Raw genomic sequence first — 115,343 nt, 5'->3', positions numbered from 1 at the left:
CTGCCCGTCGGCCGCATAGGCGTGCTCCGGCGGGGTCGGCTCGTCCGAGGGATCGGCGAGCGCGGCGGGCGCCGCACCGAGCAGCACGAGCGCCATGGCCAGTGCCACGATCAGCGCCGCCGGGGCCGGGGCGGACGCTCGCGGGGAGTGCTCTAGCATGACCACCATCATGTCCGATGTCATCGCAGGCCGCATCGAGCTGCTCGATCCTCTTGCCCGCGGCGCCTCCGGGTCGCTGTGGCGCGCCATCGACCGCCGCTACGGGGCGATCTGCGCGGCGAAGGTCATGCGCCAGCGGGACGGCGCCGAGGTGCTGCGCTTCGTGCGCGAGCAGACCGTCGGCACTGCCCAGGGCCTCGGCAAGCATCCCCACCTGCTCCCGCCCTACACGTGGGTCGCCGAGGACGACACCGTCGTGCTGGTGATGCCCCTGGTCCACGGCGGCACCCTCGCCGGGGCGCTGGCCGACCACGGCGCTCTGGCCCCTTCGCTGGTCGCGCACCTGCTGCGGCAGCTGCTCGACGCCCTCGCGGCGATGCACGACTCCTCATGGGTCCATCGGGACGTGAAACCCGCGAACCTGCTGCTGGACCGCACGGGGGATGCGGCACCGCACCTTCTCCTGGCCGACTTCGGTATCGCGCTGCACGAGTCGGACGTGCGGCTGACGGAGACGGGACTCGTGCACGGCACCCCGGGATTCATGGCACCCGAAGTGCTCACGGGCGAGGCCAGCTCAGCGGCGCAGGACGTCTGGGCGGCAGCGGCCTGCGCCCTGGAGGCCCTCGACCCGTTGCCGCCCCGGCAGCGGGTCGGCGTGGCAACCCTTCCGGACCGAGCCGCCCGCGCCCTCGCCGGCAGCGCCGACCCTGCGGCCGGTCCGCTGGGGGAGCTGCTGTGCGCCATGCTCGAGGCGGACCCCACCGGGCGCCCGGCGGCCGCGCAGGCCCGGGACGCCATCGCCCCGCCGTCCGCTCCACCCGCGCAGTGGTCTCGCACGGCCGCCGGCGAGCGCTTCGTGGTCGCCGATCAGGTCGAGGCCGGCCACCTCCCCGAGGTGCCGCTGGATGGCCCGGAGAGCCTCGCCGGGCTGGCCCCCGGGCTGCACGAACGGATCACGGCTCGGTCCGCCCCGAACCCGACTCTCTCCTCCGACCCGAGTCCGAGCCCGCGAGCGCGGCATGCCTCCACCGAGGAGTTCATGCACGATCCGACGCGGCGCAATCCCCAGTCATACCTGCCACCGCATCCGGGGCAGGCTGCGCCGTCCGGGCCCGCGACCGCGCAGCCGCCTTCCCCGGCGGCTCGGCGCTCCGGCGCCTGGATCGGCGTGCTCCTGCTGGTGGTCGCCGCGCTGTGCCTCGCGGGCGCGGCTGCCCTGGTCGCGGCCGCCCTGATGTGACAGGTGCCGGGGTTCGGCGCGGTTCCCGGCCTCTCCCGGACGGTCGCTCCCGGGCGGTCACTCGCCCGCGCGGACCAGCCCGGCCTCGTACGCGGCGACCACCAGCTGGGTGCGGTCGCGCAGGCTCAGCTTGCCCAGCATCCGGGAGACATGGGTCTTCACGGTCTGCTCGGCCATGTACAGCTCGCCGGCGATCTCGCGGTTCGATCGTCCCCGGGCCACCAGCCGCAGCACGTCCAGCTCCCGCTCGGTCAGGGCCGCCAGGCTCACGTCCGGGCGCGCGGACTGCTCCGGTCGGGAGACGAAGTCCGCGATCAGCGTGCGCGTCACGCGCGGAGCCAGCAGTGCCTCCCCGGCGGCGACCACCCGCACCGCGTGGACGAGCTCATCGGGTGTGGAATCCTTGTGCAGGAATCCGCTCGCTCCCGCCCGCAGGGCGGCGAACACATACTCGTCGGCATCGAAGGTGGTCAGCATGATGATCTTCGGTGGCGTGCCCGGCATCTCGAGCACCGCCCGGGTCGCGTCCAGCCCGCCCACGTTGGGCATGCGGATGTCCATGAGCACCACGTGGGGCCGGACCTCCTCGACCATGCCAGTGATGCCGGCGCCGTCCGCCGCGGTGCCGACCACCTCGATCCCGTCCTGGGCGTTCAGCAGGGCCTCGAAGCCACCGCGGATCATCGACTGGTCGTCGACAATCAGCACACGGATCGCGGAGGCCGGCTCGGCGGGGTCGGTCATGCGGTCACCGTATCCCAGCTTCCCGGGAGGAGCGCCCCATGCTGCTGGTCCCTGACCGCCGTGCATTGGGCCGCCTCGGCCACGACCTGGCCCTGGTCCTGCCGGGCCTGCCGCTGACCCTGGTCGCCGTGGCCATGCTGACCCCGCTGATGGCCATCTCCTCGGTACTGGCGATCGTCTGGGTGGGCGTGCTGCTGTTCCCGCTGACGCTCGCCCTCGCGTCCGTCTGCGCGAGTCTGGACCGCTGGCGGCTTGCCCTCTGGGGAGTCGACGTCACTCCCCCGCGCTACCGCCCCCGCGGACGGGGCGTCGCCCGGGTGCTCCGTCTGATCACCGACTCCCGTCGCTGGCTCGACCTCGCCTTCGAGGCACTGATCGCGCTGCCGGTGCGCGTGCTGACGGTCGGGACCACGGTGCTCTGGGCGGTCGGCGCGGTGGCCGGCCTCACCTCGTGGGCGTGGGGACGACTCCTGCCGCCCGGCAGCGGCGACATCCCCGGCCAGGACCTGCCCGGCGGGTGGGCGCTAACCCTGGTCGTCGGCCTCCTGCTCACCCTGACGTTCCCCGCCGTCGTGCACGCCCTGGCGCTGCTGGACGTCGCGGTCACAGCCGCCCTGCTGGGTGGTGCCGTGCCGGGGTCCCGCCGCAGCGGAGAGGCCCCGGCGACGGTCGGATCGGATGCCGACGAACGGCTGCGGGAGAACGCCTGGACCCGCATGACCATCGCCTTCATCGGCTTCGTCCTGGTCGTCGTGGGCTGGCCCGTGACCGCGACGCTCTACCACGTCCATCCGGGCCTGGCGATGGTCGTGACCGTGGCGCACAGCGTCGCAGCCCTGCTGGCGGTGCGCTGGAACTGGGCGGGGCTGTCCCTGGGGGCCCTCGCCGCGCTGGCCACGATCCTGGTCACCGCGCCCGAACAGACGCTGGCCCCCTGGCCGTGGCCTGTGACCGCGCTGCTGGCCCACTGCCTCGTCCTCGCGGTGCTGGCGGTCTTCCACCGCTGGTTCTGGGCGGTCTCGGCCTGGTCCGCCGGAGCCGCGCTGACCCTCGGGGCACTGCTGGCGACCGACCCGGCCGCGATGCCGGGCGGGACGCTGCGCGGGGTGATGACCAACGGCGTGGTGCTGGTGGCCATCAGCGGCGGCGTGGTGTTGCTCGGGCTGACCGTGCGCCAGTGGGTGCTGATCAGCGGCCGGGTCGAGCAGGCCCAGACCGTCAGCGCCGAGGAGGTCCGGCGACGATTCGAACTGGAGGAGCGCAGCCGCATCGCCCGCGAGCTCCACGACGTCGTCGCCCATTCGATGTCGGTGATCACCGTGCAGGCCGGCACTGCGAAGTTCCGTCTGCAGGGCCTGGACGCGCAGGCCGAGCAGGAGTTCGAGGACATCGCCGCCTCGTCCCGACAGGCCCTGGGCGAGATGCGCTCGCTGCTGGCGACCCTGCGCACCGACGACTCCCTCGAGGAGGTCCCCATGCCCGGCCTGACGGACATCGAGCAGCTGGCCGAGGCCAGCCGCGCCTCCGGGGCCACGATCGAGGTCGATCTGGATGACACCGACCGGACAAAGGTCCCGCCCACGGTGGGTCTAACGGCCTACCGCGTCGTGCAGGAGGCCCTGAGCAACGCGCTGCGCCATGCGCGCGGCGCCCCGATCCAGGTCCGGGTGAGGACCACCGGCACCTCCCTGGACGTGGAGGTCTCCAACCGCGCCGCCGACGCCGGTCACGAGCCCATTCCCGGCTCCGGGCTGGGCCTGGCCGGCACCCGGGAGCGCGTCACCGCCCTCGGCGGCACCGTCGAGGCGGGCCCCACCGTCGACGGCGGGTTCACCGTGGTCGCGAGGATCCCCATCGCCGACCCCCTACCCCGGTAGGGGGTCGAGGTTCGCTCCCCGGAGGGACGCGGGATCCTCCTCGCACCCTCTAGCGTCGAGGGCATGACGACCACCGCCGCACCGCGCCCCACCGGCGCACGGTCCACACCACCGAACCGCGACTACTTCGAGCTCTCCGAGCGCGCCAAGGCCGCCGGGCTCATGGGCCGACGGGTGGGCACCTACATGGTGCGCACCGCCGGTCTCGCCCTCGCGTTCCTCGGTGCCACTGCCGGGATGTTCGCCCTCGGCTCCTCGCCATGGCAGCTCGCCATCGGCGGCGTGTTCGGGATCCTGTTCACCCAGGCCGCGTTCCTCGCTCACGACAGCGCCCACCAGCAGGTGTTCGCCTCGGGCCGCCGCAACGAGTGGTTCTCGCGGATCGCGGGCAACCTGGTGGTGGGGCTGAGCCTCGCCTGGTGGACCCGCAAGCACAACAAGCACCACGCCCACCCCAACACCATCGGCAAGGACGGCGACATCGCCGGCGGCGTGCTGGTGTTCGTGCCCGGTGACGAGAAGGGGCGCACCGGCTTCATGGGCTGGCTCGCCAAGCGCCAGGGCTGGGCCTTCATCCCGATGCTGAGCCTGTTCGCCTTCGTGCTGCACTTCGAGGCCATCTCGTCGGTCGTGAAGAACAAGAAGATGAAGCACCGCATCGCCGAGGGCCTGCTGGTCGCCATCCGTCTGATCGGATTCCCCGCCCTCGCCGTCGCCGCGATGGGCCCGCTGTGGGCTCTCGCCTTCCTCGGCGTCCAGCTCGCCGTGTTCGGCATCTACATGGGCGGTTCCTTCGCCCCCAACCACAAGGGTATGGCACTGCTGCCGGAGGACCTCGAGGTCGACTACCTCCGGCGCCAGGTGCTCACCTCGCGCAACGTCACCGGTGGCCGGCCCATGGACTGGGCGATGGGCGGCCTGAACCTCCAGGTCGAGCACCACCTGTTCCCGCGGATGCCCAGCTCGAACCTGCGCAAGGTGCGCCCTCTGGTCAAGGAGTTCTGCGCCGAGAAGAACATCCCCTACACCGAGACGAACCTCGTGACGTCCTACGGGATCATCATCCGGTACCTCAACCGGGTGGGCCTGGGCTACGCCGACCCGATGGACTGCCCGATCGTCTCCCAGCTGCGCACCGGCGCCCCCCTGCGGGCCGCCTGAGCCCTGACGCCCCGGCGCGCCGCCCACCGGGCCGGGGGCGAGGCGGTATGGTCGCCCCATACGCCTACCCCTTCACGGGCAGCGCAGCCCCGGCTCGGTGGCCGGACGGTACGGGGCGTCCGTGGAGGCCGATCCGGCCGGGATCACCACCATGTCTTGCACCCCGCGCTGGTCGCCCGGCGACCAGGTGACCTGGACCTACTACACCCCACAGCACCCGACCCGCACCGTCCGCCCCGGCACCGTCGTGCTGGACGACGACCGCGGCATCGTGGTCTGGATCGCGCCCGGCACCGAAGTGCTGCTGCCGGTCCTCGAATCCGGGGCGGCGCTGCGCCGCGCCGGGGACGAGGGCATGTTCACCGCCCCGCGCCTGCAGTCCAAGCAGCTGTGGACCGGCAACGGCATCCTCATGATCGGGCTGCCCGAGAAGCCGTACTCGGTGTGGCTGTTCTACAAGGACGACGGCTCGCTGGGCTGCTACTACGTCAACCTCGAGACCCCGTACGAGCGCACCGACGAAGGTGTACGCACCCGGGACCTGGTGCTGGACCTGGTGGTGCTGCCGCGCCGCGACTGGCACTACAAGGACGAGGACGAGCTCGAGGGCGCCGAGCGCACCGGGTACTTCACCTCCGAGGAGGTCGAGGAGATCCGGGCGGCCGGCCGTGAGGCCGAGCAGCACATCGCCGAGTGGTCCTACCCGTTCTCCGCCGGGTACGAGTACTTCTTCCCCGATCCGTCGTGGCCGCTGCCGACGCTGCCGGAGCACTACACCTGGGATCTGGACCTGACCCAGCGGTGAGGGGGCGGGCGCTCAGCGCGGACACTCAGCCCAGCTGCTGCGCGAAGATCTCGGAGAAGCGGGTCCCCGGGGCAGCCAGCTGCTCGAAGCTGCCGCTGGAGAGCACGCGCCCGCGGTCCAGCAGGTAGATGCGATCCATCCCGCGCAGGGTCCAGGCCCGATGGGAGACGACGATCGTGATCCGGCCGGCGGCGCTCTCCCGCAACTGGGCGAAGACCTCCTGCTCGGCCTCGGCGTCGATCGCCGACGTCGGCTCGTCGAGGATCCTGACCCCGGCATCGCGCACGTGGATGCGCGCCAGGGCGATCCGCTGCCACTGCCCGCCCGAGAGACCGACCCCGTCGAACTGGGGCCCGAGCATCGTGTCCAGCCCGCGGGGCAGACGCTCGACCAGTGAGCGCGCGCGGGCCGCCTCGAGCGCCTGCCAGATCTCCTCGTCCTCCACATCCCGGCGCGGAGTGCCGAGTGCCACGGCCTCGCGCACGGTCATCTCGTAACGACCGAACTCCTGGGTCACCAGAGCGAAGCGCGAGAACCTCTCCGGCAGGCTCAGCTGCGAGGCATCGGCTCCGTCGAGCTGCACGAGGCCGCCGTCGAGCTCGACGATGCCCAGCAGAGCGCCTACGAGCGTGGTCTTCCCGGCGCCGTTGACGCCGACCAGCGCGATCATCTCGCCCGCCTCCGCGTGGAGGCTCGCGTCTCGCAGCGCGGGAGTCGACGCGCCGGGATACGTGACGGTCACCTCGCGGACATCGAGTCGCCGGATGCCGGGGGCACGACCACCCTGCTCCCGCTCACCGGCAAGGCTCTCCTGCTCCCGGAAGCGGGCGACCTTCGGGGCGACGGAGATGACGTCGCCGAAGGCGAAGCCTGCTCCGCGGGTCGCCTGGAGGCCGGCGATCACGCCCAGCACCCCGGCGCTCAGGCCCGCGGTTCCGCCGCCCTCGGCGAGCACGGCGATCAGGGCCCCACCGAGCAGGCCCGCGGTGAGGGCTCCGCCGATCAGGTCACCGCGCATCAGCCGGGCATAGATCTGGTCATTGTGCGCGGTGAACCGGGCATGGGCCGCGGCCGCGGCGTCGGCGACCTTCGGCCCCGACCCCAGCGTCGCGAGCTCCGTGGCGGTCCGAGCGCCGACCAGCTGCTCGAGCAGATAGCGGAATCGTGCTCCATGCTTCGCGCCGACCTCGAACTGTGCGTCCTGCACTCCCGCGGACCATGCGAAGTTCACGAGGCTCGGAATCAGTGCCAGCACCACCAGCACCGCCGCGAGCGGGGAGAACGGCCAGATCGCCGCCCCGAGGGCCGCCGCCGCGAGCAAGGAGGCGACGGCGCTGATCACGGAGCCGGGAGCCCGAGAGAGCTCGAACGTGCTGGTGCGACACCCGTCGAGCAGAGCGTGGATCCGGGGATCGGCGATCTGACGCGGATCGAGCCGGGCCGCGGTGCGGGCCAGCCGCGTGTTGAGCTCCCGCATCAGACGGAGACTCGCGCGCTGGCCCATGAGGTTCTCCGCGCTGGAGACGATCTGTGCGAGTCCCACCAGCATCGTCAGCAGGAGGACGGGGACGAGCGCAGAGCGCCACGACCCTGCGTCCGCTGTCTCCACCAGCCAGGCGACGGCACGGACCTGCGCAGCGGGGACCAGGGCGAGCAGGAGAGAGGTCGCGGCGGTCAGGGCGAGCCAGCGGGGGCTGCGGCGGGCGGCTTCGGCAAGACTCCACCCCGCGCCGGCGAGGATCGTCCGGAGTCCGACGGCACGCGGTTCGGCGTCCGTCCTCTCCCTCGACATGTCGCGGACCTTACCCGCGATTCGGCACGACGGGCCCGTGATTTAGTGTGCCGGTGCCGAACGTGGGCGGGTACGCGCCAGGCATCGTGCCGCGGTTGCTCAGCCGAGATGCTCTCGAGACCTCGTTCCCCCAAGCGGTGCGCGCGCCGGTGGCAGGATGGAGAGCATGTCAACCGAGAACCTCACGCGCGACGAGGCCCGCGGCCGCGCCTCGTTCCTCAGCACCGATTCCTACGAGATCCGCCTGGATCTGACCACCGGCCCGGAGACCTTCCGCACCGAGACCACCATCCGCTTCTCCTCCGCCGAGGCCCGCGAGACCTTCGTCGACCTGATCGCGAAGGAGGTCCACGAGATCGAGCTCAACGGCGAGCTGCTCGAGGATCCCGGCTCCCGCTTCGACGGTGCCCGCGTCCGCCTGCCCGCCCTGGCCGAGGGCGAGAACGTCGTGCGCATCCTCGCCGACGGGAACTACATGAACACCGGCGAGGGCCTGCACCGCTTCGTGGACCCGGTCGACGACGAGGTCTACCTGTACACCCAGTTCGAGGTCTCTGACGCTCGCCGCATGTTCGCCTGCTTCGAGCAGCCGGATCTCAAGGCCACCTTCCGTCTGACCGTGACCGCTCCGGATCACTGGCGGGTCATCTCCAACGCACCCACCCCGCAGCCGGCCCCGCTCGAGGGCCGCGACGGGGCCGCCACGTGGAGCTTCGAGCCCACCGAGCGGATCTCCACCTACCTGGTCGCGCTCATCGCCGGCAACTACCAGGGCGGCACCGGCGAGATCACCTCGCGCGACGGCCGCATCGTGCCGATGGGCGTGTTCGCCCGCGCCTCGCTGGCCGAGCACCTGGACGCCCAGAACGTCATCGACGTGACCAAGGCGGGCATCGACTTCTACGAGGAGGCCTTCGATCAGGACTTCCCGTTCCCCAAGTACGACCAGGTCTTCGTGCCGGAGTACAACATGGGCGCGATGGAGAACCCCGGGGCCATCACCTACGTCGAGACCTACGTGTTCCGCTCCGAGGTCTCCGACGCGATCCGCGAGCGGCGCGACCTCACCATCCTCCACGAGCTCGCCCACATGTGGTTCGGCGACCTGGTGACGATGCGCTGGTGGGACGACCTGTGGCTGAACGAGTCCTTCGCCGAGTACGCCTCCACGCTGGCCAGCGCCGAGGTCACCCGCTGGGCCGACGCCTGGACCACCTTCGCCGTCTCCGAGAAGGCCTGGGCCTACCAGCAGGACCAGCTGCCCTCGACCCACCCGATCGTCGCCGACATGGTCGACTTCGACGCCGTGGAGACCAACTTCGACGGCATCACCTATGCCAAGGGCGCCTCGGTGCTGCGCCAGCTGGTCGCCTACGTCGGCCGTGACGCCTTCTTCGCCGGAGTGCGCGCCTACTTCGCCAAGCACGCCTGGGCCAATACGGAACTGACGGACCTCCTGGTCGAGCTCGAGGCCACCAGCGGCCGTGACCTGAGCTCCTGGGCGCAGCTGTGGCTGCAGACCGCCGGCGTGAACACGCTGCGGCCACTTATCGAGCGGGACGCGGGCAGCTCAGAGCGGGACGCGGGCAGCTCAGAGCGGGACGCGGGCAGCTCAGAGCGGGACGACAGCGGCGTGGTGACACGCTTCGCCATCGCCCAGAGCGCTCCGGAGGAGCACCGCACCGTGCGCCCCCACCGTCTGCGCGTGGCGGGCTTCTCGCTCCAGGACGGCGCGCTCGTGCGCACCGACGAGGTGGAGCTGGATGTGGACGGTGAGCTGACCGAGGTGCCGGAGCTGACGGGCAGACGCGCCGATCTGTGGCTGCTCAACGACGGCGACCTCGCCTATGCCAAGGTCCGCCTCGACGACGCCTCGCTCGCGGTCGCGATGGACAACCTCCGCACGCTCGACGACTCGCTGGCCCGCACGCTGCTGTGGTCGGCCGCGTGGGACATGGTGCGTGACGGCGAGCTGCCCAGCGGCCGCTATCAGCAGCTGGTGCTGGCCAACATCACCGGTGAGGCATCCTCGTCGGTGGTGCGGACCCTGCTGCAGCAGCTCGAGGCCGTGGCCGGGCCCTACGCCGCCCCGGCCCGACGCGCGGAGCGGACCGCCGCCGCGGCCAGCGCCCTGTGGGAGCTGGCCCGGGCCGCCGAGGCCGGCAGCGATGCCCAGCTGCAGTTCGTGGAGTCGTTCGCGCGACTGGCCCGGACCGAGGAGCACCGCACGATCCTCGAGTCCCTGCTGGAGGGCAGCGTGGAGCTGCCCGGGCGCACGATCGACACCGACCTGCGCTGGAAGCTGGTGATCGCCCTGGCCGTCCTCGGCGGCATCGACGAGGCCGGGATCGACCGCGAGCTCGCCTCGGACGACACGCAGTCCGGCCGCAAGAGCGCCCTGACCGCGAAGGCCGCGCTGCCGACTGCGGAGGCCAAGGCGGAGGCATGGCGTCTCACCGTCGAGCAGGACACCCTGGCCAATGAGTCGATCACCGCGGTGATCCAGGGCTTCTCCCGCGTGAGCGACGAATCGCTGATCGCGCCGTACCGGGACCGCTACTTCTCGATGATCGAGAAGGTGTGGGAACGTCGCTCGACGGAGATCGCCAACCGCATCGTGCGGGGCTACTTCCCGTCCTCCTACGGCGGCCAGAGCGTGCTGGATGACGCCGACGCGTGGCTCGCCGACGCCGAGGAGGCCGCCTTCGGACTGCGTCGCATCATCATCGAGGGACGGGACACCGTGGCCCGGCAGGAGCGGGTGCGCGCCGCCGACATCGAGTGAGGGCGGCCGAGGAGGCGCTCGGCTCAGGCGCCGAGCGCCTCCTCGATCTGGGGAACCATCTCCTCGAGGGCGTACTGCATCGACAGCACCGAGCCCAGCGAGTAGGCCGAGGCCAGGTCGCCGTCGATGACCAGGGCGCGTCCGTCGGCGACCGCCGGGATCTGCTGCCACTGCGGGTCCTCGGAGATCTCCGTGGTCTCGATGTAGATCGGGAAGGCGACGACCAGGTCCGCATCGAGTAGGTCGAGCTGCTCGGAGGAGATGTCGGCCGAGAAGCCGGAGGCGCCCGCCTCCAGCTCGGCCACGGACGTGGCCAGCACGAAGCCGAGATTCTCGAGGAACTCCACCCGCTCGGTGCCGTCGATGTAGGCGCCCCAGCCCTCGGAGGTGCGGGTCGCCGCCGAGACGCTGCGACCCTCCCACTCGGGGTGGTCGGCGGCGGCCTGCTCGAACTGGGCGTCGAGCTCGCTCTGGAGCCGCTCGCCCTCGTCGGGCAGGCCGAGCGCCTGGGCGATCATCTGCAGCTGCTGCTCGGTGATGGTGAGGTAGTTGTCGCCGCCGTCGGGCACGCCGACGGTGGTGGCGATCTGGCTCAGCCGGTCGTAGCGCTCCTGGTCCCCGGAGCTCTTCACGTCCAGGATGAGATCGGGTTCCAGCGCCGCGATCGCCTCGAAGGACGGCTCCAGGGTCTCGATGAGCGTCGGCGCCTGGTCGTACATCCCCTCGGCCCAGGGGCCGACGCCCTCCCCGCCGAAGGCCAGCCAGTCGGAGGCGCCGACGGGCTGGATGCCCAGGGCGAGCGCGGTCTCGGCATCACCCCAGCCCAGGGCGACGACGCGCTGGGGCGGGGCCTCGACGGTGACGGGGCCGAACTTGGTGGCGATCTCGGTGGGGAAAGCGCCTCCGCCGCCGTCCGACGCACCGGAGCCGGACCCCTCGCCCCCGCCCGAGTCGCTGCAGGCGGCCAGTGCGAGCCCCGTGCCTCCCGCGAGAACGGCCAGCAGGCCCCGGCGAGAGAGCCGCGGGCGCTGTGAGATCTGGCGGGACAGAGGGGTCTGAGAGAGCTGAGGGATCATGGTGGCTGCTCCGTGGGTGTGAAGGTGGTCCGGCACGAACCGTCGCTAAGGCTACCCTTACCTCAGCATGAGCCGACAAGCCCCCGACGTCTCCGGAAGCAGACTGTGAGCGGACCCTCCTCCCCCGCCCTCCCGCGGCGCCCTCGCCCCGGGACCGTTCCATCGCGCCCGCGGTCAGCCGTCGCGCTCGTCCTGGCCCTGGTCGCCCTGGCACTGCTGTGCGCCGCGAGCCTGTATATCGGGTCGCGCCTGGTCCCGCCCGCGACCGTCGGGCGGATCCTGGTCGATGCGGCCACCCACGTCGGCTCCGAGGAATCGGTCCAGCAGCGTGCCGACGCGCTCGGGATCGTCGTGCAGGACTACTCGGCCGTGGCCTCGCTCCGGGTGCCGCGCACGGTGATCGCCCTGGCCGCCGGCGCCGCGCTGGGCCTGGCCGGGGCGCTCATGCAGGTACTGACCCGCAACCCGCTCGCCGAGCCGGGGATCCTCGGCGTCAACGCCGGGGCGGCCTTCGCCGTCGTGCTCGCCATCGTGCTGGTGGGCGCCTCCTCCCCCGCGGCGTTCGTGGCGGCGTGCCTGGTGGGGGCCTTCGTCGCGACCTTGGCCGTGTTCACCATCGGCACCCTGGGCGCCGGCGTCATCACCCCGGAGCGGCTGACCCTGGCCGGGGTCGCGCTCGGTGCGGTGCTGGCCGGGCTGACCTCGGCCTTCCGCCTCTCCGCGCCGCGCGAGTACTCCATCCTGCTGATCTGGGAGAGCGGCGATCTCTCCCAGCGCGGCTGGGACACGGCCGCTCCCTCCCTGCCGGTCGCCGCGGCCGGCATCGTGCTCGCCCTCGCGCTCGCGGGTGCGATGAACGTGCTCTCCCTGGGAGAGGACATGGCGGCCTCTCTCGGCGCGCACGTCCAGCGCACCCGGATGCTCATGGTCCTCGCCATCACCCTGCTGGCGGGCTCGGCCACCGCTCTGGCCGGCCCGATCGTCTTCCTGGGTCTGATGGCTCCCCACGTGGCGCGCTGGACCGTCGGCCCCGACCAGACCCGGCTGCTGCCGCTGGCGGCGCTGCTGAGCGCCGCGATCATGCTGCTGGCCGACGTGCTCGCACGCGTGGTGCTGTGGCCCGGCGAGGTGCCCGTCGGCATCGTCACCGCGCTGATCGGCGCGCCGGTGCTGATCGTGCTGGCCCGGCGCCGACGAGCGAGCAGCATATGAGCGCCCCCGACGCCTCCGCACGCACCGGGGCCCCGCGCCGCAGACGCCACGTCCTCGTGTGCGCCGTGCTGACCGCGCTCGCCCTGGCCATCACCCTGGTCTCCCTCTCCCGCGGCGACTATCCGCTGGATGCCGGCCAGCTGTTCGAGGCGCTGACCGGCCGCGGGGACTTCGCCTCCACGATCGTGCTGCAGTGGCGGCTGCCGCGGTCGCTGGCGGCGATCGTCTTCGGGGCGGCGCTGGCGCTGTCCGGCGCGATCTTCCAGACCCTGACCCGCAATCCGCTCGGCTCGCCCGACGTGCTCGGATTCTCCACCGGTGCCTACACGGGCGTGCTGGTGCTGACGCTCGCGGCCGGCGGCGCCGCCTCGGGTGCGCTGGGCGGCGCTGCGACCATCGTCGGAGCCCTGGCCGGCGGCCTGGGCACCGCGGTGGTGGTCTACCTGCTGGCGCGGCGCGACGGCCTCCAGGGGTTCCGCCTGATCGTCGTCGGCATCGGGATCTCGGCCATGCTGCACGCGGTGAACGTGTGGATGCTGCTGCAGGCGCAGGACGAGGTGGCGATGGCCGCGAGCATGTGGGGCGCGGGATCGCTGTCGCTGATCGACTGGCCCGCACTGCTTCCCGTGCTGGGGCTGCTCGTGCTGGCGGTGCCGGCGCTGATCGTCTGCGTGCCGCTCATGGCCCAGCTCGAGCTCGGGGACGACGTGGCCACGGTCCACGGCGTCGGCGTGGAGCGGAGCCGCCGCCGGATCCTGCTGCTCGCCGTGATCCTGGTCGCGGCGGTGACCGCTCTGTCGGGCCCGATCGCCTTCGTCGCCCTGTCCGCGCCCCAGCTCGCCAAGCGCCTGGTGCGCGGGACCGGGATCCCGCTGGCTGCGAGCGCCGCGATGGGCGCCGTGCTGCTCGGAGGCGCGGACCTGGTGGCGCAGCACGTGCTGCCGACCGCGCTTCCCGTCGGCGTGGTCACCATCGTCCTGGGTGGGATCTACCTCGTGGGGCTTCTGCTGGCTCCCGCCCTGCAGACACGATCCAGCCCCGGGCGTTATCGTCAGGGGCATGCCTGACGAACCCCTCGATCCCGGTCGGCTGCTGGCTGCTCCCGGCGCCGACGAGGCCGTGTCCATCGCCGATTCCCTGATCCAGTGGGTGCTGACCAGCGGTGTCCGGATCGTGCTGATCCTCGTGGCGGCCGCGCTGGTCAGCCTCGTGGTGACGTGGCTGCTGCGGCGCTTCTTCCGCACCATGGTCGAGTCATCCTCGAAGCTGACGAACGTGGCCGGCGCGGTCGTCAAGCGCGACCCGCGCTCGCTGAAGGCCGCCCAGGCCCGCCGCGAGCAGCGCGCCGAGACCCTCTCGAACGTGGCCCGCAACGTGGCCCACATGGTCATCTGGGCCGTGGCGCTGGTGATGATCCTCTCCGAGATCGGCGTGGACATCGCCCCGGTGATCGCCTCCCTCGGCGTGATCGGCCTCGCCGCCGGCATCGGCGCCCAGACCATCATCCGCGACATCGTCGCCGGCATCGTGATGCTCTTCGAGGACATCGTCGCCGTGGGTGACTTCGTGGACATCGAGTACGCCAGCGGCACCGTCGAGTCCATCAACCTGCGGGTCACGCAGGTGCGCGCGATCGACGGCGTGCTGTGGACCGTCCGCAACGGCGAGATCATCCGCATCGGCAACATGTCCCGCGGCTACTCCAACGCGGTGGTGACCCTGGACATCGACGCCGGCGCGGACGACGACCGCGTCACCGAAGTGCTCGAGAAGGTCACCGGCGAGCTGGCGACGGACCCCGACTGGGTGGAGATCATCCAGAGCCCGGCGGACATCAGCGGCATGCTCGACGTCGACGGCAACCGCTACCAGCGCCGCATCATCATCCAGGCCGCCCCCGGCGAGCAGTGGACGCTCGAGCGCGAGCTGCGCGGGCGGATCCGCGTCGCCTTCGCCGAGGCCGGCATCGACTTCGCCATGCCCCGCTTCGGCGAGACCCTCAAGCCCTGATCGCGAGCACCCCGACATGACCAGCGAGCCCAGCGAGAGCACGCCGCCCAGCGAGAGCACACCGCCCGAGCCGGTCAGCTTCTACGAGGCCGTCGGCGGTCACGACACGTTCGTCGCCCTGGTGGACCAGTTCTACGCGGGAGTGGCCGAGGATCCGCTGCTGCGGCCGATGTACCCCGAGGAGGACCTCACCGGGGCGAAGGAGCGGCTGCGGACCTTCCTCGAGCAGTACTGGGGCGGGCCCAAGACGTACGGCGAGCAGCGCGGCCATCCCCGTCTGCGCATCCGTCACGGACCGTTCCCCGTCTCCCCGGCCGCCCGGGACGCCTGGCTGAGGCACATGCGCGAGGCGGTGGTGTCTCTCGAGCTGGCCCCGCAGCACGAGGAGACGCTGTGGGAGTACCTCGAGCGGGCGGCGCACTTCATGGTCAACACCGACGACGGCGGCGAGGCACCCATGTCGGGGCAGTCCGTGCCCACGCGCCTGACCTGAGGCGCACACCGCCGGGCTGCACGGATCGAGTCCGGCGGAGCGGCCGGCGCGTCAGTCGCGGAAGACCAGGGGCTGAGCGGCGAACTCCTGCAGGCGCCGACGGGAGTCGTCGTCCAGTCGCACCGGGGCGCCGCTGTCGGCGTCGACCATGACCACCACGGTGCGGGCGCGCGCATAGGGCGCCTGACCCTCGGGATCCTCGCGCGTGAGCACCAGGTAGTCCACGGACAGGCTCGCCCCGCCGATGCGGGAGAGCCACAGCCGCACCACCGCGCCGTCGCGCCGGTGCCCCATCGAGCGCACGTACTCGATGCGCTGGGAGGCGATCACGGTGCCGACCGCGGAATCGGTTCCCCCGCCCGGAAGCGCGGCCACCGGCGCCGGTGCCCCGAGGGCGATCTGGTCGTCGGGCGCCTTCCAGAAGGCGGCGATGCGCGCTTCCTCGAGCAGCCGCACCATCGCGGCGTTGTTCACGTGCCCGTAGGCGTCCAGGTCCGTCCAGCGGACGGCAACGGGGATGTCGATCGGCGACGACGCAGAGGAGGGAGCCGACGACGAGGACCGAGACGGAGAAGAAGCCATGGTCACCATCGTATGACCAGCGCCTCCGGTGACGCTCCCGCACACCGCAGCCCAGTACGATCGAGGACATGACCACGCCGTCCGCACCCGAGAATCCCCGGCACGATCCAGCGGCCGTCGCGTCGGGCCTGATCGACCTGCTCGATCTGCGCGCGATCGATCTGGATCCCGCCTTCGCCTCCCCCGCCACCGTCGCCGCCTACGAGGGCGACTCGTCGCCGCAGCCCGGCGGTCACGTCTTCGGCGGCCAGGTGATGGGGCAGGCGGTCACCGCCGTGGGCCGTACCGCCCCCGCGGGCCGCCGCATCCACTCGATGTACTCCTATTTCCTCGCCCCCGGGGATCCGGACCATCCGATCCGCTTCCAGGTCGACGCCCTGCGCGACGGCGGCTCGTTCTCGGTGCGTCGCGTCCTGGCCACACAGCCGGGCCGCACCGCCGAGGAGGGCGAGCGCACGATCCTGGCGATGACCGCCTCGTTCCAGGAGCAGCAGGAGGGACTCGAGCACCAGGAGCGGGCCCCGCAGGCTCCCGATCCGGAGGGCCTCCCCACCACGGCGGAGGTGCTGTCCGGGATCGATCATCCCGTCGCCCAGTACTGGTCCACCCAGCGCCCGATCGACATCCGGCACGTGACGGACCCGATCTACTTCCGGCCGGACACCAATGCGGCCGGCTCCGACGCGCAGATGGTGTGGATGCGCACGATCGCCCCGATCGAGGCCGAGCCGCTGCTGCACGATGCGATCCTCGCCTTCGCCAGCGACTACACGCCGTTCGAGCCGATCCTGCGCCGGCAGGGACTGAGCTGGATCACCCCGGGCCTGCGGATGGCGACGATCAACCACGCCATCTGGTGGCACCGCCACGTCGACGCCAACGAGTGGCTGCTCTACGTCCAGCGCTCGCCCTCGGCCTCCGGCGGGCGCGGCCTCACCCATGGTCAGGTGTTCGACCGGGCCGGCGACCTCGTCGCGACGGTGACCCAGGAAGGCATGATCCGCGTCAAGACCGGCGGCTGACTCCGCTCCCGCTGCCGGGACGGTGGACGCTGCCTCAGGCGGTGGCGACCAGTCCCAGCTCCGCGCGTGAGGACAGCACCGGATGCTGCGGGGTGACCCGCACGGTGTACCCCACGTCACCGGGGACGGTGAGCGCGAACCGGGCGGCCCAGCGACGATCGTCGGCGCGCTGCAGCGGGATCAGCTGGGGCTCGGCGATCTCGCCGTCCGGACCGATCGGCCCCAGCACCGCCTCGACCACCACGTCCTCGTCCCGCAGGCCGCCGAGTTCGATGTCGGCCAGCAGCGTGACCTCGCCGCCGGTGGCGACCACACCGCCCTCGTCCTCGCGCGCGCCCTCGAGCGCCACGTCGGTCACGGAGACCTTCGGCCAGGCCTCCTGGACGTCGGCCTTCCACGAGGTGAACGAGCCGGCCAGGGTCGGATCCGCGACGAAGGCCGAGGCCGCGCGAGCAGCCGGGAGATAGAGGTCGGTGACGTAGTCGCGGACCATCCGGGCAGCGGTGATCTGCGGGGCGATCTTGACCAGCGAGGAGCGGATCTTCGTCAGCCAGCCGTGCTGCATGCCCCGGGCGTCGCGCTCGTAGAACAGCGGCACGATCCGGCTCTCGAGGATCTCGTACAGCGCCTCGGCCTCGAGCCGATCACGCTCCGACTGCTCGGGGACGTGCGCGGTGGGGATGGTCCAACCGGCCTCGTCGTCCTTCATCTCGTCCCACCAGCCGTCGGAGATCGAGAAGGTGAGCCCGCCGTTGAGCACGGCCTTCATCCCCGAGGTCCCGGAGGCCTCCTCGGGTCGGATGGGATTGTTCAGCCATACGTCCGAGCCGGCGATCAGCACGGAGGCCATCCGGATGTCGTAGTCGGGCAGGAAGACGATGCGGTGACGGACCCCGTGGTCGTCGGCGAACCGGACCAGCTGCTGGAGGAACTCCTTGCCCGGGCGGTCGGCCGGGTGGGACTTGCCGGCGATGATGATCTGGACCGGGCGCTCGGGGTTCAGCAGGATGCGCCGCAGCCGCTCGGGGTCCGAGAGCATCAGCGTCAGGCGCTTGTAGGTCGAGACCCGTCGGGCGAAGCCGATGGTCAGCGCGTTGGGGTCGAGGATGTGATCGGTCCAGGCCAGTTCGGCCTCGTCGGCCCCTCGGCTCAACCAGGAGTCCTTGACGTGGGTGCGGGCCATGTCGACCAGGTCCGCGCGCAGGGTGTCGCGGGCCTCGGTGAGTTCGTGATCGGTCAGTGTCGCCAGGGCGCTCCAGTCGCTGAGGGAGGAGACGTCCACGTCGCCGAGGGCCTTCTTGAACAGGTCGTCCATGGGGGCCGAGGTCCAGGTGCGCCGGTGGACGCCGTTGGTGACCGAGCCGATGGGGATCTCGGGGACGTCGAAGCCCGGGTAGAGGTCCTGGAACATCGCGCGGGAGACGGCCCCGTGGAGCTCGGCCACCCCGTTGGCACGCTGAGCGGTGCGGAAGCCCAGCTGGGCCATGTTGAAGATGTCTCCGCCCTCCTCGATGCCGAGCGCCAGAGCGGCCTCGACCGGGAGCGAGGGGATGAGATGGGAGATGCCGTTCTGGTCGGCGCCGAGGTAATGGCGCAGTTGGCCCGCCTCGAACCGGTCGATGCCGGCCGGCACCGGGGTGTGCGTGGTGAACACCGTGCCGGCACGCACCTCGCTGACCGCCTCGGCGAAACCGGCGCCGGACTGCATGAGCCGGCCGACGCGCTCGAGTCCGGAGAAGCCGGCGTGGCCTTCGTTGAGGTGGAACACGCTCGGGGCGGGGAACCCGGTGGCCGCGACGTAGGCGTCCACGGCGCGCACCCCTCCGATGCCGAGCACGATCTCCTGGACGATCCGGTGCTCGTGATCGCCGCCGTAGAGCCGGTCGGTGATCTGGCGGGCCTCGTCGTCGTTGACCTCGACGTTGGTGTCCAGCAGCAGCAGCGGGGCGCGGCCCACCGATGCCTGCCACAGGGCGATGGCGACCTCGCGGTCCCCGGGCAGGGTCACCGCGACGCGCAGCTGCTGCCCGTCGGCGCCGCGGACGGGCTGGACGGGGAGCTGATCGGGATCGTTGAGGCGGTAGTTCTCCTGCTGCCAGCCGCTGCGGTCCAGCGACTGCGAGAAGTAGCCCCACTGGTAGAGCAGGCCGACGGCGACCACCGGCACCCCCAGGTCCGACGCGGACTTCAGGTGGTCCCCGGCCAGGATGCCGAGGCCTCCCGAGTAGATCGGGAGCGTCGGGGTGATGCCGAACTCCATGGAGAAGTAGGCGACGGCCGGGGTCCCGGCGGCGGAACCCGGCGCGGACCCGGAGCCCGATCCGGGCACGGTGCGCTGGAACCAGCGACCGGAGTCGAGGTAGGTGCGCAGGTCGCCGACCTCGGAGCGCATCTTCGCGAGGAAGGACTCGTCACGGGCGGCTTCGGCCAGGCGGCCGGCGGGGACCCGAGAGAGCATCCCGATGGGATTCTCCCCACTGGCGGCGAACGCCTCGGGGTCCAGCGAGCGGAACAGGTCCAGGCACTGGCGGCGCCAGGTCCAGCGGAGGTTGAAGGCGAGTTCGCGCAGAGGCTCGAGAGCGGCCGGGAGCTGAGAGGACACCGTGATCGTGGAGATCGGCTTCATGCCTGCACGGTACCGGAGATCCGAGCGCTCGCTTGCACCCCTCGTGCGGCCCCCGTCGTCCCCGCCCGACGGCATTCCAGCGCTGCGGCCTGCAGTGATACTCGCAGAGCCGGTGGCACGACCGCAGCGATCGGATCCGCGACTGCGCGCCTGGCACGAGTCCTCTGCCCGTGCCGGGGCGGCCCCCGGGGCCAGTGACGAGCCGCCGGCGGGCTCCGCCTGCGAGAATGGATCGGCATCGCGGGGCGAGGCCGTCTCTCAGCCGAACACGTGGAGGGGACCGATGGGGAGCGACACCCGGACCGGGGAGATCCCGGAGGACACCGTGGACCTCCGGGAACGACACGACCCGGTGCGCACACTCCTGCGTGCTGCCGCGCGCGGCGAGCAGGGCGCCGCCGCCTCCCTGGTGGACGTGCTGGCCCCCCGCATCCATGGACTGGCGGTGCATGTGACCGGCTCCTCGGCCCGGGCCGAGAAGCTGACCGTCTCGGTGCTGCGATCCTGCCTGGCCGACGCCGGCGAGCTCGCTGCGAGCGGCCTGCCCGGCGACGTCGCCGTGCTGGACCGTGCCCGGCGCGCATGCGTGGCCACTCGCCCCAGCGGCGACGTCCGCTCCCTGGTGGCGTCGGACCCCGCCGACGAGCGCACCCGCGATCGCCGGGAGAACGAGGTCCTGCGCGTCCTGTTGAGATTGCCGGCGAGCCACCGTGCTCTCGTCGAATCCGCTGCCCAGGGGCGCTTCGACCACACCGGGAGCCGGCGCTCGGAGGCGGCCGAGGTGCTCGCCGGAGTGCTGGATCAGCTGGTCCCGCTCGGCGGACCGGTCCACGCCGAAGCGCCGACCCTCTCCGCGCTGGACGCACTGGCGCTGGCCGATGAGAGTGAGCGCCGGCGGCTGCAGGAGCTCAGCAGCTCCCCCGCGATCTCCGCTGTGCGCCGCCATGCCATCGAGGCCGCGGCCCAGTTGACCCTGCTGACCGCGATCGTGCCCTCCCGTGATCTGCGACCGCCGGTGCTGGAGGGGTTCGGGCCGGGGCCGCAGCCGCAGCCGCAGCCGGAGCCTGCGTATCGCGGTGACTACGCCACGCCGGTGCTCGGCACCGACTCGCAGCGCCGCGTCGTCGGCCCGCCGGCGATGCCCGGCTCCCTCCACACCATCTCCGCGGCCTCGTCCGCCTCGCCGCAGACGCCCACCACGGACGCCGCGCCCCCGGGCGACGATGCCCGGTCGACGCCGGCGCCCGCCTTCAGCTTCCGTGACGGCGGCTCCCCGGCGGCCCGAGGAGCCTCGGGCAAGCGCCCTCGGCCGGAGCACGGTGACCGGCCCGCCCCGCGCGGCGTCCCCTGGTTCTCGCGTGCGATCGCGGCGCTCGCGCTGATCGGCGCTCTGGTGCTGGCGTGGTTCCTCCTCGACGCGCGAGGGGAGCTCGCCGCCGCGCACGAGTTCACCTCGACCTGGACCGAGCTCAGCGTCGAGCCCGGGGCCCTGCTCGTTCCCGGCCACAGCGACAACGGCAGCTGGCAGGCCGTGATCACCGCGGACGCCATCGCGCTGCGGGCCGAGGGCGTCTCGGGCTATGAGGGCGAGGTCCTCCAGCTGTGGGGCGAGCAGGACGGGGTGCCGACGGATCTCGGTGTGCTCGAGCTCGGCCGCGACGGGCTGGTGCGCGCCACCCTCGCGGACACTGCCGAGAGTCTGGTCGTCACCCGCGAGATGGCACCGCGGAACAGGTCCGGCACGCCGTCCGAACGGGTCGTGGCGAACCTGGATCCGGATCTGACCGCGGATCCGGCGCCGCTCGGCGACTGACGGCCGCTCCTCGTGCGGCGATGAGTGGGCCGACGGCCGGTGGACGGGCCGTGGACCCGATGCACCGGCCGACGGACGACGGCGCCCGGCGGTGCGGTCCCCGCAGGGACGCACCGCCGGGCGCCGTGGTCTCGGCCTCGTGGACCGCAGTCCCTCGCGGGTGCCGCGGAGTCAGTCGCGCGTCAGGCGACGGTAGGTCACCCGGTGCGGGCGGGCGGCGTCCTCCCCGAGTCGCTGGATCTTGTTCTCCTGGTAGGCCTCGAAGTTGCCCTCGAACCAGTACCAGTTCGCGGGGTTCTCCTCGGTCCCTTCGTAGGCCAGGATGTGGGTGGCCACGCGGTCGAGGAACCAGCGGTCGTGGGAGACGACCACGGCGCAGCCGGGGAACTCCAGCAGGGCGTTCTCCAGCGAGCCCAGCGTCTGGACGTCGAGGTCGTTGGTGGGCTCATCGAGCAGCAGCACGTTGCCGCCCTGCTTGAGGGTCAGCGCCAGGTTCAGGCGGTTGCGCTCACCGCCGGAGAGCACCCCCGCCTTCTTCTGCTGATCCGGGCCCTTGAAGCCGAACTGGCTGACGTAGGCGCGAGAGGGGATCTCGACCTTGCCGACCTGGATGAAGTCCAGCCCGTCGGAGACGACCTCCCAGAGGTTCTTCTCCGGATCGATGTTCTCGCGGTTCTGATCGACGTAGCTGATCTGGACGGACTTGCCGATCTTCAGCTCACCGCCGTCCAGCGGCTCCAGGCCCACGATGGTCTTGAACAGCGTGGTCTTGCCGACGCCGTTGGGACCGATGACGCCGACGATGCCGTTGGGCGGCAGGGAGAAGGAGAGCCCGTCGATGAGCACGCGCTCGCCGAAGCCCTTCTTCAGGTCCGTGCCGTCGATGACCTGGTTGCCCAGGCGCGGCCCCGGCGGGATGGTGATCTCCTCGAAGTCGAGCTTGCGGGTGCGCTCGGCCTCCGCGGCCATCTCCTCGTAGCGGGCCAGACGGGACTTGGACTTCGCCTGACGCCCCTTCGCGCTGGAGCGGACCCACTCGAGTTCGTCCTTGAGCCGCTTGGCCAGCTTGGCGTCCTTCCGGCCCTGGACGGCGAGCCGCTCCTCCTTCTTCTCCAGGTAGGTGGAGTAGTTGCCCTCGTAGGGGTAGAGGTGGCCGCGGTCGACCTCGGCGATCCACTGGGCGACGTGGTCCAGGAAGTACCGGTCGTGGGTGACGGCGATGACGGCGCCCTCGTACTGCTGGAGGTGCTGCTCCAGCCACAGCACGCTCTCGGCGTCGAGGTGGTTGGTGGGCTCGTCCAGCAGCAGCAGATCCGGCTTCTCCAGCAGCAGCTTGCACAGCGCCACGCGGCGCTTCTCGCCGCCGGAGAGGTGGGTGACGGGCTCGTCGCCGGGCGGGCAGCGCAGCGCATCCATGGCCTGCTCGAGCTGGGAATCCAGGTCCCAGCCGTTCGCGGCGTCGATGTCGGTCTGCAGCGTGCCCATCTCGGCCATCAGCGCATCGAAGTCGGCGTCGGGCTCGGCCATCTCCTCGCCGATGGCGTTGAAGCGCTGGACCTTGCGGAACAGGTCGCCCAGCCCCTCCTGGACGTTCTCCAGGACGGTCTTGGACTCGTCCAGCGGGGGCTCCTGCAGCAGGATGCCGACGCTGTATCCGGGCGAGAGGCGGGCCTCGCCGTTGCTGGGCTGATCGAGCCCGGCCATGATCTTCAGGATCGTCGACTTGCCGGCGCCGTTGGGGCCGACCATGCCGATCTTCGCGCCCGGGTAGAAGCTCATGGTGACGTCATCGAGGATGACCTTGTCGCCCACGGCCTTGCGGGCCTTGTACATGGTGTAGATGAACTCTGCCAACTCGTTGTCCTGTTCGGAGGGTTCTGTGCGGAGGAATTCGGGGATCGGCCGGCGCGCCGCAGCTCGGCGCCGCACGGGACGTGTCGCGGTGTCCGACTCTACCCGCATCGGGTCGAGCTCTCCCCGGTGACGGTGAGCCGTGCCACCGGTCGCCGTGGGGCTCAGTCCAGCGGGACGCCGCGCTCGGTGAGCACGCGACGGGCCATGGTCGCCCCGTGCTCGGGCGGCTCCGACCCGGCGGGCGGCTGCTCGCCGTTGCGGGGCCACAGGTGCGCATCGATGCCCAGCGCCCGGGCCGCCTCGACGTTCTCGGCGCGGTCGTCGAAGAAGACGACGGCCGAGGGGATCGACACTCCCCCGGTCTCGTGGGCGAGCACGTCCAGCAGCACCTCGTAGATCTCCCGGTCGGGCTTGACGGCCCGCTCCTCGCCGGAGATCACGGCGAGCGTGAAGGCCTCGAACCAGTCGGTGCGCCGCACCGCCTCACCGAAGGCCTGGGAGGCGTTGGACAGCAGCGCCAGGCGCACCCGGTTGCGGGCGAGATCGTGGATCAGCGCCCGGGAGGCGGGATCCAGCTGCAGGAAGTAGCGGTCGTCGGCGTCCTGGAGCTCGGCGACCTCGTCATCGCTGAGCTGGTCGATGCCGGCCGCGGCCGCCACGGCGCTCCAGTACTGCGACGGCGTGCTCGCGCCGCGGTCGTAGGCGGGGCGTCGTTCCCACAGCTCCCGGCGCACGGCCTCGATGTCGCCGCCGAGGAGGTCGTGGACGTCCGGGACCGGGTCGTGCCCGGCACTGAGAACTCCTCCGAAGTCGAAGACGACGGTCGGTTTCGGCGGTGTGCGGCGTCGGTTTCGCTTGCTCATCGGTCCTCGTGGTCCTCACAGGTGGGCAGGCCGTCGGTGGTGCCGGTCTCGGCGATCGTCTCGGTCGCCTCCAGCGCCTCGTCGAAGGTGGACACGGCGACGACCTCGAGCCCGTCGGGCTCATAGCCCACCACCTGATCGCAGTTCTCCGCGGGGGCGAGGAAGTACTCGGCGTCGGAATCGTGGGCGCCGACCATCTTCTGGCGGATCCCGCCGATGGGGCCGACGGCGCCGTCGGCCGAGATGGTGCCGGTTCCTGCAATCTCGTGGCCGCCGGTGAGGGCGCCCGGGGTGAGTTCGTCGTAGACGGACAGCGAGAACATCATGCCGGCGCTGGGGCCGCCGATCTCCCCGACGCCGATCTCGACGTCCATCGGGAAGTCGTAGCCCTTGGCGAGGACGACGCCCATGCGGGGCTCTCCCTCGACCATCTCGGTGGGGACCTCGAGGTCGGTCTCCTCCCCGTCGCGCCGCACGGTCACCGCCACGGGCTCGCCCTCGGGCGTGGCGGCGGCCAGCTCCTGGTAGCCGGCGACGTCCTCGGCGCTCTCGCCGCCGATGGAGACGACGACGTCCCCGGGCTCGAGGACCCCGTCGGCCGGGGTGCCCTCCTCGACGCCGGCGATCATCACCACGGGCTCGTAGTCGACCCCGACCTCGTCGAGGGCCACGGCGACGGCTCCCTGCTGCGACGTGCTCATCGAGACGGTGTTGGTCAGGGTCGTCTCTTCACGGGTCTGGCCCTCGGGGAAGAGGAGTTCCCGCGGCATCACGGACCGGGTGCGGTCGAACCAGGAGGCGACCACCTCGACGGGAGTGACCCGGTAGCCGGGACCGCCGTCGACGGAGACGGTGGTCATCATCAGCGATCCGTCCGTCGGGTGGGTCTCGGTGCCCGTGATCTCGAGGACCTGCTCGTCCTCGTACTCGCCGAGCACGTCGATCGCCGGGCCGGGTCGTTCGATCACGTAGGGCACCGGCATCAGGGAACCGCCCAGGATCATCAGGCACAGCAGCGCCATCGAGACCAGGGCGAGCCGCGGGCGGGCCAGCTGGGCGTCGTCGACCGAGCGCGAGATCGCCGAGCGGACCCGCTGGAGGCGGGCAGGCCGGGGCTGGTCGTCAGTCACCCGGACATTGTGCCCCACGCTCCTCGTCCCTCCCGCGCTTCCCGCTCGCCCCCGTTCCCCACTCACCCAGCCGCGGTCGATACGCTGGACCTTCACGGACTGCTGGAGGTGGCCATGAGCGACGAGCCGAGCCCGGGAGGACCCGGGGACATGGACGAGGAGGCGCTGAAGCGCTTCTTGAAGGAGACGTTCGGGGACGCCCTGCCCGAGGGTGCCCTGGACGGACTGGACCTCTCGGCGCTGGCCGAGCAGGCGCAGCTGCCGCAGGATCCGGCCCAGCTGCGGGCGGCGGCCGCCCAGATGCAGCACCTGTTCGCCGCCCAGGGAGACAATCCCGTGAACTGGGACATGGCCGAGGACATCGCGCGCCGCACCGCCGCGGGCATGGCCGGCATCCCCGGCACGCCGGAGCCCGCCGGCACGCCCGGCGACCCGAACCCCAGCGAGTCGCAGATCGAGGACCTGCGCCAGGCGGCGCAGGTGGCGCGGCTCTGGCTGGATCCGGTGATCGCGATCGACGTGCCCGCCCATGAGCTCGGCGTGTTCAGCCGCGGCACCTGGCTGCACCGCACCCTGCCGCACTGGAAGACCATCGTCGAGCCCGTCGCGAAGTACATGGCCGGCGCCATCGGCGAGGCGATCGCCTCCCAGATGGGCCAGGACGGGGAGCTCGGCGGACTGGGCGAGGCCGGGATGCCGATGCCGGGTGACCCGGCCGCGATGATGGAGCGGATCGGCGGAACCATGTTCGGCGTGCAGTTCGGTCACGCCATCGGGTCCCTGGCGCGGGAGGTCTCCGGCACCACGGACCTCTCGCTGCCGCTCGGCCGCGAGGGCGAACCGGCCCTGGTCGCCAACAACGTCGAGGACCTCATCACCGCGCACGGCCTGGACGCAGGGGCCGCCCGGATCTTCCTGGCCGCCCGCGAGCTGGCCCACACCGCACTGTTCGACGCGGCGCCCTGGCTGGGCAAGGCACTGTTCTCGGCGATCGACGACTACGCGCGCGGGATCACCCTGGATCTCGACGCCCTCGACGAGATGGTGCGCGGACTGGATCTCTCGGACCCGGAGGCGCTGCAGGCCCGTCGCCCCGAGGAGATGTTCGTCTTCACCCGCCGGGCCTCCCAGGAGCGGGCACTGGAGGAGCTTGCCACCACCCTCGCCCTGATCGAGGCCTGGGTCGACCACGTCACCACGCGCGCCCTCGAGGGCAAGCTGCCCGAGCTCGAGGCCATGCGCGAGGTGCTGCGCCGGCGCCGGGCCGCGGGCGCTCCGGCCGAGCAGATGCTCTCGCGCACCATCGGCATCGAGCTGCGTCCCCGCCGCGTGCGCGAGGCGCTCGCCTGGTGGGACAGCGTGCTGGCGACCGAGGGCGAGCAGGCCCGCGAGAGCAAGTGGGAGCACCCCGACCTGCTGCCGACCGCCGAGGTGCTCTCCGGGCGTCCGCAGGCGCCGCAGCCGGCCGCAGAGGACGAGGCCGAGGCCCTGGCCGACGTGGACATCCCCGCCGACTTCGACGCGGAGCTGGAGCGCCTGCTCTCGGACGTCCGCGGCAGCGGTGAGGCGGCGGGCACCGACGGCACAGCCCCGCAGGACGACGCCGGGGAGGTCGACCGGGAGGACGACGGCAGCGGCGGCGACGGCGAGTCCGGCGACAGCGGGACGGACCCGGGCCGGCCCGATGCCCGCTGAGAGCGCTCGCACCGAGCTCGGTCTCGCCCGCGAGGCCGTCTCCGGTCCGGAGGTCGCCGAGGACTACCTCGCACTGCTGGGGTCCGAGCCGCGGGCGCTGTACCGCGACGGCGGACCCCGCCACCTCACGGCGAGCGCCGTGGTGATCGACGCCCCCGCCGAGCACGTCGCACTGGTGTGGCACCGCAAGGGACGATTCTGGGTCCAGCCGGGCGGCCACCTCGAGCAGGGCGAGACGAGCTTCGAGCAGGCCGCCCGCCGTGAGATCGCCGAGGAGATCGGCCTGACCGTTCTCGAGCGCGTCGGTGCGGGGCCGGCCATGCTGCACCGTCACCGGCTCGATGCGGCCTTCGGCGCCTGCAGCGAGCACTGGGACGTGCAGTACCTGCTGCGCGCCCCGGCCCCGGCATCCGAGCTGCCGCTGACCGCGAGCGAGGAATCGCCCGAGGTCACCTGGGCCCCGTGGCCGCTCGTGGGCGAGGGGCCGCAGCGCTCGAGCGCCGCCCTGCCCGAGGGCACCGTCACCGACCTGCCCGGCACCCTCGACGGCCTGGCCCCGTTCGTGGCGCGCTACGCCGTCTGATCCGAGCGGCCCGGGGCCTCGTCGACGTCGCCGCCGACGGGCAGGTTCTGGGCCCAGGAGACGCCGTCGAGGAAGCCCTGGGCCTTCTCCGCCTGCGGATAGCGGTTCATCAGCGCGCGGAACTCCGGGCCGTGCCCCGGGACCAGCAGGTGGACCAGCTCGTGCATGAGCACCGAGCGCACCACGAAATCCGGCATCCCCTCGAGGTTGTGCGACAGGCGGATCGTGGCATCAGCGGGGGTGCATGACCCCCAGCGCTGGTTCTGACGTGTGGACCAGGTCACCGAACGGGGCCGGGCACGGCCGTCGAGATAAGCCTCACTGAGCTCCTCGGCCATCGCCGCCAGGGACGCGTCGCTGCGGCGCGCCGGGGCGGAGCGGGCCTCCTTGCGGCTCAGCTGGTCGATCATCTTGCGGACCCAGTCGCGCTCCTGACGACGGCTGAACGACGCCGGGATCGCGATCACCAGGTCCCCGTCGCGGCGCGTGATCGAGACGGTGCGGCGCCGGCGCTGCGAGCGCCGCACCAGCACCCGCTCCCCGCGCGGCCCGGTGACGTGCTCGTGCTGGACCAGATCGTTCATGGACACCAAGCCTGGCACGTCCGGTGACCAAAAAACTTCGTCCACACCTGTGCGCCGTGGAAGTGCTCGTCACAGCGTCGTGACCGCGGTGGACGGACCGTCCTCCACACTGGCCGCACCGCCACGGCACGGATGTCCACAGACCCTGGCGAGTTGTCCACAGCCGGTCCCCCGGACTCCTTTGACCCGCCCGGTGCGCAGGGGCTAGGTTTCCCTGCACGTGGGACCCCGGGATAACTAGCAGGACGCACACGGGGAAGGTGCGCGTGGTGCTGAGCGCCCCCGGGGCCCCACGGCCCTCCAGGCCATCCTCACCTGCGTCCGGGCCTTACGATGTCGGCTCGTCGCGCGCACTTCCTCGGCTCCGCGGAGCCCCTTGAACCCGAAGCGCGCGACGGGCCGACCCGGCCGGCGAGGTCCTCCGGATCGTCGTCCGGAGCGGTGACGAACCCGTCCCGGGCCTGCGCCGGCCCCCCTGCTCGGTTCGTGCGGCCCCCTCGCCCCCGTTACAGTGGATCGATCCCGGCCTCGCGGCATCCGCGGCGCGTCCGGGGAACCGAACACCACCGACGATTCTTACGAGGAGCGGATATGGCCGACGAGACCTATGCCGGAGAGTTCTACTGCGTGAAGTGCCGCGAGAAGCGGGAGGCCGAGGGCGACGTCGTCGTCTCCAACGGTCGTCGTATGGCCAAGGCCGTGTGCCCCGAGTGCGGCACCAAGCTGAACCGGATCCTCGGCAAGGCCTGATACGGACCGGCCGGTTCGACCCGGCGCACGACGAGGGGCGAGGCACCGCAGCGGTGCCTCGCCCCTCGTGCGTCCGGGAACGTCGGTCAGCACGCCGTTCAGGCGGCGTCCTCGCTCCGGTCCGGCTCGCGGTTCTTGCGGGGCCGCCCGCGGCCGCGCTTGACCGCGATGATGCGGCCGGACTCGAAGATGGCGCCGCCCCACACGCCCCAGGGCTCAGCGCGCTCCAGGGCGCCCTCACGGCACTCCTGGATCAGCGGGCAGCCGGCACACAGGGCCTTGGCCCGCTCGAGGTCGGCGGGCCGCTCCGAGAAGAACAGGTCGGCGGCGTCGGCGTCGTGGCACGGCAGCATGTGCGCCGCCGTGGTGACAGGGCTGGGGAAAGTGGTGAAAAGAGAAGTCATCGTCTCGCTGCTTCGAAGATCGTCGGGGACGAGCCCGTGAGGGCGAAGGTGCGGCGGCGGTGCCGCACCGTGCAGCGAGAAGTGGTCTCGTCAGCTGGAAGCGGTCACCGTCGGGGCGAAGGCCCGTTCGCGTGGCAGAAGGGTGGGCGCGCCGATGTGGCCGCCGTACTCCGCGAGATTCCTGGTATCGATCACGGATCACACCCCCTTTCTGCTGCGCGTTCCCCGGTGTCCCGGGTCACGATGCGGACGATTGACGATGATGAGTCTACACACGGCCCGGCGATCGCACATCTATTTTTTGGCCTGCACTTTCGCTCGCTCGGGCCCGGGTCGAGGCGCCGGCGGGGCTGATTCTCGCGGCCTCCCCCGCTCAGGATCCCGTCCCGCTCCAGGACTCCTCCCGCGGGACGGGGACCGTCCGTCTCACGACGTCTCTGACGACTTCTCGGCGTCGCCCGTCTCGGCGGCCAGCAGCTCGAGGAGCTCGCCGCCGAAGGCCTCGACCTTGGCAGGGCCCACGCCCGGCACCTCCAGCAGCTCCGCCCGGGTGCGCGGCCGCCGCTCGGCGATCGCCTCCAGGGCCGCATCGGTGAGGACGGTGTACGCCGGGGCACCGCTGCCGCGGGTCCTCTCCCGCCGCCAAGCCCGCAGGGTCTCGATCAGCGTGTGATCGGCCGTGGCCGGGCAGCCCTGGTGGCGGCCGATCCGCTGCTCGCGGGGGCTGACCAGTCCCTGCCCGCACACACGGCACTCCGCATAGACGGTGGCGCCGCGCCGTCCCGTGCGCCGGGGGCCGGCGCCGGGAGCCGTGCTCGGGGCGTCGGGATGCTCGAGGACCCCGTCGAGGAAGCGGGAGGGCTTGCGGGACCCGCGGGCCCCCGGGGTGCGTGCGGCGGACCAGCTCACGGTGAGCAGGTCCCGGGCCCGCGTGAGGGCGACGTAGAACAGTCGCCGCTCCTCCTCGATCTCGGCGGCGGTGCGCGCCATGGAGATCGGCAGCAGGCCGTCGCTGGCGCCGACCACGTGGACCACCGGCCACTCCAGACCCTTGGCGGCGTGCACGGAGGCGAGCGTGACGCCGTCGACGACGGGGGCGGACTGGGCCTCGGCGCGCTCCTCGAGCTCGCGGACCACATCGGCCATGGTCGCCCCGGGACGGGAGGTGATGGTGTCGGCGAGGGAGACGAGCGCGTTCAGGGAGTCCCAGCGGTCCCGGACAGCGCCCGTGGTCTCGGGGGCCTTCTGCGACCAGCCCTGCTGGGAGAGGACGTCGCGCACGGCGCGGGCGGGGTCGAGCTGCTCGACGCGGGTGGCCGCGCGCAGGGCCACCATGGCCCGCCGCACCTCCTGGCGCTCGAAGAACCGGTCCCCGCCCCGCACCAGATAGCCGATGCCGCGAGCGGTCAGCGCCTGCTCGAAGGCCTCGGACTGGCTGTTGGTGCGGAACAGGATCGCGACGTCGGCCGCCGGGCGGCCCTCGGCGACCAGGGCCGCGATGCGGTCGGCGACGCCGTCGGCCTCGGCGGGATCATCGGCGAAGGACTCCACCACCGGGGGCGGGCCCGCCTCCCGCTGGGAGACCAGGGTGAGGCGGCTGTCCCGCGTGCGGCCCCGGGCGCCGTCCAGCACGGTGTTGGCCATCCGCACGATCTGCGGGGTGGAGCGGTAGTTGCGCTCGAGCCGGATGGTGCGGGCACGCTTGAACTCCCGGGGGAAGTCGAGCAGGTACGAGGCGCGGGCCCCGGCGAAGGTGTAGATGGTCTGGGCGGCGTCGCCCACCACGCAGACGTCGTCGCCCGAACCCAGCCAGAGGCGCAGCAGGGTGTGCTGGAGGGCGGAGACGTCCTGGTACTCGTCGACCACGTAGTGGCGGTACTGGCTGCGCACCTCGCGGGCGACGTCGGCGCGCTCGGTGAGGAAACCGACCATGTGCAGCAGCACGTCCTCGAAGTCGATGACGCCGCGCTCCTTCTTGACCTCCTCGTACTGGGTGAGGATGCGCGCGATGGAGCGGGAGTCGAAGCCGGAGACCCCGGGGCGCTTGGCCGCGGTGGCGGCCTCCGGATAGGACTCGGGGGTGAGCATCGAGACCCGGGACCATTCCACCTCGGCGACGATGTCGCGCAGGGCGGCGCGGTCCACGCTCATGTGCATCCGCTGGCAGGCCTCGCCCACCCCCGGGAACTTGTTGGGCATGATCTCCGGCATCCCTCCGCCGACCACGCGCGGCCAGAAGTGGCGCAGCTGACGCAGAGCGGCCGCGTGGAACGTGCGGGCCTGGACGGCGGGAACCCCGAGATCACGCAGCCTCGAGCGCATCTCGGCGGCGGCCTTCGCGGTGAACGTCACCGCCAGCACGTGGCGGGGATCGAGCTGACCGGTCGCGACGCCGTAGGCGATGCGGTGCGTGATCGCTCGGGTCTTGCCGGTGCCCGCACCGGCCAGCACGCACAGCGGGGTGCCGAAGCTGCGCGCGACCTCCTGCTGCTCCGGGTCCAGCGCCGCCAGGATGCTCTCGGCATCGGGCGGCGGGGCGGGAGCCGAGGGCGTCTCGTGCGCTGCGGACTGGGGTGGGTGGGTCATCACCACTCATCCTGCCAGCGGGAGCCGACGGATCGCTGCCCGGTGTGGACGGTGGTGCCTCACACCTCGGCCGGGGCCCCGTACCAGTCGTCGATCAGGGCTCGGCCCAGGGAGGCCTGACCGGGAAGCTCGACCTCGCCGGCCTCGAGCGCGGCGGCCAGCTCCTGACGCGTGAACCAGCGGGCCTCGGCGATCTCGTCCTCCTGCAGGGTGAGCTCGACCGAGCCGGGCACCCAGGCCCGGAATCCCAGCATCAGCGACCGCGGGAACGGCCACGGCTGGCTGCCGACGTACTCGACCTCCTCCACCCTGACGCCGACCTCCTCGGCCACCTCGCGCGCCACCGCATCCTCGAGGCTCTCCCCCGGTTCGACGAAACCGGCCAGCACCGAGTGGAACCGGCCGCGGAAGTTCACGTTGCGCGCCAGCAGCAGCCTGTCGGCGCTGTCCCGCACGGCCATGATCACCGCGGCGTCGGTGCGCGGGAAGTGCTCGGTGCCGTCCTCGCGGCAGCGCAGCACCCAGCCGCCGGTCTCGGCCTCGAGCAGCTCGCCGCACAGCGGGCAGTGCCGCATGGAGCGATGCCAGGCGCCCATGGCGACGGCGGTCAGGGCGAGGCCGGCATCCTCCGCCTCGAGCTGCTCCGCGACGCGCCGCAGGTCACGCAGATCACGGCCGGGGTCGTCGAGCTCGGGGCTGGGCTCGGGGATCTCGACGGCGAGGACCCGCATGCCGTCTCGACGGCCCAGCAGCACGAGCGGCTGGCGGGCACCGCCGCGGGGGTCCTCGGTCTCCAGCGCGATGGCCAGGGTGCCGTCCTCCTGCTCGTGCACGGCCGCGGCGCCGCCGCGGGTGACGAGGTAGCGGGCGTCCTCGCCGGGAGCCACCATCGCCGGGTCGATCCGACTGGCCGCCTCCCGGTCCGTCGCGAGCAGGGTCAAGGGGGTGTGCAGAGAGGGGCCGCGGAGCTTCGCCATACCCTCGAGCCTACGCGGCGTCCAGGGGTGGGCCGGGTACGGTGGAAGGGTGCATCGCAACTCCTATTCCTTGGCTGCTCTCGCCGCGGCGGCGGTCCCCGGCCTGGTCCCGGCGCGGACCACGGCGATCGCGACCCCGGCTGAGGATCTGGACGTCGCCGGGGTGGTCGGCGACGACGACCGGCGCGTCATGGTCCTCTCCCCCGCCTCGACGTCGGCGGGGATCCGTCTCGAGCGCGACCTGAAGGTCACCGACGCGCTCTCGGGGACCTCGCTGCGCGGCGTGATCCCGCCGGTGCTCGGTTTCGTGAAGCTCTCCGAAGGTGGCCGGGCGGCCGTCACCGAAGCTCCCGTCGGGCGCCCGCTGATGCTCGAGGATCTGCACCGGTCCGCAGAGCTCGCGCGGTCGCTGGGCCGGATCCTCGCTCGCATCCACACCGTCCCGCGCTACGCCGCCGAGGCGGCGGGGGTGGAGTCCTTCACGCCGGAGGTCCTCCACGCCGAGCACGTCACCCGGGTGCGCACGGCCAAGGAGGGCGGGCATCTGCCGGCAGCCGTCGCCCAGCGCTGGGAGGCGCTGCTGGAGGACACCGAGCTGTGGGACTTCTCCCCGCAGTTCATCCATGGCGACCTCTCCGAGGAGAGCCTGTTCCTGACCGGTGACCGGGTCAGCGCGGTGCGCGACTGGTCCTCCTCCAAAGTGGCCGATGCCGCCACCGATCTGGCCTGGCTGATCTCCTCGCTGGACCCGGACCGCTTCGACGACCTGTACTCCGCGTACCGCGAGGAGCTGCCGACCTCGACGCATCCGCGGCTGATGGAGCGCGCTCAGGCGCTCGGCGAGTTCGCCGTCGCCGAATGGCTGGCGCACGGCCTGGAGACCGGCGACGAGACGATCGTGGCCGACGCCCGCGGCATGATCGCCGACCTCGATGCCGATCTGGCGCAGATCGCGCGGGACGAGGCCGAGCGGGCCTATGAGGAGATGAACCCCCGCCAGGACGAGGCCTGAGCGACTCCTCACCGGGTGCCGCCCGCGCAGTCCGTCGCTGGTGGACGGGCTCGCCCGCCGGCGAGCGCGATCAGTCGCCGGTGAGCATCTGGGCGATCCGGGCGCGCGAGGGATGGCGACGCACCTCGTGCGTGACACCGTCGGCCACGAAGTGGAAGGCCGTGCGGATACGCCCCAACGGGATCCCGGTGCGCTCGTGCCAGGCGATGCGGTACACGGACAGCTGCAGGGAGCGCTCGCGCAGCTGAGCCGGTCGTGGCAGCCGTCCGGTCTTCCAGTCCACGATGATCACGCCCCGGGCGTCATCGGGATCGGGGAAGACCGCATCGATCACGCCGCGCACGGTGATCTCCCCGACCCTGGTGGTCACCGGCTGCTCGACGGCGAGCGGGGTGCGGCCTGCCCATTCGGAGGCGGCGAAGGCTTCTCGCAGGGCGAGCTCCTCGGCCCGGGACCCGGATCGCCCGTCCGGGGCATCGTCGGAGCCGCTCGGGCCCGGGACGTCCGAGCTCTCCGCGACGTCCCCGACGTCGGCCAGATCCGCCAGGTCCTCGTAGTCCAGCAGGGTCGCGCTGTCGTAGCGGGACTCCAGCCAGGCGTGGAACGCGGTGCCGCGGGCCGCAGCGGCCGAGGGCCGCCGGGGCAGCGGCCGCAGCAGGTCGATCGCGGCGCCGTGGGGGTCCCGTGCCTGGTGGACCACCTGCGAGGCCGACAATCGCGGCGGGGAGTGGACGACCGGAGGCGCGGCCTGCTGCTCGAGATCCGCGACGGCCCGGCGCACCGTCTCCGCGAGCTGCGGGTCGGCCAGCGCGGCGAGATCCGGCCCGGGACCGGCGGTGCCTGCGCTCGGCCCTGCGCTGGGCGAGACGCCGGTCCCTGCGGGAGCCTGCGTGGCGGAGCCGGTCTCCTCATCGCCTGTGCCGGTCGCCGCCTCGAGCAGCTCTGCGGCGCGCCGACGGGCCAGCTCCGCCTCACCGGGAGCGGGCGGCCACTGGGCCTGCGGCCGTTCGGTCTCCATCGGGTTGTGCTCGGGGACCTCCTGCACGGTGCGCAGCTGCGGCGGAACCAGATTCGCGACCTCGATCAGGTAGCGCGAGCGGGGCCGGGCGGTGGCCAGCCCGGCGCGCCAGGCCGCCGAGGTCAGCAGCAGCCTGCGGCGGGCACGGGTGACCGCGACGTACATCAGCCGCCGGTCCTCGCGCAGGGACTCCTCGCCCTGCGCGAACCGGTACTCCTCGATCAGGGACTCGGCATCGACCTGCGTGTCGGCCTCCGCCCAGGCCAGTTCGGGCAGGGTGTCCGCGTCCCCGCGCAGCGCGGTGGGCACGGACGCGGAGGCGAGCTTGTCGAGCCACCCGTTGGCGGGGACCCGCACCCGGCCGGCCTCGTCGACCTTCGCGCGTCGCAGGTCGTAGGAGGGCACGCTGCCCTCGGTGAGCCCGGCCACGGCGACCAGGTCCCATTCCAGTCCTTTCGCGGAGTGCATGGTCACGATCTCGACGGGCTCCGCCCCGTCATCGCCCTCGGACGCAGCGGCCTGGGCATGCTCGGGGGCGGCGTTCACGGCGAGCCCGGCCTCCTCGTCCTCGCTGATCTCCAGCAGGTCGAGGTAGGCGCCGAGGCCGCCTCGGGGAGCGGTGCGGTCGAAGGCGGCGGCGTGATCCCGCAGGGCTTCGAGGTCGGCGAGGGCACCCGAGGCGGGGTCGCGCTCCTGCAGCGCCAGATCCACCTCGAGCACGCGCACGGCGGCGGTGACCAGGTCCGGCAGGGGCAGGGGCAGCAGCCGGCGCATCTCGCGCAGCAGCTGCTGGACCTGCTCGAGCCGGGCCCTGCCCGTGGCTGTCAGGGAGCGCCCCGAGGGATCGCTCCAGTCCGCCGGCGGGAGGTCGTCGACCGCGTCGATGAGGGAGACGGACTCGGCCTCGTCCTCCCCGCCCGGGGTATCGGCATCCCGGCGCAGGCGAGAGGCCAGCCGGTCCCGCCATCGACCCAGCACGGCGAGGTCCCGGGCCCCCACCCGGAACCGAGGGCCGGACAGCAGACGCATCAGGGCATCACCGCGGCCGGGATCGTGCGCACATTGCAGCACGGCGCGCACGTCGGCCACCTCGGGGCGATGCAGCAGGCCGCCGAGCCCGACCACCCGGACCGGGAGTCCCTTCTCCTCGAGTCCTTCGACCAGGGCGGGGATCTGGCGGCGGGCACGGACCAGCACGGCGGCCGAGGCCTGCCCGTCCTCGGCCTCGGCGCGACGGGCGAGGACCCAGTCGGCGATGGCCCGGGCCTCGGCGCGCTCGTCGGAGGCCTCGATGATCTCGGCGCCGCCCTCCCCCGCCCCGGGCCGGGCCGCCAGCTCGGGGATCCTCAGCCCGGCGGCTCCGTTGCGCAGGGGGGCGGCCAGCGTATTGGCCACGGCCAGGACGGCCTCGTCGTTGCGCCAGGAGGTGGACAGGGTGCGCTCCAGGACGGGCTGCTCGTCCGTGGCGAAGGCCTCGGCGAAGCCGGCCAGGGAAGCGGCCGAGGCGCCGCGCCACCCGTAGATCGCCTGCTGGGGATCGCCGACGGCGCAGGCGGCGTGCCCCGGCCCGAAGAGGTCGGTGAGCATCTGCAGCTGGGCGACCGAGGTGTCCTGGAACTCGTCCAGCAGCACCACCCGGTGCATGCGCCGGGCGAGCCGGCCCGCGGCGGGAACCTCGCGCGCCACCCGGGCGGCGAGGGAGACCTGGTCGGCGAAGTCGAGGGCGGCGGACTCGGCGCGGACCCGGGCGAAGCGTTCGAGCAGCGGGATCAGGGCGAGCCGGGACTCGAGCGCGGACAGGACCGAGGCGACGGCCTTGGGTGTGGTGCGGCGGCGGCCCTCGACCTGCAGCGGGATCCCGGCGAGGTGGTCGCGGATCGTGCTGAGGTGCTCCTGCAGCTGCTCGGGGCTCACCAGGTGGTCGGCGAGCGAGGAGGTCAGCGACAGCAGCGCCGCGGTCAGGGTCGCCGGGGACGCCTCGAGGTCCAGGCTGTCGTCCCAGGACTCGACGATGGAGTGGGCCAGCTGCCACGAGGCCGAGGTGGACATCATGGTCAGCTCGGGGTCGATGCCGACGGCCAGGGCATGCTCGCGCACCAGGTCGAGGGCGAACCCGTTGTAGGTGCTGACGGTGGGGCGCTGGCCCACCAGGTCGTCGTGGCCGCGCTCGAGCCCGGCCGGCAGCGTCAGCCCCTCCTCGCGCATCGCGGTGGCCAGGGTGCCCAGGCGCGCCGAGATCCGGGCGGAGAGCTCGTGGGCGGCCTTGCGGGTGAAGGTGAGGCCGAGAACCTGGCGGGGCTCGACGATGCCGTTGGCGATCAGCCACACGACCCGGGAGGCCATCGTCTCCGTCTTGCCGGAGCCGGCCCCGGCGACCACCAGCATCGGGGCGAGCGGTGCTTCGATGACGGCGGTCTGCTCGGCGGTCGGCGTGGGCTGGCCGAGCAGGTCGGCCAGCCGCTGCGCCGGCAGCGCCGGCGGGACTGCCGCGGCTGGCAGGGCTGACCGGGTCGAGGGGTCCGACGGGCCGTGCCCCGGAGCCCGGGTCGGGCGGGAGGCGGACGAGCTCATAGCTGCTGTCCTTCCGGCTGCAGGGGGCAGCTGCTGCGCACGGCGCAGTGGGCGCAGTGGGCGTTCAGCCGGGCGGTGACCTGCGAACCGGACACCTCCGTCGCGACCGTCTCCACCAGGTCGTCGAACCACGCGGGGTCCTCGGCCCGCGGCAGCGCGTTCTGGGTGCGCACCGCGGCCTTCTCCCCTCCGGTGCCGACGTAGACCAGCTGGGCCCCGCCCAGCCGTTCGGGGGCGTCCTCCCCGAGCTGCTCGGCCAGGGCGCCCTCGCGCACGGCTGCCTGGTACGCGGCCAGCTGCAGGTCGCTCTCGGCCGCGGCGGCGGACTTGGGATTCCTGCCGGTCTTGAGATCGACGACCCGCAGTCCGGTCGCGTCGCCCTCGATGCGATCGATGCTGCCGCGCAGCCGCACCCTGCCCAGCTCCACCTCGAAGGGGGCCTCGACGGCCAGCGGGGCGGGGGCGCTGCGCAGGTGCTCGGCGAGCAGCCGGGCGGCGTCCTCGGCGTGGCGGATGCGGCGGCGCCCGGACCAGGTCTCGGTGCCGGGCACCGAGCGCAGCAGCGCGTGCAGCTCGCGCAGGAGGTCCTCGGTGCCGTTCTCGGGGCCGCGGGGATGGACCTGGGCCAGATGGTGCAGTGCGGTCCCGATCAGCTGTGCGGGCCCACCGGCGCGGGTGCCGCCGGAGCGCTCCATGAGCCAGGACTGGGGGCAGTCGACGGCGCGCTCGAGCGCCGAGGGCGACAGGGCGATGGGGGCACCGGGATCGTGCAGGGGCTCGGTGGTGCTGGGCTCCTGGTGGTACCAGCGCGCCGGGTCCGTGCCAGGGGCGCCGGCGCGGCCGAGGGCCGCCAGTGCGATCGCGGCATCCCGCGCCCGCTGCGGGTCGTCCTCGTGCAGACGGCGGCGCAGGGCGGCGACGAGCCGGCGGGCATCGGGCGCGGGGCCGGGGTCCTGCCGCAGGGTGTCCAGCTGCGTCCAGGGCTCACCGGGCAGCGTCTCGACGGCTTCGACCAGCGCCGACGGGGCCAGCTGATCGTCCTCGACCGCAGTGACCAGCACTCGGGTGCGGGCACGGGCGACGGCGCTGACGGCAAGACGCAGTTCGTCGGCGACCACCTGGGAGCGCTGGATGGCGCGCAGCGATTCGGGGTCCTCGAGGCCGGTGGGGATCCCGGCACCGGCCTCCGTCCCCGCATCGGCGCCGGCACCGGCCAGCAGCGAGAGCTCCGCTGCACCGAACAGGGTCGAGCGCAGGCGCAGGTCCGGCCAGGCTCGTTCCTGGACGCGGGCGAGGACGACCGTGTCCCGGTGCTCACCGGCGAGCTGGGCGGGTGTGAGCACGCTCAGCCGTCCCCGCGGGGCGGCGGCCGGGGCGAGGGTGTCCTCGACCACGGCCTGGGAGCGGATCTGCTCGACGAGATCGAGTGCGCCGGCGCCGGGACGGCGATCGGTCAGACGCTCCGCGGCGGCGAACAGCTCCAGCAGGGCGTCGAGCCGGGATCCGGCCAGGCGGGAGCGGGCACCGTCGACGTCGCCGGGGGCGCCGAGGGCGGCGCGGCGCCAGCCTGCGGCCAGCCCGGAGGCATCCCAGGCGTGCCAGATCACCTGCTCGGCGTCGGCGTCGCGGTGCTTGCGGACGGCGCGGATCATCGCCCGCACGCGGTGGACCGGGGCGGCGGCCCGGTCCCGGGCATCCGGGGCGGGCAGGCCCGGGACCTCGTCCTCGGTGAGGGCGCGGGCCAGCAGCTGCTCGCTGGCCACCTCCTGCCCGGTCCCGGCGGCGCGGTGCGCAGCCAGCAGCAGCCGGCGGATACGGCGCAGACGCAGCGTGTCGGCGTCGCCGAAGGGACCGCGCAGCAGGCGATCGGCCACGAGGGGATCCGGCACGGTCCCCTCCGGGGCGAGCCCGGTCTCGAGGATCGTGAGCAGGTCGGCGATGGCCGGGACGTCGCGCAGCGGCTGGGGGCGGCGCGGCGTGCGCACCGGCAGGCCGGTGCGCGAGAGCAGATCCGCGACGTCGGCGACGGCGGCCCCGGAACGGCACACGACGGCCATGTCGTCGTAGGGGATCTGCTCGCGGTGGTGGAGATCGCGCAGGGCGGAGCCGATCAGTCGGGCCTCGTCCAGCGGGTCGCTCGCCCGCAGCACCGCAATCCCTGTGGTGGCTGTGCTGCCTGCGGTGCCTGCGGACTGAGCGTCGGAGGACGGGCCTGCGGGCGCCTCGGGAGCGCGAGCGAGGGACACGGCATCGGGCCGCGGGCGACGGGAGGCCGCCGGGGCACCGGCCAGCGGGAGCCGGCCGCGCAGTGCGTCGACTCCCGTGACGATCCGCTCCGACGCCCCGTGGGACCGGCGCAGGGTGACCTCGGTCACCGGGCGGCGGAGGAGCCCGCGTATGCGGTCGGCAGCATCGGGCAGGGCGCCCCGGAACGTGTCCACCGCCGCGTCCGGGCAGCTGCACACCAGCACCGGCGCCCCCGCCCCCGCCAGGGCCGCGACCAGGGAGATCCCGGCCGTTGTCAGATCCTGCGCGTCATCGATCACGACGGCCCGGAAGGGCGCGGGCGTCCGCGGGTCCTCCAGCAGGCGGGCAGCGCGCCGGACCAGGCCGCCGGCGTCGAGCCGCGGCCCCGCGTCCAGGGCGGCCGAGGACTCGAGATCGAGGACCCCGAGATAGTCGCGCAGGATCGCCGCGGCGTCCCGCCAGGCCGGGCGGTCCCGTCGGCGGCCCAGCTCCTCGAGGTCCGACGGGGCCAGGCCCAGCTCGGTCGCTCGCGTGATCAGGTCTCTCAGCTCGGTGCGGAAGCCCGGCAGAGCGCGCGCCCCCGGATCGGCGTCCAGGTACCAGGATTCCCGGTCCGCGATCAGCTCGGCCAGCAGGGCGTCCTGCTCTGCGCCCGTGACCAGGGTCGGCTCCCCCAGCCCCCGCTCGAGCGCGTCGGAGCGCAGGATCGCGTGGGCCAGGGCCGGCGGGGTCATGGCTCGCACCTCGCCGGCGCCGCCGGCGCCGAGAGCGTCGCGCAGATGGCCGGCGGCGAGGCGGCGCGGGGCGAGCAGCAGCGCGCCGTCCCCGCGTGCGGCCGCGGCAGCCAGGGCGAGAGCACTGCGCCCGCTGGCCGGGCCGCCGTGGACGATCACGTCATCGCCCGCGGTGAACGCGTCCAGTGCCCGGCGCTGATCCCCGTCGAGCTCCTCACGGTCACGCAGCGGCGGCAGCGACCCGAGATCCGGCCCGAGCAGACGGATGCCCTCGCCCGTGGTCGCTCCTGCTCGCCTCGCCATGGCCCTATTGGACCGCACCAGGCCGACACCTGTCGGGGGCCGACCGTGCCCGCCGGGACGGTAGAGTGTCACGGATCACCGCGGATCAGCCACACCCTCCGGAGGTCGACGCCATGTCTTCGCCGTCCAAGGCGCCCACGGTCCGGATGCCTCGCGCGCAGCGGCGCTCCCAGCTGCTCGAGCTCGCCACCCGCGTCTTCACCGAGAAGGGCTTCCAGGCGACGTCGATGGACGACATCGCCGCCGCGGCGGGCGTGACCAAACCGGTCCTCTATCAGCACTTCGACTCGAAGGAGACTCTGTACGTCGAGGTCATCGACATCCTCGCCGGGCGGATGCTGGACGAGGTCCGGGCGATCGGGGATCACGCCGGCGGCACGGCGGCCCGCGTGCGTCACGGCCTCGGGCGCTTCTACCAGTTCGTGTCCCTGGAGAACGCCCTGCGCCTGTTCACGGGCCACGAGTCGATCTCCCCACGGGTCCAGGAGCGCGTGGACCTGGTGCTGGACGAGATGGCGATCGAGCTCGCCGGGGTGCTGACCGCTGCACGCCGCTTGAGCACGGTCCAGGCACGGGTGGTGGGCCGGGGGTTCATCGCCATCGCCCAGACCACCGCCCTGCTGCTCCATGCCGCCGCCGACGAGGCCGAGCGGGAGGAGGTTCTCGAGACGATGACCGCGGCGATGGTGCACGGACTCACCGGATTCGAGCCGCTGGAGCACCCGCAGGTCGCCGGGCCCGTGCTGGCGGGGGACGGGAGCGCACGCCCCGGTTCCGAGCGGTAGACTTCCGGCGCACAGCATCGGACATCCGCCCCCGAGGCGGAGGGAAGGATTTCGACATGGAGATCCGCATCGGCATCCAGCACTCCCCCCGCGAGATCGTCGTCGAGTCCGGGGAGAAGGCCGACGAGGTCCTCGAGCGCCTCAACGCCGCCGTCACCGACGGCACCCCCGTCACGCTGGTCGACGACAAGGGCCGCACGGTGCTGATCCCCGGTGCGAAGCTCGCTTTCGCGGAGCTCTCCACGGAGGAGCCCCGCCGCGTCGGCTTCCTCGGCTGACCCACCGTGGCCGCCGCCCACGAGGACTCGCCGGGCGAGTCCGCGACGGATCCGGATGCCGCGGCCGCGCACGAGGACTCGTCGGCCACCGCTGAGGACGCGCCCCCGGAGGACTCCGCGGCCGGACGTCGCCGGCGCAGACGGCGCAGCATCCGTCTCCTGCATCTGAGCACCACCGTGCTGGTCGCCGCCCTGGGGGCGGTCGTCGGCATCCTGCTGACCCCCGCGACCCGGGTCGACGTCGGCCCGCTGACCGCGACGGTCCACCTGCGTCCCTCGTTCGCCTCCGAGACCGTCCTGCTGCTGCCCCCGGTCGGCGAGATCGCCTTCGACACGCACGTCGCCCCGGTCAGCATCGAGGCCCGCGTGCAGGGCGTGGACATCGACAAGGCCGAGGCGCTGTTCTACTCCGACCAGGGCCTGAGCGACCTGACCCGGACGGCACCCGAGGCGCTCACTGCCGCCGCCGCCACGAATGCGGCCCTGAACGCGCTCTGCGGAGCCGCAGGGGCCGGCCTGGCCGTCGGCCTCACGTTCCGCCGGGTACGACGCTCGCTGATCGCCGCCGGCGGAGTGGTCGCCGTGGTCGGGGTCTCGGTGGCCGCCACGTCGGTGACGTTCAGGCCCGAGTCGCTGTACCAGCCGAAGTTCGAGGGACTGCTGTCCCAGGCCAGTTACGTCGCCGACATCGGCCAGGGCAAGGTCGTGGACTACGAGAACTACCGCGACACGCTCGCCGAGTTCGTGGGGCAGGTCTCCGCTCTCTACATCGCGGCGGACTCCCTGCCCGTGGGGATGGACGCCGAGAACGTCACGACCGTGCTGCACGTCTCGGACATCCACGACAATCCCCAGGCGTACGACGTCATCGAGCAGCTGGAATCCCAGTTCGCGATCGATCTGGTCATCGACACCGGCGACATCATCTCCTGGGGGACGTCGCTGGAGAACGAGCTGCTCAGCTCGATCGGCGAGCTGGATGTGCCCTACGTCTACATCGCCGGCAACCACGACGGGGCGAGCACCGCGGCCGTGATCGCCGACCAGCCCAATGCGACCGTGCTGGAGAACGAGGTCACCGAGGTGGCCGGGCTGCAGATCGCCGGGATCGGCGATCCCCGCTTCGCGGCCGACGACGACTCCGACGCCGGCGGATGGCGCGAGGGGAAGGAAGCCGTCGCGGCCAGCGGGTTCCAGCTCGGCGAGACCATCACCGACTACGACCGGGAACACCCCGAGGACCCGGTCGATCTCGCCCTGATCCATGACCCCACCCAGCCGGAGGGCCTGCTCGGCCGGGTGCCGCTGGTGCTGTCCGGCCACATGCACACCTCGAACGTCGAGCTGGACGTCGAGAGCTCGGGCACCAACTGGCTGACGGTCGGCTCCACCGGCGGGGCGCTCGCCTCCGGCGGGATCGCCCCGGTGCTGCAGGGTGACGACCCTCTCGATCTCACGGCCCGGATGCTCTATTTCGACAAGGAGACCGGGGATCTGGTCGCCTACGACGACATCGTGATGGGCGGGATGGGACTGGTCTCGGTGTCGATCCAGCGCTCCCAGATGCCCGCCGAGCAGCCCGAGCTCCGGATTCCCGAGGAGGACCGGACGCCGGAGGCGCCCGTCCCCTCCGAGCAGGAGGTCGAGCCGGGCGAAGGGCTGCCGGACGAGGAACGCGTCACTCCCACCGATCCCAGCAGCCCGCTGCCTGCCTCCAGCGACGGCGGCGCCGGCTGAATCGGGGCACTCCCCCGGCGCCCCGCAGGCATGGGGGCTACCATGGCAGTGCACATCCATGACTTAGAGAGTTGAACGGTGCCTGAAACCATCCCGCACACCGATGAGGCCGTGTCGGCCTCCCCCGCCGTCGAGCAGAGCTCCGGCAACGCTGCTGACCAGACGACCGACCAGACCGGTCGGACCAGCGCGCCCGAACAGACCTTCGCGGACTTCGACGTCCGCTCCGACATCATCGATGCCCTCGCCGCCAAGGGCATCGTCACTCCGTTCCCGATCCAGTCGATGACTCTGCCGGTCGCCCTGCGCGGCCGCGACATCATCGGCCAGGCCAAGACGGGCACCGGCAAGACGCTCGGCTTCGGCATCCCCCTGCTGCAGGCAGCGGTCGCACCCGGTGAGGACAACCCCGACGGGCGCCCCGTCGGGAAGCCGCAGGCCCTCGTCGTGCTGCCCACCCGTGAGCTCGCGGTGCAGGTCGCCGCGGATCTCGAGGCGGCCTCGGCGAAGCGTCCGGTGCGCATCCTGACCGTGTACGGCGGTCGCGCCTACGAGCCGCAGATCGAGGCCCTCGAGCGCGGCGTCGAGGTGGTCGTCGGGACCCCCGGCCGCCTCCTGGACCTGCTGCGTCAGAAGTACCTGGACCTGTCCCAGGTGCGCACCGCGGTGCTGGACGAGGCCGACGAGATGCTGGACCTCGGCTTCCTCGAGGACATCGAGAAGCTGCTGCAGGCGGTGCCGACCACACGCCAGACCATGCTGTTCTCCGCGACGATGCCCGGGCCGATCATGGCCCTCGCCCGCCGCTTCATGAGCCAGCCGACGCACATCCGTGCGCAGGATCCCGGCGACGAGGCGCGCACCAAGGCTGACATCAAGCAGGTCGTCTACCGCGCCCACCAGCTCGACAAGATCGAGGTGATGGCGCGCATCCTGCAGGCCCGCGAGCGTGGTCTGACGATCATCTTCATGCGCACCAAGCGCCAGGCGGACCGGGTGGCCGGCGATCTCGCCGACCGCGGCTTCGCCGCCGCCCCGCTGCACGGCGACCTGGGCCAGGGTGCCCGTGAGCAGGCGCTGCGCGCCTTCCGTCACGGCAAGATCGACGTGCTGGTCGCGACCGACGTCGCCGCCCGCGGCATCGACGTCACCGATGTCACCCACGTCGTGAACTGGAACTGCCCCGACGACGACAAGACCTACCTCCACCGGACCGGCCGCACCGGCCGCGCGGGCAAGAAGGGCACCGCGGTGACCTTCGTGGACTGGGAGGATCTGGCCCGGTGGTCGCTGATCGCCCGCCAGCTCGGCCTGGAGTCGACGGAGGCCGTGGAGACGTATTCCACCTCGGAGCACCTCTACGCCGAGCTCGACATCCCCTCCGACGCCAAGGGCTCGCTGCCCCGCGACAAGCGCACCCGCGACGGCCTGGACGCCGAGGCGATCGAGGATCTCGGCGGCCCGGACTCCGGCTCCCGCGGGCCGCGGGACAGCGGACGCGGCGGAGGCCGCGGCGGTCGTGACAGCGGCGGCCGTGGTGGCCGTGACAGCGGCGGCCGCAGTGGCGCAGGACGCGGCGGTGAGCGCCGCGAGCAGTCCTCGAGCGAGGGCGGGAAGACGGAAGGCTCCGGCGACCGCCCGCGCCGCAACCGGTCGCGCTCGCGCACCCGCCGGGTCAACGGCGAGGTCGTCGCCGAGAGCAGCTCGGGCCCGGCCGGAGGCCGCGAGGGCTCCGACGCCGCGGGGTCCAGCGAACGTCCCCGCCGTCGCCGCTCCCGTGGCGGCCGCGGCCGCAGCGGCGGCAGTGGTGGCAACGGCGGCGGCTCCTCCGCCCCCGCCGAGGGCTGAGCGCGCCGAGAGCTGAGCATCGAGAATGCCCGCGACCCGAGTGATATCCGGGTCGCGGGCATTCGTGCTCTCACGGGGAAGGTCCTGACGAGGAACGCCCCGACAGGGCAGATCCGCAGGGCAGGTCCGCGGGGCTGATCCGCAGGGCGGCTCCGCACGTCAGGCCGGGACGACGCCCCAGGCGGCGAGGAAGGCGTGGATCGCGTCGAAGATCATCTGCGTGCTGATCGCGGCCAGCAGCACGCCGGAGATGCGGGTGACCAGCGTGACCCCGCCCTCGCCGAGGATCCGGGCAATGACGCCCGCGAACCGCATCGCGAGGTAGATCGCCACGGCCAGCAGCACCATGGCGATGGCGAGCGAGCTGATCCGAGCGACCTCGCCCTCGGTCTGCTGGACGAAGAGCATCACCGCGACGATCGCCCCGGGGCCGCCGAGCAGCGGCGTGCCCAGCGGCACGAGGGCCACGTTCACGCCCTCGCTCGCAGCCATCTCCCCCATCTTCCCGGTCAGCAGCTGCAGCGCGACGATCAGCAGCAGGAGCCCGCCGGAGAACTGCAGCGCCGGCAGCGAGATGCTCATGTAGTCGAGGATGAACCGCCCGAACAGGGCGAACACCGAGATGATCAGCATCGCCACACCGACGGCCACCAGCGCCGCCCGGTGCCGCTGCTTCGCGGTCATGGTGCTGGTCAGCGACAGGAAGATGGGCACCGTGCCCGGCGGGTCGATGATGACGAAAAGGGTGACGAAGACCCCGGTCAGGAAGCTCGGATCGACCAGGTTCACGGGCGGATGACCTCGGTGGTGCTCGTGGCGCGCTCGGTGATCGCCGCCAGGACGGACGGCTGCGTGAGGTTCTCCCCGAGCCGGTTGGGTTTGCCGGCGCCATGGTAGTCGCTGCCACCGGTGATCAGCAGATCGTGGCGGCGCGCGAAGTCACGCAGCCGGGCGCGCTCGGCCTCGTCGTGCTCGCGATGATCGACCTCCACGCCGGCCAGGCCCGCCTCGACCATGGACTCCAGCAGCTCCAGCGGAAGGTCTCCGTCGCGGGCGACGGAGCCCGGGTGGGCGACCACGGCCACTCCCCCGGCGTCGCGGATCGCGCGCACCGCGACCGTCGGCGAGGGCGCGTAGTACGGCACGTAGTACGGCCCGGAGGGGCTGAGGATCTCGCGGAACGCAGCGGAGCGGTCCGGGATGCTGCCCTGGGCGACCAGGGCGTCGGCGATGTGGGGGCGCCCGATCACGGTGCGCTCACCGGCCACCTGCGCCTGCACGTCCTGCCACGTGATCGGATAGTCGGCCGCGACCAGCTCGACCATCCGGCGAGCGCGCTGGGACCGGGAGGAGCGTGCACTGGCCATCTCCGTCGCGAGCTCCGTGTCCGGAGAGGGGTCCACCAGCAGCGCCAGGATGTGCACGCTGAGGCGTTCGTGCTCGGAGGAGACCTCGACGCCGGGCACGGCCGCCACCCCGCTCGCGGTGACCGCGCCGGGCAGTTCCGCCCAGCCGGCCACGGTGTCGTGATCGGTCAGTGCGAGAGCGCCCAGCCCCTCCTCGCGGGCGCCCCGGAACAGACCGTGGACATCACACGTGCCGTCGGACCACGAGGTATGGGCGTGCAGGTCGATGCGCTCCGCGCGGGTGGGATCGGACCTGTCGCTCATAGTTCCAGGGTAGACCGGCGCGTGAGACCATCGGGGGGTGAGCACCGAGAGCACCGACACCAGCACGCCCGCCACCGGCAACGGTCTCGCCTCCCGCGGCGATGCCCGCTCGCAGCGCCCCACCAACGAGGCGTTCCGCGAGTTCATCGCCTCCGGATGGGACGAGACGGTTCCCGACGCCGAACGCCGCGAGGCGGCGGATTTCACATCAGCGCGACGCGACGCGCTGGTGCGACGTCTGCCCGCCACCCGCATGGTGCTGCCCGCCGGCGTGCTCAAGGTCCGCTCCAACGACACCGACTACCAGTTCCGCCCGGACACCGCCTTCGCCTACTACTCGGGCCTCGGCACCGACGAGGAGCCCGACAGCGTCCTCGTCGTCGAGCCCTCGGCGGAGGATCCGGGCCGAGCGCAGGCCACGTACTTCTTCCGGCCCCGCGCCGGCTTCGACAGCAGCGAGTTCTATGCCGACTCGCGCTACGGCGAGATGTGGGTGGGCCGCCGGCCGACGCTCGAGGAGGCCTCGCAGCGCCTCGGCATCGAGGTGCGGCACATCGATGACCTCCGCGACCACCTCGCCAAGGACGTCGGCGCGCAGCTGTCGCTGTCGGTGATGCCGGGCGTCGATGCCGCCGTGGAATCGATGGTCCAGGAGATCCGTACCCAGAACGGGCTCCCCGGCGGGGACGACGCCGCCGCGCAGCACGCCGAGCTGAAGGAAGCCACCAGTGAGCAGCGTCTGGTCAAGGACGAGTACGAGGTCCGCCAGCTGCGCAAGGCCGTCGACGCGACCGTCCGCGGCTTCGAGGACGTCATCGCCCACCTGCCCCAGGCCGTCGCCCACGCCCGCGGCGAGCGCGTGATCGAGGGCGTCTTCGCCCGCACCGCGCGCGTCGAGGGGAACGGCGTCGGCTATGACACGATCGCCGCCGCCGGCGACCACGCCTGCACCCTGCACTGGATCCGCAACGACGGGACCGTGCACGAGGACGATCTGGTGCTGCTGGACGCCGGCGTCGAGGTCGATTCGCTCTACACCGCCGACGTCACCCGCACCCTGCCGGTCTCCGGCACGTTCGCCCCGGCGCAGCGGAAGGTCTACGACGCGGTGCTGGAGGCGGCCGACGCCGCCTTCGCGATCGCCCGGCCCGGCGTGCGCTTCCGCCAGCTGCACGCGACCGCCATGGAGGTCATCGCCGCCCGGCTCGAGCAATGGGGGCTGCTGCCGGGGACCGCCGAGCAGTCGCTCTCGCCCGAGGGTCAGTGGCACCGGCGCTGGATGGTCCACGGCACCAGCCATCACCTGGGCATGGACGTCCACGACTGCGCGCAGGCCCGTCGCGAGATGTACCTCGACGCGGAGCTCCAGCCCGGGATGGTCTTCACGATCGAGCCCGGTCTGTACTTCAAGGAGAACGACCTGCTGGTCCCCGAGGAGCTGCGCGGCATCGGCGTGCGCATCGAGGACGACGTCCTGGTCACCGCCGACGGCGTCGAGAATCTCTCGGCCGCGGCTCCCCGTCGGGCCGAGGACGTCGAGAAGTGGATCGCCGAGATCAGCGGCCGGCGGCCGTGAGCAGGTCCGGGGCAGTGAGCAGCGCCCAGCTGGCGCGCTTCTACGCGGCTCGGCTCGCCGGCACCACCGTCTTCGATCCCATCGGGGACGTGGTGGCGAAGGTGCGGGACGTCGTCGTGCTGCCCCAGGCACGCAGCTCGGCGCGCGCCGTCGGGTTCGTGGTCGAGGTCGCGGCCAAGCGCCGCGTGTTCCTGCCCATCACCCGCGTCACCTCCATCTCGCCGGGCCAGGTGATCTCGACCGGGGTGCTGAACGTGCGCCGCTTCGAGAAGCGCGCCGGGGAGCTGCTGGTGATCGGTGACCTGCTCGATCGCGCGGTCACGCTCAACGACGGCTCCGGCGAGGCGACGGTGCTGGACATCGCCCTGGACCAGAACCGGCACAAGGACTGGGAGGTCTCCCGGCTGCACGTGCGCCGCCGTCGCCGCGGCAGCTCGCTGAGCCGTCTGGTATCGCGCGGGGAGACGCTCACCGTCCAGATCACCGAGGTCAGCGGACTGTTCGGCACCCAGGCGGAGCAGTCGGCGCACCTGCTGGCGGCCTCCTACCAGGATCTCAATCCCGCCGATCTGGCCGAGATCATCCAGGAGCTCGATGCCAAGCGACGGATCGAGCTGGCCGGGGAGCTGGCCGACGAACGCCTGGCCGATGCGCTGGAGGAACTGCCCGAGGACGTCCGGGTCGAGGTCGTCACCGGGCTGGATCCCACCCGTGCCGCCGACGTGCTGGACGTCATGGACCCCGACGACGCCGCGGACCTGCTGCAGGAGCTGCCCGAGCAGGTCGCCTCCCAGCTGCTGGGCCTGATGGAGCCCGAAGAGGCGGAGGACGTGCGCCGCCTGCTGGCCTACGACGAATACACCGCCGGCGGCATGATGACCACCGAGCCGATCATCGTCGCCCCCGAGACCTCGGTGGCCCACTGTCTGGCGATGATCAGCCGCGAGGATCTCCACGCCGCGCTCGCCGCGACCGTGCTGGTGTGCCGCGCCCCGCTCGAGACCCCGACCGGCAGGCTGCTGGGGATCGTCCATTTCCAGCAGCTGCTGCGGGAGCGGCCCGACCGGCCCGTCGGCGAGATCCTCGATGCCGACCGCGTCGCCGTCGGCCCCACCGCGCCGCTGTCCGAGGTCACCCGCGAGATGGCGACCTACAACCTGGTCTCCATCCCCGTGATCGACGACGACGGCCACCTGCTCGGCACGGTCACGGTCGACGACGTGCTCGATCACGTCCTGCCCGATGACTGGCGCGAGCAGGACGAACCCGTGCCCACCACCGGACAGATCGACCTGTCCGAGATCGCCCGGGCGACCGCCCGTGATGACGCCGAGGAGGAGTGAGAATGGCCGAGCACAACCCCGCTCCTCTCGACGATCCCGGTCCCCGCCGCCGCACGTGGCTGCGCAACCCCCTCCGTGGCGACGCATTCGGCCGCGCGGCGGAGGCCTTCGCCCGGATGATGGGCACCCCGGCCTTCCTGGTCGGGATGACCCTGTTCTGTGCGGCCTGGCTGACGTGGAACTCGCTGGCCCCCGAATCGGCGCAGTTCGACCCGCGTGCCCTGAACTTCACGCTGCTGACCCTGATCCTGTCCCTGCAGGCCTCCTATGCCGCTCCTCTGCTGCTGCTGGCCCAGAACCGTCAGGACGACCGCGACCGCGTGCAGGCGGAGCAGGATCGCCAGTCCAACGAGATCAACCATGCCACGACCGACTTCATCACCCGTGAGATCGCCTCGCTGCGCCTGGCCCTGAACGAGGTCGCCACCCGCGACTTCGTGCGCGGCGAGCTGCGGGACCTCCTCGAAGGGCTCGAGGAGCGCACCGGCTCCGAGACGGACGACGCCGAGGCGCCCTCCGAGAGCGGGAACCGCACGAAGCCCGACATTTCCCACAGGGACCCCGCCGACGCCTCGACCGCGTCCGGCGCGGGAACCGAGCAGTCCCCCGTCATGACCCTCGAGACCAGCGCTCTGCGGACCATCCTCCGCGAGGAGGTCGCCGCCGCGCTGGCCGAACGCTCCCCCGACCACCCGAAGGAGAACGACCTCTCGTGACCACCACAGAGCAGACCTCCGCCACCGACGACCGCGCCGCCCTCATCCACGAGGCGCTCAGCGGCGTCATCGACCCCGAGATCCGTCAGCCGATCACCGACCTCGGCATGGTCGACGACGTCACCGTCGACGCCGAGGGCACCGCCCACGTCAAGGTGCTGCTGACCATCGAGGGCTGCCCCATGCGCGACCGGATCGAACGGGAGACCGCCGAGGCCACCGCCACCGTGCCGGGCCTGAGCCGCGTCGAGGTCACCACCGGGGCCATGAACGAGGAGCAGCGCCGCGAGCTGACCGCACGCCTGCGGCAGGGGCGGCGCCAGATCCCGTTCAACCAGCCCGGCTCCCTGACCCGCATCTACGCGGTCTCCTCCGGCAAGGGAGGCGTCGGCAAGTCCACCGTGACCGCGAATCTCGCCGCCGCGATGGCGGCCGACGGACTGCGCGTCGGCGTGATCGACGCGGACATCCATGGATTCTCGATGCCCGGCATGTTCGGCGTCACCGACAAGCCGACCAAGGTCTCCGACCTGCTGATGCCGCCCGAGGGCCACGGCGTGGCCGTGATGAGCATCGGCATGTTCGTGCCGGAGGGGCAGGCCGTGGTGTGGCGCGGGCCCAAGATGCACCGCGCCATCGAGCAGTTCGCCTCCGACGTGTACTGGGGCGACCTCGACGTGCTGCTGCTGGACCTGCCGCCCGGCACCGGGGACGTCGCGATCTCCGTGGCCCAGCTGCTGCCCTCGGCGCAGATGCTCGTGGTGACCACGCCGCAGCAGTCCGCCTCCAGCGTCGCCGAGCGCGTCGGCTCGCTGGCCTCCTCGACCGGCCAGGAGATCGCCGGGGTGATCGAGAACATGGCGGGGCTGACGCTTCCGGACGGCTCCGTGATGGACGTGTTCGGCTCCGGCGGCGGCGACCGCGTGGCGGCGACCCTGGCCGAGGCCGTCGGCCATGACGTGCCCGTTCTCGGCCGGGTCGGTCTGGACCCCGCGCTGCGCGAGGGTGCCGACACCGGTGTCCCGATGGTGGTCTCGGCCCCGGACTCCCCCACCGCGATGGCGCTGTCGGGCGTGGCCCGCTCGCTCGTGCACACACCGCGGGGGCTGGACAAGATGAAGCTGCCGCTGACTGTCTCGCGGTCCTGAGCGACGCCGTCGGGCGCGTTTCCGGCCCGTGCTGGGCCCGGCGGTCCGGGCCTGTGCGAGCCCGTGTCCCGAGCCGCCTGATGGCGTCCGGGTGGGCTCAGCGGGTTCGGGGTCGGCCCAGCGGGTTCGGGGTCGGCCCAGCGGGTTCCGCGTCGGCTCAGGTGGCTTCGGGATCGAAGGGGGCGCGCTGGGGGCCCTTGTCCTTCTTCGCCTTCCCGCCCTTCGAGGAGCCCTTCTTCGCCGCGGCACCGGCCGCTCCCGCTCCCGCGACGGCGGACATCGCTTCCTTGCTGGGCAGGAGATCCTCGGGGTCGGTATCGCCCCAGGCCTCACGGATGATGCGGCGCGGGTCGTACTGACGCGGGTCGTACTTGCGCAGGTCCTCGATGGCGATACCCATCTCGTCCTCGACCGTGGCGCGGGAGTCGTCGACCCACTGCCGGGCCTGACGGACCCAGCGGACCAGCTGACGGGTGAGATCAGGCAGACGCTGAGGTCCCACGATGACCAGGAACACGATCAGCAGGATGACGACTTCCCACCCGCCGAGTCCCAAGAATCCCTGGCCGCCCATGCTCCACCTGTACGTGTCGTCCGCTGATATGCAGTGCCATTATTGCACCGCAGTCGGTGAGGAGTTCTCAGCCGCTGTCGTAGTCTTAGCCGACCGTGACGGGACCGAAGGAGAGGATGCATAGATGTCGTCGGGAAAGGTGGCCAGCTGGGCCCATGGCGAGGAGTTCGTCGACGAGGCGACCCTCTACGCCGACGACGGCGTCCTGGCACGGGCCAGGGAACGTGGCAACGAGCTCGGGGCCACCCCGGTGCTGCCCGGCGCCGGTGCGCTGATGCGGGTCCTCGCCGCGGCCGTGCAGGCCAAGTCCGCCGTCGAGATCGGCACGGGCAGCGGCGTCGGCTCCCTCTACCTGCTCTCGGGCATGCATGCCGACGGCGTGCTCACCACGATCGATCCCGAGGTCGAGAACCACCGCGCCGCCCGCGAGTCCTTCGCAGAGGCGAAGATCCGCTCACCGCGGGTGCGCACCATCGCCGGCAGCCCCCGCGAGGTCATCGGACGCCTCACCGACCACGCCTACGACCTCGTCAGCTTCCCGGCACAGGCGCCGCACGCCCTCGACCTGCTCACCCATGCCCGCCGGCTGCTGCGTCCCGGCGGGGTGCTCGTGATCCCTCACGCGCTCTACCACGATCGCGTCGCCGATCCGGCGGCCCGGGACTCGACCACGCAGTCCGTGCGGGCAGTGCTCAAGGCCGTCTCCGAATCGGAGGACCTGGTCCCGGTGCTCACCGGCAGCGGCGACGGCGTGCTGGCCGCCGTGCTGCGCCCCGCCGGCTCCTGAGCCCCGCCCCCACATCTTTCGCCTCCGCGCTCTCGCCGGATCCGTGACCCGGTTGCCACGGGCCTCGAATTCCCACCGGGTCGCGGATCCGACGAGCTCTCTCCTCCCCCGGGAACGACAGCAGCCCCGCACCGTGGCGGTGCGGGGCTGCTGGGCGGCGTGCTCGCAGCACGTCGGTCAGACTCTGCACACCCTCCTGACCTCCTACCGCTCGCAAGCTCGCAGCACGTCGGTCAGACTCTGCACACCCTCCTGACCTCCTACCGCTCGCAAGCTCGCAGCACGTCGGTCAGACCTTGATAACGCCTTGGAGGGCGTCTCGCAGTTCTTCGGCCTCAGATGCCGCGATCTCGACCACGAGGCGCCCGCCCCCCTCGAGCGGGACCCGCATGATGATGCTGCGCCCCTCCTCCACGACCTCGAGCGGACCGTCCCCGGTGCGCGGCTTCATAGCAGCCATGGCGTGCCTCCTTGATGGTGTCGCTGTCCCCGAGTGGCTCCCCCGGACGGGGCCTCGGACAGCGCGCGTACGGTGGCCATTATCTCAGGTCTTGTGACGTGGTCGAGCGACGCGCTCTGCGACGCCGCTCCGGCACGCTGATCCCGTCGCCCAGACGCCCCAGCGCCACGAGCACCATGACCACTCCGACCACCGCTGCGGCCAGCAGCAGGAGCAGCACGATGGGGCTGACGGCGGTCATCGCTGCGCCGCCTCCCGGAGCACGGCGATGGCCTCGTCGGCGGTGTCGACGACACGCATGAGGTCCACGTCGGGGCTGTTGATCGCCCCCGAGTCCAGCACCGCGCTGCGGAGCCAGTCGATCAGTCCGCTCCAGTAGTCCCGGCCCACCAGCACCACGGGGAACATGGCGATCTTGTGGGTCTGCATCAGGCACAGCGCTTCGAACAGCTCGTCGAAGGTGCCGAACCCGCCGGGCATCACCACGAATCCGCTGGAGTACTTCACGAACATCATCTTGCGGGCGAAGAAGTAGCGGAAGTCGACCCCGAGATCCACGTAGGGGTTCATGCCCTGCTCGTGCGGGAGCTCGATACCGAGGCCCACGGAGACGCCGCCCGCCTCCTGAGCTCCACGATTACCGGCCTCCATGATTCCGGGGCCGCCGCCGGTGATGACCGCATATCCCATGTCCACCAGGCCGCGCGCGATCTCCATGGCGACCGCGTAGTGGGGATGGTCCTCGGCGATGCGGGCGGAGCCGAAGATGGAGACCGCCGGGCCGAGCTCGGCGAGAGCGCCGAAGCCCTCGACGAACTCCGACTGGATGCGCAGCACCCGCCACGGGTCGGAGTGGACCCAGTCGCCGGGACCGTCCTCCTCCAGCAGCCGTTGATCGGTGGTGCGGGTGGGGCGCAGGTTCCCGCGCAGCGTGACGGGTCCCTTCCGGTGGTCGTGGCGGTTCTGTGGAGCCTGGGACGTCATGGAGCGAGCGTATCCCCGGGCGCCGACGGCGGGGCGAGGAACCGGCGCAGGCCGCGCAGGGATTCCTCCAGGTCCGCGACCGGCACGTGCTCGTCGTCGGCGTGGGCCAGCAGCGGATCCCCGGGGCCGAAGTTCACGGCGGGCGTGCCGAGGGCCGCGAACCGGGCGACATCCGTCCATCCCTGCTTGGCGGCCACCGGGACGTCCTCGCCCAGCGCTGCGAGGAACTCCCGCGCCGGCGGGGTGTCCAGGCCCGGCAGCGCACCGGGGGACGCGTCGGTGACTGCGATGTCGAGGTCGAGGCCGGCGAGGACCTCGCGCACGTGCGTCTCCGCCTGCCGGACGGTGGTGTCCGGGGCGAAGCGGTAGTTGATCGTCGCGCTCGCCCGGTCGGGGATGACGTTGCCGGCGATGCCGCCGGAGATCGCCACCGCGTTGAGGCACTCGCGGTACTCCAGCCCGTCGATCACCGCCCGCCGGGCCTCGTACCCGGCCAGGCGCTCCAGCACCGGTGCCAGGTGATGGATGGCGTTCTCGCCCACCCAGTCGCGCGCGGAGTGCGCGGCCACGCCCCGGGCGGTGACCTCGAGCCGCATGGTGCCCTTGCAGCCCCCCTCGACCCCGGCCGAGGTCGGCTCGCCGAGGATCGCGAAGTCCGCCTCGAGGTACTCGGGGTGCTCGGCGGCGATGCGGGTCAGCGAGTTGTCCGCCGCCGCGACCTCCTCATGGTCGTAGAAGACCCAGGTGAGGTCGACGGGCGCGGCGTCGGCCTCCACGGCCAGCTTGAACAGGACCGCGACGCCGCCCTTCATGTCGCAGCTGCCACGGCCGACGAGCTCCTCACGACCCGCGCGGGTACGGCGCGTCGACGGCAGGTTGGCGGCGACGGGCACGGTGTCGAGGTGGCCGGCCAGCAGCACGCGCCGGCCGAGCCCGCGATGGGTGCGGGCGATGACGGTGTCCCCGTCCCGGATCACCTCGAGATGCGGTGCCCGCCTGCGCAGGGCGGTCTCGATCGCATCGGCGAGCGCGCGCTCGTCGCCGGAGACGGACTCGATGTCGACGATCGCCGCCGTGAGGTCGACGATGTCGGCCGACGGGTCCAGTGCGGGGGCGCCGTGGGTGGTCATGGGCGCCATCGTGCCATGCCCCGCTCCTGCCTCTGCCCCTGCCTCACCGTTCGACCCGCTCCCGTTCCTCGGCGAGTGCGCCCCCGGCGCGGGCCAGCCGCAGAGCCACGGCCTCGGCGTGGCGCAGCAGCTGGGCGGAGGTGCCGGGCTCGGCGCTGATCGCCGAGCCGGGCTGGGCGGTGCTCACCGGCACTCCGACCATGAGGCGACGCTCGTAGACGGTGCCGTCGACCCCGATCGGCGCGTACAGGCCATCCACGGCGATCGAGCCGGTGAGCATGCGGCGCCGGGTCCCGCGAGAGGCCCAGGAGTCCTTCTGCACCTCGCCGCGCTCCCGCCAGGCACCGAGCAGGGCGCTGCGGTAGGCGGGCAGATCCACCGGCGGCAGATGCGCCTCCAGCACGCCGTCGCACAGGATGGTGGTCCCGTCCGCGGCGCGCGCCGCGAAGCGGCCGGCCTCCTCGTCGATGTCCAGGTGCATGCGTGGGCCCGTGAACGTCACCAGGCCCGCCTCCTCCAGGGCGAGCAGCTGGCGCACGCGCAGCACCGGAGGACCCGACGCCCAGGAGGCGAAGGCGTTGCGCAGGTGCCCATCGATGTCGCGGCGCACGGACTCCGTCGTGTACGCGCCGAGGTCCGTCAGTCGGCCCACCTGGAGACGCAGGGCGACCAGCACGCGGTAGATCAGCACCCACGCCGGATCCGGCTCCGTGGCGGCGCACAGAGCCCGGCGCAGCACGTCGCGGGTGCGGCGGTGGGGCTCGTGGCTCTCGCCGCCGCGCCGGCCGAAGGGGAACAGCAGGTGCAGCAGCGCCTCGTCGGTCGCGAGATCGGTGAACCCTGCCTCGGCGAGGGCGCGGCGCAGCTCGGCCAGCATCAGCGGCATCACATCGCGCTCGTGGTCGACGCCGGCGGGGCGCACCGCGAGCTCGAGCACCCGCTCCCCGGTGAGGACCTGCGGGACGTAGGGCGCGAGGGAGTCGGGCGGCAGGTCCGGCTTGGGCCGGTAGACCATGCCGGAGCGGGAGCCGACCACCAGGCGAGGCTCCTCGCCACCGGGAACATAGCGCAGGCCCGACGGCACCTCGGCGTCGGGCTCGAAGCGGCCGCCGGCGACAGCCGTGAGCATGCCGATGGCGTCGTAGAAGTTCAGGCCCATGCCCTGGACGGCGACCGCATCCCGGCCCAGCAGGGAGGAGTAGTCGACCTCGAGCGGGTTGGCGGGCCCGATGTGGATCAGGCCGTGGCGCTCGGCGGCGTCGGCGAGCTGCTGGGAGCGGGGGCCGAGCGCAGTGGGCAGGTGGCCCAGGGCGAGCGCGACCGCGTCAGCGCGCAGCACGCGCCCGTCGGACAGTCGCACCCGCTGGGCGCCGTCGGCCGGACCGGTGACGTCGACGGCCTCGGCGGCGTGCTGGACGATGCGCAGCCGGGCGCGGTCGGCGTCGGCCTCCGCGGTGGCCAGGACGCGGGCGAGGTAGCGCCCGTGGGCGGCGCGGGAGGCGAAGTCGCCCGGTCCGAGGCCCTCGCGGGCGAGATGATCGGCGAGCGTCTCGGTGTGCAGAGTCGGCAGGACGGGGCGGCACGACTCGTCGGGGTACATCGTGGTCTGGCAGGTGGTGGTGTTCATCAGCAGCACGTCCGGCTGGTCGTGGCGCCACACCGACCCGCCGCGGCCGACGTGCGGGTCGATCAGGTGCACCGTGAGGTGTCCCTGCCAGTCCGCGCGCCTCGAGGCGGCGACCAGGCGCTCGACGATCGCCGTGCCCCGCGGGCCGGCTCCGACGACGGCGACGGTGCGGGCGGGCTCGGTGGCGGCGGTCATCGCTCCAGTATGGCGCGGGCGGGTCCCGCTGCCGCGCAGCGCGGGGTCTGGGAGCATGAGACCCATGGAGAACCCATCGACGCCGCCGAGGCATCAGCCCCATGGCGCCCCTGCCGCCCGGGGCGGTCTCTTCGGCGGGCGCCGGGCCGCACGGATCCGTGCGCTCGCGAACTCGAGTCAGATCCCCGAGGAGCGGGCCCTGGCGGACGCTCTGGTGCTGACCGCCTGGCTGACCACTGCTCAGCGCGCCACCTACGCCGCGTCCCTGCGGGCGCCGGAGAGCGTCGACGACTTCGCCGTGCGCCTGGCCGACGAGCGCCGGGTGGTGCTCGAGGAGGGGGCTGATCAGGTCTGCGACGAGGTCTCCTCCGCCGCTGAGGCGGAGCAGGCGGCACGGCAGAGAGGGTGGCGCGTGCTGGAGACCGCGCTGGTGCTGGTCGCGCTGGGATGCGTGGTCGCACTGATCGTCCTCGGGGTGACCTCCGACGAGACCGGCGTCGGCGCGATCCCGCTGGGTTCCTGGCCGCTGGCCGTGGTCGCCGCCGCTGCCCTGACCGCCGCCGCGATCGTCGGCCGGGTCGCGACCCGGCTGCGGGACCGGGCGCTGCTGGACTGGGCGGTCTCCCGCCCGGGCCAGCTGGGCCGCGGGCTGCCCCTGGCCCGACCCCTCCAGCGCGACTCCGCGGGGCCCGCGATCCTGCGGGCGCTGCTGCCCGCGCTGCTGGTCGCCGCAGGGGTGATCGCGATCTGCGCGGGCGCCGCGATCCTGCTGATCACGCTGCTGCGCGGAGAGGAGAGCGCGCTGATCCCGCCGGCTCTGTGGTCGCTGGGCGGCGGAGTCGCGGCCCTCCTGCTCGCGGTGCTCTGCGTCCATCTCCGAAGTCGTCGGCTCGAGCAGATCGCGCGCCGGGTCCGGGCGACGGAGTGGTTCGGGACTCAGGACCCCGCCGGTCGGTGACCGGGGCGCGTCCCCTCCCACCCAGGATTCGTAGACTCTCCCCATGACTACGACGACGGACACCACCGCTCCCGCCGCGACCCACGCCTGGGGCATCGCGCTCGCCACGATCGCCGCCGACGGGTCCACGCTGGACGCCTGGTACCCCTCCCCCCAGCTCGGCGACGCCCCGGAGGCACCCGAATCCCACCCCCTGCACGCCCAGCTCGGCGCCGCCGCCCACGCCGACGAGGTACGGGGCACGACGCAGGAGGTCGTGGTGCGCAGCATCGACCTGACCGCCGCGCCGGCCGACGCCGCCGATGCGTACCTGCGCCTGCACCTGCTCTCCCACCGCCTGGTCCAGCCCAACGCCCAGAACCTCGAGGGCCTGTTCTCGACGCTGACCAACGTGGTGTGGACGTCCGAGGGCCCCTGCGCCGTTCCCGGCTTCGAGGAGACCAGGCTGCGGCTCGTCGCCGCCGGCCGTACTCCGACCGTGTTCAGCCTCGACAAGTTCCCCCGCATGGTCGACTACGTCCTCCCCACGGGCGTGCGCATCGGGGACGCGGACCGGGTGCGGCTGGGCGCGCACCTGGCCGAGGGCACCACCGTCATGCACGAGGGCTTCGTGAACTTCAACGCCGGCACGCTGGGCATCTCGATGATCGAGGGCCGCATCTCGCAGGGCGTGGTGGTCGGGGACGGCTCGGACGTCGGCGGCGGCGCCTCGACCATGGGCACCCTCTCCGGCGGCGGCTCCGAGCGCGTGCGCATCGGCCGTCGCTCGCTGGTGGGTGCGGAGGCCGGCATCGGCATCGCCCTCGGCGACGACTGCGTGGTCGAGGCGGGTCTCTACCTCACCGCCGGCACCAAGGTGATCGTGGTCGGCGAGAAGGCGGCCGACGGGGGCGCCGAGGGCGAGGCGCACGTGGTCAAGGCCCGCGAGCTCTCGGGCATGGCCAACCTGCTCTTCCGCCGCAACTCCCTGACCGGTGCGGTCGAGGCCGTCGCCCGTCAGGGTCAGACCGTCGAGCTCAACGCCGCCCTGCACGCGAACTGACGACTGAAGGGGGGCCTCAGGTGGCACGCACCGCCCGCTCCCGCGGGGGCTTCGCCCGGCACCTGGCGATCCCGCTGGCCATGGTGCTGCTGCTGGCCGGGATCGCCGGTGGCTCGTACCTCGCCCTCGAGCGCTACGGCTCACCCGCTCACGAAGGCACCTGCACGGCCACCGGCCTGGGCACCAGCCACCGCTACTCCACCGAGCGGGCGGCCAATGCCGCCCTCATCAGCGCGGTCGCGGTGGACCGGGGCCTCCCGCCGCGGGCGGCGTCGATCGCGCTGGCGACCGCCTACCAGGAGTCGCAGCTGCGCAACATCGACTACGGGGACCGTGACTCGCTGGGACTGTTCCAGCAGCGGCCCTCACAGGGCTGGGGCAGCGAGGTGGAGCTCCTGGATCCGCTCTATGCGACCAACGCCTTCTACGACGCGCTCGAGCAGATCGAGGGGTACACCAGCGCCGACATCAACGACGTCGCCCAGCGGGTCCAGCGCAGCGGTCACCCCGAGGCGTACCGCGATCATGAGACCGAGGGCCGCCTGTACGCCTCCGCGCTGACCGGCCAGTCGGGCCCGAACCTCGTCTGCACACTGGGCGCCGTCGGCAGCACCGTCTCCCCCGAGCAGGTCAGCGCGCAGCTGGAGCGCCAGTTCCCGCGGCTGACGGACTCCGGAGCGCTGACCTCCTCCCTCGCCGGTGCGGGCTCGGTGGCCCCGCAGCTGCCCGCCGGCGCCGGAGCGACCGCGCTGGTGGTCGACCCCGGCGGCGACGAGGGGCGGGGCTGGGCGGTGGCCAACTGGGCCGTGGCCCGCGCCGCCGAGGACGGCGTCGTGCAGGTCTCCTACCAGGGCCGGATATGGGACCGCAGCCTGCGCGGGGATGACGCCGCGGTCTGGGGCGAGGCTGCCGGCGGCGACCCCGACCGCGTCGTGGTGCTGGTCAGCGGTACCTGACCGCGGCGCCACCGGCCCGCCCGACGGGAACGACCCGCCGCGGCGCATCGTCGATGCGCTGCGGCGGGTCTGCGGTGTCGTGCTGTCCCCGGCGGGAGCGGTTCGGTCTCAGTGGTCCAGACGGCGCTCCTGGGCGAGCTTCTCCTGCTGGGCGCGCCGCTCCTCCTCGAGCTCCGAGGCGAGCTGCTCCAGGCGCAGCTCCGTGGTGCCCGTGCGGGACTCCATCGGCACGTACTCGCGCTCGGCGTGACCGGTGTAGATCTGGCGGGGACGGCCGATCTTCGTCTCCGGGTCGTGGATCATCTCCTGCCACTGCGCGATCCAGCCCGGCAGGCGGCCGATCGCGAACAGCACCGTGAACATGTGCGTCGGGAACCCGATCGCCTTGTAGATGATGCCGGTGTAGAAGTCGACGTTGGGGTAGAGCCTGCGCTCGACGAAGTAGTCGTCGTTCAGCGCGATCTCCTCGAGCTTCATCGCCAGTTCCAGACGCTCGTCGTGGACGCCGAGCGTCTCGAGCACGTCGTCGGCGATCTTCTTGACGAAGCGGGCGCGAGGATCGTAGTTCTTGTACACCCGGTGGCCGAAGCCCATCAGCCGGATGCCGTCCTCCTTGTTCTTCACCTTCTCCATGAACTCGCGCGGATCCAGGTCACGCTCCTGGATCTCGTCGAGCATCTCCATCACGGCCGCGTTGGCGCCTCCGTGGGCGGGGCCCGAGAGCGCGCCGATGCCGGCGGAGATCGAGGTGAACAGGTTCGCCTGCGCGGAGCCGACCAGGCGCACCGCGGAGGTCGAGCAGTTCTGCTCGTGGTCCGCGTGCAGGATCAGCAGCTGCTCCATCGCGCGCACCACGACGGGGTCGGCGATGTAGTCCTCGACCGGGAAACCGAAGGTCAGCCGCAGGAAGTTCTCGATCAGCGAGAGCCGGTTGTCCGGGTACAGCAGCGCGTGGCCCTGGGCGATGCGATGCGCGTAGGCCGCCATCGTCGGCACCTTCGCCAGCAGGCGCACGGTGGACAGTCGGGTCTGCTCCTCGTTGAAGGGGTCCAGGGAGTCCTGGTAGAAGGTCGACAGCCCCGAGACGCCCGCCTGCAGCACGGCCATGGGATGGGCGTCGCGCGGGTACCCGTCGAACATGCGCTTGAAGCGCTCGTCGAGCAGGGTGCGCCGCTCCACCTGGGCCTCGAAATTCTCCAGCTGGCCCTTGGTGGGCAGCTCCCCGTGGATCAGCAGGTAGGAGACCTCCAGGAAGGAGGACTTCTCCGCGAGCTGCTCGATGGGGTATCCGCGGTAGCGGAGGATGCCCTCGTCGCCGTCGATGTAGGTGATCGCGGACTTGGCGTTGGCGGTGTTCATGAAACCGGGGTCGTAGGTGACCTCTCCGGTCTCCTTGCGCAGCGGCCCGATCCCGATGCCGGAGTTCCCCTCGACGGCGGGGACGAGGGGGAGGTCGAGGGACTTGTCCCCGAGCGTGAGCTGGGCAGAGGACGTCTCGTGATCCATGGGCTCTCCGTTGTGCGTGGTGGGACCTGTGGGTGGCGCCGGCGGCGCAGGTATCAGAGGCGCTCGAGGCGCCTGGCGGCGGTGGTGATCCGCTCGTCGGTCGCGGTCAGAGCGACACGGACGAAGACATCGCCCCCCTCACCATAGAACATCCCCGGAGCGACCAGGACACCGGCGTCCGCGAGCCGGTCGACGGTGTTCATCGCCGGCTCGGCGAAGGTCGTCCACAGGTACAGTCCCGCCTGCGAGCCGCGGATCTCTCCCCCGGCGGCGCGCAGGGCCGGCTCCAGGACGTCGCGGCGGCCGCGGTAGATCTCACGCTGGGCGGCGGCGGCAGCGTCGTCGCCGAGGGCGACGGTCATGGCGTCCTGCATCGGCCCGGGGAGCATCATGCCGGCCTGCTTGCGCACGGCCACCAGCTCTCCGACCAGCTGCGGGTCGCCGGCGACGAAGGCTGCGCGGTACCCGGCGAGATTGGACTGCTTGGACAGCGAGTACACGCAGAGCACGCCGTCCAGGACGCCGCCGCTGATGCGCGGGTCCAGCACGGAGGGCACCTCGTCCACCGTCCACGGCAGCAGGGCATAGCACTCGTCGGAGGCGACGATGATCCCGCGCTCGCGCGCCCACGCCACAATCGCCGCCATCTGCGCGGCATCGAGCACGTCCCCGGTCGGGTTCGACGGGGAGTTCAGCCACAGCAGGCGGATGCGGGAGGCGGCCGACGGATCGGGCAGCGCCGCGTCCCCGTGCGCTGCCAGGGCCGCCATGTCCACGGCGATCGACTCGGCGCCGATGAACCGGGCGCCCATGTCGTAGGTGGGGTAGGCGATGTGCGGGAACGCCACGGCGTCCTCCGGGCCGAGCCCGAGCTGGAAGGGCAGGTGCGCGACCAGCTCCTTGGAGCCGACGGTCGGCAACACGCCATCCGTGCCGAGGTGGGCAGGGGCCGCGCGGTGGCGGCCCACGAAGTCCACCAGGGCCTCGCGCAGGGCGGGGGTGCCGACGGTCGTGGGGTAGCCGGGACGGTTCGCGGCCTCAATCAGGGCCTGCTGCACCGAGGCCGGCGTCGCATCCACCGGGGTTCCCACGGAGAGGTCGACGAGCCCCCCGGGGTGACCGGCGGCGCGCTTCTTGGCCGTGGCCAGCGCGTCCCAGGGGAACGCGGGCAGGCGGCCGGCGAGTCCGCGACGGGTGGTGGCCTGCGGGTCGGAGACGGCCACGGATCAGCCCAGCGGGTTCGGCTGCGGGGGCAGGGCTTCGATGAGGGGGTGGTCCTTGTCGATCACGCCCATCTTGGCGGCGCCGCCCGGCGCACCGAGGTCGTCGAAGAAGTCGACGTTGGCGTTGTAGTACTCGGCCCACTGGTCCGGGGTGTCGTCCTCGTAGAAGATCGCCTCGACCGGGCACACGGGTTCGCAGGCTCCGCAGTCCACGCATTCGTCGGGCTGGATGTAGAGCATCCGGTTGCCCTCGTAGATGCAGTCCACCGGGCATTCGTCCACACACGCGCGGTCCTTGACGTCCACGCACGGCAGCGCGATGACATAGGTCATGAGCAGCATCCTTCTCTCGGCGACGGACCCCATCATCTCATTCCGCGCCGGGACCGGCCCGCCGACCGAGAGTCTGCGGGCCGGACGTGACGCGACGAACACGGCCGGCGGCGATACCCTCGCCACGGTCTCCGGCCGAGGTGCTGGCACGATGTCTGCCGGACATCCTGAGACGATGTCGGCCGGACGCCCCGGGCAGCGCGCTGAGCGGGACCGCCGGGGAACGAACCACCGCTCGAACGAGGAGCACTGCATGATGACGATCCGCGACGGACACCGGGTGCGTGCCGGCTGGGCGCCCTTCCTGCTGACGGGCAGGCGCGTGGTGCTGCGCTACGCGATCGACCGCGAGTCCTCGCCCCACGGGGAATCGATGACCGACGCGCTGGGCACCGTCCTGACGACGGACGACGCGGAGGTGCGGGTGATGACCAAGCGCGGCCAGGTGCGGATCCCGCGACGGCTGGTCATCGCGGCGAAGGAGGTCCCTCCCCCGCCGGTGCGGCGCGCGGCGCCCGACGCGCCCTGAGGACGTAGTCCGCGCTGGCGACCACGTGCATCGCCACGCCGGCCCACAGCAGTGCCTGGACCGCGGGGAGCAGACCGGGCACCCAGGCGGCCGCCGCGGCCAGCAGCAGCACCGCGGCCATCAGCACGAACGTGCGGACCTTCCCGAGTGCGGAGACCGAGATCCGGCGGCCGAGGGCCGCCCGGCTCGCCAGCAGGGCGACCGCGACGTCCGAGACCACGATCACCACCAGCGCCAGCCAGGGCAGCAGCCCCGTGAGGGTGAGGGTCAGGACGATCGCCGCGAGCCCCAGCCGATCAGCGATCGGATCGATGATCTCCCCGGTGCGGCTGGTCTGGTTCAGCGCACGGGCCAGCACGCCGTCGACCCAGTCCGTCGAGGCCCACAGCAGCAGCAGGACGACAGCGACCGTGTCCGGCCCTCCCGCCAGCAGCACGCAGACCGGCACCAGCAGCACCAGGCGCACCAGAGTCACGGCATTGGGGAGGGTCGCCCAATCGGGGCGACGCGCGGAGCTCATGGTGATCATTGTCCCCGATCAGCGCGCGGACAGCCGCCGCCGCAGCGTGACCACCAGCGCCACGGCGAACGGGATCGCCACGCCGAGGCCCTGCACGATCCATCCCGAGTACTGCGTCTGCTCGCCGATCACCGCGGGCATCAGCACCCCACCGCCCGCTCCGCGGCCGAGGAACGGGGAGGCGAGCAGTCCCCACAGGCAGCCGAGCACCACCACCGGCAGCCGGGATCCGGTCGCCGCGTAGAGGAACACGCAGGCCACGACCTGGAATGCGCCGCCGAAGACCAGGCCGGCCGGCCAGTCGACGCCGCCGATCTCGAGGCGCACGCGATGGGTGGTCACCATCAGCAGCACGGAGATGACGGCCAGCACGATCGCCATCGTCGCCTGCGTGAGGCGGGCGGCGAGAGAGTTCGTGTCGACCGTGACCCCCGGCCCGCGCTGCGGCGCCGTCACCGCATCACCGCCCGGCCTTGGCCTTCGCCCTCGCCCGCGAGCGCTCGTTGGCGTCGAGGATGACCTTGCGGATGCGCACGATCTCCGGGGTGACCTCGACGCACTCGTCCTCGCCGGCGAACTCGAGGGACTCCTCGAGCGTCAGCCGGCGCGGCGGGATCAGGTTCTCGAAGGAGTCGGAGGAGGCTGCACGCATGTTCGTCAGCTTCTTCTCCTTGGTGATGTTCACGTCCATGTCCTCGTTGCGGGAGTTCTCGCCGACGACCTGACCGGCGTAGACCTCGCTGGTCGGCTCGACGAAGAAGGAACCGCGCTCCTGGAGGTTGATCATCGCGAACGGCGTGACCGTGCCGGGGCGGTCGGCGACCAGGGAACCGGTGGCCCGGAACTCGATCGGCCCCATCCACGGCTCGAAGCCCTCGGCGAAGGAGGAGGCGATGCCGTTGCCGCGGGTCTCGGTGAGGAACCGGGTGCGGAAGCCGATCAGGCCGCGGGAGGGCACCACGAACTCCATGCGGACCCAGCCGGAGCCGTGGTTGGACATCGTCTCCATGCGGCCCTTGCGGGAAGCCATCAGCTGCGTGACGGTGCCCAGGTACTCCTCCGGCACGTCGACGATCATGCGCTCGACCGGCTCGTGGACCTTGCCGTCGATCTCACGGGTCAGCACCTTGGGCTTGCCCACGGTCAGCTCGAAGCCCTCGCGGCGCATCTGCTCGACGAGGATCGCCAGCGCAAGCTCGCCGCGGCCCTGGACCTCCCAGGCGTCGGGGCGCTCGGTGGGCAGCACCTTGAGGGACACGTTGCCGATCAGCTCCGAGTCCAGGCGGTCCTTGACCTGGCGGGCGGTGAGCTTGTGCCCCTTGCCGTTCTTGCCGGCCAGCGGGGACGTGTTGATGCCGATGGTCATCGAGATCGCCGGATCGTCGATGGTGATCAGCGGCAGCGGGCGCGGATCCGAGAGATCGGCGAGGGTCTCACCGATCATGATGTCGGGGATGCCGGCGACGGCCACGATGTCGCCCGGGCGGGCGGTGCGCGTCATGGGCTCGCGGGAGAGCCCCTTGGTCTCCAGCAGCTCGGTGATCTTGACCTGCTTGACGGTCTGGTCGCGGGTGCACCAGGCGACCTGCGCGCCCTTGGTCAGCTCGCCGTTCTTGATGCGCAGCAGGGCGAGACGGCCCAGGAACGGGGAGGCGTCGAGGTTGGTCACGTGCGCCTGCAGCGGCATCTCGTCGTCGTAGCTGGGGGCGGGGATCGACTCGAGGATCGTCTTGAACAGCGGCTCGACGGTCGTGTCCTCGGGCAGCTCACCATCGGCGGGCTTGGTGGTCGAGGCGCGACCGGCCTTGCCGGAGGCGTAGACGACGGGCACGTCCAGGACCGCGTCGAGGTCGATGTCGTCCATCTCCTCGGCGAGGTCCGAGGCCAGGCCCAGCAGGAGGTCGGTGGAATCTCCCACGACCTCGTCGATGCGGGCGTCGGGACGGTCGACCTTGTTGACCACCAGGATCACGGGCAGCTTCGCCGCGAGCGCCTTGCGCAGCACAAAACGGGTCTGCGGCAGCGGGCCCTCGGAGGAGTCCACCAGCAGCACGACGCCGTCGACCATGGACAGGCCGCGCTCGACCTCACCGCCGAAGTCGGCGTGGCCGGGGGTGTCGATGACGTTGATGGTGATGCCGTCGGGCTCGCCGGCCGCGGCGGCCGAGGGGCCGGTGTAGCGGATCGCGGTGTTCTTCGCGAGGATCGTGATGCCCTTCTCGCGCTCCAGCTCACCGGAGTCCATGGCCCGCTCGTCGTGCGTGTCGTGGTCGCCGAAGGCGCCACCCTGGGTGAGCATGGCGTCGACGAGGGTCGTCTTGCCGTGGTCGACGTGGGCGACGATGGCGACGTTTCGCAGGTCTGTGCGGAGGCGGGGAGTCATGCGTGAAGGCTCGTTTCGGGTCGCGGGACGGGTCACGGACCGAGCAGCGCCCGGCCGCACAGGGTGCGGCCCGCTCCAGGGCCATAGCGATCCTACCGGCCTGGGCGCCGAGTCCCAGGGGCGAGGGAGTGAGAGTTTCGACGCCATGGCGCCCCCGGGGACCGCGAACGCGATCCCGCGGGCGCCATGGGGTCAGACGTGGCCCGACTGCGAGAACGGATCGATCACGTCGTCCGGTCGCGGATCGGCGGTCTCCCCCGCGTCGTCCGCGGCCGTGTCCGCTGTCGTCTCCGCGGGCGCGTCGACGTCGATCGTCTCGGCCCCCGCGAGCGGGATGGTCCGGCCGGGGATCGCCGCGAGCAGGCGCTTCGTGTAGTCCTGCTGCGGATCGTGGAAGACCTCGTCGGTGGTCCCCTGCTCGACGACCTCGCCCTTCTCCATGACCAGCGTGCGGTCCGCGATCTGACGGACCACCGCGAGGTCATGGGTGATGAAGAGATAGGACAGTCCCAGCTCGGCCTGCAGATCATTGAGCAGGTCGAGCACCTGGGCCTGGACCAGCACGTCGAGCGCCGAGACCGCCTCGTCGCAGATGACGACCTCCGGGTCCAGGGCGAGGGCGCGGGCGATCGCGATGCGCTGACGCTGACCGCCCGAGAGCTCGTTGGGGTAGCGCTGCATCATCGAGGCCGGCAGCGAGACCTTCTCCAGCAGGTCGCGCACCCTGGCCTCCCTGCTCCTGGCATCGCCGATGCCGTGCAGCCGCATCGGCTCCTCGATGGTGCGATAGATCGAGTACATCGGATCCAGCGTGCCGTAGGGGTTCTGGAAGATCGGCTGCACCTTGCTGCGCAGCGTCTTCAGCTCCCGGCGCGAGTGCGTCGTGACGTCCTTGCCCTCGAAGAGCACGCGCCCGGAGGTGGGCTTCAGCAGCCGCAGGACCATCTGCGCGACGGTCGACTTGCCGGAGCCGGACTCCCCCACGATCGCCGTGGTGGTGCCGCGCTGGAGCTCGAAGGAGACGTCGTCGACGGCGCGGAACGGCGTGGATCTCCACGGCACGGCCCCACGGATCGGGAAGTCCTTGGTCAGGTGCTCGACCTGGATCACCGCCTCGTCGGCGGAGCCCTGACCTGGAGCGTCGTCCCGTTCGGCCGCATGGCGCCGGGCTTCGGCGGAGGTGCGCTCGCGCTCGCTGACGGAGACCAGTCGGCGCGAGGCCAGCGACGGCGCGGCCGCGATGAGCCGCTTGGTGTAGGGATGCTGCGGCTTCTGCAGGATCTCCAGCGCCGGACCGGCCTCGACGACGCGGCCCTTGTACATGACCACCAGGTTCTGGGCGCGCTCGGCGGCGAGGCCGAGGTCATGGGTGATCAGCAGCACCGCGACCCCGAGCTCCTTGGTCAGCGAGTCGAGATGGTCGAGGATCTGCTGCTGGACGGTGACGTCCAGGGCGCTGGTGGGTTCGTCGGCGATGAGCAGCTTCGGGCGCGCGGCCAGGCCCATCGCGATCAGCGCACGCTGCTTCATGCCGCCCGAGAACTCGTGCGGGTACTGGTTGGCGCGGCGCTCCGCATCGGGAAGGCCGGCCTCCTTCAGCAGCTCGATGGTCCGCTCGTGCGCGGCGGAGCCCTTGACCACGTTGTTCGCGGTCAGAGCCTCCTGGATCTGGGAGCCGACCTTCCACATGGGGTTGAGGTTGCTCATCGGATCCTGCGGGACCAGTCCGATCTCGCTGCCGCGCAGGGCGAGGATCTCGCGCATGGGCACATCGGTGATGTCCCGTCCGGCGAAGCGGATCGAGCCGGCGGTGACCGAACCGTTCTCGGGCAGCAGCCGGGCGATGCTCATCGCGGTGGTGGACTTGCCCGATCCGGACTCGCCCACGATCGCGACGGTCTCGCCGGGATAGACCTCGAGATTCGCGGCCCGGACGCCCTGCACGGGACCCGAGGAGGTCGTGAACGTGATCTCGAGATCGGAGAGCTCGAGCAGGGGCTCGGCCGGCTTCCCTCCCGGATTCTCCGGCTGGGAGAAGGGCTGGGACTGCGGAGAGGTGGTGGTCATCGCTTCTTCGCCTTCGGGTCGAGGGCGTCGCGCACGGCGTCACCGAGCATGATGAAGCTCAGAACGGTGATGGCCAGCGCCAACGAGGGGTAGAACAGCATCATCGGCTGGGAGCGCAGAGCGTCCCGCGCGGTGGAGATGTCCCCGCCCCAGGACACTGCCGAGGGCGGCAGCCCGACCCCGAGGAACGTCAGGGTCGCCTCGGCCACGATGTACACGCCGAGGTTCACGGTGGCCGTGACGATCACCGGGGCGATCGCGTTGGGGATCACATGCTTCAGCAGGATCGACGTGCGTGAGGCGCCGAGTGCCGTCGAGGCCGTCACGAAGTCCTGGTTCTTCACCGAGATGACGGAGCCGCGCATGATGCGGGCGATGTTGGTCCACCCGAAGATGCCGAGCACGAGGACCACGATCCACACGTTGATGTTGTCGAAGCGGTTGCCGATCACGATGGCGCCGAGGATCAGGGGGACCGCGAAGAAGATGTCGGTGACGCGGGAGAGGATCGCGTCGAAGATGCCGCCGACGAAGCCCGCGATCGAGCCCAGCACGCTGCCGATCAGCGTCGAGAGGATCATCGTGAAGAAGCCGACCGTCACCGAGGCGCGGGCCCCGTAGAGCGTGCGTGCGAGCACGTCGTAGCCCTGGATCGTGGTGCCGAAGGGATGTTCGCCGCTGGGTTCCTCCCGCGCTTGCGAGAGGTCGCCGTAGGTCGGGTCCTGATCCGTGAACACGCCGGGGAACGCGGCGATGAACAGCAGTCCCAGGATCATGATCGCGGAGATGATGAAGACCGGGTTGCGGATCAGGCTGTGCAGGGCCTCGCCCCACATCGAACGCGGTGTCGCGGTGGTGTCGACGGCGTCGACGGCCTGCAGCGGGGTCTCCTCGAGCGGCGCGACGTAGTGCTCCGCCGAGGGGCGGATGGCGCGGGCTTCACTGGGCATAACGGATCCTCGGGTCGAGCACGGCGTAGAGCAGGTCCACGATGAGGTTGGCGAGCAGGAAGATGATCACCAGCAGCGTCACGATCGAGACGATCAGCGGGCTCTCACCGTCGTTGATGGCCCGGAAGAGCAGCGAGCCGATGCCGCTGATGTTGAAGATGCGCTCGGTGACGATGGCGCCGCCCATGAGGGCGCCCAGATCGGCACCGATGAAGGTGACGACGGGGATGAGCGAGTTGCGCAGGATGTGCTTGGTGATCACGCCGCCGCGGGAGAGGCCCTTCGCGGTCGCGGTGCGGACGTGGTCGGCCGTGGCGACCTCGGCGACCGAGGTGCGGGTCAGGCGCAGCACGTAGGCGAAGGAGACGGCTCCCAGCACGGTGGCCGGGACCAGCAGGTTCACGAAGGACGGGTCGCGGCCGACATTGACGGGCACCACGCCCAGCTGGACGCCGAGCACGAACTGGGCGACGAAGCCGATGACGAAGGTCGGCACCGCGATCAGCAGCAGGGACACCATCAGCAGCGTGGTGTCGATCAGCGTGCCCTTCTTCAGCCCGGAGATCACGCCGGCGATCACACCGAAGACTGCCTCGATGACCACCGCCATGATCGCGAGCCGGAACGTGACCGGGAACGCCGCGGCGATCTGATCCGCGATGGGCCGGCCGTTGAAGCCGACGCCGAAGTCGCCTTGGACCAGGTTCCCCAGGTAGATCAGCCACTGGATCAGGACCGGCTTGTCGAGGTTGTACTGCTGCCTCAGCTGGTCCTCGATGGCCGCGGAGATGGGTTTGTCCCCGGCGATCGTCGCGATGGGATCGCCGGCGGAGGCGAAGGCCATCAGATAGACGATGAGGGTGGCACCGAGGAACACGGGGATCATCTGCAGCAATCGCCGCACGATGTACCAGATCACGTTGTTCGCTTTCGACGTCGGATTCGGGGCACAGGCCCCGGCGGGCAGCCCGGGACGAAGGGTACCGGGCGCACGACAGCGGGAACCGGGCTCGGCCCGATCCCCGCTGACGGGTGTGACGGATCAGTTCGGTTCAGACCGCAACGACGTCTGATCCGTCACAGAGGATCACTTGGTGATCTCGTAGTACAGCGGCACCGTGTCCCATCCGTACTCCACGTTCGAGACCAGGTCCGAGTAGCCGCCGAAGGTGTTCTGGTACCACAGGGGGATCACCGGCAGGTCCTCGAGGAGGATCGCCTGGGCCTCCTTGTACTTCTCCAGCGCGGCATCCTGGTCGGGAGCGGCCAGGCCCTCCTCGAGCAGGGCGTCGAACTCGGGGTTCTTGTAGTCGCCGTCGTTGCTGCCGCCGCCATCGGCTGCGGCGGACGAGTACAGCGGGCCGAGGAAGTTGTAGACCGACGGGTAGTCGGCCTGCCAGCCGGACCGGAACGATCCCTCGAGCTCGCGGTTGGTGATCTGCTCGCGGAACTCGCCGAAGGCCGGGAACGGCTGCCCGGACGCCTCGATGCCCAGCACGTTGGAGATCGAGTTGCAGACTGCCTCGACCCAGCTCTGGTGCGGGCCGTCGGCGTTGTAGGACAGGGTGAAGGGGCCTTCGAAGGGCTCCATCTCCTCCGCCTGGGCCCACAGCTCCTGAGCCTGCGCCTCGTCGAAGGTGAGGACCTCGGCGCCGGGGATATCGGTCTGGCCGCCGCCGTCGATCACCGGGGCCACGAAGTCGGTCGCCGGGGTGCGGGTGCCGAAGAACAGGTTCTCGCAGATCGAGTCACGGTCGATGGCGTAGGAGATCGCCTTGCGGCGCAGCTTGCCGACCTCGCCCTGGAACTGGGGGTCGTAATTGGGGATCGTGAACGACTGGAACACCGCTCCGGGGGCGTTCACCGCGCGGTCGCCGAGCTCATCCTCGAAGGACTCCAGCGCGGAGTCCGGGATCTGGTCGGTGACGTCCACGGCGCCCGACTGAAGGTCGTTGTACATCGTGTCGTTGTCCGCGTAGATCACGAAGGTGACGCCGGCGTTCTGGGCCGGGCGGGCGCCGGCGTACTCGGGGTTCGGGACCAGCACGATCTCGGAGTCGTGGGTCCAGGTGTCGACCATGTAGGGCCCGTTGCCGACGGGCTTCTCGCCGAAGGCCTCCATGTCCTCGAAGGCGGATTCCGGCAGCGGGGAGTACGCGGTGTAGCCCAGGCGGCTCGGGAAGTCCGACTGGGGCGAGACAAGCTTGACCGTGAACGTGGTGTCGTCGACGACTTCGAGGCCGGACATCGTCATGTCCTCGGTGGCGTCGTCGGCCGAGACCTCGTCGTACCCCTCGATGGGCTCGAAGAACGAGTTGCTCAGCTGAGCGTTGGTGGCGTTCGCCCCGAAGTTCCAGGCGTCCACATAGTTCTTCGCGGTCAGCGGCGTGCCGTCGGAGAACTTCTGGTCGGCCTTCAGCGTGATGGTCCAGGTCTGGTTGTCCTCGGACTCGATGGACTCGGCCATCTCGTTCTCGACCTTGCCCTCGGCCGTGTAGTACACGAGCCCGGAGAAGATCGACGTGACCACGCGGCCACCACCGACCTCGTTGGTACTGGTGGGGATCAGCGGGTTCTGGGGCTCGGTGCCATTGGCCAGGACGGGCTCGCCGGATCCTCCGCCGTCGCCGGAACCGTCACCGGCTCCCCCACCGGAGCAGGCGGCGAGGGCCGCGGCAGCGCCGGTGACTGCGGTACCGAACATGAGGGATCGTCGGGAAAAGGCCATGGGGGTCTCCTCGGAGATGACTCGGGTTGTGGTCATCGTGCTTCGTCACACACGACGCTTAAGCCAGTGTGCACCCTCGGCTGTCAACGACAGTCCACCTGTCGGTAACGCTTCGGTCTCGTCCGCGACACCTCGCCCTGTCGCACGGCGCCCGCCCCGCAGATGTCCAGCGCGGCGGTCCGCCCGGAGTCGAGCGCGGCAGGGCGCGCACAGCACACATGCGCACAGGGGCGCTCGACGCGATTCCCGCGGGGTGTCGGCGATCCCGGCTGACGGTGTTCAATGGCGGTATGACTGCTTCGAACGCCGCTTCGTCCGCCCCCGTCGACCCGACTTCCACCGCCGCCTGGGAGGCTCTCGAGGCGCACGACCTCGAGCTGACCGGCTCCCTGCGCGAATGGTTCGACGCCGATCCCGACCGCGCGGAGCGCTTCAGCCTCGAGGCCGCCGACCTCCACGTGGACCTGTCCAAGAATCTGATCACCCCCGAGACCATGGAACTGCTCCAGCAGCTGGCCCGTGAGGTCGGCGTCGAGCAGCGCCGTGACGCGATGTTCGCCGGCGAGCACATCAACACCACCGAGGACCGCGCCGTGCTGCACACCGCGCTGCGTCGGCCCGTCGGCACCCCGGACGCCCTGGTCGTGGACGGCCAGGAGATCGATCGGGACGTCCAGGCCACCCTGCGCCGGGTCTACGACTTCGCGAACGCGGTCCGCTCCGGCCAGTGGACCGGCGTGACCGGCAAGCCGATCCGGACCGTGGTCAACATCGGCATCGGCGGCAGCGACCTGGGACCGGTCATGGTCTACGAAGCGCTGCGTCCCCTGGCCCAGGACGGCCTCGAGGCCCGCTTCATCTCCAACATCGACCCGACCGACGCCTACGCCACCACCGCGGACCTCGACCCCGAGACCACCCTGGTGATCGTCGCGTCGAAGACCTTCACCACCCTGGAGACCCTCACCAACGCGCGCCTGGTTCGTCAGTGGCTGCTGTCGGGCCTGCGGGAGAACGCCGCGCTCACGCCCGAGCAGGAGAAGGAGGCCGTGGCCAAGCACTTCGTGGCCGTCTCCACCGCGCTGGACAAGGTCGAGGCCTTCGGGATCGATCCTGACAACGCCTTCGGCTTCTGGGACTGGGTGGGGGGCCGCTACTCCGTGGACTCCGCGATCGGGACGGTGCTGGCCGTCGTGCTCGGCCCGGAGGTGTTCGAGGAGCTGCTGTCCGGCTTCCACGCGATGGACGAGCACTTCCGCACCGCGCCGGCCGAGGCGAACGTGCCGCTGCTGATGGGCCTGATCAACGTGTGGAACGTGAACTTCCTGGAGGCGGAGACCCATGCGGTCCTCCCCTACTCCCAGTACCTGCACCGCTTCCCGGCCTACCTCCAGCAGCTGACCATGGAATCCAACGGCAAGTCCGTGCGCTGGGACGGCTCGACCGCGGCCACGGAGACCGGCGAGGTGTTCTGGGGCGAGCCCGGCACCAACGGTCAGCACGCCTTCTACCAGCTGATCCATCAGGGAACCCGCATCGTCCCGGCCGATTTCATCGCCTTCGCCACGCCCAACCACGCGCTGGCCGACGGCGACCAGGACGTCCACGAGCTGTTCCTGGCCAACTTCTTCGCCCAGACCAAGGCGCTGGCCTTCGGCAAGAGCGCCGAGGAGGTACGGGCCGAGGGCACCGAGGGACCGCTGGTGGCCGCCCGGGAGTTCTCCGGCGACCGTCCCACCACGTCGATCATGGCGCCGAAGCTCACGCCGTCCGTGCTGGGCCAGCTGATCGCCCTGTACGAGCACATCACGTTCGTCCAGGGCGTCGTGTGGGGCATCAACTCCTTCGACCAGTGGGGCGTGGAGCTCGGCAAGCAGCTCGCCAAGGACCTCGGCGCGGCCGTGGCGGGGGACGACGCGGCGATCGGGAGCGAGGACTCCTCGACGGCCTCGCTGATCCGGTATTACCGCAGCCACCGCGAGAGCTGAGCGGCGCGCGGGCGCCGGGCGCTCGGTCGAGCGCGCCGGGCCCCGACACGCTGAGCGCAGGAACCTGAGCGCCGGAAGAGGGCGGTCCCTGACGGGGCCGCCCTCTTCTGACGTGAACCGTGCTCGTCGACCACGTGACCGCGCACGCGGCAGCCGCGCAGTCGAACAGTCACGCCAGGTAGTCGATCTCGCGGGTCTCCTTGCCGATGAGCAGTGCGGCGAGCGTGATGAATGCGGCGAGCGTCAGGTAGCCGCCCACCAGCCACAGCGGACCGTCCATCAGCTGCCACAGCGCGATCATCGCGTACGGGGCGGGCGCGGCTCCGATCACCGAGGCCATGTTGTAGCTGACCGCGCTGCCGGTGTAGCGGACGTCGGCCGTGAACATCTCCGGGAGGAACGCCGCCATCGGTCCGAACGTGAGGCCCATCAGCGTGAATCCGAGGATCAGCGTGGCCATCACACCGATCGTGCCGGCGTGGATCAGGGGCTCGATCAGGAGGCCGAAGACGGCGATCCCGGCGGTGACGCCGAGCAGCAGCTTGCGGCGACCGATCCGGTCCGCGAGCGGACCGGAGACCAGGGTGAAGATCCCGAAGAACACGACGCCGATGATCAGCATGGTCAGGAACTCGGGCCGCTCATAGCCGAGGCCCGGCGTGAAGGCGTCGGGGTTGAACTCGTTGCCGGCGGCTTCGGCGGCGGCGCGGGCGGTCTCCTCGTCGGCGACGGTGGTGCCGACGACCATGAGAAAGGCGGTCATCAGGTAGAAGAGCACGTAGGTGGCGACCATGGCGATGGTGGCCAGGATCAGCGGCTTCCAGGCGGTGCGGAAGACCCGGGCGATCGGCACCGCGGCGACCCGCTGCTCGTCGATGACCTTCTGGAACGCCGGGCTCTCCATGAGTTTCAGCCGCACCCACAGGCCCACCACGACCAGGATGGCCGAGAGCAGGAACGGCAGTCGCCAGCCCCACGTCATGAACTGCTCGTCGGTCATCGTGACGCTGAGGACCACGAACAGCAGGTTCGAGAGGATGAACCCGATCGGCGCGCCGAGCTGCGGGAACGTCCCGTACAGCGCGCGCTTGCCCGGCGGGGCGTTCTCGGTCGCCAGCAGCGCGGCGCCGGACCACTCCCCGCCGAGGCCCACGCCCTGGCAGAAGCGCAGGAGGACCAGGATGGCCGGCGCCAGGAACGCGAAGCCGGGCGTCGATGCGGTGGGCAGCACACCGATCAGGAACGTGGCGATGCCCATCACCAGCAGGCTCGCCACCAGCGTGGTCTTGCGACCGACGCGGTCCCCGAAGTGACCGAACATGAGGGAGCCCAGCGGCCGGGCCACGAACGCGACTCCGAAGACCGCGAACGAGCTCAGCAGCTGGTTCGCCGGGGTCTGGGTGGGGAAGAAGAGCTGCGGGAAGACCAGGGACGCCGCAGTGGCGTACGCGTAGAAGTCGAAGAACTCGATCGTCGTGCCGACCATCGACGCGGTGATGACGCGCCCGCGCGTGTTGGCTGGTGCCGCCGCAGGCGCGGACGTGAGGTGGGGAGAAGGCGGAGTGCTGTTCACGAGCGCCGACCCTAGCCCGCACATCCCATCATGCGGACGTACTGCACACATGGTGAGACGAGCGCTGGGACCGTGCCGGCGATTGGCGTATCGCCCCAGGTCAGCGGCATCTGGTCCGGTTCTGAGATCGACCGCCATACAGCGGCGTTCGATGGAAGACTGTCCCTCGGCGGGTCTCGGACGGAGGAGATCCGCCCACTACTGACTGAGGGGACTCCATGGAAGCACTCATACCGATCCTGGGCGGCGCGGCTGTGCTGCTCGTCGCGGTCCTGATCCTGGCCGTGATGCTGATGCGCAGCTATCGGATCGCGGCTCCGAACGAAGCACTGATCATCACCGGCCGCAATGCGAAGACCAGCCCGACCGGCGACATCGATCTCGAATCGGGCAGCGCCCGTGTGATCATCGGCGGTCGCGCTATCGTGCGGCCCATCGTGGACCGCGCGTTCGTGCTGAGCCTGAGCTCGCGGCAGATCCCGGTCGAGGTCGAGGGCTACTCGATGAACGGCATCTTCCTGCGACTGCGCGGGGTGGCGCAGGTCAAGGTCGGCGGCAATATCGAGGATGTCCGCAAGGCCTCGCAGCGCTTCCTCGATCAGCAGCAGCAGATCGACCACTACACCCAGGAGATCCTCTCGGGCACCCTGCGCGCCGTGGTCGGCACGCTGACGGTCGAGCAGATCATCCGCGATCGCGCATCCTTCGCCAGCCAGGTCCAGGCCGAGGCCGAGCATTCGATGAACAATCAGGGTCTGGTCATCGATACCTTCCAGATCTCCGCGATCGAGGACGACGGCTCGTACCTGCGCGACTGGGGCCGGCCCGAGGCGGCCCTGGTGGCCAAGCGCGCCGCCATCGCCGAATCGGACGCCAACCGGGAGTCCACCCAGGCGAAGAACCTCAACCTGCAGCAGGAGGCGGAATCGAAGCAGTCCTTCGATCTGCGCCAGGCCGAGATCAAGGAGGAGACCGACGCCCGTCAGGCGATCGCGGACGCCGCCGGTCCGCTGGCCCGCGCCGCGCAGCAGCAGAAGATCATCGAGCAGGACGAGCTGATCGCTGTCCGCAACAACGACCTGCGCGAGAAGCAGCTGATCGCGGAGGTCCACAAGCCGGCCGAGGCCAAGCGCTACGCCGAGCAGCAGGACGCCGACTCCAAGAAGTACGCCCGCGTGGCGCAGTCCGAGGCGGAGCTGACCGACGAGCGCAACCGCGCGGAGGCCCGCAAGGTCACCTCCGAGGCGGAAGCATTCTCGATCGAGGCCCGGGGCCGGGCCGAGGCCGAGGTCGAGCTGCAGCGTCGTTCGAAGGACGCCGAGGCGGTCCGGCTCGAGGGTCAGGCCGAGGCCGACTCGCTGCGCGCCAAGGGTGAGGCCGAGGCGGCCGCCATCCTGGCCAAGGGTGACGCCGAGGCGGAGACGACGCGTGCCCGTGCCGAGGCGTACAAGCAGTTCAACGACGCCGCGGTCCTCGCGCAGGTGCTCGAGGTGCTGCCGTCCGTCGCCAATGAGCTGGCGGCGCCCTACTCGAACATCGACAACCTCTCGGTGTTCTCCACCGATGGGGAGGCCAAGATCGGCCAGAACATCTCGGTCGGTCTCGCCCAGGTGCTCGACATGGTCAAGTCCACCACCGGTGTGGACTTCCAGGACACCCTCCAGCGCGCCGCCGAGGGCGGTCGCGTGGTGCGCGAGCAGTCCGAGTCCGCCGGCGCGGCACCGTCGTCCACCGCTCCCGAGCCGGCGGACGACCTCCCCGTTCCCGCCGACGAGACCTCCTGAGCCCGCTCAGGTCAAGCGCCTCCGCGAGGCCATCGATCGCCCCGGCACTCCTCCTGGAGGGCCGGGGCGATCGTCGTACGTGCAGTCATCGCGGCAGCACCGGCCGCGTGCCGCCGATCTCGCCCAGCAGCGACTTCGCGTAGGAGGCGTGGACGGACTCAGCGTCGGAGGGGTGGTACATCGCGGCACGCACGTCCCGGGAGAGCCGTTCGAGCTCGCTGCGCCGGAAGTACTGGGCCCCGCCGCTGGCGCGGAGGACCTGGTCGACCGCACCGATGGCAACCTCGGTGGCTCGGGACTTCACCCCGGAGAAGTGCTGGAACCATTTGGGGCCGTGGTCGGTCACGCCGACGCCGCTCTCCCCCAACCCCAACGCGTCGAGGTCGGCCATGAGCTTGTCGATCTGCAGGACCACTCCGTCGACGGCGATCGCGGCGTCGGCGAGGCGCCAGCGGATGTCGGGGTCGTCGGCGTGGACGATGCCGCGCGTGACGTTGCGGCGCGTGGTGGCGAGGTCCGCGCCGACGATGATCGCGCGCTCTGCGATGCCGGTGTACACCGAGGCGATCAGCAACTCGAACGCACCGAAGATGCCCATCACGAACGGGTCCTGATTGGGGCCGACGGGGGTCAGCGCCAGGACCCGGTCCGCGGCGATCGGGGCCCGGTCCAGCACGGTGGTGCACGACTGCGTGGCCCGCATCCCATGCGTGTCCCAGTCCGGGACCGTCTCGACGGCGTCGGTGCGCTCTATCACGCCGAACACCAGGCGAGGATCGACTTCGGAGGTGCGGGCGAGCCGGCCGTGGACCACGAGGCGGTCCCACACGGGGGCGAGGGAGGTGAAGATCTTGGTGCCGCTGACCTGGTAGCCGCCGTCGCGCCGGGCGTCGGCCCGGGTCGAGGAGTCGAACAGCATGGCCTCGTTGCCGGGCTCGGAGATCCCGAAGGCGAACAGACGGTTCGCCGCCGCGTCCTCGAGCATCGTGCGCACCGAGCCGGCTCCGAGCCGGTGGGCGTGCAGGGAGGCACCGGTCACCACGAGATGCATGTTCATCGCCAGCGCCGTGGCCGGCGCGGCCTGCGCCAGGCGCCGCTGGACCTGGGTCGCCTCCAGCAGGCTCGCGCCGAGACCGCCGAGCTCGACCGGCACCAGCAGGCGCAGGTAGCCGCGCTCGCGCAGATCCGCGAGATCCTGCTCCGGGAAGGTGTTCTCCCGGTCGTGGATCACGGCGCGCTCGCGGAACGTGTCCAGCAGGGAGGCGGGCAGCAGGTCGTCGGCGATGCTCATGGACCTACGCTAATCCAGCGCGCCCCGTTCCAGCACGCCGGGCAGCGCCGTCACTGCAGGCAGCTGGGGCCCAGCAGGGCCTTCAGGGAGGCGTACAGTGCGGCCGACGGCGACACCGAGAGGCGCTTGTCCAGCTGCATGAGCGTGGTGCGTCCCGGTTCCTGCAGGCGCAGACGCACCTCGCTGGAGCCGGGGTTGTCCTCGAGCACCCCACGCAGCTTCTCGGCGACAGCACTGGTGGCGCGCATCGCCGGCAGAGCGATCACGACGGGCCCGTCGGGGCCTGCGCCCGTCTCCGGGATCGACATCTCCATCACGCGCAGCTCGGGCATGCCCTTGGAGGTGTCCACCCGACCCTTCATCGAGACGATGAGGTCCTCGGCGAGCTCCGTGGCCACCGTCTGGTAGGTCGAGGGGAACATCAGGCAGTCGATGGAGCCCTCGAGGTCCTCGACCGTGGCGATGGCCCACATGTCGCCCTTCTTGGTGGTCTTGCGCTGCAGCGACGTGATCAGCCCGGCGATGGTGACCATGGAGCCGTCCTCGACGGCGCCATCGTCGGCGAGCGCACTGATCGACGTCGAGGAGTTCTGGGCGATGACGTGCTCGAGGCCGTACAGGGGGTGGTCCGAGACGTACAGGCCCAGCATGTTGCGCTCGAAGGCGAGCTTCTCCTTGCGGTCCCACTCGGGGACGTCGGGGACGACGATGGTGGCGGCCGAGCCGGTGGCCACCCCGTCGTCACCACCGCCGGCGCCTCCGAAGACGTCGGCGAACAGGTCGTACTGGCCCTGGGCCTCCTTGCGCTTGACGTCGACCACGGAATCGACCGCGTCCTCATGGATCAGCACCAGGGAGCGGCGGTTCGCGCCCAGGGAGTCGAAGGCGCCGCCCTTGATCAGGGACTCGATGGTGCGCTTGTTGCACACCGACAGCGGGACCTTGTCCAGGAAGTCCGTGAAGGAGGTGAAGGCGCCCTTCTCCTCCCGCGTCTTGATGATCTCCTCGACCACGTGGGCGCCGACATTGCGGATCGCCGAGAGACCGAAGCGGATGTCGTCGCCGACGGCGGAGAAGTAGAGGTCGGATTCGTTGACGTCCGGCGGCAGCACCGTGATGCCGCGGTGGCGGCAGTCCCCGAGGTACAGGCCCAGACGGTCGCGGTTCTCCTGGGTGGAGGTCAGCAGGGCCGCCATGTACTCGGTGGGGTGGTTGGCCTTGAGGTAGGCGGTCCAGTAGGAGACCACGCCGTAGGCGGCCGAGTGGGACTTGTTGAACGCGTAGTCGGCGAAGGGCAGCAGCGTCTCCCACAGGGCCTTGACCGCCTCCGGGGAGTACCCGTTCTCCCGCATGCCGGCTTCGAAGGAGACGTACTGCTTGTCCAGCTCCGCGAGCTTCTTCTTGCCCATCGCGCGGCGCAGGATGTCGGCTTGGCCGAGGCTGTATCCGGCGACCTTCTGCGCCGTCTGCATCACCTGCTCCTGGTAGACCAGGACCCCGTAGGTCTCGCCGAGGATCTCGGCGAGCGGCTCCTCGAGCTCGGGGTGGATCGGGGTGATCTCCTGCAGCCCGTTCTTGCGCAGCGCGTAGTTGGTGTGCGAGTTCATGCCCATCGGCCCCGGGCGGTACAGCGCGGAGACGGCGGTGATATCGCCGAACTGGTCGGGCTTCATCTGCCGCAGCAGCGTGCGCATGCCGCTGCCATCGAGCTGGAAGACGCCCAGGGTGTCGCCGCGCTGGAGCAGCTCGTAGGTCTTCTCGTCGTCGAAGGGCAGCTGCTCCAGATCCGGCGGGGTCTTCCCGTTGCGCGCCATGTTGTCGACCGCGTCCGAGAGGACGGTGAGGTTCCGCAGGCCCAGGAAGTCCATCTTCAGCAGCCCGAGGGTCTCCAGGGTGGGGTACTCGAACTGGGTGATGATCTGGCCGTCGGAGGGGCGGCGCATCATCGGCACGATGTCGATCAGCGGGTCGCTGGACATGATGACCGCGCAGGCGTGGACGCCCCAGCCGCGGGTCAGGCCCTCGACGCCCTTGGCGATCTCGACGACCTTCTGGACGTCGGGGTCCTCGTCGTGGATCTTGCGGAACTCCCCCGCCTCGGCGTAGCGCGGATGATCGGGGTCGAAGATGCCCTTGATCGGGATGTCCTTGCCCATCACCGTCGGCGGCAGCGCCTTGGAGAGACGGTCGCCCATCGCGTACGGGTAGTCCAGGACGCGAGCGGCGTCCTTGAGGGAGTTCTTCGTCTTCATCACGCCGTAGGTGATGACCTGTGCGATGCGGTCGTCACCGTACTTGCGCTCCACGTACTCGATGACCTCGCCGCGGCGGCGATCATCGAAGTCGACGTCGAAGTCGGGCATGGAGACGCGGTCGGGGTTCAGGAACCGCTCGAACAGAAGCCCGTGCTCGAGCGGGTCGAGATCGGTGATGCGCATGGCGTAGGCGACCATCGAGCCCGCGCCGGAGCCACGGCCCGGCCCCACGCGGATGCCCTGCTCCTTGGCCCACTTGATGTAGTCCGAGACGACCAGGAAGTAGCCGGGAAACCCCATCTGCAGGATGATGCCGACCTCGTAGTCGGCACGCTGCTTGACCGCGTCGGGGATGCCCATCGGGTAGCGGTACTCCAGGCCGCGCTGGACCTCCTTGACGAACCAGGACTCCTCGTCCTCCCCGGGCGGGGTGGGGAAGTTGGGCATGTAGTTCGCGCCCTCGTCCGTGGTGCGGAAGTGGACGTCGCACATCTCGGCGATGCGCAGAGTGTTGTCGCAGGCCTCGGGGAACTCGCGGAACAGCTCGCGCATCTGGGCGGCGGACTTCAGGAAGTAGCCGGAGCCGCCGAACTTGAAGCGGTCGGGGTCACTCAGGCGCGACCCGGAGTTGATGCACAGCAGGACGTCCTGGATGGTGGCGTCCTCCTCGCGCACGTAGTGGAGGTCGTTGGTCGCCACCAGCGGGGCGCCGACAGCCTTGGCCACCGCCAACAGATCCTTGGTCACCCGTTGCTCGATGGACAGGCCGTGGTCCATCAGCTCGATGAAGTAGTTCTCCTTGCCGAACATGTCCTGGAACTCGCCGGCCGCCTTGACCGCCTCGTCGAAGTGGCCCAGCCGGAGGCGGGTCTGGATCTCGCCGGAGGGGCAGCCGGAGGTGGCGATCAGCCCGTCGGAGTACTTCGAGAGGATCTCGCGGTCCATCCGGGGCCACTTGCCCATTTGGCCGTCCAGCGAGGCCTCCGAGCCCAGCCGGAAGAGGTTGTGCATGCCCGCGGTGCTGCGCGAGAGCAGCGTCATGTGGGTATAGGCGCCACGAGCGGAGACATCGTCCCCGGCGATCTGCTGCTCGCGGGTCCCCCACTGGACACGGGTGCGATCGTGACGGCTGGTCCCGGGCGTCACATAGGCCTCCAGCCCGATGATCGGCTTGACCCCGGCGTTCTTCGCCGTCTTGTAGAACTCGTAGGCGCCGAACAGGTACCCGTGGTCCGTGATGGCCACGGCCTGCTGCTCCTGGCGGACCGTCTCCTCGACGAGTCTGTCGATCTTCGCCGCCCCGTCCAGCAGGGAGTAATCGGTGTGGACGTGGAGGTGCACGAAGTCGTCGGACATGCGTTCCAGGGTAGCCAGTCAGGCCCTGCGACGCGCCGCGCCGGGGCCGGTCCGACCCGTCGGGGAGGTCACCTCGGCGAGTCCGGCGTGTCGGGAATAGCGGGCTCAGGTCCCCGAGTCGTCGCCTTCGGCCTCCTGCTCGCGGCGCATGTCCGACAGGAGCGTGTTCATGTAGTCGTGGACGTCCTCGAAGCTGAGGCTGCGCTCGTCGCGGCGAGGGGGGATGCCGCCCACGAAGGCGCCGCCGTGCCAGGCCATCGAGTCGTCCGGGAGGGTCGGGTCGTCACCGCGCCACAGGTCCAGGGGGATCGCGTGGGCGGCGAGGTCACGCGCGATCTCGTCGGCCTGGGCCGGGTCGCCGGAGCGCTGGAGCACGGCGACCAGCAGGGACTGGGCGGCCCATGCCGACGCATCGTCCGTGCTGCTCTCGCCGGGGTCGACCGATTCCTGGACCAGGGCAATGTAGCTCGCAGCGAGCTCGTCGGCGCCGTCCTCGTAATGGTCCTTGGCCACGCGCAGCGCGATGCGCGGCACCAGCTCGCGCGCGTCCCACAGCACCGCTGCGCCGACCAGCGCCATACCCACCCCGGTCGGGAAGTCCGGGTCCAGGGCGATGGGCGTCGACGGCGACCGGCCGGCCCGGCGGGCGTCGTCGGCCTCGAGGTAGGCGCGGGCGGCCTCCGCGATCGCTGCGCGGGCGCGATCGTCGTCGCGCAGGGTCACCTCTGCGCCGGCCGGGTCGATGCCCAGGCGGCGCGCGACCCGGGCGAAGGGGAAGTCGGGCCTTGCCAGGGCCGCGTCCCGGGATGGGGTCAGCGCACCGGAGGTCTGCTCGTCGCTCATGCCTCGACGGTAGCCGCTCCGCGACTCGGGCGCGTCACCGGTGGCCGTCGCGCGAGGTGCTGCGGCGGGATCTGCCACGGCCGGTCAGCTGCCGCGCAGTGCCTCGAGCGCATCCTGCAGGTCGCGCGGGTACTGGGAGACGAACGTGACCTCCCGGCCGCTGACCGGATGGACGAAGCTGAGCTCCATCGCGTGGAGCCACTGACGGATCAGGCCGATGCGCGCCGCGAGCGTCGGATCCGCGCCGTACAGCGGGTCGCCCACCAGCGGATGGTGCAGCGCGGCCAGGTGCACGCGGATCTGATGGGTGCGGCCGGTCTCCAGTCGCACCTTCAGCAGCGTGGCGCCGTGGAGCGCTTCCAGCGTCTCGTAGTGCGTCACCGAGTGCTTCCCGTCGCGGCGCACGGCGAATTTGTAGTCGTGGTTCGGGGAGCGGGCGATCGGGGCCTCGATGGTGCCCTGCGGCTGGTCCGGGTTCCCCTGGCAGACGGCGTGATACACCTTGCCGACCTCGCGGGCACGGAAGGAGTCCTTCAGCGTGGTGTAGGCGCGCTCGGTGCGGGCGACGACCATCAGGCCGCTGGTGCCGACGTCCAGCCGGCTGACGATGCCCTGGCGGTCGGGGTCACCGCTGGTGCGGATGCTCACGCCGGCGGCGGCGAGATGCCCCAGCACCGTCGGCCCGGACCAGCCGGGACTGGGGTGTGCGGCGACGCCGACGGGCTTGTCGATCACCACGATGTCGTCGTCCTGGTGGACCAGGCTCATGCCCTCGGCGATCATCGGCCGGACCTCGGCGGCGGGACGCTCATCGGGCAGCTCGACGTTCAGCATCGCCCCGGGCTCCAGACGGGTGGAGCGTGACGGTGCCTGCCCGTCGATCTCGACGTGGCCGCCGTCGATGAGGTCGGCGGCGCGGCTGCGCGAGAGGCCCAGCATGCGCGAGATGCCCACGTCCACGCGCTCGCCGGCGAGTCCGTCGGGAACCATGAGGAAGCGCGAGGAGCTCACCGGGGATCCTCCGTGGGCGATGCGTCGTCGGTGCTCGGCCGGTCCTGCGTGCTCGGCCGGTCGTCCGTGCTCGGTCCGTCCTCGCTGCTCGGTCCGTCGACGGCGGACGGCGAGGTCTCTGCCCGCTCCGCTCCAGCTCGTGCCTCGGCCTCGGCCGGATCGGCGGCATGGCCGAGCACCCCCAGCAGCACGATGAGGATGGCGCCGCCGACGACGCCCATGTCCGCCACGTTGAAGACGGGCCAGTTGGGCAGCTCGAGGAAATCGACGACCTCGCCGCGGAAGGGGCCGGGGTCGCGCAGCAGCCGGTCATGGATGTTGCCCAGGGCCCCGCCGAGAATCAGGCCGAGCGCGAGGGTGTACCAGAGCGAACGCACCGCGCGCACGGCGAAGATCACCACGCCGGTCACGATGACCATCTGCAGGCAGGTCACCACCGGGGTGATCCCGGCGCCCATCCCCCAGGCCGCGCCGGAGTTGTACAGCAGCGTCAGCTGGAGGACCTCACCGAGGAACGGCTGGGGCTCGAGCTCCGTCAGGTTGTGCTCCGCCCATGCCTTGGTGATCTGGTCGGCCACGGCGATCACCGCGGCGACGGCGGCCATCCCCGTCAGGACGACGAGACGGCTCACACGGCGGCGAGCGCCGGACCCCTCGGGCCCGGCGCTCGTCGGCGTGGAAGCAGCGTGGTTCACAGACCGAAGTTCGCCTGCTTGTCCTGCGTCTCGCTCGTGTCCAGCTCGCGGAGCTGGTTCTCGAGGTAGTTGCGCAGACGGTTGCGGTAGTCGCGCTCGAAGGTGCGCAGGCCCTCGATGGTCTTGTCGAGCTCGGCCTTCTTGGTCTCGAGCTCGGCCAGCGTGGTGCGGGACTTCTCCTCAGCCTCGGAGACGATGCGGCGGTGCTCCTCGTTGGCCTCGGAGATGAGCCGGTCGCGCTCGTCCTCACCGTTCTTGACGTACTCGTCGTGAAGGCGGTTCGCCAGGGCGATGATGCCGGCCGCGGACTGGTCCGGGCTGCCCTGGTCGGCGACAGCGGGAGCGCCGGCGACGGGCTCCTCGGCCGGAGCCTCCGCGACCGCGGGCTGCTGAGCCGTCGTCTCGGCGTCGACATCCGCCGTCGCCGAGACCGGGGTCTCGTCGATGACCGCCTCGTCCTCGACGACCGGGGCGTCGGTGGCCGCTGCGGCAGCAGGCGCGGACTCGAGCTCGGCGATGCGGTTGTGCGCCTCCTCGAGCTCCTTGGTCAGGCGGTTGTTCTCGTCGATCAGCTCTTGCAGGCGCGGCAGGATGTCGTTGTCGAGGTAGTTGTCCACCTCGTCCATGTCATAGCCCTCGGAGAACCGGACCGGGGTGAACCGCTTGGACAGCAGGTCATCGGGCATCAGAGCCATGGGTCACCTTCTCGTCGTTCTGGGGTCGTGGTGCGCGTACGGCGCGGTGCCGACAGCCTAGCGGATGTTGGAGGACGTCCTGGACGCCGCGCGCATCAGCGCGCGAGCGGGGCCAGCACGGCGAGCAGGATCCAGCCGCCGACGAGCAGGATCATCAGGCTCAGGTCGAGGGCGACGGGGCCCAGGCGCAGCGGAGGGATCAGGCGCCTCAGTGCCTTCACGGGCGGATCGGTCAGCGTGTAGACGACCTCGAAGAGCACCAGCACCAGCCCCGAGGGGCGGAAGTCACGGGCGTAGGCCTGGATCCATTCCAGGACCAGACGTGCCAGCAGCACGAGTGTGTACACCAGGACGGCGATGTACAGCACCGCGGCGACGAATTGCACCGAATTGCTCAGCTCTGGTTGTAGAAGCCGGTGTCGTCGGCCGAGGTGTCCCCGTCGACCTCGACGAACTCCGGCGAGAGCAGGAAGACCTTGGAGGTGACGCGCTCGATGTCGCCGCGCAGGCCGAAGATCAGCCCGGCGCAGAAGTCGACCATGCGCTTGGCGTCGCCGTCCTGCATCTCCGAGAGGTTCACGATGACGGGGACCCCGTCACGGAAGGACTCGCCGATCGCCTTGGCGTCATTGTAGGAACGCGGATGGATCGTGGTGATGCGATGCATCGACTCCTCCACTGCGGGCGCCATGGGCACCACGTTCGACCGCTGTCGGATCGGGGTCACCTGGGCCTCCCGTTCGGGTGCGGGCTCCGGGCCACGCTCGGTGCGGCGAGCCGGAGCGGCCGCCTCGTCCTGGCGGATCCGCTCGTCCTCGTAGTATTCGTCGTCGACCTCATTGGCGAGGCCGAGTGCGACCATGGCGTTGCGCCAGTTGCCCATCGCAGATCTCCCAGTTCGTTGTTCACGCTGACCTGGGCTTCGGGGAAGCACGGGGAGTGCGTGGAAGCCCTTCTCCCCAGAAAGTACAGCAGGGCTTTCCGCCTCCACGGGAAGCGGTCGGCGTGTCGTGGGGCCGTGTCGTGCGAGGTCACTCCCGACGGATCACGCCGGCGAAGCGACCGGTCCGTGCCGCTCGCCGATAGGAGAAGTACTCCTCGTCCTCGAGTGTGCACGCAGCGCCTGCGTCGATCGCGGCCGCCGGGACCCCGGCCTCGGTGAGCACGGCGACCGCCCCGGCACGCAGGTCGAGAGCGGGCGTGCCCCAGCGGGTCACGGCATGGACGGCGGGCAGGAGCTCGGCGGCCTGGTCCCGCATCTGCTCCGGCACCTCGTAGCACTGCCCGCAGATCGACGGGCCGACGGTGACCGTCACGTCCCCGGGCCGGGCACCGAAGCGCGCCATCTCGACCACGGTCCTCTCCAGCACCCCGCCGAGCAGCCCGGCGCGACCGGCGTGGGCCGCCGCGACGGTCCCCGAGACCGGGTCGGACAGCAGAACCGGCAGGCAGTCGGCGACCATGATGGCCAGCGCCACGTCGCGCCGGGTCGTGACCAGCGCATCCGCCGTGACGGCGGGGACGGGCCCCGTCTCGGGCAGCACGTGGACGTCGGCCGAGTGGACCTGGTCGACGAACACGAGCGGCGCACCGACTGCCTCCGCCACCAGCTGACGATTGTGCTCGACGCACTCCGCGTCGTCCCCGACGTGACGTGCGAGGTTCAGCCCGGTGAAGTCTCCGGTGCTCACTCCCCCGGTCCGCCCCGTGAACAGGGTGCGGGCCCCGCGATGTCGCGAGGCCCGCACCGGGAGAGCTGAGCTCACTTCAGGAAGGACGGCAGATCGAGGTCGTCGTCGTCCGACGGCGGCTCCTCGATGCGCGGGGGCCGCGCCGGCTCCTCCTGGGTGCGGGGCGCCGACTGTGAGCCGTCCTGACCCTGCTGCGGGGGCTGGGCCTGCTGCTCCCCGCCGTGGTGACCGGACTGACCGTGCTCCTCCGCCTGGCCGTTCTGACCTGCCTGGCCGCTCTGTCCCGACTGACCGCTCTGGGCGGCCTGACCGTACTGGCCGGACTGACCGTTCTGGCCGGTCTGGCCGTACTGCCCCTGAGCGGACCCGGCCTGCTCGGTCGCGGATCCGGCCTGGTCCTGACGGGACGGCGAGAAGGTCTGCTGCGGCAGCCCCCAGGCACCCGGCGTGGCGGCCGCACCGGCGCCCGCGCCGACAGCGGCCGGCCGCTCCGTGCCCGAGGCCGACGGCTGCGACTGCTGTGAGGAGGCACGCGGAGCGGGGATCGGCTCGGAGCGCTGCAGCGGCGGGGTCTCCGCGCGCGGGGCGGGCCCGCCGCCCTCGAAGCCGGCGGCGATGACGGTCACCCGGACCTCGTCCCCGAGGGCGTCGTCGATGACGGAGCCGAAGATGATGTTCGCGTCGGGATGGGCGGCCTCCTGGACCAGGCGAGCGGCCTCGGAGACCTCGTACAGCCCGAGGTCGCTGCCGCCCTGGATGGAGAGCAGCACGCCGTAGGCGCCGTCGATCGAAGCCTCCAGCAGCGGGCTGGAGACGGCGAGCTCGGCGGCCTGCAGGGCACGGTCGTCCCCGCGGGCCGAGCCGATGCCCATCAGGGCGCTGCCGGCCCCTTGCATGACGGATTTGACGTCGGCGAAGTCGAGGTTGATCAAGCCCGGCGTGGTGATCAGGTCCGTGATGCCTTGGACACCGGACAAGAGGACCTGGTCCGCCGATTTGAAGGCATCGAGCATCGAGACCTGCTTGTCCGCGATAGACAGCAGGCGATCGTTGGGGATGACGATGAGGGTGTCGACCTCGGCCTGGAGCGCGTCGATGCCGGACTCCGCCTGCGTGGAGCGGCGGCGTCCCTCGAAGGTGAAGGGTCGGGTGACGACACCGATCGTCAGCGCGCCGAGGCTGCGGGCGATCTTGGCGACCACCGGGGCGCCACCGGTGCCGGTGCCGCCGCCCTCACCGGCGGTCACGAAGACCATGTCTGCGCCGCGGAGGACCTCTTCGATCTCCTCGGCGTGGTCCTCGGCGGCGCGCTTGCCCACCTCGGGGTCGGCGCCGGCACCGAGACCACGGGTGATCTCCTTGCCGACGTCGAGCTTGACGTCCGCGTCCGACATGAGGAGCGCCTGGGCATCGGTGTTGATCGCGATGAACTCGACGCCCTTCAGGCCGGAGTCGATCATGCGGTTGACAGCGTTGACACCTCCGCCGCCGACGCCGACGACCTTGATGACTGCTAGGGAGATCTGGGTTCCGGCCACGTTTGGGTCCTTGCTCTTGTCGTTCACCTGCAGAGAGGGGCCTGCGTCGCATCTGGTCGCCGACTGCCGAAGAACCCTCAACCTCGACTCGAGGTTCGGACTTCGGGGCGCCTCTCCTTTCCTTTGACGCTATGGACGAGGACACGTGCACGCAAACACCACGGGCGCGTGTCGGCCGCGGATGGCGGGATGGATCACCGCCCGTGGATGCTCCGGCTCGCAGCGTGGGCCGGCGAGGGCAGATCAGCGCGTGACCGGGGCGACCGGGGAGGAGACGTCGATGACGTCGCCCGGCTGGGAGACCAGTGCCTGGACCACATCCACCTTCAGCTCGGAGTCGGCCGCGTCGCCCCACACGACCGTCTTGGTGCCGCCGTCCTCCAGGGCGAGTTCGAGCGTGACATCGCTGTCGCTGGAGGCGGAGACCTTCTGGACGGACCCGCGCAGCGTCTCCGGCATGGCGGCGAGGACCTCGCTCATCGCGGCCGTGGCGCCCTCGGGGTCCGAGGAGTTCTCATCGAGCACGAAGGGCACCAGAGTGGCCCCCTCGGCCGCTGCGGCGGGAAGCTCCTGCCCCTGGGCGTCGAGCACCCCGGTGCTCCCGTCGGTCCGGGTCAGCTGGGCGACCGGGGTGGCCTCGGTGACGGTGACGTGGACGCCGTCGGGCCAGGCACGCTCGACCTCCGCGGACTCCACTCCCGGGACACCGGCGACGTCCTCGGCGATCTCGGAGCCCGGCAGCAGCAGCACGCTGTCCCCGGTATGGCCCTCGACCGCTTCGCGCACCTGCTGCTCCTCGACGTAGCCGAGCCCCGCGATGGTGATCTCGCGGACCTGGAGCGAGGGCAGGAACACCGCGGTGGCGAGGCCTGCCACGATCAGCAGTGCGAGCGCCGAGACCGTGGCCAGGATCGCCCGGCGGCGGCGGCGCCAGGGGCGGCCCGCGACGAGGTCGCGGAAGCGACCGGCGGCCGGGACGACGGAGCCGCCCTCCGCGCCATCGCCACCGGCCGTGCCGCGACCGGCGTCACCGCGCCGACCGACGCTCCTCGCGCGCGGACCAGCGGTTCCTGTGGTGCCAGCAGTCTCCGGACGGGATGACGCCGAGCGACGCGGCGCCCCGGTGGGCCTCGTCCGCGCCGGCGCGGGTGACGGGGACTGCGGCGCCGGACGCCGGTTCGGTGAGGTCGTGGACGCGGCCGGATTCGCGGAGGCGGGCGATGATGCCGAGGCAGCAGAGGTCGCCGAGGATCCCGCGGACGACGAGGGCGAGGACCGCTCCCGGGAGGCAGGCGCCGCGGAGCTGGGACTCGTCGCCGACGGTGAGGAGCCGTCCGGTCGCCGGGTCGCGGCGGGGCGGGCCGCGGGGGATGCGGGCCGGGTCGGTCGGACCGGCCGCGGAGCAGTGGGGCGGCGAGCCATCACGTCTCCTCCCGTGGCGAATCGAGGGCGGCCATCACGGCAGGCGTGAGCTCGACGACGTCTCCCGCGCCGAGCATGAGCAGCAGGTCCCCGGGCCGCGCGACCTCGCGCACGGTCGCGGGGAGCTGGTCGCTCGCCGTCAGCGGCTGCACACTCGCGCCGGGGGCGTGGGCGGTGATGGTGCGGGCGTCGATGCCCGGGTCGGGGTCCTCGCGGGCCGCGTAGACGGGCAGCACCCAGGAGCGATCGGCGCCGCCGAGCACTGCGGCGAAGTCCGCCGCGAAGTCGCGGGTGCGGGAGAAGAGGTGAGGCTGGAACGCGACCAGCACGCGACCGCCGCGCTGCTGCGTCTCGACGATGCCGCGGGCGGCCTCGATGGTGGCGGCGACCTCGCGGGGATGGTGGGCGTAGTCGTCGACGACGGTCACTCCCCCGGCGAGGCCCGCGACGTCGAAGCGCCGCGAGGCCCCCGTGAAGGTGGCCAGGCCTCCCAGCAGCGCGCCGACGTCCGCGTCAGGGACGGCGGCGCTCACGGCCGCCAGGGCCCCGACCGCGTTGAGGACGTTGTGATGGCCGGCCACCGAGAGCTCGCAGGTGTACCGGTCCGCGGATGTCCCGATCTCGATCTCGGCCCCGGCCGCGCCGCCGCGCTCGGACAGCACCCGCCAGTCGGCGCCGGGATCGCTGCCGTACGTGGTCACCGGGACGCCGCGAGCCGCGGCCCGCTCCCCCAGCGCGCGGGCGCCGGGATCGTCGGCACAGACGATGAGGCTGCCGCCGGGCACGATCTGCATGGTCAGCGCGTCGAAGGCCGCGGTGAGGGTCTCCTCGTCGCCGTGGAAGTCGAGATGGTCGGGCTCGAGGTTGGTGACCACCAGGGAACGCGGCGAGAAGGCGAGGAAGGACCCATCGGACTCGTCGGCCTCGATGACTGCGATGCCACCGCCGGGTCCGGTCGCGCCGTCGGGCGCGGAGCCGGCGCCGGGCGCGGAGTCACTGCCAGGCGCGGAGTGGTCGCCGGTGCCGCCGAATCCCGCATTGCGACCGAGGTCCGGCACGGCCGCGCCGAGTGCCCAGGCGGGATCCTGGCCGGCGCCCCGCAGCGCCATGACGGCCATACCCGTGGTCGACGTCTTCCCGTGCGTCCCCGCGACGGCGACCAGTTCCCTGCCCGCGAGGAGACCGGCGAGGGCGGCTGCACGGTGGATGACGGGGATGCCGCGCTCGTGCGCTGCGAGGACCTCGGGGTTGTCGGGCCGAACGGCGGTGGAGACCACGACCACGTCGACGTCCTCGGCCAGCAGGGCGGCGTCGAAGCCGATGCCGATGCGGGCCCCCGCCTCGCGCAGAGGGCCGATGAACTGGCCGTCCTGGGAATCGGAGCCGCTGACCTGCAGACCGGCCTCGAGGGCGAGGCGGCCGACAGCGGACATGCCCGCGCCTCCGATGCGGACCACGTGCAGGCTGCGGACCGCGCGGTCGGCCGGCCAGCTGGGCTGGGTGATGACGTCCCCGGGGCGCAGGATGGAGCGCGGCGCCGGGTGATCCCAATGGCCGGGGCGGGCTTCGACGGGGCTCATGTGGTCACCGTAGCCGGGCGGTGGGCGCGACCGGCTCAGGCTCGGCGTGCGACGCCGGTCACGACGTCGGCCATGACCTCGGCGGCGTCGGTGATGCCGAAGGCGCGGGCAGCGTCGGCCATGGTCCTCAGGCGCTCGGGGTCCTGGAGGAGCGGGAGGACGTGGTTGCGCAGATGGGCGGCATCGAGGTCCGCGTCCTCGACCATGAGGGCGCCGCCGGCGGCCACCACGTCGCGGCCGTTCAGGGCCTGCTCGCCGTTGCCGATCGGCAGCGGGACCAGGACCGAGGGCAGGCCGATCGCCGTGAGCTCGCAGACCGTGCCGGCTCCGGAGCGGGTCAGCGCGAGGTCAGCGGCGGCGTAGGCGTCCTCCATCGCGGTGACGTACTCGACGACCCGGTGACCGGGTCGTCCGGTGAGGCCGTCGGCCTTGCCCCGGCCGGTGATGTGGAGGATCTGGGCGCCGGCGGCGATGAAGGAGTCTGCGGCCTCGGCCACGGCACGGTTGAGGCGTTGGGCGCCGAGGGAGCCGCCGGTGGCCAGCAGGACCGGCGCCGAGGGGTCGAGGTCCAGCGCCCGGCGCGCTTCGTCGCGGCGCGCGGCCCGGTCGAGGTGGGCGATGCCCTCCCGCATCGGCATGCCGATGTGGCGGGCTCCGGGAAGCTTGGTGCCCTCGAGGGCGGTGAGCACGGCGGCGGCGCGGCGGGCTCCGAGCCGGTTGGCCAGGCCGGGGCGCCGGTTGGCCTCGTGCAGGACGACGGGCAGGCCCGCGGAGGCGGCGGCAAGGTAGGCGGGCGGACAGACGTAGCCGCCGAAACCGGCGACCACGTCGATCCGGCGCTCGCGCAGGAGCGTGCGGACCTCGCGCAATGTGCGTGTGAAGCGGGCGGGGAAGCGCAGTGCGGCGCCGTCGGGGCGCCGCGGGAAGGGCACCTTGTCGATGGTCGCCAGCTCGTAGCCGGCGGCAGGGACCAGATCGGTCTCGAGGCCGTCCGGAGTGCCGAGCACGAGCACCTCGGCAGCCGGGGTGCGCCGGCTGATCTGGGCGGCGGTGGCGAGCAGCGGGGAGACGTGGCCTGCGCTGCCGCCGCCGGCGAGCAGGATGCGGACGGGGGCGGGCGCGGTCATCGTGTCCTCCGTGAGGACGGCGCGGACTTCCGCGACGCCCGGGACTGGCGGGATCCGGTGGAGTTCCGGCTGCCCGCGGCGTTGTGCGTGCCGGCGGGCTTCCGGGAGCCGCCGGTCCCGGAGGGCCCGCCGGACGTCCGGGCGCCCCCGGGCTTCGAGGACCCCGAGGGGCCCGAGAGTCCTGCCGTCGAGGTCTTCGACGATGTCGAGCTCCGCCCGGCCTTGGCCCGGCCGCGGCGCGGGCGCGCGTCGGACTTCCCGGCGGCGTCGCGCGGTGCGGGCAGCACGCTGATGGAACGGCGCACCGCCCCCATGCGCGCGCCGATCGCCTCGCGGGCGCCGGGCTCCCGGCGGGCGAAGGAGATGAGTACTCCCAGTGCCGCCATGGAGGCGAGCAGGGCCGAACCGCCCGAGGAGATGAAGGGCAGCGGCACACCGATCACGGGCAGCAGGCCGGTGACCACCATCATGTTCACGAAGGCCTGGCCCAGCAGCCAGGCGCTGATGCCGGCGATGGTGATCTGGGTGAAGTGGTCCTCGATCCGCGTGATCATGCGGAACATGATCAGGGCGAGCACGGCGAACAGGGCGAGCACGCCGAGGGTGCCGAGCAGTCCCAGCTCCTCGCCGATGATCGCGAAGATGTAGTCGTCCTCGGCCGCCGGCAGCCGGCCCCATTTCATGCGGGACTCGCCGAGCCCGACGCCCCACCAGCCGCCCTCGGCCAGGCCCATCAGACCCTGCTCGGCCTGATAGCAGGAGTCGCCCTCGCAGGTGCCATGGAGCCAGTTGCCGATGCGGGCCATACGGTTCGCGCTGGTGATGGTCAGGGCGATCACGCCTGCCAGGCCCGCGGCGCCGACGGCCAGGAACCACCGTCGTGGCACGCCGGCCACCCACACGGCCCCGGCGACGAGCAGACACATCACCATCGCGGTGCCGAGATCATGACCGAGGACGACCAGGCCCAGCGCGGCGACGATGCCGGGGACCAGCGGGAACAGCATGTGTCCGGGCCGGTGGAGCAGGGGGCGCTTGGTCGCGAGCAGGGCTCCCAGCCATACGGCGAGGGCGAGCTTGAGGAACTCCGAGGGCTGGAGGGTCTGGCCGCCGATGCTGATCCAGTTGCGGTTGCCGTCGACCTCCACCCCGAGACCGGGGACGTGGACGAGGCACTGCAGCGCCAGCCCGAGGCCGAGCAGAGGCCAGGCGGCCTTGCGGTAGAACCCGGTCGGGAGGCAGGCGGCGACGACGAGCAGGACCAGCCCCATCGCCGCGAAGGTGCCCTGCCGGAACAGCCCGGCGAACCCCGAGTTGCCCCGCGAGATATTCAGGACCGCGCTCGAGGACAGGACCATCACCAGGCCCACGCCGATCAGCAGGGTCCCGACGATGATGAGTCCGTAGAAGTCCAGGGCCGGGGACCGCAGCCAGGAGCCGACGCCGTCACGCACGCGGGTCCCGATGTTCCCCAGCGGCTGGTCCTCGTCGGGACGGACGACACCGGCGGACCGGCGGGAATCCTGCCCCTGCCGGGTCCGCTGCCCCTGCGGGGTCCGCTGCGTCTGACGGGTCTCGTCGATCGTCATGCGCTCGCTCCTGGCAGTCGGGATACGGCCGCCGCGAACAGATCCCCCCGCTCCGCGTAGTCACGGAACTGGTCGATGGACGCGGCGGCCGGTGCCAGCAGCACCACGTCCCCTGCGGTGGCGAGGGATCTCGCGGCCTGGACCGCATCCTCCATGAGCCGGGTGCGCCCGGCGGCATCGTCAGTGTCACCCGGATCGATGCGCCGCACGGGGACGTCGGGGGCGTGTCGCCGCAGTGCCGCGGTGAACGGCGCCTCGTCGCGTCCCAGCAGGACGACCCCGGTCAGCCGATCGCGGGCGGAGGCGACCAGCTCGCTGAGGTCCGCGCCCTTGGTGTCACCTCCGGCGATCCACACGATGCGCTCGGCCCCACGGAGCGAGGCGGCCGCGGCGGCCGGGTTGGTGGCCTTGGTGTCGTCGACGAAGGTGATGCCGTCCACCGTCGCGATCTGCTCCGCCCGGTGACCGCCCATCCGGTAGGCGCGCAGTCCGTCGCGGACCGCTGGGGCCGGGACGCCGTAGGCACGCGCCAGCGCCGCCGCGGCCAGCGCGTCGAGCACGACGTGGGGGCCGGCCCCGTGCGGACCGAGGTGCTCGAGGTCGGCGAGGGTGCCGATCTCGGCCGCGGCGCTGCGACGCTCGGCGAGGAAGGCGCGGTCGACCAGGACCCCGTCGACCACGCCCAGTTCGGACAGGCCCGGTGAGCCCAGTGTCAGGCCGACGGCCCGGGCGCCCTCGACGACGTCGGCGTCCTCGACCAGGCGCAGGGTGGTCTCGTCGGCGACGGTGTAGATGCAGGCGGTGCGCACGCCCTCGTAGATCCGGCCCTTGGCGCGCGCGTACTCCTGGGCGCCGCCGTGCCAGTCGAGGTGGTCCGCGCTGACGTTCAGCACCGCGGCGGCCTCGCAGTCCAGGTGCTCGGTCCAGTGCAGCTGGAAGCTGGACAGCTCTATCGCCAGCACGTCGAAGCCCTCGGGGTCCAGCGCCGCCTCGATGACGGGCAGCCCCACGTTGCCGCAGGCCACTGCTCGCAGGCCCGCATGCTGCAGGATCGATTCGAGCATGGTGACCGTCGTGGTCTTGCCGTTGGTGCCGGTGACCCCCAGCCAGGCGGGCCCGTCGGGCGCCTGCATCCGGCGGGCCAGTTCGACCTCGCTCCACACGGGGATCCCGGCTTCTGCCGCCTCGGTCAGCAGCGGCTGATCGGGTCGCCATCCCGGCGAGGTCACCACCACGTCGATCTCGCGGTCGCGGGGAAGGGCGAGGGTGTGCTCCCGGCCGAGGCGGACCTCGACCCCGAGCACCTCGAGGATCTGGGCCCGCTCGCGGATCGCGGGGGTCTCGGAGCCGTCGACGACGAGCACCCGGGCACCGCGCTGCATGGTCTGGTCCGCGACGGCGTAGCCGGAGACGCCGAAGCCGGTGACCAGGATCCGCAGTCCCGACACGTCGAGCCCGGGCCAGGGCCGGTCCTCGACGGCGCGAGGCCGGCCGGCAGGCCCCGTCGCGGTCGCGGTCATGAGGTGAGCCTCGGCAGGGCGTCGAGGTAGAAGATGCCCAGGCCCACCCCGGCGAGGATGCCGGCGACGATCCAGAAGCGCACCACGATGGTGACCTCGTTCCAGCCCTTGAGCTCGAAGTGGTGCTGCAGCGGTGCCATGCGGAACACGCGCCGCCCGGTGAGTTTGAAGCTGCCGACCTGGATGATCACCGACAGCGAGATCATCACGAACAGGCCGCCGATGATCGCGCCCAGGATCTCGGTGCGGGAGACGATCGTCAGCCCCGCGATCGCGCCGCCCAGGGCGAGCGAGCCGGTGTCCCCCATGAAGATCTTGGCGGGCGAGGTGTTCCACCACAGGAAGCCGACGCTGGCCCCGATGATCGCGGCGCACAGCACGGCGGCGTCCAGGGGGTCCCGGGCCTCGTAGCAGCGCACCATTCCCCCGGCGTCGAGATCGACGTTGCACACCTGGCGCCATTGCCAGAAGCACACGACCAGATAGGTCGCGGTGAAGATGATGGTCGCCCCGCTCGCGAGACCGTCGAGCCCGTCCGTGAGGTTCACCCCGTTGGACCAGGCCGCGACCAGGAAGTTCGCCCAGATCGCGAACAGGATGAAGCCGAGCACGGTCCCGCCGAAGGCGAGATCCAGCCAGGGGATGTCCCGCACCAGGGACAGCTGGGTCGAGGCCGGGGTGTTGCCCTCGCCGTCGGGGAACAGCAGGGCGAGCACCGCGAACGCGGTCGCGACCAGGAACTGGCCGAGCAGCTTGGCGCGGGGACGCAGACCGAGGCTGCGCTGCTGGGAGATCTTGAGGTAGTCGTCGAGGAAGCCGACGACGCCGAGACCGACCATGAGGAACAGCACCAGCAGGACCGAGACGCTGGGGGGCGTCAGCAGCACCAGGTGGGAGAGGGAGTATCCGAGGATCGTGGCCAGGATGATCGCCACGCCGCCCATGGTGGGCGTGCCGCGCTTGGTGGCGTGCGAGGTGGGTCCGTCGTCGCGGATGAACTGGCCATAGCCGCGTTTGACCAGGAGTTTGATGTACAGCGGGGTCCCCGCGATAGAGAGGATGAGGGCACCGGCGCCCGCGATGATGATCGCGATCATGCGTCGTCTCCTCCATCCGCCCGCGAGGTGGGCTGAACCTGCCGCTCCAGGTGCGCGATCAGTGGCTGGGCGATCTGCCGCAGGCCGGCGTCCCGGGACGACTTCAGCAGCACCGCGTCTCCGGGCGCCACCGTACGTTCTAGCACAGCGATCGCATCCTCCACGGTCTCGAGGTATTCGGACTCGCCCCCGAAGCTGCCCTCGAGGCTCGCGCCATGGTGGATGGGGGCCGCGCCGTCGCCGACGACATACAGCTGGCTGATGTTCAGCCGCACCACCAGCCGGCCGATCTCGTCGTGCAGACGCACCGAGTCCGGGCCGAGCTCGAGCATCTCGCCGAGGACCGCGATGGTGCGGCGCCCCCGTCCGAGGTGGGCCAGGGTCTTCAGCGCGTGCCGCATCGAATCCGGGTTCGCGTTGTAGGCGTCGTCGATGATCAGCGCGCCGCCCGCGCGGATGGCCTCCATGCGCTGGCCGGAGGCGAGCTTGGCACCGTCCAGCGCGGCGACCGCGGCCGCGGGGTCCACCCCGGCGGCCAGCGCCGCGCTCAGGGCGGCCACCGCCGTGGCGGCCAGGTGCTCGCCGAGGAGGTCGGGGCGGACCGGGAAGCGCCCGGCCGGGATCGGCTCGCCGCGCAGGGTGGTCACTCCCTCGGGGACGACGAGGGTGAAGCGGATCCGTGCCTCGTCGTCGAGGGTGAGGTCGTCCCCGCGCACGTCGCCGGAGGTGAAGCCCCACATCAGGGAGTCGGCGGCGGTGCGGGACGCCATCGCCGCCACCCGCGGGTCCTCCGCGTTCAGGACCGCCCGTCCGGTCGCCTCGAGCGCTTCGACGAGCTCGCTCTTGGCGGTCGCGATCGCCTCGACGCTGCCGAACTCGCCGAGGTGGGCGCTGCCGACGTTGAGGACGAGGGAGATGTCGGGGCGCGCGATGGCGGTCAGTGCCGCGATGTGCCCGATGCCGCGGGCGCCCATCTCGAGGACGAGGAAACGGGTCTCGCTGGTCAGCCGCAGCACTGTCAGCGGCAGTCCGAGTTCATTGTTGAAGCTGCCGACGGGTGCGATCGTCGGCCCCTGTGTGCGCAGGATCGTGCCGAGCAGATCCTTGGCGCCGGTCTTGCCGGCGCTTCCGGTGATCGCCACGACCACCAGGTCCGGGCCCACCTCCCGGGCCCGTGCGAGCTGGGCCCGCGCCAGCTGGGACAGGGCCTCGCGCACGTCCTCCACCAGGACCGCGGGCACCCCGAGGTCTCGGGAGGCGAGCGCGAGCGCGGCGCCGGCCTCACGGGCGACGCCGAGGTAGTCGTGGCCATCGGCGTGCTCGCCGGCGAAGGCGGCGAAGAGGTCACCGGTGGTGACCTCGCGGGAGTCGATGCGGGCCTCGCCGGTGACGGTCTCGTCCCCGGTCGCTCCGCCCACCAGTCGGCCGCCGGTGATGTCGGCGATCTCCCGTGCCGTGGTTGTGAGCATGGTCAGCGTCCTCCGTCGGTGTCGTCGGCGCCCGATCCGCCGCGCGCGGCCAGCGCGTCGCGCAGCCGGAGGCGGTCATCGAACGGATGGACGATACCGCCGATCTGCTGTCCGGCCTCGGCCCCCTTGCCCGCCACGAGGATGGTGTCTGCCACGTCGGCCAGTCGGACGGCGAGATCGATCGCGTCGCCCCGTCCTTCCACGTCGTGGACCTGCGCGTTCGTCCCTGCGGGGATGCCGGAGCGCACGGCGCGGCGGATCTCGGCCGGGTCTTCGGTGCGGGGGTTGTCGTCCGTGATGATCACCACGTCCGCGAGGCGGGCGGCGACCTCGCCCATGACCGGTCGTTTGCTGCGGTCACGGTCCCCGCCCGCTCCCATCACGACCAGCAGCCGTCGGGTGCCCGGGACGGTGCGCAGGGTGCTCAGCGCCTGTTCGAGGGCGTCGGCGGTGTGGGAGTAGTCGACCACGCCGCGCACCGGCTCCAGGGCCACCAGCTCCATCCGACCGGGCACCGTGCCGGCCTCGGCGAGGGCGCGGGTCACGTGGGGGCCGCTGTGCCCGACCGCGGCCAGCAGCAGCTCGGCGGCGAGGGTGTTGGCGACGTAGTGGCGGCCGGGGAGGGCGGCGTGCAGCGTGCGCGTCCCCTCGGGGCCGTGGACGGTGAAGGTGCTGCCGTACTCCTCGGCGCGGATGTCGCTAGCGGTGTGATCCGCCTGCACCCCGGGCAGGGTGGCATAGGTGGTCACGGGCACCTCTGCCTCGCGGGCCAGCCGCCGGCCCCACTCGTCGTCGAAACAGACGATGCCGCGGGCCGAGTGCTCGGGAGTGAACAGGCGTCGCTTGGCGGCGTAGTACTCCTCCATCGAGCCGTGGAAGTCCAGGTGGTCCTGGCTGAGGTTGGTGAAGCAGGCGATGTCGAAGACCAGACCGTCGGCCCGGTGGAGGACCAGGGCGTGACTGGAGACCTCCATGGAGGCGACCTCCACGCGGTCCTCGCGCATGCGGGCGAGGATGCCGTGCAGTTCGGGGGCCTCAGGCGTGGTGCGCACGGTGGAGACGGCATGCTCGGTCCCGTCGGCGGAGCGGTAGGTGGTGCCGCTGGTGCCGATCACGCCGGCGGGCACGCCGAGGGCGTCCAGCGCGCGGGTCACGACCGTGGTCACCGACGTCTTGCCGTTGGTGCCGGTCACGCCGACGGTGCGAAGGTGGTCGGCAGGCCTGCCCTGGACCAGCGCCGCGGCGACGGCGGTGGCCCGCCGGGGGTCCTCGACCACGAGCACAGGCAGACCGGCGCGGCGGCAGCGCTCCTCGCCGGTGGGGTCCGTCAGCGCCATGACCGCCCCCAGCTCGCGAGCCTGGACGGCGAAGTCGGCGCCGTGGGCGGCGGCTCCCGGCAGCGCGCACCACAGGTCCCCGGGCAGGACGCTGCGGGAGTCGAGGGTGACCCCGGTCAGGGGCAGATCCTCGACGGGCGCAGGGGCTCCCAGTGCGCGCGCGACGGCACCTGCGCCCGCGCCTGCGGGCCGGCGGGGCCGAGCGGGGTCGATGATCGGTTCCGCGTCGCGGGATCCGTCGGCCGCAGAGTCCGCGGGAGGCTGAGGAGCAGGGGGCACGGCGTCGCTCACCACTCGTTCTCCAGCTCGCGGCCCGGCTGACCGGTGGGCGGGATGCCCTGGTTCTGCAGGGCGAAGGTGGTCAGCTCGGAGAAGGCGGGGGAGGCGGACTTGGTCCCGGAGATGAAGCTGTCCAGACCGAAGAGGAACACGCCGACCACGAGGTCGGGGTCGTCGGCCGGGGCGAAACCGATGAAGGAGGCGGTGTAGGTGTCCTTCCCGGTCTGCGCGGTCCCGGACTTCCCGGCGGTGGCATAGCCCGTCACGCTGGCTGCGGAGCCCTCCTCGACGTTGTTGTCCATGAGGGCGCGCATCGTCGCAGCCGTCTCGCTGGAGACCACGCGGGTGCTCTCGGCCTGGTGAGCCGGCTCGATGCTGCCATCCTCCTGACGGGTGCCGTCGATGAGCGAGGGCTGGACCCGCACGCCGTCGTTGGCGAAGGTGCCGACGGCGGAGACCATCTGCAGGGCATTGACGCTGTACCCCTGTCCGAACGATGTCGTATAGCGGGTGCGCCCGTTCCACTCATCGGCCGGGCGGAGTATGCCGGCGGACTCGCCCGGCAGCTCCACCCCGGTCGGCTCGCCGAGGCCGAAGGCGCGCAGGTAGTCGTAGCGAGTGTCCGGGGAGAGGGTCTCGGCGACCTGGACGGTGCCGACGTTGGAGCTGTGCTTGAGCACGCCCGCGAGGGTGAGCCGCTGGTGCTCGTGGTAGTGGGAGTCCTTGATCCGGTGCCCGTCGAAGTACTTCTCGTAGGGAATCTCGTACTGCGACTCCGGCGTCACCTTTCCCTCCTCCAGGGCGGCGGACATCGTGAACAGCTTCCCCGTCGAGCCCGGCTCGAACACGCTGGAGATCGACCGGTTGCCGCGGTTCTTCTCCTCGGCGGCACCGGGGTCGTTGGGGTCGAAGGTGGGGTGCTCGGCCAGGGCCAGCACCTGACCGGTCTTGGCGTTCAGCACGACCGCGCTGCCGCCGGTGGCGCCCCACTGATCCACGGCTCCGGCGACGATCTGCTGCGCCTTCCACTGCAGGTCGCGATCGATGGTGAGCACCACATCACTGCCGTCGACGGCAGGGGCGGTCTCCTGCTTCCCGGTCGGGATGATCTGACCGCCGGCCCCGCGCTCGTAGGTGGTCTTTCCGTCGGTGCCGCTGAGTGCCTCGTCGAACGACAGCTCGGTGCCGGCCAGCGCGGTGCCGTCGGATCCGACGAAGCCGAGGATGTTGCCGCCGACGGACCCGGCGGGATAGATGCGGTCGGCGACGCGGTCGGCGCCGATGCCGTTGATCCGCAGTGAGATCACCGCGTCGCGCACCTTGGGGTCGACGTTCTTCTGCAGGTACTTGAAGCCGCTGTCGCCGGTGAGGGCCTTCTCGGTGTCGGCGACGGACATGTCGAGCACGGGCGCCAGCTCCTGGGCGGCGGCCTCGACGCCGGAGGCCTCCCCGTCCTCGGCGATCTGCTTGTAGTCGTCGACCTGCCGCTGGTTGACCCACAGGTCGTAGCGCTCGACGGAGCTGGCCATCGTGGTGCCGTCACGGTCGAGGATGTCCCCGCGCAGAGCCGGGATGGTGCGCTCGACGGTGCGCTGCTCGATCGCCTCCTGCGCCCGCGCGCTCGCGTCCAGGCCCTGGACCCAGATCAACCGTCCGGACAGTGCCATGACGGCGACCATGATCATGCAGATCAGCAACCGGTGACGAACGGCCGGGGCGCCGACCCGGGCCTGGGGGAAGCGCGCCCCGCCCGCGGGCCGGCGGGCCCGGGTGGTGCGCGAGCTGCGGGACCGCGCCATGGTCAGTCTCCCTCGTTGCCCTCGTTGCCCATGCCGTGGTAGCTCTCGGGCTCGTCGTAGATCTCTGCCTGCGGGACGGCGGCCTCCGCAGGCACCTCCTTGAGTTCCGGATTGCCCTCAGTCTGCTCCGACGGGGACGTCTCACCGATGACCTCGCCCGTGTCGAGGTCGATGTATGCCGGATCGCTGACCGGGACCATGCCGATCTCGCGGGCCTGGCGCTCGAGCTCCTGCGGCGTGCCGAGCCGTTCATTGGTCTCCGCGAGCGCCTGGCGCTCCTCGGTCAGCCGCTGGGATTGGCTCTGCAGCCGGGTGATCTCGTAGCTGGTGCCGGACATCTGGATGTTCATGTACAGCAGTGCCGCGAGCGTGGCCGCGACGATCAGGGTGCACAGGAGGGTGAACGGCATCGAACTGCCGGCGGCCTTCGGGGCGGCGACGACGGTCAGTCGCGGCTTCGGGGCGGCGCTCGTCCCGGGCTTGCGGACCGGGCGGACGGCGGGGGCGTGAACGGCTGACGTCGTGGCCATCTCAGTGTGCTCCCTCGGCGGATCGGGTACGGGTCAGTGCGCGGAGCCGGACGGATCCGGCGCGGGCGTTGGATACGCGCTCGATCTCGTCGGCCTGGAGGGCCCCGCGCACGAGCGGGGTGAAGGTGGGCCGGTGCTCCTCGAGCTCGACCGGCAGTCCGGGGGGTGCCGAGGACCGGGTCCGTCGCGCGAAGGCGGTCTTGACCAGGCGGTCCTCGCCCGAGTGGTAGGACTCCACGACGATGCGGCCGCCCACGTGCAGGCAGTCCAGGGCGGAGTCGATCGCGGAGGCGAGGATCTCGAGCTCCTGGTTCACGGCGATCCGCAGCGCCTGGAAGGTGCGCTTGGCCGGGTGCCCTCCGCTGGCCTTGGAGGCGGCGGGGACCGCGCGGTCCAGCAGCTCGACCAGCTCGCCGCTGCGGGTCAGCGGAGCCTCCTGGCGGCGCTCGACGATGCGGCGGGCGATACGGCGGGCGAAGCGCTCGTCCCCGAGGTCGTGGAGGATGCGGGAGATCTCGGCCTCGGGGAGCTCGCGCAGGAGATCAGCGGCGGTGGGGCCGTCCGATGAGGTGTCCATCCGCATGTCCAGCGGCGCGTCGGCCGCGTAGGAGAAGCCTCGCTCGGCGGTGTCGATCTGGAAGCTGGACAGGCCCAGGTCCATCATCACGCCGTGGGCGCCGGGCAGCCCGAGCTCCTCCAGGACGTCGGGGATCTCGTCGTAGGTGGCGTGGACGAGGGTGGCCCGCTCCCCCAGCCCCTCCTGCTCCAGCCGACGGCGGGCGAGTTCGAGCGCCTGCGGATCGCGGTCGATCCCGACGAGCCGGGCCTGGGGAGCGGCGTGGAGGACGGCGGCGGCGTGGCCGCCCATCCCGAGGGTGGCGTCGACGTGGACGGCTCCGGGCTCCTGGAGGGCGGGGGCGAGGAGCTCGACCGAGGTCTCGAGCAGCACGGGGACGTGCCGGTCCTCCGCGGGCAGGTCGCGCTGCGTCTCGTCCATGTCACCCCTCCCCTGGGTCCGGTGTGTGCTGTCGGTGTTCCGTGTTCTGGATGCCGTGGTCCGGGAGCGGATCGCTCCGTCCCGGTCGGCCCCGGGTTCCTGGTCGCGGTGCCGTCCTGTCAGATTCCTCGTCGTTCCCGACCCGCTGCCGGGGAAGTTGCATCGGGGCGGGAACGACGAGAGGTCTCACAGGACGGATGTCCCTCGGGCGGAACTCAGAACAGGCCGGGGACCACCTCTTCGGAGGTCTCGGCGAAGCCTTCTTCCTTCTGCTCGAGGTAGCGCTCCCAGGCCGGGAGCGACCAGATCTCGAGCCGGTCGAGTGCACCGATGACGGCGCACTCCCGGTCCAGGTCCGCGTAACCGCGCAGATGTCCCGGGATGGTGATCCGGCCCTGCTTGTCCGGGATGACGTCCTCCGCGCCGGACAGCAGCACACGCAGGTAGTCGCGCGTGCGGCGATCGGTGGTGGGCGCCCGACGGGCCTCCTCGAGCTTCTGGCGGAACTCGGCGAGCGGGTACACGGCGATGCAGTGCTCCTGCCCACGAGTCATGACCAGTCCCGAGGCGAGCTCGTCGCGGAACTTGGCCGGGAAGATCAGGCGTCCCTTCTCGTCGAGCTTGGGCGTGAAGGTGCCGAGGAACATCTCGACCCCCCTTCACTCACCGTGACTCGTGCGATCCGAAACCCATCTCCTCCCAACGCGCTCCACTTTACCCCACTAGTCCCCACATACCGCTACCCCTGCCCCCAGAACGACGGCACTTCGTCACATCACCCCAGGTCAGCGACGTGGTGCAAGGTGGGGGGAAATCTCCGCGCGGCGCGTTGGCGAGGCCGCCACAGTGCCCGGCGGGACCGGGCGCCGTCGGCACGCCCGAGCCTCGCGTTCACCAAAGTCGCAGGCCACAGCGCCGCGGCCGGCGCGAAGAGGAACGCGGGGATGGCGGTGGAGCGAGAGGGAGGGCCCCGGTGGAGGGATGTGGGGAATCCGGGGGAAACACCTGGGCGTGGCGTGGAGGGAGCACCCGCCGGGCATGACGATGCCCCGGCTCGAGGGAGCCGGGGCATCGGTGGAGCAGGGTGTGCGTCGTCGGGCCCAGTGCGTCGGGAACCGCTGCCAGGGTCCAGTCGGCACGCTGCGCGGGCCCTCCGACCGGCGTGCTGCGCGGGCGATTCCGACCGGCGTGCTGCGCGGGCGTTTCCGGCTGGACGGTACTGACACGCACAGGCGCGGCGATATGCGCCGCGCCTGGTCGCTGGAGTACCGCCGGGCAGGATCCGGCCGGGGCAGCAGCTAACTTCTGCGGGCAGGATCCGGACGCGGGCAACTGCTAGCCCGTACCGGAAGGATCCGGCAGGCGGCGGCTAGCCCCGGCAGGAGGGATCGAGCCCCGGGAGTCCGCGGGCGGAAAGGATCACAGTCGGGGGTCGTCCCCGGACCGCTTCTCCCAGCGCTCCTCCAGCTTCCGCATGAAGGTGCCACCGTTGTCGCCGCGCGGGGCTCCGGGCCCGGATCCGCCGTTGCCTCCGTTGCCCGAGGAACCGTCATCCTGCGTGGACGACCCGGGAGCGGTGACCGCGTAGATCGCGCCGGCGAGCATCCCCAGGAAGGCGATCACTCCGAGCCAGACGGCGGGCAGAGCCACGGCCAGGACCAGGACTCCGAGGCCGACGACCACCCCTCCGAGCCCGATGGCGATCCGGCGCCCGTTGCGACGCGGGTTCTTGGCCGGCGTGAAAGCGCGCGCGAGGCGCGGATCGTCGGCGTAGAGCTGACGTTCCATCTCGTCGAGCATCTTCTGCTCGTGTTCAGACAGCGGCATGGTCCCGCTCCTTGTCCCCGTCCTTTCGCGCCTGGTCGGCGCCCCGGCCGCCGATCGTGGAGGGGCCCTGCTGGACCACTGCCCTCGTCGGCGGTTCACCCAGTTTAGAGCCCCTTCCTGAGTAATGGGAACACTCGCGCTCGAGCAGCGCGACACCGGCGCCGCCGCCTGCGCTCAGGGGTGCGCCGAACCCTGGTCCGGCCCGGTCTGCTGCGACCCGTCGGGCGGCGGGCCCAGCGTGGAGCCCCTGCTGAGACTCGAGGACCCGAATCGGTCCAGAGTGCGGTCCATAGCCGCCTCGAGGTCGTGCCAGCCTGCGGACCGCGCGGTCAGCTCATGCTGGATGGGAGCACCGGAGGCCGGCTCCAGATGGGTGGCCCGCACCCCGGCCAGACGGACCCTGCGCAGCCGGTGCCGCTCGCGATCCCAGACGGCGACGACCTGTTCTCGCAGTCTCTCTCCGCTGGCCGTCGGATGCTCCAGGCTCGAGGATCGCGTGATCGTGGTCCCGTCGGGACTGCGGAGCTTGAGCACCACGGTCCGCGCCACGAACCCGGAACGGCGCAGCTGCCGGGCGACGTCATCGGCCATCACGGTGATCCGCCGGCGCACTTCTCCTGGATCGGTGAGGTCCTCGTCCCAGGTGCGCTCGGTGCCCAGCGACTTATCACGCACCCGTTGCCCGAGCCCGGTGCGATCGCTGCCGTCGGCCAGCCTGGCCACCTCCGCGGCCCGCGGGCCGAGCGCCCGGGTCAGCGTCGTCAGCGGGATCTCGCGGACCTGACCGACGGTGTGCACCCCGATCCGCTCCAGGGACTCCACGGCCTTCGGGCCGATGCCCGAGATCACCGAGACCGGCAGCGGCGCCAGGAACTCGGCGGTCTGCGCCGCGGGCACGATGAGCATGCCGTCGGGCTTGGCCTGTGCCGACGCGATCTTGGCGACAGGACGCGAGACCGAACCGCCCACGGAGCTGGGCAGCCCGAGCTCGTCGCGGATCTTCCCCCTCAGCAGAGCAGCGATGTCCTCGGGCTCCCCGAAGAGCCGGCGCGCGCCGCGGACGTCGAGGAAGGCCTCATCGATGCTGATCTGCTCGACCTGGGCGACCACGGACGCCAACAGCTCCATGACGCGCGCCGACGTCTCGCGGTAGCGATCGATACGGGGCGGGATGATCACAAGATCCGGAGCCAGGCGCCGCGCCGTGGACATCGCCATGGCCGAGCGGATACCGCGGCGGCGGGCGGGGTAGCTCGCGGCCGCCACCACTCCGCGGGCGCCCGATCCCCCGACCACGACGGGAAGGCCGCGCAGGCCGGGATCGTCACGGACCTCGACGGAGGCGAAGAAGGCGTCCATGTCCAGGTGCAGGATGCCGGGGATCTCCTCCGGGGCGGCCCCGGCGGCCGCACCCGCCTCGCGTCCACCGCGTGCACTGTCCATCGGCACCTCCTTCGTGCCGGAACTCTACTCGGGACCTCCGTGCCGGGACCCGCCTGGCGGTCGGCGATCGGATCAGCCGGCCAGTGCCGTCATGTGCGCGGGCAGGTCGGCGAGGACGCGCTCGGAGATCTCCTCCAGGTGCTCCCCGGTCTGCTCGAGATGCTGGCGAAGCAGCTGAGGGTCGGGCATCGCCGTCGGATCACGGTCCAGACGGACCCGTTCGGCGACCAGAGGTGTCAGGCGGCTCGCGCGCTCCGCGTCCGGGCCGCCGAGGCGTTCCAGCGCGGTCCACACATTCAGGGGGAGCTTCCGGCGGCGGTCGCGATTGGCGCGGGCGACCAGCACGCCCGCCCCACGCAGCGCTGCGCGGTGGACCAGTTCGAACGCTTCGCGGGGATCGTCGGCGGCCGCGGCACTCCCCTGCCGAAGGAGATCGCGGGCGCGTTCGAGATCTGCCTGGTCCTGGTCCAGGTGCGCGAGACGCAGTCGCAGGCTGCGGGAGCCGGCCGAGAGCGTGGAGGCGTCTCCTCGCCGGCGGGACTGCGTGGTGCTCATCGGTGCTCCTCTCCTGGTCCACGTCGAGCCGACCGTGCGATCCGCGTGATCGCTGTGGCTGCGTCGTACCGTGAACGCTAGAGGCGGGCTCCGACGGATGAGCCGCGCGGCTGTTTCGAGTGGAGGACGGAGCATTGGGGAGGAACGGTCGCCGCGCGCCGGGACCCGAGGTCTCCTACAGTGGGTCGATGCCCCGTCGCCAGCGTGTGCGTCACGCCCCCTTCGAGCACCTCGGTCCGCTCGACACCGCCATCCCCGTCTCCACGGGTACCGCCCGGCTCACCCTGGAGAACGACGGCTCCGTGCTGCTGGACGTCAACGGGGTGCCCTCGTCGCAGCTGAACCCCGATCCCGAGCATCTGGTATTCGAGTACATGCGCTGGATGCTGCTCGTCCTCGACGAGGGATTCGGCGGGCCGGCCGGGTACGAGGCCGAGGGTGACGTCGCCGCTGGGGCACTGCAGGTCGCCCACCTGGGCGGAGGCGGCTGCTCGCTGCCGCGGGCCATCGCCTCCCGGTACCCCCGTTCCCGGCAGATCGTCGTGGAGATCGACGAGCTGCTGGCGAAGCAGGTGCGCACCTGGTTCGACCTGCCGCGCTCGCCGCAGCTGCGCCTGCGCATCGACGACGCGCTGACGGCGTTGGAATCGTGGCGCGATGACCGCTTCGATGTGCTGGTCCGGGATGTGTTCTCCGGCCCGGTCACTCCCGAACCGCTGATAAGCATCCACGCCGCGGAGCACGCGGCGCGGGTGCTCCGCGGCGGAGGGATCTATCTCGCCAACTGTGCGGCACCGCCCGGGACCGGGCTGCTCGCCGACGAGATCGCGACCCTCTCGGCCGTGTTCGGGTACGTGGGCGCCATCGCCGAGCCCGCGCACCTGACCGGCAAGCGCCGGGGCAACTGCGTCCTGGTGGCCTCGGATCAGCCGCTGCCGGAGGGCATCGATCGTGCGCTGCGGTCGGATGCGGTCTCGGTACGGCTGGCACCGGCGTCCCAGGTCGCCGCCCTGGCTCGAGCAGGAAAGATCCTGGGCCAGGATCAGGGGCGGGCCGGTGCTCCATCCCGGTGACCGCCCGGACGACGACGGGCCGGGCAGGAGCGCGATGCTCCTGCCCGGCCCGTGAGATTCGGGGAGTTGCCGTGGATCAGAGGGGGCGAACCTGCTCGGCCTGCGGCCCCTTGTCGCCCTGGCTGACCTCGAACTCCACGCGCTGACCCTCGTCGAGGGCGCGGTAGCCGTCCATGTCGATCTTGCTGTGGTGCACGAAGACGTCTGCGCCGCCTCCGTCGATCTCGATGAATCCGTAGCCCTTTTCGGCGTTGAACCACTTGACCGAGCCCTGTGCCATACCTGTCACCTTCTGTGTCGTCCATCAACGATCGCAATGCGCGATCGCGGTGCCGCGTGAAGCCGTCCCCCGCCGAGGCGGGTGGCGTCAGGTGCATGCCGTACTGCTGTGCCGAGGCACCGTCGACGGACTTTCCTGCTGGACCTGCATCACCGCAACACCACCATTCTGTCACGGCCGTGGCCCCGTTCACACGGAGTTCCGCGACGCACGGTCACGAAGGCGTAACGAACTCCGCAGTGCCGACCGGACGCACTGAGCGGTCCCTGGCACCGGAGCCGACGCGGGAGAGAGCGCCTGAGGGGCGACTTCGGCCTCACGGTGCGGGCAGGCGGCACCCGGGCCGCACGGACCCGAAGACCCGGTCCTCACAGCCGGGGCGGATCCTCGGGGCCGTCGTCGTGATCGGCCAGGAAGCGCTCGAAGTGCTCCCCGATCTCCTCGGCCGTCGGCAGGTCCATCGTGGTCCCGATCGGCGTGGAATCGCCGTCCTCACCGGTGGAGTCGTACTGCTCCTCCAGGGCGGTGACGATCTGGCGCACCTCGCTGTTCTGCGCGAGGGTCTCCTGCAGGGCGACGGTCGCCGCGTCCGTGAGATCTCCCAGGTGGACCAGGGGCAGGTCGAGTCCGGCCGCGCCGCTGACCCGCCTCAGCAGCGCGAGGGCTCCGGCCGGGAAATCGGTCCTGGTGAGGTAATGCGGGATCTGCGCCGCGTATCCCATCGCCGGGTGGTCCGCACTGCCGAGCCGGTTCTCCAGCAGAGCGCCGAACGCCGCCGGCACGACGATCTCCGAGGACTCCCCGTCCTCGTCGCCCATGCTCGTGCCGGGGGCGGGCGTGCCCTGGGCCTGGGGCCGCCCCAGCAGGGAGGGATCGTTGGCGTGCGCGAACAGACCGATCGGACGGGTGTGCGGGACGGCCATGGGAACCGCCTGCATCCCGACCACGCGTTCGACCTCGAAGAACTCGACCAGATCGATCAGCGCCTCGGCGAGCCGGCGCCACTGGAGGTCCGGCTCCGGCCCGTCGAGGAAGAGGAAGGGACGGTCCGCCTCGTCGTACATCAGCGACAGAGTCAGATCCGGGACGTCGACGCTCGTGTACGACGTCCCGTCGAAGACCGCCTGCGGACGGGAGCCGCGATAGTCCAGCAGCTCGTCCATGTCGAACGAGACGAGCCGCAGATGCCGCAGCTCATCACGCAGGTACGTGGAGGCGATCTTGCAGGCATTGCCCGCATCGACCAGACCCGGCAGGGCATGGACCAGAGTCAGACCGGTACGGGGCACTGCCGCCAGCACATCGGCGGACTCGAACCGGTACAGGTCACGCGGGTCACGCATCGGCGTCTCCTCCCTCGCGGCCGGCTGGATGTCACGTACCGGATGGCACGCACACCCAGACCCGTCCACCATAATGGACCACCGTGCTTCGCCGACCCCGGGTCCGCCCGGCGCGGCGGGGCGTGAGGATCAACCGTCAGGGGGAACAGGTCCGTGGACGACGCTGAAGGACAGATCGCTCGGGAGATCGCGCGTGAACAGGCCTACGCCGATCGGCTCTACGAGCGACTGGATGAACTGATCGGCCAGGTCGAGGGCAATCTCGACCAGATCCAAGCCTCGCAGCACGCATCGACGCACCAGAATCGGTCCGAGCGCGACTCGTTCATGGCGCTGTACGAGGATCGGCTCGCCCTGCTGCGCTCGGTCGCCCGCAGCGTCGTGTTCGGCCGCCTCGACACCGAGGACGAGGCCCGCCGCTACATCGGCCGGATCGGCCTGTTCACCCCGGACCGCGAGCAGCTCCTGGTGGACTGGCGCGCACCTGCGGCGGCCGCCTTCTACCAGGCCACCAGCACCGACCGTCAGGGAGTGCGCCTGCGCCGGCACCTGATCAGCCGCGGCCGGACCGTCGTCGGTCTCGAGGACGACGTGCTGGACCAGTCGGTCCTGGACAACGAGGATCACGACGTGGTGCTCCAGGGCGAGGGAGCTCTGCTCGCAGCCGTCTCGGGCCAGCGCACGGGGCGCATGGGGGACATCGTCGCCACCATCCAGTCCGAGCAGGACCGCATCATCCGCTCCGAGAACCGTGGTGTCCTCGTCGTCCAGGGCGGGCCGGGCACGGGCAAGACCGCGGTAGCCCTGCACCGCGCCGCCTACCTGCTGTACACCCACCGTCGCCGCCTCGAGCATTCCGGCGTGCTGATCATGGCCCCCACCCCGGGGTTCCTGCGCTACATCGAGCGCGTGCTGCCGAGCCTCGGAGAATCCGGCGTGGTCATGCTGACCCCCGGCGAGCTCTTCCCCGGCATCGAGACGTTCGTCCATGACACCGATGACGTCGCTCGCCTCAAGGGCGACGTCGCCATGGCCGAGCTGATCGCCCGTGCCGTCAAGCAGCGCCAGGTGGTCCCGGCGTCCGACATCACGCTGCGCATCGACGGCACGCCGCTCACGCTCACCCGGGATGCGATCCGGTCCGCCCGCCGCGAGGCACGTGCCACCCACAAGCCCCACAACGCCGCCCGCGCCGTGTTCGTGCGAGCCGCCATGGACCGCCTCGTCGAGAGCTACGAGAAGGCTCTCAAGGCCCGCGGACACACCGTCGTCCCGGAGGACCGACCGGATCTGCTCTCGGACCTGCGGCATGACCCCGAGATCAAGCGACAGCTGAATCTCGCCTGGCTCCCCTACACCCCGCAGGGTTTCCTGCGGATCCTGTTCTCCCGGCCCGACCGGCTGCGGGCCGCAGCTCCGCGGTCGCTGGCCGACCGGGTCGACGTGCTGGTGCGCCCCAAGGACTCCCCGTGGACCGTCGAGGACATCCCGCTGCTCGACGAGGTCGCCGAACTCCTCGGGGAGGATGCCGCGCCGGCGGAGGCACGTGCCCGCGAGGCCGCCGGCCGGCGCGAGGCCGACGTCGACTACGCCCGCAAGGTGATCGAGAACATCGACACCTCCGGCATCGTGCGCGCCGAGGACCTCGCCGACCAGGTCAGTCAGCTGCGGGACGGCCGCACGCTCGCCGAGCGGGCGTCCTCCGAGCGCAGCTGGACCTACGGACACGTGGTGGTGGATGAAGCGCAGGAGCACTCCCCGATGAGCTGGCGCGCGCTGATGCGACGGGCCCCCACCAAGTCGTTCACCGTGGTCGGCGACGTCGCCCAGACCTCCTCGGCCGGCGGCACGGCGTCGTGGCCCGATGCGCTCGGCCCCTACGTGCAGGATCGGCTCCAGGTGGAGCGCCTGACTGTGAACTACCGCACTCCGAGCCGGATCATGGATCGAGCGGTCGCGATGGCGACGGCTCACGACCTGCCGGTGACGACGGTCAGCTCGGTGCGCGAGGGCGATCGGGACCCCCTCATCGAGCGCGCGGCGGAGCCGGAGCTGGCACAGCGGGCCGGGGATGCGGTCGCCGCCGCGCACGCCGACGGGATCGGACGGCTGGCCGTCATCACGGCCGAGGGGCGGACGGCTGCCATGCTGAAGGATCTGAGTTCGCGCCCGGACCTGCCCAGCGTGGGCGGCGGGTCTGCGGGTGTCGACGACGAGGTCGCCGTGATGACCGCTCAGGAGGCCAAGGGCCTGGAGTTCGACGGCGTGATCATCGTCGAGCCGGCCGAGCTGGTCGAGGACCACGGCGCCGGGGGTCTCTACGTCGCGATGACGCGGACCACGCAGCATCTCGGCATCGTCCACGCCCGGGATCTGCCGCCCGGCATCGAGCCGGCCTGAGAGAGGGATCGGCGGCCGTGGCTTCCCCTCCACGACCGCCGATCAGGTGTGCACTGCGTGAGTGCACGAGGGATATCCTATGCACAGCCGGCCGTGGTCCTGAACCACGTCCACATAATCCGTCGATCCGAGGGCTCCCGGAGAGGCGTCGGATCGGGCTCGAGCCGACACTCGCGCCGGTCGGTCCGCACCTGCCGCGGGTCAGTCCGAGCTTGCCGGGCTCGCTGCGCCCCGGGCCGTGCCGCCGCCCTCGGCCCGCAACCGGGCGATCGCCGCATCGAAGTCGTCGAGCGAGTCGAAGTCCTGGTAGACGCTCGCGAACCGGAGGTAGGCCACCAGGTCGAGTTCCTGGAGAGGCTGCAGGATCGACAGACCCACCTGGTGAGCCTCGACCTCTGCCTGGCCGCTGGCGCGGATGTCCTCCTCGACCCGCTGGGCGAGCATCGCCAGCTCGTCATCGGAGACCGGCCGGCCCTGGCAGGCTTTGCGGACGCCTGAGATCACCTTCGCGCGGCTGAACGGCTCGCTCACACCGGAGCGCTTCTGCACCGACAGCGATGCGGTCTCCGAGGTGGAGAAGCGCCGGGAGCAGTTCGGGCACTGTCGTCGGCGCCGGATGGTCGCGCCATCGTCCGACGTGCGGGAGTCCACGACCCGGGAATCGGGATGGCGGCAGAACGGGCAGTGCATCCACTCAGGATACCGCCGCGTCCCGGACGTCGGGCCGGCACCCGGAGTGTCAGTGGGCCGCGCCCTCGGCGGCCGGCAGCTCGATCTGCTGGCCGGCGGTGATGCGCCCGGTGGGCAGATGGTTGAGGTTGCGCGCCTCGGTCACGAACTCGTGCGGGCTCATCCCCTCCGGAGCGTACTGCTCGGCGTACCCCCACAAGGTGTCCCCGGCCTCGACGGTCACCGTGACCTGCTGCTCGTCCTCGGAGTCGGCGAGCGCGAACGGGACGTCGAAGGCGAGCAGCGCAGCGGCGGCCACCAGCAGGCCGAGCACGAAGGCGATCATCATCAGCACGAGGCGCCCGCGGCGACTGACCTCGAGTCGAACGTTCGCTCGACCGGCGCCCTCGCCCGGCTCGGTGCGGCGCTGCGGGAAGGGGAGAACAGCGGCTGTTTCCGTACGCATGTCCGAACTCCTGTTCGATCGAATGTGTGTGCGACTGTAGCCCCATCGCCGCGCGACACGCAAGGGAAACCTCGAACAGGTGTTTGGCATCCGGTGCGTGCCGCCCTACGCTGGGTGACAGGACAACGGAACCGCGAGGGTCCGACAGACGAAGCCAGGAGGCCTGCCCGATGATGTCGAGCATCCCCACCCCCAGTCAGCCGACCAGGGCACGGGGCGACGCGCCGGCCGACGCCGCGACCGCCGGGCTCACCCGGCGTCAGCGCCTGGTGCTGGAGACCATCAATGCCGCGATCGCCGCACGCGGGTACCCGCCGAGCATGCGGGAGATCGGTGACGCGGTCGGCCTGACCTCATCCTCGTCGGTCTCCCATCAGCTGCAGGCCCTCGAGCGCAAGGGGTTCCTGCGCCGCGACCCCAAGCGTCCGCGCGCGATGGAGGTGTTCCTGCCCGAGGACGATGGGGCCCCCGAGCCGCCGCCGGTTCCGGAGGTCTCCGCGAACTCCGTCTCGGTCCCACTGGTCGGCCGGATCGCCGCCGGCGTCCCCATCACCGCCGAGGAGCAGATCGAGGACGTCTTCACCCTGCCCTCGCGCCTGGTGGGCGATGGGGACCTCTTCCTGCTGCAGGTCGTAGGCGACTCGATGATCGATGCCGCCATCTGCGACGGGGACTGGGTGGTCGTGCGCAGCCAGCAGGAGGCGCAGAAGGGCGAGATCGTCGCGGCGATGATCGACGGCGAGGCCACCGTCAAGACGTTCGCCCGCCGTGACGACCACGTCTGGTTGATGCCGCACAATCCGTCCTTCGCCCCGATCCTCGGGGACCACGCCGAGATCCTGGGCAAGGTCGTGGCGGTGCTTCGCGCCGTCTGATGCCGCTCAGGACGTGCTCCGCCCGTGGCGCCGCGTCGAGGCCCGTCCCCTGCTCTGCCGCTCAGACGCTATGAGGGTGGCGGGGTTGAGAGGTCTTGTGGCCCAGGGCCCCGCTATGAAGACTCGTGGATCACCCTGGTCGATGGGCGGCCGGGGTGCGCACATTCGTAGGAGGCCCTGGT

The 115,343-nt window shown here is 71.5% G+C and carries 96 protein-coding genes (1 of these 96 running past the window's edge); 33 read left to right on the top strand and 63 right to left on the bottom strand.

Features of this window, described 5'->3' with window-relative positions:
• A protein-coding gene (locus AC5020_RS05255; RefSeq protein ID WP_464987481.1) for a hypothetical protein crosses the window boundary here: on the bottom strand, window positions 1–159 show its 5' end (the start). Its footprint begins 1,155 nt before the window's first position; 159 of the gene's 1,314 nt are visible here — the first part of the coding sequence; it begins with the start codon at window positions 157–159; the stop codon falls past the left edge of the window.
• Here AC5020_RS05255 and AC5020_RS05250 point away from each other — a divergent pair.
• Window positions 158–1,402 carry a protein kinase domain-containing protein gene (locus AC5020_RS05250; protein ID WP_464987480.1) on the top strand — a complete coding sequence of 415 codons (1,245 nt, stop codon included), beginning with the start codon at window positions 158–160 and terminating at the stop codon, window positions 1,400–1,402. The genes AC5020_RS05255 and AC5020_RS05250 overlap by 2 nt on opposite strands.
• A 57-nt stretch (window positions 1,403–1,459) precedes the next feature.
• On the opposite strand, the gene AC5020_RS05245 is transcribed toward AC5020_RS05250, so the two are convergent.
• A complete protein-coding gene (locus AC5020_RS05245) occupies window positions 1,460–2,146 on the bottom strand; it encodes a response regulator (RefSeq protein ID WP_464987479.1) in 687 nt (228 codons plus the stop codon).
• Between the two features lie 38 nt (window positions 2,147–2,184).
• Here AC5020_RS05245 and AC5020_RS05240 point away from each other — a divergent pair, with 38 nt between their 5' ends.
• The 3 genes from AC5020_RS05240 to AC5020_RS05230 all read left to right on the top strand — a co-directional run bounded on the left by AC5020_RS05240 (window position 2,185) and on the right by AC5020_RS05230 (window position 5,989).
• Entirely contained in the window at window positions 2,185–4,023 is a 1,839-nt protein-coding gene (locus AC5020_RS05240; RefSeq protein WP_464987478.1) for a sensor histidine kinase, read from the top strand.
• A gap of 63 nt (window positions 4,024–4,086) precedes the next feature.
• Window positions 4,087–5,184 (top strand): fatty acid desaturase family protein, encoded by a 1,098-nt coding sequence (locus AC5020_RS05235; protein WP_464987477.1) that lies wholly within the window; start codon window positions 4,087–4,089, stop codon window positions 5,182–5,184.
• 121 nt (window positions 5,185–5,305) lie between these two features.
• A complete protein-coding gene (locus tag AC5020_RS05230) occupies window positions 5,306–5,989 on the top strand; it encodes a ribonuclease FAU-1 family protein (RefSeq protein WP_464987476.1) in 684 nt (227 codons plus the stop codon).
• 25 nt (window positions 5,990–6,014) lie between these two features.
• Here the strand turns inward: AC5020_RS05230 and AC5020_RS05225 are convergent, their stop codons facing one another.
• Window positions 6,015–7,781 (bottom strand): ATP-binding cassette domain-containing protein, encoded by a 1,767-nt coding sequence (locus tag AC5020_RS05225; RefSeq protein WP_464987475.1) that lies wholly within the window; start codon window positions 7,779–7,781, stop codon window positions 6,015–6,017.
• A gap of 166 nt (window positions 7,782–7,947) precedes the next feature.
• Here AC5020_RS05225 and pepN point away from each other — a divergent pair, with 166 nt between their 5' ends.
• Window positions 7,948–10,566, top strand: coding sequence for an aminopeptidase N (pepN, locus tag AC5020_RS05220; RefSeq protein ID WP_464987474.1), 2,619 nt, complete (start codon window positions 7,948–7,950; stop codon window positions 10,564–10,566).
• A 23-nt stretch (window positions 10,567–10,589) separates the two neighbouring features.
• On the opposite strand, the gene AC5020_RS05215 is transcribed toward pepN, so the two are convergent.
• Window positions 10,590–11,642: an iron-siderophore ABC transporter substrate-binding protein gene (locus tag AC5020_RS05215; protein WP_464987473.1), complete on the bottom strand. Its 1,053-nt coding sequence runs from the start codon at window positions 11,640–11,642 to the stop codon at window positions 10,590–10,592.
• Window positions 11,643–11,747: 105 nt separating this feature from the next.
• On the opposite strand from AC5020_RS05215, the gene AC5020_RS05210 reads away from it, so the two are divergent.
• Genes AC5020_RS05210 through AC5020_RS05195 form a run of 4 tightly spaced genes read left to right on the top strand, consistent with a single transcriptional unit; the run spans window position 11,748 to window position 15,357 of the window.
• A complete protein-coding gene (locus tag AC5020_RS05210) occupies window positions 11,748–12,854 on the top strand; it encodes a FecCD family ABC transporter permease (protein ID WP_464987472.1) in 1,107 nt (368 codons plus the stop codon).
• Window positions 12,851–13,921 carry a FecCD family ABC transporter permease gene (locus AC5020_RS05205; protein WP_464987471.1) on the top strand — a complete coding sequence of 357 codons (1,071 nt, stop codon included), beginning with the start codon at window positions 12,851–12,853 and terminating at the stop codon, window positions 13,919–13,921. The genes AC5020_RS05210 and AC5020_RS05205 overlap by 4 nt, the downstream gene beginning before the upstream one ends.
• Entirely contained in the window at window positions 13,914–14,864 is a 951-nt protein-coding gene (locus tag AC5020_RS05200) for a mechanosensitive ion channel family protein (protein ID WP_377019095.1), read from the top strand. Before AC5020_RS05205 ends, AC5020_RS05200 begins: the two co-directional genes overlap by 8 nt.
• A gap of 16 nt (window positions 14,865–14,880) precedes the next feature.
• Window positions 14,881–15,357 carry a globin gene (locus tag AC5020_RS05195; protein WP_464987470.1) on the top strand — a complete coding sequence of 159 codons (477 nt, stop codon included), beginning with the start codon at window positions 14,881–14,883 and terminating at the stop codon, window positions 15,355–15,357.
• A gap of 51 nt (window positions 15,358–15,408) precedes the next feature.
• Here AC5020_RS05195 and AC5020_RS05190 read toward each other — a convergent pair whose 3' ends face one another.
• On the bottom strand, window positions 15,409–15,939 hold the full coding sequence (locus AC5020_RS05190) for an acyl-CoA thioesterase (RefSeq protein WP_464987469.1): 531 nt from the start codon (window positions 15,937–15,939) through the stop codon (window positions 15,409–15,411).
• 68 nt (window positions 15,940–16,007) lie between these two features.
• On the opposite strand from AC5020_RS05190, the gene AC5020_RS05185 reads away from it, so the two are divergent.
• A complete protein-coding gene (locus AC5020_RS05185; RefSeq protein WP_377019092.1) occupies window positions 16,008–16,961 on the top strand; it encodes an acyl-CoA thioesterase in 954 nt (317 codons plus the stop codon).
• Between the two features lie 34 nt (window positions 16,962–16,995).
• Here the strand turns inward: AC5020_RS05185 and glgP are convergent, their stop codons facing one another.
• Window positions 16,996–19,587 (bottom strand): alpha-glucan family phosphorylase, encoded by a 2,592-nt coding sequence (gene glgP, locus AC5020_RS05180; RefSeq protein WP_464987468.1) that lies wholly within the window; start codon window positions 19,585–19,587, stop codon window positions 16,996–16,998.
• A 283-nt stretch (window positions 19,588–19,870) separates the two neighbouring features.
• On the opposite strand from glgP, the gene AC5020_RS05175 reads away from it, so the two are divergent.
• Window positions 19,871–21,400, top strand: a complete 1,530-nt coding sequence (locus AC5020_RS05175; RefSeq protein ID WP_464987467.1) for a hypothetical protein — start codon at window positions 19,871–19,873, stop codon at window positions 21,398–21,400.
• A 171-nt stretch (window positions 21,401–21,571) separates the two neighbouring features.
• Here the strand turns inward: AC5020_RS05175 and ettA are convergent, their stop codons facing one another.
• The 3 genes from ettA to AC5020_RS05160 all read right to left on the bottom strand — a co-directional run bounded on the left by ettA (window position 21,572) and on the right by AC5020_RS05160 (window position 25,247).
• On the bottom strand, window positions 21,572–23,254 hold the full coding sequence (ettA, locus tag AC5020_RS05170) for an energy-dependent translational throttle protein EttA (RefSeq protein ID WP_377019089.1): 1,683 nt from the start codon (window positions 23,252–23,254) through the stop codon (window positions 21,572–21,574).
• A 161-nt stretch (window positions 23,255–23,415) separates the two neighbouring features.
• Window positions 23,416–24,117 (bottom strand): HAD family hydrolase, encoded by a 702-nt coding sequence (locus AC5020_RS05165; RefSeq protein WP_464987466.1) that lies wholly within the window; start codon window positions 24,115–24,117, stop codon window positions 23,416–23,418.
• Window positions 24,114–25,247: a YlbL family protein gene (locus AC5020_RS05160; protein ID WP_464987465.1), complete on the bottom strand. Its 1,134-nt coding sequence runs from the start codon at window positions 25,245–25,247 to the stop codon at window positions 24,114–24,116. The genes AC5020_RS05165 and AC5020_RS05160 overlap by 4 nt, the downstream gene beginning before the upstream one ends.
• A 114-nt stretch (window positions 25,248–25,361) precedes the next feature.
• On the opposite strand from AC5020_RS05160, the gene AC5020_RS05155 reads away from it, so the two are divergent.
• A complete protein-coding gene (locus AC5020_RS05155; protein ID WP_377794352.1) occupies window positions 25,362–26,942 on the top strand; it encodes a zinc-dependent metalloprotease in 1,581 nt (526 codons plus the stop codon).
• A complete protein-coding gene (locus tag AC5020_RS05150) occupies window positions 26,932–27,525 on the top strand; it encodes an NUDIX hydrolase (RefSeq protein ID WP_464987464.1) in 594 nt (197 codons plus the stop codon). Before AC5020_RS05155 ends, AC5020_RS05150 begins: the two co-directional genes overlap by 11 nt.
• On the opposite strand, the gene AC5020_RS05145 is transcribed toward AC5020_RS05150, so the two are convergent.
• Window positions 27,513–28,109, bottom strand: a complete 597-nt coding sequence (locus tag AC5020_RS05145) for a M48 family metallopeptidase (protein ID WP_464987463.1) — start codon at window positions 28,107–28,109, stop codon at window positions 27,513–27,515. The two genes, AC5020_RS05150 and AC5020_RS05145, sit on opposite strands and share 13 nt — an antisense overlap.
• 591 nt (window positions 28,110–28,700) lie before the next feature.
• Between AC5020_RS05145 and AC5020_RS05140 the strand changes: the two genes are divergently transcribed.
• Window positions 28,701–28,859, top strand: a complete 159-nt coding sequence (locus tag AC5020_RS05140) for a DUF5679 domain-containing protein (RefSeq protein WP_209901997.1) — start codon at window positions 28,701–28,703, stop codon at window positions 28,857–28,859.
• Between the two features lie 98 nt (window positions 28,860–28,957).
• On the opposite strand, the gene AC5020_RS05135 is transcribed toward AC5020_RS05140, so the two are convergent.
• From AC5020_RS05135 to nudC, 3 genes are all read right to left on the bottom strand, one after another.
• Window positions 28,958–29,263: a WhiB family transcriptional regulator gene (locus tag AC5020_RS05135; protein ID WP_464987462.1), complete on the bottom strand. Its 306-nt coding sequence runs from the start codon at window positions 29,261–29,263 to the stop codon at window positions 28,958–28,960.
• Window positions 29,264–29,689: 426 nt separating this feature from the next.
• Complete coding sequence (locus AC5020_RS05130; protein ID WP_464987461.1) at window positions 29,690–31,849, bottom strand: ATP-dependent DNA helicase UvrD2; 2,160 nt, start codon at window positions 31,847–31,849, stop codon at window positions 29,690–29,692.
• Window positions 31,850–31,908: 59 nt separating this feature from the next.
• Window positions 31,909–32,826: an NAD(+) diphosphatase gene (nudC, locus tag AC5020_RS05125; RefSeq protein ID WP_377019080.1), complete on the bottom strand. Its 918-nt coding sequence runs from the start codon at window positions 32,824–32,826 to the stop codon at window positions 31,909–31,911.
• 49 nt (window positions 32,827–32,875) lie between these two features.
• Here nudC and AC5020_RS05120 point away from each other — a divergent pair, with 49 nt between their 5' ends.
• Window positions 32,876–33,838: a phosphotransferase gene (locus tag AC5020_RS05120; protein ID WP_377019078.1), complete on the top strand. Its 963-nt coding sequence runs from the start codon at window positions 32,876–32,878 to the stop codon at window positions 33,836–33,838.
• A gap of 70 nt (window positions 33,839–33,908) precedes the next feature.
• Here AC5020_RS05120 and AC5020_RS05115 read toward each other — a convergent pair whose 3' ends face one another.
• Both AC5020_RS05115 and AC5020_RS05110 read right to left on the bottom strand, forming a co-directional pair.
• Window positions 33,909–37,427, bottom strand: a complete 3,519-nt coding sequence (locus tag AC5020_RS05115) for an ATP-dependent helicase (RefSeq protein ID WP_464987460.1) — start codon at window positions 37,425–37,427, stop codon at window positions 33,909–33,911.
• The gene (locus AC5020_RS05110) at window positions 37,424–40,711 is read right to left on the bottom strand and encodes a PD-(D/E)XK nuclease family protein (RefSeq protein WP_464987459.1); all 3,288 of its coding nucleotides are present in this window, start codon (window positions 40,709–40,711) and stop codon (window positions 37,424–37,426) included. Before AC5020_RS05110 ends, AC5020_RS05115 begins: the two co-directional genes overlap by 4 nt.
• 113 nt (window positions 40,712–40,824) lie before the next feature.
• Here AC5020_RS05110 and AC5020_RS05105 point away from each other — a divergent pair, with 113 nt between their 5' ends.
• The 4 genes from AC5020_RS05105 (at window position 40,825) to AC5020_RS05090 (ending at window position 45,359) form a co-directional block, all read left to right on the top strand.
• A complete protein-coding gene (locus tag AC5020_RS05105; protein ID WP_377019074.1) occupies window positions 40,825–41,496 on the top strand; it encodes a TetR/AcrR family transcriptional regulator in 672 nt (223 codons plus the stop codon).
• Window positions 41,497–41,552: 56 nt separating this feature from the next.
• Window positions 41,553–41,774 (top strand): DUF3107 domain-containing protein, encoded by a 222-nt coding sequence (locus tag AC5020_RS05100; protein ID WP_377019073.1) that lies wholly within the window; start codon window positions 41,553–41,555, stop codon window positions 41,772–41,774.
• Window positions 41,775–41,780: 6 nt separating this feature from the next.
• Complete coding sequence (locus tag AC5020_RS05095) at window positions 41,781–43,511, top strand: metallophosphoesterase family protein (protein WP_464987458.1); 1,731 nt, start codon at window positions 41,781–41,783, stop codon at window positions 43,509–43,511.
• A gap of 78 nt (window positions 43,512–43,589) precedes the next feature.
• On the top strand, window positions 43,590–45,359 hold the full coding sequence (locus AC5020_RS05090) for a DEAD/DEAH box helicase (protein ID WP_464987457.1): 1,770 nt from the start codon (window positions 43,590–43,592) through the stop codon (window positions 45,357–45,359).
• Between the two features lie 159 nt (window positions 45,360–45,518).
• Here AC5020_RS05090 and AC5020_RS05085 read toward each other — a convergent pair whose 3' ends face one another.
• Together AC5020_RS05085 and AC5020_RS05080 are read right to left on the bottom strand one after the other, a co-directional pair.
• Window positions 45,519–46,148 carry a MarC family protein gene (locus AC5020_RS05085; RefSeq protein WP_377019069.1) on the bottom strand — a complete coding sequence of 210 codons (630 nt, stop codon included), beginning with the start codon at window positions 46,146–46,148 and terminating at the stop codon, window positions 45,519–45,521.
• Entirely contained in the window at window positions 46,145–47,029 is an 885-nt protein-coding gene (locus AC5020_RS05080; RefSeq protein ID WP_464987456.1) for a PHP domain-containing protein, read from the bottom strand. The genes AC5020_RS05085 and AC5020_RS05080 overlap by 4 nt, the downstream gene beginning before the upstream one ends.
• Before the next feature lie 37 nt (window positions 47,030–47,066).
• On the opposite strand from AC5020_RS05080, the gene AC5020_RS05075 reads away from it, so the two are divergent.
• From AC5020_RS05075 to AC5020_RS05060, 4 genes are read left to right on the top strand one after another with little or no spacing between them, the layout of a single operon-like run.
• Window positions 47,067–48,605 (top strand): aminopeptidase P family protein, encoded by a 1,539-nt coding sequence (locus AC5020_RS05075; protein WP_464987455.1) that lies wholly within the window; start codon window positions 47,067–47,069, stop codon window positions 48,603–48,605.
• Between the two features lie 14 nt (window positions 48,606–48,619).
• Window positions 48,620–49,948 carry a magnesium transporter MgtE N-terminal domain-containing protein gene (locus tag AC5020_RS05070; RefSeq protein ID WP_464987454.1) on the top strand — a complete coding sequence of 443 codons (1,329 nt, stop codon included), beginning with the start codon at window positions 48,620–48,622 and terminating at the stop codon, window positions 49,946–49,948.
• 2 nt (window positions 49,949–49,950) lie between these two features.
• Entirely contained in the window at window positions 49,951–50,664 is a 714-nt protein-coding gene (locus tag AC5020_RS05065) for a DUF1003 domain-containing protein (protein ID WP_464987453.1), read from the top strand.
• Window positions 50,661–51,812: a P-loop NTPase gene (locus AC5020_RS05060; protein ID WP_464987452.1), complete on the top strand. Its 1,152-nt coding sequence runs from the start codon at window positions 50,661–50,663 to the stop codon at window positions 51,810–51,812. The genes AC5020_RS05065 and AC5020_RS05060 overlap by 4 nt, the downstream gene beginning before the upstream one ends.
• Window positions 51,813–51,969: 157 nt before the next feature.
• Here the strand turns inward: AC5020_RS05060 and AC5020_RS05055 are convergent, their stop codons facing one another.
• Window positions 51,970–52,386: a twin-arginine translocase TatA/TatE family subunit gene (locus AC5020_RS05055; RefSeq protein ID WP_377019062.1), complete on the bottom strand. Its 417-nt coding sequence runs from the start codon at window positions 52,384–52,386 to the stop codon at window positions 51,970–51,972.
• A gap of 124 nt (window positions 52,387–52,510) precedes the next feature.
• Between AC5020_RS05055 and AC5020_RS05050 the strand changes: the two genes are divergently transcribed.
• Complete coding sequence (locus AC5020_RS05050; RefSeq protein ID WP_377019061.1) at window positions 52,511–53,173, top strand: O-methyltransferase; 663 nt, start codon at window positions 52,511–52,513, stop codon at window positions 53,171–53,173.
• A gap of 289 nt (window positions 53,174–53,462) precedes the next feature.
• On the opposite strand, the gene AC5020_RS05045 is transcribed toward AC5020_RS05050, so the two are convergent.
• From AC5020_RS05045 to AC5020_RS05025, 5 genes are all read right to left on the bottom strand, one after another.
• On the bottom strand, window positions 53,463–53,633 hold the full coding sequence (locus AC5020_RS05045) for a DUF3117 domain-containing protein (RefSeq protein ID WP_377019059.1): 171 nt from the start codon (window positions 53,631–53,633) through the stop codon (window positions 53,463–53,465).
• 79 nt (window positions 53,634–53,712) lie between these two features.
• Window positions 53,713–53,874 carry a hypothetical protein gene (locus tag AC5020_RS05040; protein WP_377019058.1) on the bottom strand — a complete coding sequence of 54 codons (162 nt, stop codon included), beginning with the start codon at window positions 53,872–53,874 and terminating at the stop codon, window positions 53,713–53,715.
• Window positions 53,871–54,617 carry an LOG family protein gene (locus AC5020_RS05035; protein ID WP_377019057.1) on the bottom strand — a complete coding sequence of 249 codons (747 nt, stop codon included), beginning with the start codon at window positions 54,615–54,617 and terminating at the stop codon, window positions 53,871–53,873. The genes AC5020_RS05040 and AC5020_RS05035 overlap by 4 nt, the downstream gene beginning before the upstream one ends.
• Complete coding sequence (dapE, locus tag AC5020_RS05030; protein ID WP_464987451.1) at window positions 54,614–55,747, bottom strand: succinyl-diaminopimelate desuccinylase; 1,134 nt, start codon at window positions 55,745–55,747, stop codon at window positions 54,614–54,616. The genes AC5020_RS05035 and dapE overlap by 4 nt, the downstream gene beginning before the upstream one ends.
• Window positions 55,748–55,790: 43 nt before the next feature.
• Complete coding sequence (locus AC5020_RS05025) at window positions 55,791–57,569, bottom strand: FAD/NAD(P)-binding protein (protein WP_464987450.1); 1,779 nt, start codon at window positions 57,567–57,569, stop codon at window positions 55,791–55,793.
• Window positions 57,570–57,633: 64 nt separating this feature from the next.
• Here AC5020_RS05025 and AC5020_RS05020 point away from each other — a divergent pair, with 64 nt between their 5' ends.
• The 3 genes from AC5020_RS05020 to AC5020_RS05010 all read left to right on the top strand — a co-directional run bounded on the left by AC5020_RS05020 (window position 57,634) and on the right by AC5020_RS05010 (window position 60,525).
• Window positions 57,634–58,527: a hypothetical protein gene (locus AC5020_RS05020; RefSeq protein WP_464987449.1), complete on the top strand. Its 894-nt coding sequence runs from the start codon at window positions 57,634–57,636 to the stop codon at window positions 58,525–58,527.
• Window positions 58,528–58,570: 43 nt separating this feature from the next.
• A complete protein-coding gene (dapD, locus tag AC5020_RS05015; protein ID WP_464987448.1) occupies window positions 58,571–59,569 on the top strand; it encodes a 2,3,4,5-tetrahydropyridine-2,6-dicarboxylate N-succinyltransferase in 999 nt (332 codons plus the stop codon).
• A gap of 80 nt (window positions 59,570–59,649) precedes the next feature.
• On the top strand, window positions 59,650–60,525 hold the full coding sequence (locus AC5020_RS05010) for a hypothetical protein (RefSeq protein ID WP_494564395.1): 876 nt from the start codon (window positions 59,650–59,652) through the stop codon (window positions 60,523–60,525).
• A gap of 108 nt (window positions 60,526–60,633) precedes the next feature.
• On the opposite strand, the gene AC5020_RS05005 is transcribed toward AC5020_RS05010, so the two are convergent.
• The 3 genes from AC5020_RS05005 to fdxA are packed head-to-tail and all read right to left on the bottom strand — an operon-like array spanning window position 60,634 to window position 63,587.
• Window positions 60,634–62,031, bottom strand: coding sequence for a citrate synthase (locus AC5020_RS05005; protein ID WP_377019052.1), 1,398 nt, complete (start codon window positions 62,029–62,031; stop codon window positions 60,634–60,636).
• A gap of 53 nt (window positions 62,032–62,084) precedes the next feature.
• Window positions 62,085–63,254: a succinyldiaminopimelate transaminase gene (gene dapC, locus AC5020_RS05000; protein ID WP_464987446.1), complete on the bottom strand. Its 1,170-nt coding sequence runs from the start codon at window positions 63,252–63,254 to the stop codon at window positions 62,085–62,087.
• 3 nt (window positions 63,255–63,257) lie between these two features.
• Window positions 63,258–63,587, bottom strand: coding sequence for a ferredoxin (fdxA, locus tag AC5020_RS04995; protein ID WP_377019050.1), 330 nt, complete (start codon window positions 63,585–63,587; stop codon window positions 63,258–63,260).
• 253 nt (window positions 63,588–63,840) lie between these two features.
• Between fdxA and AC5020_RS04990 the strand changes: the two genes are divergently transcribed.
• Window positions 63,841–64,116, top strand: a complete 276-nt coding sequence (locus tag AC5020_RS04990) for a putative acetyltransferase (protein WP_377803291.1) — start codon at window positions 63,841–63,843, stop codon at window positions 64,114–64,116.
• Here the strand turns inward: AC5020_RS04990 and AC5020_RS04985 are convergent.
• The 7 genes from AC5020_RS04985 to AC5020_RS04955 form a co-directional block, all read right to left on the bottom strand.
• Complete coding sequence (locus AC5020_RS04985; protein ID WP_377019048.1) at window positions 64,055–64,636, bottom strand: CDP-alcohol phosphatidyltransferase family protein; 582 nt, start codon at window positions 64,634–64,636, stop codon at window positions 64,055–64,057. The two genes, AC5020_RS04990 and AC5020_RS04985, sit on opposite strands and share 62 nt — an antisense overlap.
• 18 nt (window positions 64,637–64,654) lie before the next feature.
• On the bottom strand, window positions 64,655–65,092 hold the full coding sequence (locus AC5020_RS04980; RefSeq protein WP_377794367.1) for a hypothetical protein: 438 nt from the start codon (window positions 65,090–65,092) through the stop codon (window positions 64,655–64,657).
• Window positions 65,093–65,096: 4 nt separating this feature from the next.
• A complete protein-coding gene (typA, locus tag AC5020_RS04975) occupies window positions 65,097–67,019 on the bottom strand; it encodes a translational GTPase TypA (RefSeq protein ID WP_377019046.1) in 1,923 nt (640 codons plus the stop codon).
• A 192-nt stretch (window positions 67,020–67,211) separates the two neighbouring features.
• On the bottom strand, window positions 67,212–69,086 hold the full coding sequence (locus AC5020_RS04970; RefSeq protein WP_377794369.1) for an ABC transporter ATP-binding protein: 1,875 nt from the start codon (window positions 69,084–69,086) through the stop codon (window positions 67,212–67,214).
• On the bottom strand, window positions 69,083–70,036 hold the full coding sequence (locus tag AC5020_RS04965) for an ABC transporter permease (protein ID WP_377019044.1): 954 nt from the start codon (window positions 70,034–70,036) through the stop codon (window positions 69,083–69,085). Before AC5020_RS04965 ends, AC5020_RS04970 begins: the two co-directional genes overlap by 4 nt.
• A complete protein-coding gene (locus AC5020_RS04960; RefSeq protein WP_377019043.1) occupies window positions 70,026–70,955 on the bottom strand; it encodes an ABC transporter permease in 930 nt (309 codons plus the stop codon). The genes AC5020_RS04965 and AC5020_RS04960 overlap by 11 nt, the downstream gene beginning before the upstream one ends.
• Window positions 70,956–71,123: 168 nt before the next feature.
• A complete protein-coding gene (locus tag AC5020_RS04955; RefSeq protein WP_377019269.1) occupies window positions 71,124–72,764 on the bottom strand; it encodes a peptide ABC transporter substrate-binding protein in 1,641 nt (546 codons plus the stop codon).
• Window positions 72,765–73,054: 290 nt separating this feature from the next.
• Between AC5020_RS04955 and pgi the strand changes: the two genes are divergently transcribed.
• Window positions 73,055–74,752 (top strand): glucose-6-phosphate isomerase, encoded by a 1,698-nt coding sequence (pgi, locus tag AC5020_RS04950; RefSeq protein WP_464987444.1) that lies wholly within the window; start codon window positions 73,055–73,057, stop codon window positions 74,750–74,752.
• 169 nt (window positions 74,753–74,921) lie between these two features.
• Here the strand turns inward: pgi and AC5020_RS04945 are convergent, their stop codons facing one another.
• Window positions 74,922–76,325 carry an MFS transporter gene (locus tag AC5020_RS04945; RefSeq protein WP_377803294.1) on the bottom strand — a complete coding sequence of 468 codons (1,404 nt, stop codon included), beginning with the start codon at window positions 76,323–76,325 and terminating at the stop codon, window positions 74,922–74,924.
• Between the two features lie 218 nt (window positions 76,326–76,543).
• Here AC5020_RS04945 and AC5020_RS04940 point away from each other — a divergent pair, with 218 nt between their 5' ends.
• Window positions 76,544–78,109 carry a flotillin family protein gene (locus AC5020_RS04940; RefSeq protein ID WP_377019041.1) on the top strand — a complete coding sequence of 522 codons (1,566 nt, stop codon included), beginning with the start codon at window positions 76,544–76,546 and terminating at the stop codon, window positions 78,107–78,109.
• Between the two features lie 85 nt (window positions 78,110–78,194).
• On the opposite strand, the gene AC5020_RS04935 is transcribed toward AC5020_RS04940, so the two are convergent.
• The 25 genes from AC5020_RS04935 to AC5020_RS04815 all read right to left on the bottom strand — a co-directional run bounded on the left by AC5020_RS04935 (window position 78,195) and on the right by AC5020_RS04815 (window position 108,055).
• Window positions 78,195–79,400, bottom strand: coding sequence for an acyl-CoA dehydrogenase family protein (locus AC5020_RS04935; RefSeq protein WP_377019040.1), 1,206 nt, complete (start codon window positions 79,398–79,400; stop codon window positions 78,195–78,197).
• A 50-nt stretch (window positions 79,401–79,450) separates the two neighbouring features.
• The gene (dnaE, locus tag AC5020_RS04930; RefSeq protein WP_377019039.1) at window positions 79,451–83,011 is read right to left on the bottom strand and encodes a DNA polymerase III subunit alpha; all 3,561 of its coding nucleotides are present in this window, start codon (window positions 83,009–83,011) and stop codon (window positions 79,451–79,453) included.
• A 105-nt stretch (window positions 83,012–83,116) separates the two neighbouring features.
• Window positions 83,117–83,854 (bottom strand): hypothetical protein, encoded by a 738-nt coding sequence (locus tag AC5020_RS04925; RefSeq protein WP_377019038.1) that lies wholly within the window; start codon window positions 83,852–83,854, stop codon window positions 83,117–83,119.
• A gap of 84 nt (window positions 83,855–83,938) precedes the next feature.
• A complete protein-coding gene (locus AC5020_RS04920) occupies window positions 83,939–84,865 on the bottom strand; it encodes an RluA family pseudouridine synthase (protein WP_494564394.1) in 927 nt (308 codons plus the stop codon).
• The gene (lspA, locus tag AC5020_RS04915; protein ID WP_464987443.1) at window positions 84,862–85,560 is read right to left on the bottom strand and encodes a signal peptidase II; all 699 of its coding nucleotides are present in this window, start codon (window positions 85,558–85,560) and stop codon (window positions 84,862–84,864) included. The genes AC5020_RS04920 and lspA overlap by 4 nt, the downstream gene beginning before the upstream one ends.
• Window positions 85,557–86,255 carry a DivIVA domain-containing protein gene (locus AC5020_RS04910; protein WP_377019035.1) on the bottom strand — a complete coding sequence of 233 codons (699 nt, stop codon included), beginning with the start codon at window positions 86,253–86,255 and terminating at the stop codon, window positions 85,557–85,559. Before AC5020_RS04910 ends, lspA begins: the two co-directional genes overlap by 4 nt.
• A gap of 95 nt (window positions 86,256–86,350) precedes the next feature.
• Window positions 86,351–86,641 (bottom strand): YggT family protein, encoded by a 291-nt coding sequence (locus AC5020_RS04905; protein WP_377019034.1) that lies wholly within the window; start codon window positions 86,639–86,641, stop codon window positions 86,351–86,353.
• 8 nt (window positions 86,642–86,649) lie between these two features.
• Window positions 86,650–87,138, bottom strand: a complete 489-nt coding sequence (locus AC5020_RS04900; protein WP_377019032.1) for a cell division protein SepF — start codon at window positions 87,136–87,138, stop codon at window positions 86,650–86,652.
• Between the two features lie 148 nt (window positions 87,139–87,286).
• Complete coding sequence (gene pgeF, locus AC5020_RS04895) at window positions 87,287–88,003, bottom strand: peptidoglycan editing factor PgeF (protein WP_464987494.1); 717 nt, start codon at window positions 88,001–88,003, stop codon at window positions 87,287–87,289.
• A 14-nt stretch (window positions 88,004–88,017) separates the two neighbouring features.
• The gene (gene ftsZ / locus AC5020_RS04890; RefSeq protein WP_377019031.1) at window positions 88,018–89,484 is read right to left on the bottom strand and encodes a cell division protein FtsZ; all 1,467 of its coding nucleotides are present in this window, start codon (window positions 89,482–89,484) and stop codon (window positions 88,018–88,020) included.
• A gap of 243 nt (window positions 89,485–89,727) precedes the next feature.
• On the bottom strand, window positions 89,728–90,360 hold the full coding sequence (locus tag AC5020_RS04885) for a cell division protein FtsQ/DivIB (RefSeq protein WP_377019029.1): 633 nt from the start codon (window positions 90,358–90,360) through the stop codon (window positions 89,728–89,730).
• A gap of 545 nt (window positions 90,361–90,905) precedes the next feature.
• Window positions 90,906–92,486 (bottom strand): UDP-N-acetylmuramate--L-alanine ligase, encoded by a 1,581-nt coding sequence (locus AC5020_RS04880; RefSeq protein WP_464987442.1) that lies wholly within the window; start codon window positions 92,484–92,486, stop codon window positions 90,906–90,908.
• 35 nt (window positions 92,487–92,521) lie between these two features.
• Window positions 92,522–93,613 (bottom strand): undecaprenyldiphospho-muramoylpentapeptide beta-N-acetylglucosaminyltransferase, encoded by a 1,092-nt coding sequence (murG, locus tag AC5020_RS04875; RefSeq protein ID WP_464987441.1) that lies wholly within the window; start codon window positions 93,611–93,613, stop codon window positions 92,522–92,524.
• A complete protein-coding gene (gene ftsW / locus AC5020_RS04870; RefSeq protein WP_464987440.1) occupies window positions 93,610–95,202 on the bottom strand; it encodes a putative lipid II flippase FtsW in 1,593 nt (530 codons plus the stop codon). Before ftsW ends, murG begins: the two co-directional genes overlap by 4 nt.
• A complete protein-coding gene (murD, locus tag AC5020_RS04865; protein ID WP_464987439.1) occupies window positions 95,199–96,722 on the bottom strand; it encodes a UDP-N-acetylmuramoyl-L-alanine--D-glutamate ligase in 1,524 nt (507 codons plus the stop codon). The genes ftsW and murD overlap by 4 nt, the downstream gene beginning before the upstream one ends.
• Complete coding sequence (gene mraY / locus AC5020_RS04860) at window positions 96,719–97,819, bottom strand: phospho-N-acetylmuramoyl-pentapeptide-transferase (RefSeq protein ID WP_377019021.1); 1,101 nt, start codon at window positions 97,817–97,819, stop codon at window positions 96,719–96,721. The genes murD and mraY overlap by 4 nt, the downstream gene beginning before the upstream one ends.
• The gene (locus AC5020_RS04855; protein WP_464987438.1) at window positions 97,816–99,288 is read right to left on the bottom strand and encodes a UDP-N-acetylmuramoyl-tripeptide--D-alanyl-D-alanine ligase; all 1,473 of its coding nucleotides are present in this window, start codon (window positions 99,286–99,288) and stop codon (window positions 97,816–97,818) included. The genes mraY and AC5020_RS04855 overlap by 4 nt, the downstream gene beginning before the upstream one ends.
• 2 nt (window positions 99,289–99,290) lie before the next feature.
• Window positions 99,291–100,916: a UDP-N-acetylmuramoyl-L-alanyl-D-glutamate--2,6-diaminopimelate ligase gene (locus AC5020_RS04850; protein WP_464987437.1), complete on the bottom strand. Its 1,626-nt coding sequence runs from the start codon at window positions 100,914–100,916 to the stop codon at window positions 99,291–99,293.
• A complete protein-coding gene (locus tag AC5020_RS04845; RefSeq protein ID WP_464987436.1) occupies window positions 100,913–102,703 on the bottom strand; it encodes a peptidoglycan D,D-transpeptidase FtsI family protein in 1,791 nt (596 codons plus the stop codon). Before AC5020_RS04845 ends, AC5020_RS04850 begins: the two co-directional genes overlap by 4 nt.
• A gap of 2 nt (window positions 102,704–102,705) precedes the next feature.
• Entirely contained in the window at window positions 102,706–103,233 is a 528-nt protein-coding gene (ftsL, locus tag AC5020_RS04840; RefSeq protein WP_377019016.1) for a cell division protein FtsL, read from the bottom strand.
• A gap of 1 nt (window position 103,234) precedes the next feature.
• Complete coding sequence (gene rsmH, locus AC5020_RS04835) at window positions 103,235–104,230, bottom strand: 16S rRNA (cytosine(1402)-N(4))-methyltransferase RsmH (RefSeq protein ID WP_464987435.1); 996 nt, start codon at window positions 104,228–104,230, stop codon at window positions 103,235–103,237.
• A 215-nt stretch (window positions 104,231–104,445) separates the two neighbouring features.
• Window positions 104,446–104,877, bottom strand: a complete 432-nt coding sequence (mraZ, locus tag AC5020_RS04830) for a division/cell wall cluster transcriptional repressor MraZ (protein ID WP_377019014.1) — start codon at window positions 104,875–104,877, stop codon at window positions 104,446–104,448.
• Window positions 104,878–105,649: 772 nt separating this feature from the next.
• The gene (locus AC5020_RS04825) at window positions 105,650–106,057 is read right to left on the bottom strand and encodes an SCO2097 family morphological protein (protein ID WP_377794387.1); all 408 of its coding nucleotides are present in this window, start codon (window positions 106,055–106,057) and stop codon (window positions 105,650–105,652) included.
• A gap of 174 nt (window positions 106,058–106,231) precedes the next feature.
• Window positions 106,232–107,500, bottom strand: coding sequence for a DNA polymerase IV (gene dinB, locus AC5020_RS04820; protein ID WP_464987434.1), 1,269 nt, complete (start codon window positions 107,498–107,500; stop codon window positions 106,232–106,234).
• A 72-nt stretch (window positions 107,501–107,572) separates the two neighbouring features.
• Window positions 107,573–108,055 carry an SAV_6107 family HEPN domain-containing protein gene (locus AC5020_RS04815; RefSeq protein WP_377019011.1) on the bottom strand — a complete coding sequence of 161 codons (483 nt, stop codon included), beginning with the start codon at window positions 108,053–108,055 and terminating at the stop codon, window positions 107,573–107,575.
• A 188-nt stretch (window positions 108,056–108,243) separates the two neighbouring features.
• On the opposite strand from AC5020_RS04815, the gene AC5020_RS04810 reads away from it, so the two are divergent.
• Entirely contained in the window at window positions 108,244–109,128 is an 885-nt protein-coding gene (locus tag AC5020_RS04810) for a spermidine synthase (RefSeq protein WP_377019010.1), read from the top strand.
• Window positions 109,129–109,204: 76 nt separating this feature from the next.
• Here AC5020_RS04810 and AC5020_RS04805 read toward each other — a convergent pair whose 3' ends face one another.
• Entirely contained in the window at window positions 109,205–109,408 is a 204-nt protein-coding gene (locus AC5020_RS04805) for a cold-shock protein (RefSeq protein WP_010551414.1), read from the bottom strand.
• A gap of 368 nt (window positions 109,409–109,776) precedes the next feature.
• Complete coding sequence (locus AC5020_RS04800) at window positions 109,777–110,751, bottom strand: proteasome assembly chaperone family protein (RefSeq protein ID WP_377019009.1); 975 nt, start codon at window positions 110,749–110,751, stop codon at window positions 109,777–109,779.
• Window positions 110,752–110,904: 153 nt separating this feature from the next.
• Here AC5020_RS04800 and AC5020_RS04795 point away from each other — a divergent pair, with 153 nt between their 5' ends.
• A complete protein-coding gene (locus AC5020_RS04795; RefSeq protein WP_464987433.1) occupies window positions 110,905–113,151 on the top strand; it encodes a HelD family protein in 2,247 nt (748 codons plus the stop codon).
• 201 nt (window positions 113,152–113,352) lie between these two features.
• Here AC5020_RS04795 and nrdR read toward each other — a convergent pair whose 3' ends face one another.
• On the bottom strand, window positions 113,353–113,841 hold the full coding sequence (gene nrdR, locus AC5020_RS04790) for a transcriptional regulator NrdR (protein WP_377019007.1): 489 nt from the start codon (window positions 113,839–113,841) through the stop codon (window positions 113,353–113,355).
• 49 nt (window positions 113,842–113,890) lie between these two features.
• Window positions 113,891–114,286: a cell division suppressor protein YneA gene (yneA, locus tag AC5020_RS04785; protein WP_377019006.1), complete on the bottom strand. Its 396-nt coding sequence runs from the start codon at window positions 114,284–114,286 to the stop codon at window positions 113,891–113,893.
• A 173-nt stretch (window positions 114,287–114,459) separates the two neighbouring features.
• Here yneA and lexA point away from each other — a divergent pair, with 173 nt between their 5' ends.
• The gene (gene lexA / locus AC5020_RS04780; RefSeq protein WP_377019005.1) at window positions 114,460–115,161 is read left to right on the top strand and encodes a transcriptional repressor LexA; all 702 of its coding nucleotides are present in this window, start codon (window positions 114,460–114,462) and stop codon (window positions 115,159–115,161) included.
• Window positions 115,162–115,343: the final 182 nt, after the last annotated feature.

The organism is Brachybacterium sp. SYSU DS0246 (genome assembly GCF_059391765.1).
This window is presented reverse-complemented; position numbering and strand designations above follow the sequence as displayed.

Coding starts and splice junctions, on each gene's coding strand:
- AC5020_RS05250 (WP_464987480.1), top strand. CDS start 158: ATGACCACCATCATGTCCGATGTCATCGCAGGCCGCATCGAGCTGCTC.
- AC5020_RS05245 (WP_464987479.1), bottom strand. CDS start 2,146: ATGACCGACCCCGCCGAGCCGGCCTCCGCGATCCGTGTGCTGATTGTC.
- AC5020_RS05240 (WP_464987478.1), top strand. CDS start 2,185: ATGCTGCTGGTCCCTGACCGCCGTGCATTGGGCCGCCTCGGCCACGAC.
- AC5020_RS05235 (WP_464987477.1), top strand. CDS start 4,087: ATGACGACCACCGCCGCACCGCGCCCCACCGGCGCACGGTCCACACCA.
- AC5020_RS05225 (WP_464987475.1), bottom strand. CDS start 7,781: ATGTCGAGGGAGAGGACGGACGCCGAACCGCGTGCCGTCGGACTCCGG.
- pepN (WP_464987474.1), top strand. CDS start 7,948: ATGTCAACCGAGAACCTCACGCGCGACGAGGCCCGCGGCCGCGCCTCG.
- AC5020_RS05215 (WP_464987473.1), bottom strand. CDS start 11,642: ATGATCCCTCAGCTCTCTCAGACCCCTCTGTCCCGCCAGATCTCACAG.
- AC5020_RS05205 (WP_464987471.1), top strand. CDS start 12,851: ATGAGCGCCCCCGACGCCTCCGCACGCACCGGGGCCCCGCGCCGCAGA.
- AC5020_RS05200 (WP_377019095.1), top strand. CDS start 13,914: ATGCCTGACGAACCCCTCGATCCCGGTCGGCTGCTGGCTGCTCCCGGC.
- AC5020_RS05195 (WP_464987470.1), top strand. CDS start 14,881: ATGACCAGCGAGCCCAGCGAGAGCACGCCGCCCAGCGAGAGCACACCG.
- AC5020_RS05190 (WP_464987469.1), bottom strand. CDS start 15,939: ATGGCTTCTTCTCCGTCTCGGTCCTCGTCGTCGGCTCCCTCCTCTGCG.
- AC5020_RS05185 (WP_377019092.1), top strand. CDS start 16,008: ATGACCACGCCGTCCGCACCCGAGAATCCCCGGCACGATCCAGCGGCC.
- glgP (WP_464987468.1), bottom strand. CDS start 19,587: ATGAAGCCGATCTCCACGATCACGGTGTCCTCTCAGCTCCCGGCCGCT.
- AC5020_RS05175 (WP_464987467.1), top strand. CDS start 19,871: ATGGGGAGCGACACCCGGACCGGGGAGATCCCGGAGGACACCGTGGAC.
- AC5020_RS05165 (WP_464987466.1), bottom strand. CDS start 24,117: ATGAGCAAGCGAAACCGACGCCGCACACCGCCGAAACCGACCGTCGTC.
- AC5020_RS05155 (WP_377794352.1), top strand. CDS start 25,362: ATGAGCGACGAGCCGAGCCCGGGAGGACCCGGGGACATGGACGAGGAG.
- AC5020_RS05150 (WP_464987464.1), top strand. CDS start 26,932: ATGCCCGCTGAGAGCGCTCGCACCGAGCTCGGTCTCGCCCGCGAGGCC.
- AC5020_RS05145 (WP_464987463.1), bottom strand. CDS start 28,109: ATGAACGATCTGGTCCAGCACGAGCACGTCACCGGGCCGCGCGGGGAG.
- AC5020_RS05140 (WP_209901997.1), top strand. CDS start 28,701: ATGGCCGACGAGACCTATGCCGGAGAGTTCTACTGCGTGAAGTGCCGC.
- AC5020_RS05135 (WP_464987462.1), bottom strand. CDS start 29,263: ATGACTTCTCTTTTCACCACTTTCCCCAGCCCTGTCACCACGGCGGCG.
- AC5020_RS05130 (WP_464987461.1), bottom strand. CDS start 31,849: ATGACCCACCCACCCCAGTCCGCAGCGCACGAGACGCCCTCGGCTCCC.
- nudC (WP_377019080.1), bottom strand. CDS start 32,826: ATGGCGAAGCTCCGCGGCCCCTCTCTGCACACCCCCTTGACCCTGCTC.
- AC5020_RS05115 (WP_464987460.1), bottom strand. CDS start 37,427: ATGAGCTCGTCCGCCTCCCGCCCGACCCGGGCTCCGGGGCACGGCCCG.
- AC5020_RS05110 (WP_464987459.1), bottom strand. CDS start 40,711: ATGGCGAGGCGAGCAGGAGCGACCACGGGCGAGGGCATCCGTCTGCTC.
- AC5020_RS05105 (WP_377019074.1), top strand. CDS start 40,825: ATGTCTTCGCCGTCCAAGGCGCCCACGGTCCGGATGCCTCGCGCGCAG.
- AC5020_RS05100 (WP_377019073.1), top strand. CDS start 41,553: ATGGAGATCCGCATCGGCATCCAGCACTCCCCCCGCGAGATCGTCGTC.
- AC5020_RS05080 (WP_464987456.1), bottom strand. CDS start 47,029: ATGAGCGACAGGTCCGATCCCACCCGCGCGGAGCGCATCGACCTGCAC.
- AC5020_RS05065 (WP_464987453.1), top strand. CDS start 49,951: ATGGCCGAGCACAACCCCGCTCCTCTCGACGATCCCGGTCCCCGCCGC.
- AC5020_RS05055 (WP_377019062.1), bottom strand. CDS start 52,386: ATGGGCGGCCAGGGATTCTTGGGACTCGGCGGGTGGGAAGTCGTCATC.
- AC5020_RS05050 (WP_377019061.1), top strand. CDS start 52,511: ATGTCGTCGGGAAAGGTGGCCAGCTGGGCCCATGGCGAGGAGTTCGTC.
- AC5020_RS05045 (WP_377019059.1), bottom strand. CDS start 53,633: ATGGCTGCTATGAAGCCGCGCACCGGGGACGGTCCGCTCGAGGTCGTG.
- AC5020_RS05040 (WP_377019058.1), bottom strand. CDS start 53,874: ATGACCGCCGTCAGCCCCATCGTGCTGCTCCTGCTGCTGGCCGCAGCG.
- AC5020_RS05035 (WP_377019057.1), bottom strand. CDS start 54,617: ATGACGTCCCAGGCTCCACAGAACCGCCACGACCACCGGAAGGGACCC.
- dapE (WP_464987451.1), bottom strand. CDS start 55,747: ATGACCACCCACGGCGCCCCCGCACTGGACCCGTCGGCCGACATCGTC.
- AC5020_RS05025 (WP_464987450.1), bottom strand. CDS start 57,569: ATGACCGCCGCCACCGAGCCCGCCCGCACCGTCGCCGTCGTCGGAGCC.
- AC5020_RS05020 (WP_464987449.1), top strand. CDS start 57,634: ATGGAGAACCCATCGACGCCGCCGAGGCATCAGCCCCATGGCGCCCCT.
- dapD (WP_464987448.1), top strand. CDS start 58,571: ATGACTACGACGACGGACACCACCGCTCCCGCCGCGACCCACGCCTGG.
- AC5020_RS05010 (WP_494564395.1), top strand. CDS start 59,650: ATGGTGCTGCTGCTGGCCGGGATCGCCGGTGGCTCGTACCTCGCCCTC.
- AC5020_RS05005 (WP_377019052.1), bottom strand. CDS start 62,031: ATGGATCACGAGACGTCCTCTGCCCAGCTCACGCTCGGGGACAAGTCC.
- fdxA (WP_377019050.1), bottom strand. CDS start 63,587: ATGACCTATGTCATCGCGCTGCCGTGCGTGGACGTCAAGGACCGCGCG.
- AC5020_RS04990 (WP_377803291.1), top strand. CDS start 63,841: ATGATGACGATCCGCGACGGACACCGGGTGCGTGCCGGCTGGGCGCCC.
- AC5020_RS04985 (WP_377019048.1), bottom strand. CDS start 64,636: ATGAGCTCCGCGCGTCGCCCCGATTGGGCGACCCTCCCCAATGCCGTG.
- typA (WP_377019046.1), bottom strand. CDS start 67,019: ATGACTCCCCGCCTCCGCACAGACCTGCGAAACGTCGCCATCGTCGCC.
- AC5020_RS04970 (WP_377794369.1), bottom strand. CDS start 69,086: ATGACCACCACCTCTCCGCAGTCCCAGCCCTTCTCCCAGCCGGAGAAT.
- AC5020_RS04965 (WP_377019044.1), bottom strand. CDS start 70,036: ATGCCCAGTGAAGCCCGCGCCATCCGCCCCTCGGCGGAGCACTACGTC.
- AC5020_RS04955 (WP_377019269.1), bottom strand. CDS start 72,764: ATGGCCTTTTCCCGACGATCCCTCATGTTCGGTACCGCAGTCACCGGC.
- pgi (WP_464987444.1), top strand. CDS start 73,055: ATGACTGCTTCGAACGCCGCTTCGTCCGCCCCCGTCGACCCGACTTCC.
- AC5020_RS04940 (WP_377019041.1), top strand. CDS start 76,544: ATGGAAGCACTCATACCGATCCTGGGCGGCGCGGCTGTGCTGCTCGTC.
- AC5020_RS04935 (WP_377019040.1), bottom strand. CDS start 79,400: ATGAGCATCGCCGACGACCTGCTGCCCGCCTCCCTGCTGGACACGTTC.
- dnaE (WP_377019039.1), bottom strand. CDS start 83,011: ATGTCCGACGACTTCGTGCACCTCCACGTCCACACCGATTACTCCCTG.
- AC5020_RS04925 (WP_377019038.1), bottom strand. CDS start 83,854: ATGAGCGACGAGCAGACCTCCGGTGCGCTGACCCCATCCCGGGACGCG.
- AC5020_RS04910 (WP_377019035.1), bottom strand. CDS start 86,255: ATGGCTCTGATGCCCGATGACCTGCTGTCCAAGCGGTTCACCCCGGTC.
- AC5020_RS04900 (WP_377019032.1), bottom strand. CDS start 87,138: ATGGGCAACTGGCGCAACGCCATGGTCGCACTCGGCCTCGCCAATGAG.
- AC5020_RS04880 (WP_464987442.1), bottom strand. CDS start 92,486: ATGAGCCCCGTCGAAGCCCGCCCCGGCCATTGGGATCACCCGGCGCCG.
- murG (WP_464987441.1), bottom strand. CDS start 93,613: ATGACCGCGCCCGCCCCCGTCCGCATCCTGCTCGCCGGCGGCGGCAGC.
- ftsW (WP_464987440.1), bottom strand. CDS start 95,202: ATGACGATCGACGAGACCCGTCAGACGCAGCGGACCCCGCAGGGGCAG.
- murD (WP_464987439.1), bottom strand. CDS start 96,722: ATGACCGCGACCGCGACGGGGCCTGCCGGCCGGCCTCGCGCCGTCGAG.
- mraY (WP_377019021.1), bottom strand. CDS start 97,819: ATGATCGCGATCATCATCGCGGGCGCCGGTGCCCTCATCCTCTCTATC.
- AC5020_RS04855 (WP_464987438.1), bottom strand. CDS start 99,288: ATGCTCACAACCACGGCACGGGAGATCGCCGACATCACCGGCGGCCGA.
- AC5020_RS04845 (WP_464987436.1), bottom strand. CDS start 102,703: ATGGCGCGGTCCCGCAGCTCGCGCACCACCCGGGCCCGCCGGCCCGCG.
- ftsL (WP_377019016.1), bottom strand. CDS start 103,233: ATGGCCACGACGTCAGCCGTTCACGCCCCCGCCGTCCGCCCGGTCCGC.
- rsmH (WP_464987435.1), bottom strand. CDS start 104,230: ATGGACGAGACGCAGCGCGACCTGCCCGCGGAGGACCGGCACGTCCCC.
- mraZ (WP_377019014.1), bottom strand. CDS start 104,877: ATGTTCCTCGGCACCTTCACGCCCAAGCTCGACGAGAAGGGACGCCTG.
- AC5020_RS04825 (WP_377794387.1), bottom strand. CDS start 106,057: ATGCCGCTGTCTGAACACGAGCAGAAGATGCTCGACGAGATGGAACGT.
- dinB (WP_464987434.1), bottom strand. CDS start 107,500: ATGGACAGTGCACGCGGTGGACGCGAGGCGGGTGCGGCCGCCGGGGCC.
- AC5020_RS04815 (WP_377019011.1), bottom strand. CDS start 108,055: ATGAGCACCACGCAGTCCCGCCGGCGAGGAGACGCCTCCACGCTCTCG.
- AC5020_RS04810 (WP_377019010.1), top strand. CDS start 108,244: ATGCCCCGTCGCCAGCGTGTGCGTCACGCCCCCTTCGAGCACCTCGGT.
- AC5020_RS04805 (WP_010551414.1), bottom strand. CDS start 109,408: ATGGCACAGGGCTCGGTCAAGTGGTTCAACGCCGAAAAGGGCTACGGA.
- AC5020_RS04800 (WP_377019009.1), bottom strand. CDS start 110,751: ATGCGTGACCCGCGTGACCTGTACCGGTTCGAGTCCGCCGATGTGCTG.
- nrdR (WP_377019007.1), bottom strand. CDS start 113,841: ATGCACTGCCCGTTCTGCCGCCATCCCGATTCCCGGGTCGTGGACTCC.
- yneA (WP_377019006.1), bottom strand. CDS start 114,286: ATGCGTACGGAAACAGCCGCTGTTCTCCCCTTCCCGCAGCGCCGCACC.
- lexA (WP_377019005.1), top strand. CDS start 114,460: ATGTCGAGCATCCCCACCCCCAGTCAGCCGACCAGGGCACGGGGCGAC.